We start from the raw sequence: 114725 nt of genomic DNA, 5'->3' as shown, positions 1-114725 counted from the left end.
GTCAAGACCACCGAGAAGACCGGAACGTCGGTGTCGAGCTGCACGCGCATCAGACCGTCGATGACAGCCGTCGCCACGAAGTCATGCCGGTAGATACCGCCGTCGACGACCAGACCTGCGGCAACGATCGCCTGGTAGCGGCCGGTCTTGGCCAACCGCCGGGCGTGCAGCGGGATCTCGAAAGCTCCCGGTACCTCGAAGAAATCAACCGTGTCCTTGGGGTAGCCGAGCTCGACGATCGCGTCGGTGAATCCGTCGCGTGCACGGTCGACGATGTTGCGATGCCACGTCGCCTGAATGAACGCGATGCGCTGTCCCTGGATCTCACTCATAACCATGAAACTAGCGCACTTGGAAGCATCGACGCGACCACCCGTCCTAGTCCTGCTGACGGGGGAAGGCGGTCGAACGACCCCATCCGGCGTCATTGGTGAGGTGCTCGAGGAGAGGCTGAATTCGATACGGAAGGGGATTGGTCAGAGCGATGGTCGTGGTCGAATGCGTGACGCCTGGAAGTGACACGATCTGCTCGGCCAACTTCTGCAGCGCCGCGTGCGTCGAGGTGGCGACGCGAACGAGCAAATCCTCGCGACCGGTTGTGGCGTGAATTTCGATCACCTCGGGCAACTCGGTCAGACTCCGAGCGACTGCGCTGATCTTGCCCTGCTCGAGTTCCAGACCGACAAATGCCTGAATCGGGATACCGACCTCGGGGAGATTGAGATTCGGCCGAAACCCGGTGAGAAGTCCGTTGGATTCCATGCGCTTCATTCGCGACTGGACGGTGTTGCGGGCGACGCCCAACGAGTTGGCCAACTCGGCCACACTCATCCTCGAGTCCTTGCTGAGCAGTCCGAGCAACTGGACGTCGAGCTTGTCGATGCTGAGCACTTTGTGAACCTCTCCTCAGTGATATGGGTCACTGGATGATCGAATTGACTAGTTCAAGAGATTTGCATTGACCAAATCGTAGCTCAGGCAGAGCATTGGTTCCACGAATTGCTCAGCGGGATTCTCTTTGGGTTATTTGTCCCCAATAGTACCCAACGGCCATTTCGTCCCAGTATTTCGACTGCACCCCGTTTATCCTTCGGAAAGGTCTATCCCACAATGACTCTCACCGCCGAGCCCGTGAACTCTGTTGTTTCCCATGACGACACTGCGGGCGTGTTCGATCGCGCCGACTACCTGCGCGATTACCCCCACGAGCAGGTGAGCTTCTTCCAGGATCCCGCGAGCGGCCTCAAGGCCATCGTCGCCATCCACTCCACGACGCTCGGCCCCGCGCTCGGCGGAACGCGCTTCTACCCGTACTCCGACGAATCTGCCGCAGTCACAGACGTTTTGCGCCTCTCGCGCGGAATGACCTACAAGGCTGCGGTTGCCGGCGTGGACCTCGGCGGCGGCAAGGCGGTCATCATCGGCGACCCCGCAACGGCCAAGACCGACGAATTGCTCGGCGCCTACGCAAAATTCGTTCAGACCCTCGGCGGCCGCTACATCACCGCTGGTGATGTCGGAACCAACTCCAACGATCTTGACATCATCGGTCGTAACACCGACTTCGTCGTCGGCCGCAACGCTACGGTCGGCGGTTCCGGCGACAGCGCTCCGATGACGGCCCTCGGCGTATTCCAGTCGATGCGCGCCGCGGCACAGTCGCATTGGGGCACTCCGTCGCTCGCAGGCAAGACTGTTGGTGTCGAGGGCACAGGCAAGGTCGGCTACGAGCTGATCAAGCTCCTCCTCGCAGACGGCGCGACCGTTCTCGCGACCGACGTCAACGCCGCAGCGCTCGACCGCGTCAAGGCTGACTTCCCGCAGGTGAGCATCGTCGACAGCATCATCGACGCCGATCTCGACGTTTACGCACCCTGCGCGATGGGCGCAACCCTCACCGACACGACCGCACGCTCGATCAAGGCCGAGGTTGTCTGCGGCGCTGCCAACAACCAGCTCACCGTGCCCGAGGTCGAGAACGTTCTCCGCGACCGCGGCATCACCTGGACCCCCGATTACGTCGCCAACGGCGGCGGCCTCATCCAGGTTGCCGGCGAGCTGAAGGGCAACTCGGCCGAAGAGGTCAAGCTCAAGGTCGAGAAGATCTTCGACACGGTCACCGAGATCTTCGCGAAGTCGAAGAACGACGGAATCCTTGCCGGCGAGGCTGCTGACGCGGTCGCCGAGGCTCGGATCGCCGAGGCAGCTCGCGTCGCCAAGGGCTGACATCCCTCTCGCAGTCATGTAGTGCGGCCGGTCCCGACTAGTGTGGACACCAGACGAGCAGATTTTGCAGATCTGGACCACATCAGCCGGTAGACCGGCCGCTATGCGTCGGACGCCGGAAGGGCTTACATGACTGAACAATTCGCAGTGTGGACCGAGAACGACGCCGAGCAATCGGCCCGTTGGGGTTCGACGAGCAACGCCCCGGTGCCCAAGCGCATTGTCGTCGCCGACGACACGATGAAGGCCGACGACGCCTATCGCTTGGCTTGCGAAGGCACGGCGTTGTTGTGGCGCGGAGATTTTCAGAACGCTCGCCAACTGACCAAGGCCGTCGCGTCGCGCATCGACCGCAAGCCGCGCCGAGCGTCCGACGACCCAGCCAAAGCCTTCCATCTCCACCGGCAGACCCAAGGACGCCGCGCGCAGATCCTCGGCATGCTGCTCATTCCCTTGGATGCGGATCTGTCGATTCCACTCCGGCGAGCCCCGGACGCGCAAGTAGCGTTGACCGAAGCCTTCGGGATTACCGGTGAGCCTTCGGTCCGCTCGTTGCGTGACATCCTCGGCGCGATCGGCGCTCACGAGTGGCACCGCAAAGGTGTTTTCATCGAGGCTCTCGACGCACGAGTGCATCCCGCCTTCGGAGTGTTCTCACCCGTCCGCGGGGAGTATGTCGATCTTGTCGCGTCTGCTCCGCTACCGTCGACGGAATCTGCTTTCGATATCGGAACAGGTACCGGCGTTCTTGCTGCCGTCCTGGCGCGGCGTGGAGTTCAGACAGTGACGGCCACCGACCAGGACCCCCGGGCATTGCAATGCGCGCGCACCAACCTGTCGCGGCTTGGCTACGGCGATCAGGTGAATGTGGTGGAAGCAGACCTCTTTCCCGAAGGCACCGCTCCGTTGGTGGTCTGCAATCCTCCCTGGATTCCGGCCAAGGCCACCTCGCCCATCGAATACGCCGTCTACGACCCTGCTGGAGCGATGCTGAAGGGCTTCCTGACTGGTGTCGCAGCGCATCTGGACGATGGGGGAGAAGCGTGGCTGATCCTCTCGGACATTGCCGAACACCTCGGTCTCCGAACGCGATCCGAACTACACGACCTGATTGCGGCCGGTGGGCTCACTGTTGTCGATCGCATCGACGTCAAACCGACGCACGCAAAGGTCAGTGACCGAACCGATGCGCTTCACGCTGCCCGGGCACGAGAGACGACCTCGCTCTGGCGGCTTCGCCGTCGCTGAATTCATTCTCAGTCAGCGGTATTTCCTTGCCATGAAATGGTAATGAACGAGTAACAAATCGGGTCTAGCTTTCTTCGCAGTCGCACATCGTCACGCACTCCGGAGGAATCTCGATGGAAAACACTCTTGCCCGCAACGCAGCCGAGGACCTGACGAAAGGTCTTGGCCGACGCGGATTCATGAGGGCAGTCGCTGCCCTCGGTGCGGGCGTAGGAGTTGCCGGTGTGGCTTCGGGATGCGCGCACTCGAACGCGTCACCGGCTGGATCGTCCTCCTCTGCACTACCGTTCGCCGATGGCATTCCGATTCTGCAACCGGGCAGTGGAAACGTCAGTGGCGATCACTATCTGAGTTCGGATCCGTCGGACGTCATGTGGGGTTATGTGCCCAACATCCACACCCGCGAGGTGATGCGGATGAAGTCGGGCCAGACCGTCACGATCGACGCCCTCTCGCACGAGGGAATTCTCGAGGATCAAGGGCGCAATCCTCTCGAATACTTCGGTAGCAAAGGCGTTTCCGAGAAGGACGTGCTCGAAGATGCGATTGCCGTTGCGGCCGAATACAACCGAACCGAACGAAACTTCGACAAGGACGGACCGCACGTCGTCATCGGCCCGGTCTTCGTCGAAGGCGCCCAGCCTGGAGACGTACTCAAGATCGAGACTCTCGAAGCCATTCCCCGCGTGCCGTACGGCGTTGTGTCGAGCAGACATGGCAAGGGCGCTCTCGCCGTCACAGCAGACGGAACCGCTCCAGCGGGAATCACTCTGGACGAAGTCATGCCGCCGGTCGCCACAGACGGGCGCGCGACCAAGGACCCGTTGAAGTACGGCGGTGTTTCCACTTTCACGGCGATCGAAGACGGCAAGGGCGTGATGCCTTTCGGACAGTCGAAGGTGCGGTTTCCCCTGCGGCCCTTCATGGGAATGATGGGAGTTGCCTATTCTGCGGATGCAGACCCGACGTCCCCGTCGTCGAACTCCATTCCTCCGACCCTGGGCGGCGGAAACATCGACATCAGGCATCTCGGCGTCGGATCAACCTTTTACCTGCCGGTCTTTGCCGAAGGCGCCCTCTTCTACGTCGGTGACCCACACATGGCCATGGGCGACGGTGAGGCGGCGCTGACGGCGATGGAAGGATCGCTGCGCGGCACATTCCGACTAAGCGTGTGCAAGAAGAACTCCGGTGACGCCCCATCGGTGGCATTCGGATACCCGTTCGCCGAGACCGAGGAGGCCTGGATTCCGATCGGCCTGTCCGACCCCAACGGTTCGGTCGATGGGCAGAACAGTGACCTCAACGGCGCCATGCGGCGCGCGGTGGTCAACGCACTCGACTTCCTCGAGCACGATCGCGGTATGGATCGAGCGACGGCCTACGCCTATCTTTCTGCCGCAGCCGATTTCACGGTCTCACAGGTAGTCGATCGAACCGTGGGCGTCCACGGACAGATCTTCAAATCCCACTTCGAATAGAGGGAAGGCGATCCGTCGTGTCAGGACGGATCGTCGAAGAGACTCTGTTGCAAGGGATCGGCAAACAGGCCCATCTGCTCAGGTTGCGGCTTTGCCGGCGTCTCGGTTCGAGAATTGGGCAGGACCACCAGTCGCAAAGCCCCGCGCAGACGGTCGACCATGAGTTCCCACCCGCCGACCTGATCCTCGTATCCTGCAGCCTCTTCGGCGTCCCCGCGACTGTGGGCGTCCACCGCCTGACTGCGGAGCTGAATCTGCCATTCGTTACTGATGTGGAGGAGCTGAAGAATCAGATCGCGATCGCGCCCGCAGACATCGGCTACCGCGTCGAGATCCTCGGCCACGTCCAGATCGAGATGCAGCAGGGTCTCGAGTTCGGGAGGCAGGTCCTCGGCCGTCAGATCAGGCTGCAGCGAGGAGGAGTCACCGCTCTTGTTCGCGAAGAAGAGGTCTCCGCCGACGCGTGCGGCGAACTCGTCGTCCACGGTACGCAGGAACGACGTCAAGGCTGCGCACGTATCGGTGAGTTGTTTGGGAACGAATGGTGAGCCCGCCACCTCGAGGAACACCGACAGACGGTCGTCGATCAAGACGAACTTGATGCGCGACCACTTGCGGTTGAGATCGGCGATGACCTCGGCTGCACGAGTGCGGTTGCTGATGTCCTGAACGAGTGGGGAGAACAACTGCACGTCCATGGACTCGGAAAGCGGACCGACGAACATGACCGTCGAACCGACCCGAATTGGTATGTCGCCGTCGCTGTCCCGCTCGGGAAGCGTGCCGAGCATGGGAAGCAAAGCGAGAGTGACCAACTCCTTGAGGTGGTCGACGTCGTTGGGCATGTAGGCCGCGGTGGGGTCGAGTGTCGGAAGTTCTGTCGACTCGACAACCGACGGATCGAAATCCGGAGTCTGCTCGTTGCCGGTGAGATCGCTGGATAGAAAAGCCGGGTGCTGCACACCGAACACATCACGGAACGCAGCGACAGTCATCGCTGCGAGCTGATCGGCCCAGTTCTGCGCCTTGTCGACGCAGAAGGCGGGGGAGTTGTTCGGATCGTCGAGATTCTCGGAAGGCGGATTCCAGCCGAGTGCGATCAACTTTTGTTCGTCGGCATATTCGAGTCGATAGCGCGGATGAAGGAAGTCGTTGGAAGGAACCTCGCAGCGGACTGTGTTCTCGTCCCACACGAGGAACTGAACACATGGCGCTGCGCCGTCAGCTGGATCGAAGTCGCCGGTGGACGATTCCACGGCAAGCACGTCGCCGTCGACCATGATGGAAATGTGATCGCCGAGGCGACGTTGAAATTCTGCCCATGCCCGGTCGACACTGACATCGAGATCGAAGCCCATTGCGCTCATCAGCCACCTCCTTCCGCAAAAGCTCAGACCTATACGGTATCGCGAGGTCCCGACAATGCTGCTGTCCTTTTCCGGTCGACCGGATTGCAGCGGGCCACGAACCTTGACGACTAGGAAGGTTGTCGCAGGTAGATCGGGTATTTGAGAGCGGCGACTGAAGTGTGCCTGTAACCGCCGTCACGCCAGGCGGTATGCAGGCGAAAGAGCGATGACTATCCGGCGAGAACGGGCGAGACCTCGACGACGGGCGGCGTGGACCCGGTCGTGACAACTGGGGTGGTGCTGGTCTTGGTGGTCGTGGCTGTCGCGGTCGGTGACGAGGTCGCGGTAGCCGACGCGGTGGTCGTGGACGAGACCGGTGTTGTCGTACTCGTTGCAGTCGTAGTGGACGTAGCGGAGCTCGTGCTTGTCGCGGTCACCACCAGCGGCTGATTACGAGGAGCAGTCGTCTCGTCGGCGATTCGCCAGGTCGGCGTCGGCGGGATGACAACCGTGGGAACTGCAACCGAGCTGTAGAACGCGGCCGGTTCGATCCCGGCGACGGACTCCACGGAAACCGACGAGACCAGAGCGGGAGGCTTCACCACAGGGCCGCCGGAACCGAATGCGCCGGCTGCTCCGCCGAAAACGAGGCCTGATGTCAGAGAGAGAGCGGCCACTGCGACAGCGCCGATCATGACTGTTCTGTCTTTCATGCACACCTGTCCTTCGGGAGCAGTACGGAAGTACTGTAGGCGAAAAGATGCCGCAATGGAGTATCAGGGCCTGCTGGGCGGGACGCGAATCTGTGTGGCGTAGAACACAAAAGGCCCTGGGTGCCGACGCGGACGTCGGCACCCAGGGCCAGGTCAAGCAGTGAATCAGGCGGGGATCGTCAGTACCTGACCGGCGTTGATGAGATCCGGGTTCGGGATGCCGTTTGCATCCGCGATGCGCTGGTACTGGTTGCCGTCACCGTAGAAACGCTCGGCGATTGCCCACAGGGTGTCGCCGCTTTCGACGGTGTAGCTCTGCGCTGCCGGAGCGGCGGGTGCAGGCTCGGGCTCCGGTGCCGGAGCGGGCTCCGGGGCAGCCTCGGCGGCCGGAGCCTCGATTGCAGTGTCCGAAGACCACAGAGCATTTCCACCGGCGGACAGAACGACGTTGCGATCGTCCTGAACCGAGAGGGAGGCACCGTCGTTGCCTGCGGTCTGCGATGCCCACACGGCGTCGGAGTCCTTGTAGATGACGAAGTTTCCGTCAGTCTGCACCTCGGCGCGGTTGGCGCCGGATCCGTTGGTGCCTGCGGCCCAAACAGCCTGTCCGCCCTCGGACAGAACCAGGTTGCCGTCGTCCTGCAAGGTGAGGGTGTATGCGCCGTTGTCGGACTTGAGTTCCTGGCCGACTCCGAGGCTCTGACCTGACTGCAGTGTGCTCACGCTGTCCCTTTCCAAATCTGTTGCGATGACTGTGCCTCCACGATTCCGCTTTACCGTCCAGTTACCTTCTGGCCGTTGGTCTCGTAGGCGACCGAGTGTACGTTACCGAAGAGTACGGAGAATTGTGCAGCGTTGACGGACTGCGTGTCGAGCGTTCGGATCTTGCTGATATTAAGGCGTTTTGGGTGAAAGTGCCGGATCATGGTACGTGACCTCATCAGGTTTCGGTGCGCATTCTCCTGAACTCCAGGTGAACTCGAAGCTCTCTCAGCGCATTATCAGTAACTACTGCATTATCAGTAACTACTGCATTATCAGTAACCGCTAGGGGCGTAGCGACTTGCGCGTCTCGTCGTGGAGAACGGCAAGCAGTTCACGCTCGACGTCGGCGAACTCGGGCGTGGTGATCATGTCCAGCTCGCGTGGTCTCGGCAAGGGAACGTCGACTACGCACCTGACCGTTGCCGGACGCGCAGACAGAACGACCACGCGGTCGGACAGATAGATAGCTTCACGAATATCGTGGGTGATCATCAGCACGGTCCACCGGTACTGCTGCCACACGTCTTGCAGCCAAGCCTGCATCTCGGTGCGGGTCAACGAGTCCAGTGCGCCGAACGGCTCGTCGAGCAGCAGGACAGGTTTGCCCTGAACAACGGTGCGCAGCATCGCCGCTCGCTGGCGCATACCGCCGGACAGCTGTGACGGCCGGGCGTCCTCGAATCCGGACAGGCCGAACGCGGGGAACAACTCACGAGCGCGCTCGCGTGCTTCCTTCTTGCCGACTCCCTGCACTTCCAAACCGAGGGCCGTGTTGTCGAGTACCGAGCGCCAAGGGAACAGAAGATCCTTCTGCGGCATGTACGCGGTGTGCACCTCGGCGGCTGCTTCGGATTCAGTTGCGCGCGTGCCCACACGGACCGAACCCGAGGTCGGGGATTCGAGCCCGGCCAGGACGTTGAAGATCGTGCTCTTGCCGCAGCCGCTCGGCCCGATCACCGACACGAATTCGCCCGCGTCGGCGCGGAAGGACACCGAATCGAGTACGAGACGCGATTCTCCGGCCGTGTCGAACCTCTTGGTCAGGTCCTGGATTTCGACCATTGCATCCTCGACCATCGGGTCAGTCATGTCCGCGACCTTTCGTTCATCGCCCATGGTGCAACGATGCGCTCGATGGCGAACGTCAGCAAGTACAGCGTGACGCTGATCAACGCGGTCACCAGTACGGCCGCCAACACCAGGTCGGTGCGGAAGGAGTTCTTCTGGGTGCTCATGTAAATGCCCAAACCGGAAGTAGCGCCGACGTATTCGGAGAACACCGCGCCCACGACCGCGTAAGTGATACCGATACGCAGGGCGGTGAAGAATCGCGGAATCGCCGAAGGAAGGCGGACGTATCGGAACTCCTGCCAGCGAGTGCTGCCCATACTGCGCAGGAGAGCGCCCGCTTCACGGTCGGCCGCGGCAAATCCCTCGATGAGTCCGATGGTCATGGGGAAGAACGTCGCAAGCGCGATCACCAACACCTTCGGCAACAACCCGAAGCCGAACCAGATGATCATCAGCGGCGCGATGGCGATGATCGGCAGCGTCTGCGAGACGACAAAAAGTGGTACCAGCGCGCGTGACAACCACGGTGAAAAGTCCACGACGACAGCAAGAATCCAGGCCAACACCAATGAAACAGTGAAGCCGACCAACGTGACCTGCAATGTCGACCAGGCGTGGCCGGAGATGATCTCGCGGTTGTCCCACCCCTGGGACAGAACGCGACCCGGAGACGGAAGTACTTGCGGCCGAATCCCACTGATCTCGACGTAGATCTGCCACGCCGCTACGAGGAGCACCACCACGGCGAGCGCGGGAAGCGCCCGCCGCATGGCCGAGACCAGCCGTCCGCTCACGTCAGGACGCGTCGAGATACTCATTGGTGAAGTACTCCGACCAGTCCGGCTTCTGGGTCAGCGGCTTCCCGTCGGGTCCGGCGAGCAATCCGTTGTCGAAGAGGAATCCCGAATAACCCGACCAGGTTTCGAGATTCTGCGTACCGACGACGCCGTTGGCGTCTTTCATGTAGTCGGCGGCGAGCATCCGCTGACTGTCACGGACGAGGTCTTCGTCGGTGAAAGCTCCGGGGTTCGCGTCGATGAGATCCTGCGCGGCCTGGTCCGGGTTGTCGGCAGCAGTCTGATATCCGCGTTGAACGGCTTTGACGAACTTGCGTGCCTCGTCGGGATGGTCCTTCAACCACTGCTGGTTGCCGTTGATCACGATCGAATATGCATCGGGGAAGCCGTAATCGGTGTACTGGAAGTACCGCATCGGAGTTCCGTTTCGCTCCGCCTCGAGGCCTTCCCACGCAAAGTAGGAGACCGTGAAATCGGCCTGGCCCGAGTACACGGCTTCGTACGCGGACGTACCGAGCGTGACCGTCGTGAAGTTCCCGGTCCCGCCGTCGTTGCGGATGATCTGCTGCAGCGTTTCGACTTCGCCGGGATCACCGAACCCGGCGTACGTCTTTCCGTCGAGATCACGCGGGCGCGTGATGTCCGCACGATCCGCCTTCACACCGATGCCGGTGGCGCGGTGCTGAAGTGGCGCGATGACGGACGTAGTGGCGGCGCCGGCCGCTCGGGCGAACGTGGCCTGACTCTGTGTGCTGATGCCGAACTCCGCGTTGCCGGCGTCGACCAGGGTGTCGGGAGAGGTGTTGTTGTACGGCAGGATCGAGACGTCCAGACCGGCGTCCTCGAAGTAGCCCTCTTGGAGTGCAACGTACAAACCGGTGTGGTTCGTGTTCGGGGTCCAGTCGAGTGCGAACCGAATGGTCCCGTCGGAAGAGCCGGTGTCAGCGGCGCATCCGGTCAGAACTGTGAATGCGGCTGCGATCGCGGCAGACGTGGCAAGTGTGCGGCGTAGCGCCGCAAACGACATCACGACGCCGGCCAAGGCTGCTGGTGGAGTGCGGAATCCCAGAACATCAACTCGTAGCGACTGGCGATGCGGAATGCTTCACTCATCGCCTCACGCTCTGTCTCGGTGGCTGCTTCGGCCGCAGCATCGACCAGTACGCGGGCCTGCGCCACCGACTCGTGGAATTCGGGTGCGTCGTACGTCGTGACCCACTGTGCGTACGGATGCGACGGATCGGCGTCGAGTACCGCGCGCGCTGAAGCGGCAAGATCGCGACCGACCTCGGCGTAGATCCAGAAGCAGGGGAGTACTGCCGCTGCGGAGACCGGGTAAGGCGCAGTTGCCGCAGTCGCCGTCAGATACGAGACGTATCCCAGGCAGGCCTGCGAATGCTCGAGCCTTCCCGATCCCGCTGGAAGAATTCCACCGGTGAGAAGTCCGTCGTGAAGCGCAGATTCCACTGTCGCTGCCGTGGACGCGGAATTCGACCAGAAGCCCGCGGACTGCGGATCCGGGGCGTGGGCCGCGACCAGGGACAACGCTTTCGAATACCCCTCGAGATAAAGCTTGTCCTGCTCGATGTACGTGCGAAACGCGTCGAGAGGCAATGTTCCGTCGCCGAGGCGTTCGAGGAACTCCAGTGAGTCGATCGACTCGCGGAGGACCTTCGTCTCGGCCCAGAGCCGATCGGTGAACCGATCCGTCGACGGCGCTGTGGCCACCGAGTTTTCGGCAGAATTGTATGCAGGCTGCGTAGTAGCCATGACATCCCTTCGTCAGCATTACCTGATCAGGTTCCCGGGTGTGTTCTCAGCCCCGCCCATGCGGAGCACCCCGTGTCAGAACTAGGCGACCTTAACACCGAGCCTCTGCTTCGTCGGCGCCTACCTGGCAGTTGAGTAGTCGGCGCACATCGGCCTTATGTTGGTACGTTTGGTCTTGTTTGCCACACGCGCGGGTCGGGAGGGGATTCAGACATGGAGACCGACGTTCGACCGAATCTCGGCGAGGACGGAACACTCGTGATCCGTGCCCGCGGCGGAGAAGCCCGCGGGTATCCGGATGGCGGAGTATTCGCGTGGAAGGGCATGCCATACGCAGCAGCGCCGGTGGGTGCGCGGAGGTTCCGCGCGCCGCAACCCGCTGAGCCCTGGGACGGGGTGCGCGACTGTCGTGAGTTCGGGCCGATCGCGCCGCAGGGCCAGAGCCCGGCGGTTCCGATCGACCGGGCCTTCAAAATCGACGAAGACTGCTTGTCGATCAACGTGTGGGCCCCGCGCCCCGACGGCACGCCGCGACCGGTGATGGTGTGGATTCACGGCGGCGCCTACTGCCTCGGGTCCGCCGCCCAAACGATCTACGACGGCCGTCATCTGGCTGAAACCGGTGACGTCGTTCTCGTCTCCTTCAACTATCGCGTCGGTGCCCTCGGATTCCTGGACCTGTCTGGATTCTCCACCGCGGATACCGTTTTCGAATCGAACTGTGGTCTGCGAGACCAGATTGCGGCACTCGAATGGGTTCGAGACAACATCGACGCCTTCGGGGGTGACCCGAGTGCGGTGACGGTGTTCGGTGAGTCCTCCGGCGCAGGATCCATCACGACGCTCATGACCTGTCCGAGCGCCGAAGGTCTGTTCCATCGTGCGATTGCCCAGAGTCCTCCCGCGACCTCCGTCTACGGGGCCGAGCGCGCCAAGACCGTGGCGGAGCGGTTTCTCGAACTGCTCTCGATCGACCCTGAAGACGCAGGCGATCTGCTGACCACGGATCTGGAACTGCTCGTCAAGGCAAGCGATGACCTGGTCAACGAAATTCCGACCCGGATTCCGGGAACTTTGGCGATGGCACCCGTTGTCGATCGTGATCTGGTGCCGCACTACCCGGTTGCGGCTTTCCAGAAGGGTTACGCGCACCGAATCCCACTGATCATCGGTTCCAACAAGGACGAGGCGTCGATCTTCAAGTTCATGAAGTCTCCGCTGATGCCGGTGAGCGCGCAGTCGGTCGAGGCCATGCTGCAACTGCTGGCGGATGATCACCCAGACATCTCCGCGACCAAACTTGCCGAGATCATGTCGGCTTACCCTGATCACGCGAAACCAAGTGGCGCGCTGGCACTGTCGCGGGACGCGGCGTTTCGCATGCCGACTCTGTGGATCGCCGACGCCCACTGCAGGCATTCCCCTACGTGGGTGTACCGCTTCGATCACGCGACGCCGATGCTCAAGGCCGCACGGATCGGCGCGGGCCACGCGACCGAATTACCCTATGTATTCGGCAATTTCGGAACACTGAACGTCGACCCCACGTTCTGGCTGGGTGGACGGAAGGCTGCGATGGAGGTAGCCGGCCGTATTCAACGGCGATGGCTGGCCTTCGCGCGGCATGCCGTGCCGGCAGCTCTCGACGGTTCGAAGCACTGGGCGCCGTACGAGGAAGAGAAGCGGTCGACGCTGTTGATCGACTCGGCTGACACCCTCGTCAGCGACCCCGATCACGGACTGCGCGTCGCCTGGGGCAACGACGTGATGGGGTTCAACTGACGTCGGTCGAGTGTCGCGGACGATCCAGTTCGCGAAGCACCGGCAGGGAGGCACAGACTGCGGCGATCAGGATGATCGGAATCGACAGGGCCACAAAGGTCGACGCGATTCCGAGTTGATCGAGCAGAGGGCCGACCGCGAGGTAACCCAGCGGGCCGGCGGCGTAGGCAGTCGACGTCATGACACCGACGACGCGTCCGCGCATGTGCTCCGGGCTGTGCGTCTGCATGGCGTAGTTGGCGATCGGGCCGACTGGTCCGTAGACGAGCCCCTGCAGTCCGGCGAGCACGAGGATCACCCACAGCGGAGGTAGAAGCGCCATGGCAAGCATCGCTATGCCGAGAACGGCAACGGCAAAAATCATGATCAGTCGCCGGGACATGATCGGTGCCAGCGGAGCGTAGGCGAGAGAGCCGATGATGCCGCCGATCGCCAATGCCATCAGCACCGATCCGAGTTGCGCCGGTTGATCCAACTCTGTGAAGTACACCGGGAACACGACACTCTCCACCGGCATGTAGAGCGCGACGACGGCCATGTCGATCAGCGCCAGAGTGCGCAGCAGTTTGTTGTTCCAGACGAACCGAAGACCGTCGAGTGTGCCGTGCCAGATCGATTTCGGACGATGTTCGTGTTCGGGGACTCCGGCGCCAGGAAGGCGGATGAAGGCAACCACGACGATCGAGAACACAAAACCAGCCGCCGTCACCCAGAGCGTGTTCACCGCCCCGATCGTTGCGATCAGGACACCGCCGATGCCAGGGCCGATCAGATATGCGACGTTGAAATTGGCCTCATACACGCTGTTGGTGCGATCGAGCTTCCACTTGGCTGTCCGAGTTGCTGCAGGCAGCATGGACTCCCTCGCCGCCATTCCGGCGGGGTCGAACACCGCACCGAGCGCGGCCAACGCCGCGATCACCGGGATCGTCAAGCCCGCGGTGGCCGCGATGATCGGGATCGCCGCTACGGACATCGCCGAAAGAGCGTCGGAAATCATCGACGTTCGACGGCGTCCGAATTTGTCGACGAATGTCCCCGAGAACAGGCTCGACACGAGTAACGGAATGGCTGCTGCGCCGGCAACTATTGCCGCGTCGGTAGCCCTGCCGGTTCGTTCGAGAACAAGCCAGGGGAGTACGACGATGGCGATACCGTTGCCGATCGCCGAGAACAGCGTCGCGAGATTGACGAGGACGAGAGGGAGATAGCTGGGGGTAACTACGTCCTCGGATGCAGGTGGGCGCCGATCTGCTGAGGCGACCACGTTCTTTCCTTCCCCGAGATGGTGCCGACCAGGATTTCGAGAGTTTCGACGACGGCACCATCGACGCTAGCAGCGGGGGTTGCAGGTCCGCGAGTGATTTTTCGCGGACCGTCCTCGTTCGGTTATGCCTGGTAAACGGGGTTCTCTGCAACAAACTTCTCGACGTATGAGCACGTCGGAAGGATCTTCAATCCCTCGTTCCGGGTCTGATCGAGCGCTTCACGCACCACGATGGCGGCAAGCCCGCGCCCGCGAAACTGTGGGTACGTCACCGTGTGGTGGAAATCACGGACACCGGAATGGTCCGAGTACTCGGCAAAACCGGCCAGTTCGCCGTCGACACGGATCTCGAAGCGCGTTTCCGCGGAGTTGTGCGCCACTGTCTCGGTCATCTTCGGGCTCCGTTTCGAAAGGGCGGCCGGTTGCGGCGCGCCGCGTCTGCGTTCTGTGGAGCCACGCTACCTGGCAGGCGGTCCGCAATATCGCTTGCCGGCGTGAGTTACGTTACTTAGCGCAACTACAACTGGACGACTGTTCAAGGGACCTTGGTCGTGTCGGATCAGGAAGAAAACTGGTCTGTACGTGCCGATTTGCCCGTACTTTTGTGCCCACATTGGGTGATACATATGCATCGCGATCGTAAACATCTCAATATGTGGGACTCGTCACAAAGTTTTTTGTCGTCTGTTCGGATGGATTAAGTGGAGGGCCTGAAACGGGCAAATTGCAGGTCAGCGGTGCGCTGATTGCGTGCCGACGAAGGGTGTGAGCGCCCGGAAACCCCAGGGGTATTGCCTTGGTCATCAGATCGTTTCTCGGACGTGATCCCAAAGACCCGCTTGGGGGGTTAGCGTTTGAATCGTCGGGGATAGAAGAAGCGTTACAACTTCGCCAAAAAAACTTTGGCGCGGCTTCGCAACGGTTCGATTTCGAGTCTTCGTCGGACAACTTCGAGGAAGGAACGCACATGATTTTCGGGCAGCGTGAGTCGAACAGTTACTTTGCCGCAATTTTTTCGTACGACTTCCTTGACGAAGGTCTGGGATACGAGACCATCGCACGGATCCACCGGGGCGAGATCTGCGAGTGGATTCGCGATCTCGAGGCGTCCGGGTTGTTCTCGGCTGCGGAGGTCCATGCCGCCGAACTGGCATGGCGCGAAAATCCGCGTCTGCTCCTCGACGCCCTTCTCGAGGACGCCGACGAGGTCTCGGTCAAGCGCTGGGAGATTGCGTGGACGAGGCTAGAGCGTCAGTCGCCGGCAGCCGGAACCGCGGTGGCAGAGCACGGCTGATCCAGTCGGGCCGAGTCGACTGCCCAGTCTGCGTCAAGATCAACCGTCTGCGTCAGATCAGCGGTCGACGACTATCACCTCTTGATCAGTAAGCACGGTGAATTGCGCGCCAGCAGTGGTCAGCGCTGCGACCGTCCGCGCGGTCACCTGCGGATCTTCGAGTAACGAATCGCCGCCGTGCGGCACTATCGCGAAGTCGACCAGCGCGAGCCCGGACCAGATCGGGTCGATACCGCACGTAGGCGTGACTTCAGCGGGGTCGTCCGATGCGTCGAGCCCGATCAGAGTCGGAGTCGCCAGACACGCTCCCGCGCTGTATCCCGCATAGGCCACGAGGCCCGAACGAACCAGCATCTCGATGACCCTATCTGCGCCGCTTCGGGCTAGCTGAGCTCGCAGGACGAACGTGTTTCCGCCGCGAACCCACAGGCAGTCGAATTCGCGAAGCCGGACTTCGAGTGCTTCCGGTGCCCCCAGGAAGCCTCGGACGTCAACTTCCTCTGCCGTGAAGCCCGCGGCCCGCAATGGGGTCAATTCGCTTGTCACTGCCGAACTGCGGGCATTGACGGGCCACGAATCTGCAGCCGCGGCGATCACCGCTATGCGCGCGCCGCGGCCTACAAGATCGACAAAAGCCTCGCGGTGGTCGCCGAAACGGTAGGACGAGAGAAACAGTTTCACTTCTCAGTACCTTCGCGACCTACCCACCCAGCTCTCAAATCGTGAACGCCAGATTGTCGACGACGCGTGCGCCCACCGTGGTGTCGCCGCGAAGTGAGATGTCGGTTCGATGATCGGACGCGTGGACGCGGCCACCGGCAATCCGGGTGAAGAGCGGTGAGCTCATCGAGATGGTCGTGGTCGCCGGACCGTCGAGCTCCGGGACGAGCGTTGCACGCGCATCGACCGAGACGTGAAGTGAACGGGCAAGTGGCCCTTCGAGTTCGAAAGTGATCCGTGCTCCCTCGGGTGCCTTTCCTCGTTTCCCGACGACAAATCCGAGCGCGCTGGTGATTTCGCCGAATGCAGTCTCCGCGCGCAATCCGCCTTCCTCGCCTGGAATGCCGACTGCATCTCTGATGTCGAGTTCGTGCATCCAACAGTCGAAGGTCCGAATACGCATGAACCGGCCATAGGGCGCAAGACCGACCGGTGTTTGTGTCTCGGCGTCCCAGTCTGCGCCCGTCATCGAGCGAAGAGCGTCGGCTCGCGTGGCGGTGATATCGCGATAGTGGGCCAACAAGTCCGCGTGCGGCGTCCGCCTCAGGCCTTCGACCCAGCGCTCGTTGAACGCCGCAATCTCGTTGTGGACGTGAGGCAATGCGTGCACGTCCAGGTCGATCGACGGCGGATTGATGCCCGCGAGCAGTGATTCCGTACCGATCAGGTGGGACACGATGTCATGAACCGTCCACCCCGGAAGGTTGGACGGTGCCAACCACTGGTCACCGTCGAGTTCGGCAAGCAGTGCGTCGATGACTTTCCATTCCTCGGTCAACGCGTCGACTACTGCGTCCTGGGGCCAACCACTCATGCGGACATCTCCTGTTTCGGACGGTGCGGTTCTCCTCACTGTATGTCGCGCCGGATAAGTGAGCGGGCATTCCCATGCTTCGAGTCGGTGTCGCCAAACATCCGAGGGAGGCAGAGTTCCTGTGGTAGACCAGGATTGTCGACGCCGAAGCAGGCTCACGCGGCGTTGTCGTCACCGACAGAGGAGTCTTCGTGTTTCCAGGAAATTTTGTCCAGTTCACCCCGGACAAGCCCGCCGTCATTCGCCCGGCCACGGGTGAGTCCATCACCTATCGGGAACTCGACGAACGGTCGACGCAGTTGGCGCGATACTTCCGAAGTGTCGGTGCCAAGCCTGGGGACCACGTCGCTCTCATCTCGAACAACGATCTCCGGGCGTTCGAGGTGTACTGGGCAGCATTGAGATCAGGTCTCTACATCACTGCGGTGAACTGGCATCTCACGGCTGCGGAGACCGCCTACATCGTCGACGACTGCGAGGCGACAATTCTGGTGGCGTCGGGTCAGGCGTCGACAGCAGTTCCGTTGGACGAGAAGCTGATTCCGCGCGTGCGTCACCGATTGGTGTACGGCGGCGCCCTCGAGGGTTTCGACGACTACGAGGATGCGGTCGATGCTCAGTCCGCCGATCCACTCGACTCGCAGCCACGTGGGGCTGACATGCTGTATTCGTCAGGAACCACGGGGAGGCCGAAGGGGATCAAGGGAGACCTTCCGGAGGGCGAGGTGGACACCACCATGGATCCGTACACCGCGGTGTTCGCGCCGATGTACGGGTTCGATTCCGACACAGTCTATTTGTGCCCGGCTCCGGTCTATCATGCGGCGCCCCTGCGCTTTTGTGGCGTGATCAATTCGGTCGGCGGAACCGTGATCTTGATGGATGCATTCGAAGCCGAAACCGCGCTGGAGTTGATCGGTAAACACGCTGTGACGCACAGTCAGTGGGTGCCGACGATGTTCGTTCGAATGTTGAAACTTCCGAAGGAGACCCGCGATCGTTACGACGTTTCGACGGTGAAGGTCGCCATTCACGCTGCTGCTCCCTGTCCGCCTGAAGTGAAGACGGCAATGATCGACTGGTGGGGGCCGGTGATCCACGAGTACTACGCCTCGACCGAGGGTTCGGGCGCCACCTTCATCAACAGCGAGCAGGCCTTGGCGCATCCGGGTTCCGTCGGTCGTGACGGAGTGATGGGGATCGTGCACATCTGTGACGGCGCCGGGCGTGATCTTCCGGTCGGCGAGGTCGGTACCGTGTTCTGGGAGCGGGAGACTCTGCCATTCCGGTACCACAACGACCCCGAGAAAACGGCTGCCGCGCAGCATCCGGATCATCCGACGTGGACAACGAGTGGAGATATCGGCTATATCGACTCCGAGCGTTTCCTTTATCTGACCGATCGTGCGGCATTCACGATTATCTCTGGTGGCGTCAATATCTATCCGCAGGAGTCTGAGAACATCCTTACCTTGCATCCGAAAGTGTTCGACGTGGCGGTCATCGGTGTTCCCGATGAAGAAATGGGCGAACAGGTCAAGGCGGTTGTCCAACTGGCGGAGGGAGTCGAGCCGAGTGCCCATGTCGCCGAGGAATTGCTGGAATACGTTCGCAGCCAGGTTGCACATTTCAAAGCTCCGAGAAGCATCGACTTTGCCGACGAATTGCCTAGGACCGCGACAGGAAAGCTCGTAAAGCACAAGTTGCGGTCTCAATATGTGAGCAGTTGATCCTCCGGTGAAATACTAGGACATCAGAGTAATTCTGCGAGATAGTCGGCAAGGACCTGCGCGTGGCTGTATCGCAGGTCCTTGCTTGCTGTCAGTAGAACAACGGGTCGAGAATCCGATGCCGGTGCGATGCGTACTGCAGGTTTTCGCGTTTGACGCCGCGCGGCCAGAGTCGGTCGACGAGGAGACGGACGGCGTTACATTCGGAAGCTGGTTCGTAAACTCGCTCGACGGTGATTATTCGGCGCGTCATTCTCATGCCTTTTCGTCTTTCGGCCGTTTCAAATAGTGGAATAGCCCGCCATTCGAGTGTGATCGGCCTCACAGTAGGCTTCTTGGGGTATGTCCAAACATACTGTTCGGACTCGATTCAGATGGAGAAAGTGCGTCGTCGGTTTCCCTACGCCGCGGTAACTCTGGCTACTATCAGTCACCATTCACCCAAAAGCGGGTCATCTTCCGCTCATCACATGCTGGTTGCCGCTCGTCGCAGCAGGCGAACCACCAACCGCAGAAGGTAATGGAAAATGGAAACATCGAAGAGCGCACAAGTGCGTCCGACGGTCGGCGTCCCTCGAGAATCGAGTGATGGTGAGCGTCGGGTCGCATTGGTGCCGAAAATTGTGTCCGCTTTGATCGGCAAGGGCGTCGACGTGGTCGTCGAGTCCGGGGCCGGTCTCGGGGCGTTGATTCCCGACGAGTTGTACACCGCTGCCGGCGCGAAGATCGGCGATCCGTGGACTGCTGACGTCGTGGTCAAGGTTGCGCCCCCGTCGACAGAAGAGATCGCCCGGATCAGTACCGGCGCGAAGCTCATCGGTTTCCTGAATCCGCGTAATGCGGACAACCGCATCGCCGAGTTGAAGGCCGCCGGCATCGAGGGATACGCAGTGGAGGCGATTCCTCGTATCTCCCGCGCGCAGGTGATGGACGCGTTGTCCTCGCAGGCGAACGTGTCCGGGTACAAGGCTGTTCTGTTGGCAGCATCGGAGTCGACGCGGTTCTTCCCGATGCTCACCACCGCTGCAGGCACGGTGAAGCCTGCGACCGTTCTGGTGCTCGGAGTGGGTGTGGCAGGTCTGCAGGCGCTGGCGACAGCCAAGCGCCTCGGTGGCCGCGCTACCGGGTACGACGTGCGTCCTGAGGTCGCCGACCAGGTGCGTTCGGTGGGTGCACAGTGGCTCGACCTCGGAATCGACGCGGCGGGTGAGGGTGGATACGCCCGCGAGTTGACCGACGACGAGCGAGCGAAGCAGCAGCAGGCACTCGAAGATGCGATCAAGGGCTTCGACGTTGTGATCACCACTGCTCTGGTTCCGGGTCGTCCGGCGCCGCGCCTGGTCACCGCTGCCGCGGTCGAAGGCATGAAGCCGGGCAGTGTCGTGGTCGACCTCGCGGGTGAAACCGGCGGTAACTGCGAGCTGACCGAGCCGGGTCAAACCGTCGTCAAGCACGGCGTGACCATTTGCTCTCCGTTGAATTTGCCGGCGTCGATGCCTGAGCATGCGTCCGAGTTGTACTCGAAGAACATTTCCGCGCTGATCGAACTGATGTTGGTGGAAGGTGCATTGGCGCCTGATTTCTCCGACGAGGTTCTGGCCGGTGCGTGCGTCACCCGTGAAGAGAAGGGCGCCTGATGTACACATCACTTCTGGCGAACATCGCGATCCTGGTGTTGTCCGGGTTCGTCGGTTTCGCTGTGATCTCCAAAGTTCCGAACACCCTGCACACCCCGCTGATGTCAGGCACGAACGCCATCCACGGCATCGTCGTCCTGGGTGCGTTGGTCGTCCTGGGCAAGGTGCACGATCCGTCGATCGGGTTGCAGATCATCTTGTTCGTCGCGCTCGTCTTCGGAACCGTGAACGTTGTCGGTGGGTTTGTGGTCACGGACCGCATGTTGGCGATGTTCAAGGCCAAGCCGGCCGCCAAGTCTGTGTCGAAGGATGGTGACCAGTAATGGAATACCTGGTCAATGCGCTCTACATTGTCGCGTTCTCGATGTTCATCTACGGCCTCATGGGTCTTACCGGCCCGAAGACCGCAGTCCGCGGCAACCAGATCGCCGCGGTCGGCATGCTCATCGCCGTCGTTGCAACTCTGATCTCCATTCGGGATGCGGAGATGGGTAACTGGATCCTCATCGCTGCCGGCCTGGTCATCGGTGTCGTGCTCGGTGTCCCGCCGGCGCTCCGCACCAAGATGACGGCCATGCCGCAGTTGGTCGCGCTCTTCAACGGCGTGGGTGGTGGCACCGTCGCGTTGATCGCGTACGCGGAATTCCTGGACTCGGACGGATTCACCGCATTCCAGCACGGCGAGTCGCCGACGGTGCACATCGTCATCGCTTCGCTCTTTGCTGCCGTGATCGGATCGATCTCCTTCTGGGGCAGCGTGATCGCGTTCCTGAAGCTGCAGGAAACTCTGCCTGGTCGTCCGATCGGAATCGGTAAGCTCCAGCAGCCGCTCAATGCGCTGCTGCTCATTGCCGCAGTCGCGTTCTCGGTGATCATCGGCATCAAGGCGATCTCGCCGGAAGGCCCGACCAGCTCACTGTGGATCGTCGGCGTCCTCGTGCTTTCGGGCATCCTCGGACTGATGGTCGTGCTGCCCATCGGCGGCGCGGACATGCCCGTCGTCATCTCGCTGCTCAACGCTCTGACCGGTTTGTCAGCTGCTGCTGCAGGTTTGGCGCTCAACAACCAGGCGATGATCGTCGCCGGCATGATCGTGGGTGCTTCGGGCACCATCTTGACCAACCTCATGGCCAAGGCCATGAACCGGTCCATCCCGGCCATCGTCGCCGGCGGTTTCGGTGGCGGCGGCGGCGAAGCTGCATCCTCCGACGGTGTCGTGCGCACGGCAAAGGCGACCTCGGCCGCCGACGCGGCTATCCAGATGGCCTACGCCAACCAGGTCATCGTCGTACCGGGATACGGACTTGCGGTCGCGCAGGCTCAGCACGCCGTCAAGGACATGGCGAAGTTGCTCGAGTCGAAGGGCGTCGAGGTCAAGTACGCCATCCACCCGGTCGCCGGCCGTATGCCCGGTCACATGAACGTTCTTCTCGCAGAGGCGGATGTCTCGTACGACGCGATGAAGGAAATGGACGACATCAACGACGAGTTCTCTCGTACCGATGTCACCTTGGTGATCGGCGCGAACGACGTCACCAACCCGGCGGCGCGCAACGATCCGAGCTCACCGATTCACGGAATGCCGATCCTCAACGTCGACCAGTCGAAGTCGGTCATCGTGCTCAAGCGTTCGATGAACTCCGGTTTCGCCGGTATCGAGAACCCGCTCTTCTTCGCCGAGGGCACCTCGATGCTCTTCGGTGATGCCAAGAAGTCGGTCTCCGAAGTAACCGAGGAGCTCAAGGCGCTGTAGCGCTCGAGCTCGGAAGGGCGTCCACTCGTAACCACGGGTGGGCGCCTTTTTCGTGTCCCTGTGTCGAAACGGCTTCTTGTGCTGAAACGACAAAGGCGCCTGGTCCGAGACGAAACTCGGAACAGGCGCCTCTGGCGACGTTTTACGGGACCTCGGGGGTTTCGGGGTCGGAAGAGAAGCCGGAAAGTAGTTCGATCAACTTCTGGATCAGTTCGAGCGGGTTCAGATCTTCGAGGCTCACGGTAAAGACTCCTTCGCTGTGGAACTACTTGATTCGGACATTTCAGAACATACGTCATGCCCCGCCGTCGCGGGAGGGCTTAACGGCGAGAATCTCTGAATCACAAAGATTTAGGACTAAAGTCGGATGCTCCGGTGCCTTGAGAACGCGATTGCTGCCGTATCCGGGCGTAGCGCTTCACGTTTCGCGGCGATGGGCGATCGTGCCATCAAAATGGCTGCAGCACAGGCCCATACCAGAGCGATCAGAACGCCAGCTATCACTCCGAAAAGGCCGCTCAACTCGGCGGCCAGTGCGCTGGCACCGATCGCAGCAACCCCCACGAATCCGAGACCGGCGACCACCGGACGCCACTGCGGGGCGGAGATCAAGATCGCCGAGCAGTACAGCGCGGTCGCCGCTGCGACGTGACCGCTGGGCAACAGGTCCTGGGGCACATCGGGGAGCCAGGAGCCGAACGCCGCGTTGGTGAGATTGGCGCCCATTCCGAGGAGCAGGATCGCGCCGATGCCGTATGGCAGTCCGCGGACCATCGAGACGACGGCCAGAGCAGTAGTGGCTGCGAGTACAGCGGTGACGTCGAATCGGCCTACCGTCCACTCGGCAAGTGCGCGCACCTGTTCGGGGACGCTCACCCCAGGCGAGGTGGGTCGCACGAAATACAAGACGCCCAGCGCTACGACGGCGATCGCAGCAAGGACGAGGAAGCGAGTGGTTGTGGAGGGAGCGGGGTGCTGGGTGGAGGTCGAGACGGTCACGAGTACCAGCATCCCTGTTGAGTCTGTGCCGATCGTGAGGATCAGCTGTGAGGTCTGTAGGCGGTCGGAGAATCGCGCCGAACGACACCCGCACAAGCCGCTGCGACCAGGACGCATGCAAACGGGATCAACATTGCTGTGGTGAGAGGCACAAGCGTGGTGACCCAGCCGATGGTTGCCGGACCGGCGAGGAATCCGATGTATCCCATGCCGACGACGCGAGACATGTTGGTGCCGGCCGAACCTGAGCCCAGATTTCCCGCCGTGGTGAAGATCTGCGGAATGCATCCCGACAGGCCGGCACCGAACAGTGCCCAACCGAGCAACGTGAGCGGTAGCCAGCCCGACACCACGACGGTCAGCATTCCGATGGACGAGAGCAACGCACCGTAGCGAACCACTGCCACCGGGCCGACTGCCGCGCTGATCCGATCCGCGGTGAATCGGCCGACGGTCATCATGGCGGAAAATGCACCGAACGACAGTGCAGCAACGGCATTCGAGACACCCAGATCTTCCTTGACCTGCAGTGCGCTCCAGTCGTTTGCCACTCCCTCGGCCAGCATCAGAACAAAGGCGAGGGTTCCGAGGGCTAGTACGCGAGCCGAGAATCTGCCGTGTGTCTTTCCGGTAGTCGACGCGGTTTCGGCATGCACGTCGACGTGAGGGAGCAGGGGTCGCGAGCACAACCAGACCGCGAGCAAGCCGATTGCCGACGCGATGCTGAGCGTGACGTACGGCGGAAGATCCAGTGCGAGAGTGCCGAATCCGATGACGGACCCCAATACGCCGCCGACCGAGAACATGCCGTGAAAGGCCGCCATGATCGGGCGCCGGTACAACTGTTCGGCCTCGACAGCCTGCGAGTTCATCGACACGTCCAACGCGCCGTTCGCGAAGCCGAATACAACAAGTGCCGCGCCCAGTTGCCAGGTGTTCGTGGCAAATCCCGGGCCGAGAGTGGCGAATGCCAGCCCGCTACCCGCCAGGATGACCATGCGCCGGCTGCCGTATCGGTCGGCGAGCGGACCGCTCAATTGCATACCGGCAATGGCTCCGACAGCAAGAAGGAGAAGCAGTGAGCCGAGCGTCGAGTGACTGATTCCCACACGGTGTTCGATGGACGGAATGTGGACGACCCACATCGCGAGCAGAAATCCGTTGATGCCGAAGATGCCGAAGATGCCGGCCCGGGCGCGTACCAGGGCGGAGGTGGGGACTACTCGGTCGGTGGGGTTGACGCTCACTCGTTCCTTTTTACAGGTGAGACAGCAACAGGTCCGGGTCCGCGAGCATCTGTGCGACAAATGAGAGGAATCTCGCGGCCTGCTCACCATCGAGTATCCGGTGGTCGAACGTCAACGTCAGTGTCGCGACGCTCCGCGCTTCGATCTTGCGCTCGATTACCCAGGGACGCTCGCTCACTGTGCCCAGGCAAAGGATGACGGCTTCTCCCGGATTGAGGAGCGGAATGCCCCCGTCGACGCCGAAGACTCCGACATTGGTGATCGTGACGGTGCCACCGGTCAGGTGATGGACATCGGTCACTCCCGCGCGGGCAGCGACGGTCAGTTCGGTCACCGCGCGTGCAAGTTGGACCAGGCTCAGCGTCTCGGCGCTTTTGATGTTGGGCACGGACAGTCCACGTTCGGAGGCGACGGCGATGCCGAGATTCACGTGATCGTCGATGACGGCGTCGCCGCGGGCCTCGTCCCAATGCGCGTTCACCATCGGGTGCGACGAGATCGCCGTAACCAAGGCCTTGGCCGCGAGAGTCAGCGGAGTGAGAGAAAGTCCGGTGAATGCGTCCGAGGGACGGAGCCTGCCGAGTAGTTCCATCGAAGGCGTGACATCGGCGGTGAGGAAGACGCTGGCTTGCGGGGCGCGGGCACTGGCAACCATCGCCGACGCCATCTGTTTCCGCATGCCGGACGAGACCGGCTGTTTCTGTATACCGGATCCGGCCGGCCGCGGAGCTTCATTCGACGCGGCCTTCACGCGAAGCGCGTCTGCGACGTCCGCTGCCGTGACGGCACCGTCGAATCCACTTCCGGTGATTTCGCTCAGGTCGATGCCGGCTTCGCGGGCCGCGCGCCGCGCCGAGGGTGTTGCGGGCCGACGCTCGGTACTCGCCGCGGTTTGCGAGTGTGGCGTAACCCTGTTCCGTCGTCGGCTCGGTCTCTCGGCCGCGGGTCCGTATCCGACAAGCACACTCGGAGACTGTGAATCACTTGGAGACGGTGAATCTGCAGGCTCCTCGATTCGGATGATCGGAGTGCCGACCGGGACGGTAGAGCCAGGTTCGACGAGGAGTTCTCTGACAACGCCGACGTAGGGCGACGGCAGTTCGACGAGAGCTTTGGCTGTCTCTACCTGGGCGAGAACTTGATTGAGTGCCACCGTGTCGCCGACGCCGACCGTCCACTCGACCAGATCGGCGGACGTCAGGCCCTCGCCGAGATCCGGCAACCGGAATTCGTGCCCGGTACTCATGCTGCCAGCGTCCGGTCGAGTGCTGCGAGGATCCGGTCGGCGTCCGGAAGGTGAAATCGCTCGAGCTTGGCGGGCGGGTAGGGGATGTCGAATCCGGTGACCCGCAGGATCGGTGACTCGAGCTGATAGAAGCAGTGTTCCGCGACGTGTGCTGCGATTTCGGCGCCGACGCCGAGAAACTTCGGCGCCTCGTGGACGACGACCAGCCGTCCTGTCTTGTTCACCGACGCCTCGATCGTGTCGAAGTCGATGGGGGAGAGTGAACGCAGATCCACGACCTCCAGATCGTGGCCTTCTTCTTCGGCGATCCGCGCGGCGTCGAGCGCGGTGGCGACCATGGATCCGTACGCAACTACTGTCGCGTCGTCTCCAGGGCGAGCGACGCGGGCACGGTGAAGCGGAAGCTCGGGCGCGGCATCGGTATTCACGTCGGCGGTATCCCAGTAGCGCCGTTTGGGTTCGAGGAATATCACCGGGTCGTCGGCCGCAATGGATTGGCGGATCATGTGAAAGCCGTCGATCGGATTGCTCGGGTACACCACCCGCAGTCCCGCGGTGTGAGCGAAGTACGCTTCCGGCGACTCCGAATGATGTTCCACCGCACCGATTCCGCCGCCACTGGGAATGCGAATCGTCAGTGGCGCAGAGGCAGCGCCTCGGGTGCGGTAGTGGATCTTGGCCACCTGCGAGACGATCTGATCGAAAGCCGGGTAGACAAACCCGTCGAACTGGATTTCGCAGACAGGCCGATATCCGCGCAAGGCAAGACCGAAAGCTGTTCCCACGATCCCTGATTCGGCGAGGGGCATGTCGATCACCCGAGTATCGCCGAAGTCCTTCTGCAGGGCGTCGGTAACCCGGAATACACCGCCGAGACGGCCCACGTCCTCTCCCATGATGACAACGCGACGATCGTCTTCGAGTGCGCGTCGCAGGCCGGTGTTGAGCGCTGTCACCAGATTCATGACGGTCATGACGAAGCCCCTTCCATGCTGCGGAGATACGCGCGATGCTCTTCGCGTTCAACGTCGATCAGTGGGTGTGCCTCGGCGTAGACGTGATCGAAGAGCGCTGACGGGGGTGGATCGGCGAGCGCGATGGTTGCGCGTCGCAGTCCAGCTGCGACGTCGTCGGCCGCCGCCGCGATGGTGCTGAGTTCGTTTTCTCCGAGAAGATCGCGACGGCCGAGGAACAGGCGCATTCGCTCGAGCGGATCGCGGCTTCTCCACTCCGACATGTCGGTATCGGCGCGGTACCTGCTCGGATCGTCGGACGTCGTGTGCGGGCCCATTCGGCAGGTGATCGCCTCGATGAACGTCGGGCCGCTGCCTTCGCGTGCGCGATTGAGCGCCGAGCGCGTGACTGCGAGAACGGCGAGGACGTCGTTGCCGTCGACGCGGATCGCGGGGATGCCGTAACCGATCGCCCGATGTGAGATGGGCGTGCGTGACTGGAGGGATACCGGTTCACTGATGGCCCACTGGTTGTTCTGGCAGAAGAAGACAACGCCGACACGGAAACTGGCGGCAAATCCCATCGCCTCGGCGATGTCGCCCTGACTTGTGGCGCCGTCGCCGAAGTACGCGATCGTTGCGATCTCGGCGCCGTCCAGGTGTGCGCCGAGTGCGTATCCGGTGGCGTGCAGCCCTTGGGAGCCGACGACGATCGCCGGATTGGTGACGTTGAATTGTTCTGGAACCCAACCGGAATGGGAGATTCCTCGCCACATGGTGGTCAGCAATTCGGGGGGAACTCCCCGGCAGTACGCGACGGCATGTTCGCGGTAGCTGGTGAACGCGAAGTCGTCTGGGGCGAGCGCTCTCGCGGAACCGACCTGGGCGGCTTCTTGGCCCAGCATCGGAGCCCACAAACCTATTTCGCCTTGACGCTGCAGGGCAACAGCTTCGGTGTCGATTCGGCGACTCACGACGAGATCGCGATACAACGACAGCAGTTCGTCAGACCCGATGTCTGTTATCAGGCGGTCGAATTCGGGACGGCACACTCGTGCGCCGTTCGGTTGGATGAGTTGGACCGGATAATCGAGGTTGTCGATCATCTTCGCTCACCTCGGTTTCTGCTCATGCCCGGCGCGCCTCGTGAGTACGCCGCACAATCCCGATGTGTTGTATGCAGTTGTCGCTCTACCATCAGGATCCCCCTGATTGGGAAATCCGCAAGTATTTCCACTGCCGTATCAGGACCGGAACTGCGAACTGGCGAGTAACAAACGTGTCGGTACGGCCAACCGATCGGAATTCAACCGCTAGCATCGGTGCGGTGACTGCAGTCGGTTTGAACGAAGAAGCTGTTTCCGCGTGGATCGCCGAACTGGGGGTCGGCGCCACGACACCACTGACTTTCGAGAGGATCGGTAACGGGCAATCGAACCTGACCTACTCCGTGACGGATGCGGGCGGAGGACGGTGGGTACTGCGCAGGCCTCCACTCGGCACGTTGTTGGCGTCCGCGCACGACGTCGTTCGCGAGCACCGCATCCTGTCCTCGCTCCAGGGAACCAAAGTGCCGGTTCCGAAGATCCTCGGCATCACGGAAGATCCGGAGATCACGGACGCTCCGCTGGTCCTCATGAGCTACATCGACGGCGTTGTGATCGACGGCGTTCCAGTGGCTCAGAAGTTGACCGAGGACGAGCGTCGCGCGGTTGGATTGGCGATGCCGAAAACCCTCGCAAGCATCCACGGGGTTGACCTGGAAGAGACCGGCCTCGACGATCTGGCCAGCCGCAAGCCCTTTGCCGAGCGTCAGCTCAAACGGTGGTCGGCGCAGTGGGAGAAGTCGAAGACCCGCGATGTTCCTGACGTTGACCGGTTGGCCGAGATTCTGCACCGAAACATTCCGGAACAGAACGAAGTGACCTTGGTTCACGGCGACTTCCACCTCAACAACGTCATCACCGACCCGGTCGAGGGGCGCATCGTTGCCGTCGTCGACTGGGAGTTGTGCACGTTGGGGGAACCGCTCGCGGATCTCGGTGCTCTACTCGCGTACTGGCCGGAAGCCGGTGACAAAGTTGCCGGTCCGTTCATGGCGTCCACGCTGGAAGGCTTCCCGAACCGCGACGAGCTGGTCGATGCCTACGTCGAGGCGACTGGCCGCGACGTGTCAGCGGTCGGATATTGGCACGTACTCGCTCTGTGGAAGCTCTCGATCATCGCCGAGGGTGTGCTGCGACGCATTCTCGACGATCCGCGTAACAAGGCCGAGCACGGCGGCCCGACGGTCGCGCTGATCGACGGAATCGTTGCACGCGCCGTCTTGACGGCAGGTCAGCTCGGTCTGAGCTAGTTTTCGGTCAAGGTCCCGGCTGCTGATCTGATCGCAGCCGGGATCTCCACCGGCTTACGGGTGTCGGCATCGACGTAGACGTGCACGAAGCGACCAGTCGCGGCAGGTTCCCAATGGCCGTTTTCGACCTCGTGGAATATCGCCAGGGCGTAGACGATGCTCTTGGTGCCCAGCTTCTCGACGGAGATACCCACCTGCAACTGCTCGGGGAACGACAGTTCGCTCAGGTACCGGCACGACGTCTCGGCGACGACGCCGATGGCAGGCAGATTGCGGATGTCGGTTCCAGTGGAAGACATCAGCCAGGCGTTGACCGCGGTGTCGAAGTACGAGTAGTAGGTCACGTTGTTGACGTGGCCGTAGTGATCGTTGTCGTCCCACCGCGTCGGGACGGGCCAGAGAACGGGAAACTCGCTGATCGACGGGGGCGTCTGCGCTGTGCTCACGGCTTCGACTGTAGTGAGGACTTTCGCGAGAGTGAGGGCAGGGTGGTGCGCTGTAGGACTGCACGCACGATCAGCCCCACCAACAGTGCCCAGAATGCCGAACCGATTCCCAGGATACTGACCCCGGATGCGGCGATCAGAAACGTGACCACGGCGCCTTCACGTTCACTCGCCTCGCTCAGCGCCGACGTGAGGGCGCCGGCAAGCGTTGCCAGGAGCGCCAGTCCGGCAACAGTTTCCACGACTCCGGCCGGTGCGGCGGCTACCAGAGCGGCCACCGCGGCCGCGCCGGCAGCGAGAACGAGATACGCCCAGCCTGCGGTGAAGGCAGCGATCCATCGACGTTTGGGATCCGGATGTGCGGTGGGGGCGGCGGCCAGGGCCGCGCTGATCGCCGCGAGGTTGATCGCATGGCCACCGGCCGGTGCGCCGACGATGGTGCCGATACCCGTCACGATCATCGACGGCCGCCAGGGAACGGTGTAGCCGAACGAATTCATCACGGCCACACCGGGAATGTTCTGCGAAGCCATCGTGACGATGTAGAGGGGAATCGCAATGCCGATCATTGCCTGCCAGGTCCACGACGGCGCGGTGAGATCGATGCGGGGAATCATGGCGCCGGCGTCGAGCACTCGATCCGACGTGACGAGGCTGATCCCGATCACGACCGCTGCTGTGAGAAACGCGAGCGGAACCGCCCATCGCTTGGAGAAGCGCTGCGCGGCAAGCCAAACCAGGATGACGGGCGCGACCGCTGCCGGTGCGTCCCGGACGGCGATGATCGGCGCCAGGCACAACGGCATCAGAACCCCGGCGAGCATCGCTTGCGCGAGGGGCGTCGGGATTGCCGAGATGATCCTTCCGAGCGTCGGCCACAGTCCGGTCAGCACGATCGCGATTCCGACGACGATGAATGCTCCGACCGCGGCCGGCCACCCACCCTCGACCGCTCCGGCGCCGGCGAGCAGAGCGGCACCGGGCGTCGACCAGGCCAGGGTGATCGGCATCCGATACCGGCGTGAGAGCCAGAGCATTCCCAACGCTTGGGTCACACACAGAACCAGCAGTCCGGACGCCGCCTCGGTTGCGTCCGCACCGACAGCCGCGAGGCCGGTGAGCACCACCGCGAACGAACTGGTGAAGCCGACGAGGGCCGTGACGATGCCTGCGCTCATCGGTTGCGAGTTGCTGCGAACGGCTTCCGGTTCGGTGGTATCTGTGGAGTCCGACATGGTCAGTGATTCTGCCCGACCCGCCCCAGACCCGATTTACCTGTCCGGTCGGATGGGTGAGGTGACCGCTTTGCCGTAGATGAGGTGCGTTTGGGCGTGCCAGACCTCGGGATGTGCGGCGAGGTGGTCGATCAATACTCGCTGTAGATGAGCACTGTCACGGACCGCGACGTGGAGGAAGAAATCCTCAGGCCCCGAGACGTTGAAGAGCGCAAGCGTTTCCGGCAGTGCTAGGGCGTCGGCGGTGAACCGGTCGACGAGGTCGCGGCGGTGTGGTCGCAGTTGAACGGCGATGATCGCCTGCATCGACCGGCCAACGGCTGCCGGATCGACAACCGCGTGGATACCGCTGATCGTTCCGTTGGCACGTAGGCGTCGTACGCGCTCGTGGCACGAGGACGTCGCCAAGCCGACTCGATCGGCCAACACCTTGTTGGTGATCGACGCGTCGTTCTGCAATTCGGCCAAAATCTTCCAGTCCACCGGATCCAGAGGCTCATTCTTCGTCATCTGCCGAACTATATCCGGAGTCGTTTTGAACTTCCCGGATCCAGTTGCACACTCCTGGCATGAACATGTGTCTCGAATCAGCTCGGGTGTGAGGTATTTCGGATGAGTGTCGGTCAATGGCTCGCTTTCGGCTCCCTGCTATCCATCGTCCTGTTCACGCCGGGACCGGATTTTGTCCTGATCCTGCGTCATTCTCTGGCAGATCGTCGGACCGGCGCGGTGGTGGCCGCCGGTGTGATTTCCGGGCTCTTCGTTCACACCGCTGCCGCGTCACTGGGTCTCTCCGCACTTGTGGCGACACGGCCACAGTTGCTCTCTGCGCTCACATACGCCGGGGCGGCATATCTGACCTGGCTCGGCATCTCCGCGATTCGAAGTGCTTTCAAAGCCCGAGCCTCGGACGAGGGAATTCCGGCAGCGAAAGAACCGATCGCGGTCACCACGGCATTTCGCTACGGCTTCCTCTCGAACCTGCTGAACCCGAAGGCGCTGTTGTTCTTTCTCGGGCTACTCCCGCAATTCATCGAGCCGGGTGAAGGCGCAGGGCTGCGCACGTTGATGTTGGCGGGCGCGACGGTGGTCGCCGCGGCACTGTGGTGGGCGATCGTGGTGGTGTTGGCGGCCGGAGCCGGCAAGAAGCTGCGTCGTCCTGGCGTCGGCAAGCGAATCGACGTGGTGACGGGAGTGTTGTTGGTGGGTCTCGGTGCCTTCTTCGGGGTTGCATGAGTGGTCGTGTCAGGATGGGCTCATGACACTTCCCGTGCTGATCGACGTCGAAGAACTGTCCGCTCTCATCGAGGCCGGCGCTGCGCCGCGATTGCTCGATGTCCGATGGGCGCTGGGTGATTCGAACGGCGAGCAGCATTTTCGCGACGGCCATATTCTCGGCGCGGTATTCGTGAACCTCGACGAGGAACTTGCTTCGCCGTCGTCGCCGGACAAGGGAAGGCATCCGCTGCCGAGTCTCGAAGACCTGCAGGACGCTGCGCATCGTTGGGGAATCGACGACGGTGATTCGGTGGTGCTTTACGACGCCACCGGCAACACGGCCGCTGCCCGTGGTTGGTGGCTGCTGCGGTGGGCCGGGCTCTCGGATGTCCGACTGCTCGACGGCGGGCTACAGGCCTGGGAGTCCGCGGGACTGCCGTTGGCGGCCGGTATCGGTGAGTCGGTCACTCCGGGCAGCGTGACTTTCACCGGCGGCAACATGCCGACGGTCGACATCGACGGCGTCGGCGACTGGACGCGTGCGGGCGGTGTGCTTCTCGACGCCCGAGCGGGGGAGCGGTACCGCGGCGAGGTCGAGCCGATGGATCCCGTCGCGGGGCACATCCCCGGTGCGGTGAGCGCGCCGACCGCGGAGAACATCACCGGCGACGGTCGGTTCCTGGATGCGACCCGCCTGCGTGAGCGGTTCGCCGGACTGGTCGCCGGAGACAGTGTCGCGGTGTACTGCGGATCCGGAGTAACTGCAGCGCATGAGATTGCGGCACTCGCGATCGCCGGTTACGACGCGACGCTGTTCCCGGGCTCGTGGTCACAGTGGTCGAACGACAGCACTCGCGCCGTCGACACCGGAGCCTGAGTCAGCTCTTGGTGCGATCGATGAATGACGGCACGAGAAACCACAGTGCCGTGAACATGATCGCGGCGCACGCTGCCAAAACCTTTGCGGCAACTCCGCCGACGGCGACCTCGGCGATCAACAGGACCGTGCCGGTCATGGAGGCGGCGAGAAAGGCTATGCCGCACAGGGCGAATCGGTTGGCGACGGGCAATATGTTCTCGCGGTGCCCACGGCGGAAGAGCATGCGATGCCAGACTGCGGGTGCCATCAGGAACCCGAACGAGATGGCAACAAGGATCACCGTCACCAAGTGGATGCCGCGGATGTACGCCGACGCTTCCTCGTAGCGTTCGGTGAATGCCACGGCCAGCAAGAAGGCGAACAGGATCTGAACACCAGAGAGCGCGACGCGCAGTTCTTGCAACAACTCGTTGAAGTTCCGCGCGAGTTGTTGAGGTGGAGTCTCCCCGGTCTCGTTCACGGCGACGTGGTTCCTACACCCGTGAGTATTCCGACGCTCGCTGGATCTGCTCCGCGCTCGGACGCACGCCGGTGTAGAGCACGAACTGCTCGGCGGCCTGAAGGGCAATGACCGACGCTCCCGTGATCGCCGTCTTGCCGAGTTCGGTCGCCAACGCGATCAGTGGCGTGTTCGCAGGCATCGCGACGACGTCGAAGACGACATCGGCGGCGCGCACTGCTTGTTCGGGGAACGACAATGCATCTGCTTCTGCACCGCCGGACATACCGATCGGAGTGGCGTTGATCAGCACACCGGGACGAAGCTCACCGAGTTCGGCCTGCCAGTCGAAGCCGTACTGCTTCGCGAGCGACGACCCCACTTGCTGGTTGCGGGCGATCACGGTGACGTCGGTGAATCCGGTGTCGCGCACCGCGGCGACGACTGCTTTTGCCATGCCACCGCTGCCGGCGACAGCGACGGACAGGCTCGTGTCGACGTCGTTGTCACGCAGCAGATCGGCCACCGCCTGATAGTCGGTGTTATAGGCGTGCAGCACTCCGGACTCGTTGACGATCGTGTTCACGGAGTCGATGGCGCTGGCCGAATCGTGCATGACGTCGATGTGCTCGATGACCTGTTCCTTGAACGGCATCGACACCCCGCAGCCTCGAATCCCGAGTGCTCGGATGCCGCCGATCGCGGCTGGCACGTCTTCGGTGGTGAAGGCTTTGTAGACGAAGTTCAGGCCCAATTCCTCGTAGAGGTAATTGTGAAACCTCGTGCCGATGTTGCTCGGTCGCCCGGAGAGCGACATGCACAGGAGCGTGTCCTTGTTGAGGTCGACGGTCATTGTCCCCACTCTAATCGCGAGTTCGGCGTAGTTCTTGATAGACGAGTGCACCCATCCGGATGTCCCGCAGCGCCGAATGTCGGGTATCCGATCGAAGCACCACTCGCACCGACAGAGCCGAGACGACATGGTCACACAGAACATCGACGAGCACCCGAGCACCGAATCTCGTCCACCGCGTCGTAGATGGGCTGCTCACGCGATCTCCGGAGTGTTGGCCGCGGCTGTCGTCCTGGGCGTCGGTGAACTGGTTGCGCTGCCGATCAACCCGGACGCGTCGCCCTTCTACGCCGTTGGGGCAACGACCGTCGACCGAACCCCGGCGTGGGCTCGCGAGTTCGCGATCGACACCTTCGGCACCAACGACAAGCCGGCGCTGTTCATCGGAATGTCGATATTGATCGTTCTGCTCGGTGCGGTGGCCGGGCTGTTGGAACGGCGACGCCGCCCGATCGGCAGTGTCATCCTTGTTCTTCTGGGCGCGGTTGGTGTGTATGCGGCGATGCAGCGCCCGACTGCCGATGCGATGTACGTGTTCCCGACACTGGTCGGTGTGGTGGCGGGCGTTGCAACACTGCGGCTGCTGATCACACAGTTGGAGGTGCCGCTCTCGCCTGGCGTCGCCGACTCGTGGTTGCCTCGTCGTCAGTTCCTTCTGCTGGCAGGTGCGGCGTTGGCAGTGGCTGCGGCAGCGGGTGCCGCCGGGAAGTTCGTGGGGCAGAGAATCGCCGGAGCAGTAGCGAATCGTGAAGATTTTGTCGTGCCCACCGCCGCTGACCCGGCGCCGCCGATTCCGGCGGGTGCGGACATCGCGATTGCGGGTGCGTCGACGTACATCACGCCCAACGACGACTTCTATCGAATCGACACTGCACTCCTCGTTCCGCAATTGACGACGGATTCGTGGGAACTGCGGATTCACGGAATGGTGGACCGCGAGATGACGTTGTCGTTCGACGATCTGGTGGCGAGAACGCCCATCGAGCGAGTCATCACGCTGACGTGTGTTTCCAACGAGGTGGGCGGCGTTCTGGCCGGGAACGCGAAGTGGATCGGTTATCCCATGAAGGACCTGCTCGACGAAGTCGGTGTCCATCCCGACGCCGACATGCTCCTGTCGACCAGCGTCGACGGCTTCACAGTCGGCACCCCGGTCGAGATAGTCACCGACGGCCGTGACGCGATTCTCGCCGTGGCGATGAACGGTGAGCCGTTGCCGTTCGAGCACGGTTATCCCGTTCGGCAGGTAGTTCCCGGCCTGTACGGTTTCGTCTCCGCCACCAAGTGGGTGACGGAGTGGGAACTCACGCGTTTCGACAAGGTCGAGGCCTATTGGACCCAGCGCGGTTGGGGTGCGCAGGCACCGATCAAGACGTCGTCGCGTATCGAGGCGCCGGCAGCTTTGGCGCCGATCGAGCCGGGCCAGGTGTTGGTGGCGGGAACGGCCTGGGCGCAGCATCGCGGGATCGAGAAGGTCGAGGTTCGCGTCGACAACGGCGAATGGCAACCGGCGACACTGGCGCAGGAGTACTCGATCGACACCTGGCGTCAATGGTCGTGGATGTGGGATGCAGGCTCAGGTTTGCACACCGTGCAGGTCAGAGCGACGGATTTGGACGGGAACGTTCAGGTGGAAGAGCGCACTCCACCGATTCCCGGTGGAGCCACTGGATGGCATACGAGGTCGTTCACCGTGAAGTGACAGGTAGATCCGAATGGGATTCGGTATACAGGCGGACGACGCACTGGGCCATCCATCCAGCGATCAGCGTTCGCAGGCCGAAGTCGAAGGTGTCGTCGGTTCGCAGTGGGTTCGCGGCCTCACGCGTGACCTCGCTCGGGTTGGAGGATTGAGTCCACGCGACATCCGGCGTCGAGAGTTTCACGACGGATCCGAGAACCAGACTGTCCAGCGTGGAAATTGCGTGACGCGTATCGGTCGAATCGAACCCCCCGTCCGAAAATGCTTGAACCAGTGCAGTATCGATATCAAAAGTCACCTCGGTGCGGACGCTGCGTGTCATGAGTAGCGGGATGAGGCGCCAATGTTCGACGGCAGCTCGGCGATATGCCCACCCCCACGCGCTGATCCGTTCGCTCCATCCTGCGGGTGGGTGGGGGACAGAGATCGACGACATCACGCGGATGCGCATGAGTTCGACGATCTCGGATCGACCCGAAATATGTGTGTAGAGCGAAGACGGAGTCACGTTCAGTTGCTTGGCGATCCCGGGCATGGTGAAGTCGCCGGTTGTGTCGACAGCATCCAGAGCCGCGTCGGTGATGTTTCGCGTGGACAGTATCGGCTGAGTGGGACGCGGCATCGATTCTCCTGGTGAGGGATTCGTCGGCAATCTCGGACTTGATCGATTGATGACAACTCCTTGATTTCGGGAGCCGGTATGCATCATACTAACCGAACCCTATTCGGTATGTCGGCGGAATCTTCCGGCGATCGGTACACGTCGGAGGAACATTCAATATGTCTGTCGTATGGCTGACCGGTGCAACGATCATCGACGGCACGGGCGCCGACCCGATCGAGAACTGCGCTGTTGCCGTGGAAGATGGCCGCATCAGTGCACTCGGTGGAACGCCGCCCGCGGGGGCGGAGGTGCTGGACTGCACCGGGCTGACAATCACTCCCGGCCTCATCGACGCACACGTTCATCTCGGTGGATCGAGCGATCTCGCACCTAGCCTGCGGCGTCAGATCTCGGTAGCCGAACTCGCTGCAGACATGTTCGCGACCTGCGCATCGACCCTCGACGGGGGATTCACCACTGTTCGTGACTGCGGCGGAATCGACGGTGGACTCGCCGGAGTTGTCGCCTCGGGCAAGATTCCGGGTCCGCGGATCATTCAGTGCGGCCCGATCCAGTGCCAGACCGGTGGACACGGACACCTGGCGGCCGAGTGGGAGCCGACTTCGGACTGGTCCGATCATGACATCCCCGGATTACGTTGTATGTCTCTGCTTTCCGACGGTCCGCACGAAATGCGAAAGAACGTTCGCGAGACGTTCCGCAGGGGTGCGGACTTCCTCAAACTGTGTGTTACCGGGGGAGTGGTATCGACTCATGACAAGCTCACCGATACCCAGTTCACGGTCGACGAGATCGAAGTTGCCGTCGAGGAAGCCAATGCGCGCGGTACCTATGTCACGGTGCATGCCCACAACAACGAGGGAATCCGAAACGCTGTCACTGCCGGCGCGAAATGCGTCGAGCACGGCTCAGGTATCGACGACGAGACTGCCAAGTTGATGGCCGAGCACGACGTCGCGTTGGTGCCGACGTTGGCTGTGGTGCAGGCACTCTCGGACAGCGCGGCGTCAGCAGGTCTACCCGAATCGATTTCGGCTCGGATCGGCCAGATGATGCAGGGTCAGATCGACGGGCTTCTTGCTGCTCGAAATGCCGGCGTCAGAGTGGGACTGGGATCGGACCTCATCGGTACCGATCAAACGGGCCGGGGAATGGAGCTAGTCCTGCGCGCCAAGGTCGAAACCCCGATGGACGCATTGGTTTCCGCTACCCGGATCAACGCCGACATTCTCGGTATCGCCGACGAGGTCGGCACCATCGAAGTCGGCAAGTTCGCCGACCTCGTTGCATTCCGCGGCAATCCGTTGACGGATCCGTCCATCTTCGCCGATCGTGAGCGCATCGCACTCGTCATTCAGAGCGGTCGAGTGGTGAAGGACGGCCGGTAGCTCAACAGCGAGTGGCGAGTTCTGTCAACACCGAGTGATCCGCCCGGCTGACCGGTAAGCCGTAGGAAATCGCGACGGTCAAGTACTTGCCGGCGTAAAAGCATCGGTATGCAGGATTGGGCGGCAACCACTCACCGGGCGTGCTGTCGCCTTTCGACTGGTTGTCGGGGCCGTTGACGGCCAACAGGTTCAGTGACGTGTCGTTCGCGAACCTCATCCGAAGCGCGGGCGTCCAGGAGTTCGCGCCGAAGTCCCAAGCCGCGGCGAGTGGGAAGACGTGGTCGATCTGAACGGACTTGGCCTGGCTGCGTTCGAATTCGATGCGATCACCGGAGTACGGGTCGGTCATCGCGCCCGACAGTACGACGCAGTCACGTGTTCCCGGTTTGAATACCACGTCCGAGAGATCATGGGCCAGAACGTTGTTGCGGGTATCGCACCCGTCGTGGCCACCTGGTGCGTCCTGGTCGTCGGACCAAGCGGGGCCGAAGACGCAAGCCTCGCCGTTACCGCAGCCGCGCTCGTATCCACCCGGATGTGGTCGGTTGTCGACAATCGCGGTCCGGGACAGCAGCGATTCGAGCTCCGATCGTGTCGGGCTGCCCGGGGCCGACTCGAGACGCTCGTCCCCGAACCATCCGCAGGACGCGACGAGACATACGAGCGCGAGCGTCGACAGGATCGCAGATAACCGTGCAACCACCTGTGCCCCCGCCCGTCGTAGACCGTGATTGAACCATCGCGGGCCGACAGGAATCAGCCGAATTCGGCCACCTGTGGGATCTACCTCGGATGCATGGGCGCTTGAAGTAGTGCCACGACCATTTCCACGATCTGAGCGGGCGTTGGTCCGAGCGACGCCAGGACCCCTTCGCCGTCTTTGGAGCGCTCGTAATCGGCAAGAAGTGCAAAAAGCGTCGTGGCCATCGACGAAATCCTGCTCGAACGTTCGTATGCCGTTCCTTCGCTTAGCTGTTCGGACAGATTCTGCGTGATGGTGGACCAGGAGGATCCTTCGTCGGCTGGCCAGATCTTGACTTGGTGGCGCATGACCTCGAGGAACCGGAAGTAGTGAGTTGCCCCCTGCTGCTCGGTTGCCTCCAGGAGTGCACCCACCAGAATGCCGGTCAAGTGCCTGTTGTCTTTCGTCTCGGCAGCCTCGAGTAGACGAGTTGCCGAGTCCTCCACGGCCGCCAAGCGACGACGTACGACCGCGTCGATCAAACCCTGTCGGTCGCCGAAGTAGTAGTTCACAGCGGAATTGTTGCGTTGGCCCGCGGCGATCGCGATGTCTCTGAGCGAAACGTCAGCGCCTCGCTCGGCAAACACACGTTCGGCGGCGGAGAGAAGTGAGTCAACAGCCATGCGACGGAATCTACCCTTGACACAGTTAAGCGATTTCGCTTAACTGTGGTCATGGAGCACATCGAGAACAACGGATACCGTGAAATCGACTCTGTTGCACCGCGTGATCGATACGCCCGGGGGTGGCATTGTCTGGGCTTGTCCGCCCCGTACAAGGACGGCAAGCCGCATTCGGTCCGTGCCTTCGGAACGAAGCTCGTCGTTTTTGCAGGCGAGGACGGCGAGCTTTCCGTCTTGGATGCATACTGCCGTCACATGGGCGGCGATTTGAGTCAGGGTGAGGTCAAAGGTAATTCGATCGCCTGTCCGTTTCACGATTGGCGCTGGGGTGGGAACGGACGGTGTACTGAAATCCCTTATGCCCGTCGAGTGCCCCCGATTGCGAAAACCCGTTCCTGGAACATTCTCGACCAGGACGGAATGTTGTTCGTTTACAACGATCCGGAGGGCAACAGGCCTCCGGCCGAGATCGCGCCTCCTCGAATTCCCGGAGTTGCATCCGACGATTGGACCGATTGGAAGGGGTTCAGGCAGATAGTCGTACAGACAAATTGTCGTGAACTCATCGACAACAACGTGGATATGGCCCACTTCTTCTACGTTCACGGATCGTTCCCAACACACTTCCGGAACGTCTTCGAGGGGCATGTTGCTGCGCAGTACATGAACGGTCTTGCACGAGAGGATATTCGACCGGTTGCCGCTGGAGGCGCGCCGCAATTGATCGGCAACACGTCGAAGGCCGCCTACTACGGCCCCGCTTTCATGATCGACGAATTGACCTATCACTACGACCAATTCGACATGGAGTCGGTCCTGATCAACTGCCACTATCCGATCGACCTGGACAGCTTTGTTCTCATCTACGGGGTGCTCGTCAAGCACTCCCCGCTGTTGGATCGGCGCGCCAGCGAGCACATGGCCGAGAGTATGGGGAGATACATCACCAAAGGCTTCGAACAGGACATCGAGATTTGGAAGAACAAAACCCGAATCGAGAATCCGCTACTGTGCGATGGGGACGGTCCTGTCTATCAACTACGCCGGTGGTACGAACAGTTCTACGTCGATGTCGCCGACATCAGTGCAGACATGGTCGAACGCTTCGAATTCGAACTCGACATGACCGCGCCGGTCGAAACCTGGCGCGAAGTTGTGTCGGAAGGTCTTGCGCTCCGATCGGCAGAGGCGTCACGTTGACACACGTCGAGTGTCGTCGGTGCCGAGCATCGGTGGCGGTGGAGAAATCGAGTTGGCACCAGACTTCAGTCCAGTGGAGCGGTAGGACTGCCCTGTCGTGCCCGTCCTTGACAGCTTCCATGGACTCGCATCCGGCCTTGAGTCGTTGTCCCGATGTGCACGCGAGTATCAAGGCCGCGTCGATGGAAGGTTTGATGGGGGAGTTGATTGAGCGCGGAGTTCGTGGAAGCGCTTCGTCAGCCGAACTCGATCACTACTTTGCCGGCGGCATGGCCGTCTTCGACGGCAGCGAGCGCTTCCCCAGCGCGGGAGAATGGGTACCGCCCGGACACGGACGGGTCGAGGATCCCGTCGGCCACGAGCGCCGCGACCTCCGTGAATACTGCTGTAGTTCTTCGGCGTTCGACACCACCGCCGCCGAGTCGGCTCGCCGCCAGAGGATCGGCGATGCTCAGGATCGGCGCGTCCGGTCGGGCGAGCTCAGCGCCGCGAGTGAGAGTGTCCCCGCCGACCAGGTCGAAAACCGCGTCCACTCCGACTGGGGACAACGCGGACACGTCGTCTGCGAAGCCGTCCCCCGACGCAACCCAACGTGCTCCCGCTTCCTCGATCGCGGTTCTCTTGGACTCGCTCGCGACACCGATCACGTTGATACTCCGCGCCAGTGCAAGCGCGATCGTGCTGCGACCAACGCCGCCGCCGGCGCCGAGCAGCAGGAGTGTCGCCCCGGGTTTCAGACCGAGATCGTGGAGTGCGTCGAAGGCCGTTCCTGCCGCAACCGTCAGCACTGCGGCATCGGCCCAGGACACGGTGGGCGGCTTGTGTGCTGTCGAGGAGACGTTGAGCAATGTCGACGCGGCGTAGCCGCCGAAGCCGGTCGCGGTAGCGCCGAACACTTCGTCGCCGACCTCGAACTCGGTGACCCGCGGACCTACTCCGATGACAACACCGGACACTTCGCGGCCCAGAACCGCAGGCAGCGTCACCGGGACGGTATCTTTTCGAGTACCCGCGCGAACTTTCCAGTCAGCGGGGTTGACGCCCGCCGCGCGGACCGAGACCAGCAGTTGGCCGGCACCGGGCGGGGGCAGGGTGACGTCGAAGTAGGACTGTGTGTCGGGTCCGCCGTACTCGGTGAAGCCGTATGCCGTCGTCATGCCTGCCAGCCTATTGTCCGGTAGGCGGGAAGTGGTGTCGGTGGCACCTGATTGGATGGTCGGATGCTGCATGGACTCTGGTCACCGGGATCGGGGCTCAAACTGTGGGTCGACGGGCACGACGGTGCCGGAACCGACGATCCGCGAGATCCGGTCAGTGCTGTCCTGCATCGTAAGTTCCGTCATCGTGTGAATGTCGCTATGCCGCCCGTGCCTGGCGGGCCTTTGCAGAGTGAGTACGCAGCTGTTGCGTTGGCGCCGCCGGACGCAGTCGCTCTCCTGCTGCGGTTCAAGGCCGACGATCAGCGAATCGCGGGAGACCTGCACTTTCTCGTGCACGTGGCGCGAGGAATCGACCGTTGGGTGCGCGCCGGCCGGGTGGTGCCGGCGCTGACGCGAGCCGAGGGTAGTTGGTGGCCGCGGTGGCAGTTGTCGGTGGGGGAACGCCAGCGCGCCTGGATCGGCGAATTGGTAGTGGCCATGCCGCCGGTGCAGCGGTCAGTCGGCTCGCCGAGGGCGACGATCGAAGACATCACGAACGAACTCACGGACCCGATCGTCCGTCGTGTTCTCGGTGACTCGCATCCGGTGGTGCAGACCCCGCTGTGGCAGGCCGTGTTGTCCGGGGACGCTTTCGACGACGTGTCGGTACGAGCGGCCGAGGGACTCGCCGAATGGGGGTCGACGTTCACCGCCGGAGAGCCGGACCTGGTTCTGCGGCTGATCGAGCCTGAACTCGACGACAATTCCGATCCCGACGACGATGCGCTGTGGCGTCTGCACGTGTGTTTGCGTCCCGAAGGTGAAGCGCCCGAACGTGTTCGACTGCACCGGGCAGATCCCAAACGTATCCAGCTCGGCAGCCGCAAACTCGAAGAGGCGATCAAGGCTTACCCACGTTTTCGCGACGTGCCGCGCGACGAGGACAGTCTCGACCTGTTGCTGCCCACTCCTGTCGTGATGGACCTGGTCGGACACGGCGCGATAGTCCTGCGAGAGCGAGGGATCACGCTGCTGCTTCCGCGTGCCTGGAACGTGGTGTCTCCATCCCTGCGTGTGCGGGTGACCTCGGCGGCGTCTCCGATCGTTGCGGAGAATCGTACGGTCGGTATGGACCAATTGCTGGAATACGATTGGGAATTGGCGCTCGGAGACAAGGTGCTCACCGCCGAGGAAATGACCCGACTGGTCGATGCGAAGTCCGATCTGGTCCAGTTGCGCGGCGAGTGGGTTCAGGCGGACAAAGACGTCCTGGCCCGCGCGGCTCGTTTTGTCAGTCAGCGGCACTCGAGCGGGGACCGAGCGATTGTCGATCTGATCAAGGATTTGATCGCCGACGACCTCAAAGACCTGCCGGTCGAAGAAGTGAAGGCAACCGGATGGGCCTCTGCACTGCTCGACCAGTCGGTAGCTCCGCGGCAGGTCGCGGTACCGTCGACGGTCAACGCGACTTTGCGTCCGTATCAACGACGCGGTCTCGACTGGTTGGCGTACATGAGTGCTCTCGGGCTCGGCGCGGTACTGGCCGACGACATGGGTCTGGGTAAGACGCTGCAACTGTTGGCGTTACTTGCGCACGAGAAGTCCAAGACAGCAACCCTTTTGGTGTGCCCGATGTCGGTTGTGGGAAACTGGCAGCGTGAATCGGCGCGATTCGTGCCGAGCTTGCGCGTCTACGTTCATCACGGTTCGGATCGCGCTACCGGGGCGGAGTTGGAACAGGCAGTTCGTGAGAGTGACCTGGTGATCACCACCTACGCGCTCATGACCCGCGACGTCGCGGCCCTCAAGGATCTCGACTGGCGGCGCGTAGTGCTCGACGAGGCTCAACACATCAAGAACGCCAAGACATCTCAGGCGAGAGCTGCTCGCAGCATCCCCGCGGATCATCGCGTTGCTCTGACCGGAACGCCGGTGGAGAACCGACTGGACGAGCTGCGGTCAATCCTCGATTTTGCCAATCGCGGGGTACTCGGCTCGGAGCAGATGTTCCGCAAAAGGTTTGTCGTACCGATCGAGCGGGAAAAAGATCAACTTGCCGTCTCGAGACTGCGAGCCGTCACGTCCCCCTTTGTGCTGCGACGGGTCAAGACCGATCCCTCCGTGATCGCGGATCTCCCGGAGAAGTTGGAGATGACGGTTCGAGCGAATCTCAGTGAGGAACAGGCGGCGTTGTACCGCGCCGTGGTGGACGAGATGATGGCGCAGATCAAGGGAACGGAAGGGATGAAGCGCAAAGGCGCCGTCCTGTCTGCGCTGACCAAACTCAAACAGGTGTGCAATCATCCGGCGCACTTCCTGCGCGACGGTTCGCCGGTGATGCGCCGCGGGCAACACCGTTCGGGAAAACTTGGCCTGGTCGAAGATATCGTCGAGTCGGTCACGGCCGATGACGAGAAGGTTCTGTTGTTCACACAGTTTCGTGAGTTCGGGGAATTAGTGGTGCCGTACCTGGCCGACCGGTTCACCACCGAGGTTCCGTTTCTCCACGGCGGCGTGTCCAAAGCTGGACGCGACGCGATGGTCGAGGCATTCCAAGGCGCAGACGGTCCGCCCATCATGGTGCTCTCGCTCAAGGCCGGCGGCACGGGTCTGAATCTCACAGCGGCCAACCATGTGGTTCACCTCGACAGATGGTGGAACCCGGCGGTTGAGAACCAGGCGACGGACCGTGTCTTCCGCATCGGTCAGAGAAAGAACGTGCAGGTCCGCAAGATGGTGTGTGTCGGAACTTTGGAAGAGCGAATCGACACGATGATCGCGAGTAAAAGTGAACTCGCCGAACTTGCAGTCGGGACCGGTGAGAACTGGGTGACGGAGATGAGCGTCGAGCAATTGGACGAGTTGTTGCGACTCGGCGACGACGCGGTGGGCGAATGAGTCCGCGCGGTAAGGGCCCCGATTTCAGCGAGTACACCGGGCCTCGGCGGCGGGCACCTGCGCCGGTCAAGCCTCGTCCAGCGTTCGGGAGAACGTTCTGGGGCAAGGCTTTTGTCCGCGTCGTCGAAGAGATCGGCGACAAACCTCGTGTCACGCGTGGGCGAACGTATGCGCGTTCGGGTCAGGTTTTGGCGCTCGACATCGAACCGGGAGTGGTGACGGCCGAGGTTCAGGGCAGCCAACTTCAACCTTTCGTTTCCACGCTCTCGATCGACACTCTTGATCAATCGGATATCGACGACATCATCACCAAGATCCGCCGAGTGCCGGGAAGCCTTGCCGCGCTGGTGTCCGGCACTGTCCCGGACATGCTTGCTGCCCAACTGATACCGGACGGCCCGTCGGCTTTCCGTTTCGACTGCACCTGCCCCGATGTCGGCTGGCCGTGCAAACACGCTGCGGCCGTGGCGTTCTTGACTGCCGAGCGGATCGACACCGATCCGCTGAGGTTGCTGAGACTTCGCGGGGTCGACCTGGAGCAGTTGATCGGGGGAGTGGAGGACGAGTCGACTGTTCCGGTAGACGTCGAGAATTGGTTCGGAATCGCGGCTGCCCTCCCCGCGCTACCGAAGGTGCAATTTCGACCGGCGATAGACGATCTGGATATCCGCCGTCTGCGTGAGGCGGTTGCGGCACTGGGATTGGACATGGCTCAGCAGAACGTCGCCTTGGACGAAATACGGTCCATCTACCGACGGTTGGACGGTTGAAATCGGACAACTCCGGACTGATGCTAGTTTCCTACCGTGAATTCCAGTATCGTTAATTGGACCGGTCCGGTCGGGACCTGCCCGCGATTTCAGATCGTTATCGTCGGCGAATAGACGACTATTCATTTCTCGGAGGGACAGTCGCTGTGATGCCCGTTCATTTGCGCGACAGCGCAATACCCAAACATGAGCAGTTGCGCACCATTCTCCTGCGCAAGTGCACCCAAGAACTCCAGCCTGGCGACTTGATGACCAGCGAGCGAAACCTGATGCAGGACTACGGCGTCAGTCGGATCACTGTTCGCGAGGCCATCGGCCAGTTGGTCAATGACGGACACCTCGTGCGTGTGCGTGGCAAGGGCACCTTTGTCGCGCACCGCGCTGTCCAGTCCAAGCTGCACCTTGCGTCGTTCACCGAGGAGATGAGGGCCCAGGGGCATCACCCCACCACAGTGGTCCTGGTCAGTGAGCAGGGGCCGGTCCCCGAAAGCACTGCTGCCGCACTGAATATGAGACCGGGTTCCGAGGGGTATCACGTCAAGCGCTTGCGCCTCGCCGACGGCGAGCCGGTGAGTGTGGACGACGGCTGGTTCAATCCGGAACTGTTGCCTGGTCTACTCGACATGGACTTGACGGGTTCGATCTACCGGGCGACCGCTGACAAGTACGACAAGCCGATCGACCGGGCAGAGCAGACTGTCAGTGCAGATGGTGCCAGTACGGAGATCGCGACTCTCCTCGGCACTCGTAAAGGCGCTCCGGTTCTGTACTTCGATCGAGTGTCGTTCAGTGAGATCGCGCCGGTCGAACACACTCGCAGTTGGTACCGATCCGACCGCTACCAGTTGCAGATGGAAGTCCAGGGCCAGGCGCGGCCCAAAACGCGCGGCGACCAATAGCCATCGTTCGAAACGAAAGGGCGAGCACACCTTCCGGTGTGCTCGCCCTTTGCGTTACGCCGACCAGTCGAACAGAGTGTCGCCTGTGGCGACATCCCCACCGACGGAAGGGGATTCGACGGTGTCCGGTTTGGAATCCATTACGACAACCGGGCAGATCGCCGAGTAGCCGGTCGTGTCGATGTGCGCTGGATCGAAGCTGACAATGGGATCACCCGCATCGACGGTGTCACCCTCGGCGGCGATGAGCGTGAATCCGTCGCCTTCGAGCTTGACCGTGTCGATGCCGATATGGACCAGCACGCCGGTGGCCTTCTCGCCGAAGATCACAAACGCGTGGGGGTGCAGTTTCAGGATCTTTCCGCTGATCGGCGCCACGACCGTGAGCGGGCCTTGACCGCGGGCGGGTTCGATCGCGACGCCCGAGCCGACCATCTGCTGAGCGAACACCGGGTCCGGGACGTCCGCGAGTGCGACGACCCGGCCGGGCAGCGGGGCGAGGACGACCGTCACAGGATGTCCTCGATGTCCTCGGCAAGGGTGTCGGCCTCGGGCCCGACGATGACCTGGACAACCGTTCCGGCTTTGAGCACGCCGTGTGCGCCGGCAGCCTTGAGAGCGGACTCGTTCACCTTCGCTCCGTCCTTGACCTCGGTACGCAGGCGGGTGATGCAAGCCTCGATCTCGACGATGTTCTCTGCGCCGCCGAGGCCCTTGATGATTGCTTCCGCTTTCGACATTTGCTGCTCCTGATTGTCGGGTTGGTCGTGATCGTTGAACGGTCGTACAGGTGGGCTGACTAGTTGCTGGTCAAGGCTATCCCGGTTACGTATGTCACATTTGGGTGTTGACAACTCGCCTCGACCAGGTAAAACTACAACTGGTTATGACCGGACAGTACCCGTTGGAAGTCCGGCTCCACAACAGTTTCGACAAAACGGTTTTGCCCTCACTTCCGAGCATGAACCGTGACCTGCATTTTCACGAAACCTGCACGTGCACGACACCCGAATTTCCAGAACCAGCGGCCGATCGCGACGCGGCCCGGCGAACGAAGAAGGTCCTTGATGACTCTCGAAGACACCCCGAAGAAGGAATCGAAAGTGTTCGCCGGGGTTCAACGCCTCGGCCGAAGCTTGATGCTTCCGATCGCCGTTCTGCCGGCTGCAGGAATCTTGCTCCGCCTCGGCCAGGACGACCTGCTCGGGCGATTCAGTTCGATGCACAGTGCTGCTGCAGTGATCTCTGCAGCAGGACAAGCAGTCTTCACGTGGCTGCCGCTGATCTTCGCCGTCGGTATCGCGATCGGCTGGGCCAAGAAGGCCGACGGCTCGACTGCCTTGGCAGCCGTCGTCGGCTACATGGTGATCGACGGAGTGTTCAAGGCGATGTCGCCCATCGTCCTCGAAGGGAAGACCGACCCGAACGGGGATCAATCACTGATCAACTACGGTGTGCTCGCCGGTATCGTGATGGGCTTGCTGTCGGCGATCTTGTGGCAGCGGTTCTATCGAACGAAGCTTCCCGATTATCTCGGATTCTTCAACGGGCGCAGGCTCGTTCCCATTCTGACAGCGATCACCGGTCTTGTCGTCGGTGTCCTGATGGCATTCGTCTACCCGTTGTTCAACTCCGGATTGAACTGGGTCGGTGAAGCAGTTGCTTCCAATACCGTTGTGGGCGGCGGCATTTACGGCGCAGCGAACCGCCTCCTGATCCCCACCGGCCTGCATCACATCTTGAACTCCGCCGTGTGGTTCCTGATCGGCGACTACCAGGACGCGAGCGGTCAGATCGTTCGCGGTGACCTCAACCGGTTCTTCGCCGGCGACCCAACTGCCGGCACGTTCATGACCGGCTTCTTCCCGATCATGATGTTCGCCCTCCCCGCTGCAGCCTTCGCAATCTGGCGCAACGCCAAGCCTTCTCAGAAGAAGCTCGTCGGCGGCATCATGCTCTCCACCGGCCTGACCGCATTCCTCACCGGTATCACCGAGCCGCTCGAATTCTCCTTCATGTTCGTCGCGTGGCCGCTGTACGTCATCCACTCGCTCCTGACCGGAACGTCGATGGCCTTGGTCAATGCGCTGGGGATTCACGACGGATTCACGTTCTCCGCAGGCTTCTTCGACTACGTGTTGAACTTCGGCAAGGCCACCAACGCGTGGATGTTGATCCCGATCGGACTCGGCTACGCCGTGATCTACTACTTCCTTTTCAGCTTCGTCATCAAGAAGTGGAATCTGCGCACGCCGGGACGAGAAGAAGAGGTCGAGGTGGCCGCAGGTGAGCCCGACGCCGCGCTGCTCGAGGCCGAACTGGCACTGGCTGCCGAAGGTGACAGCCGCACCGACGCCCCGCTCGTCGCCGAACTGGAAAACAAGCTCGACAAGGAACTGGGAGGACGCTGATCATGGCGATCGCAACCACGACAATCGGATCCCGAGTCGGGCTCCACGCACGACCCGCAGCGCTCTTCGCGCGCGCCGCGGCCGACCTGCCGGTCGACGTCACCATCTCGCTGGGCGACGGCGAACCCGTCGACGCCTCCAGCATGTTGTCTGTCATGACTCTCGGAGCCGCATTTGGGGATTCGGTGACGTTGCGTGCTGACGGTGACGGCGCCGATGCTGCGGTCGGTTCGCTCGCAGAGCTTCTCGCCTCCGAACTGGACGAAGCCTGATGACGGCGAGTGTGGACAACCGCATCGCGGGTATCGGAGTGAGCGCGGGTTCGGTCTGTGCGCCGTGGTTGCGATTCTCCACGCCTGAGCCGACTTCGGCGTCGGACCCGATCACCGGCAGTCCCGAGGCGGAGCTGATCAGGATCCGTGAGGCACTGGACGCCGTCGCGGAGGAACTGCTCTCGCGTGCAGAGACAGTCGAGGGCGTGTCGGCGGAGATCCTGACGACCTCGGCTGCGATGGCGCGCGATGCGGGCATCGTGAAGGCGGCCAAGGCGAACCTGGAATCGGGGTTGCCGACCGCACACGCCGTCGCGGTTGCCTTCGACGCATTCTGTGAAAAGCTCACGGCGCTCGGTGGGTACATGGCCGAGCGGGCAACGGATTTGCGCGATCTCGGGCAGCGAGCCGTGGCCGTTCTTCGCGGGGAACCGATGCCCGGAATCCCCGCTCCCGGTCATCCGTACATCCTGGTGGCGCGCGACCTCGCTCCGGCAGATACAGCGACGTTGGGCAACAGTGACGTGGTCGGATTGTTGACTGCCGAAGGAGGTCCGACCAGCCACACCGCAATCTTGGCGAAGTCGCTCGGAATCCCGGCCGTGGTCAACTGCTCGGGAACCGATCTGCTGGCGGAGGGAAAACTCCTCATCCTCGACGGCACCACCGGGACGGTCACCATCGATCCCTCGGCAGAAATGCGCGAGCGCGCTGTCCTCGAAGCATCGTTCGTGGCAGAGCAGTCAGCTTCGGCACATGGTCCAGGACGCACGCGTGACGGGTTCGCGGTGAGGTTGTCGGCCAACATCGGAACCCTCGAGGACGCCGCGCGGGCCGGGGCGGCGGATTGTGAGGGCGTCGGACTGTTCCGCACCGAATTCTCGTATCTCGGGCGCCACGACGCACCTTCGGTGGAGGAGCAAGCGCAGACGTATGCGTCGGTGCTCGGGCACTTCGCCGGACAGAAGGTGGTGGTCCGCACTCTCGATTCGGGTTCGGACAAGCCGTTGCCGTTTCTCGATCTCGGGGTCGAGGAGAATCCGGCCCTTGGTGTCCGCGGGCTCCGTGTCGGCACGGTCTATCCCGACACCCTCATCAGTCAGCTCGACGCCCTCGCGGCGGCAGGCAACGCGACGGGCGCCGATCTGTGGGTGATGGCGCCGATGGTAGCCACTGCCGACGAGGCGAAAGACTTTGCAGAACTTGCGCGTTCGCGGGGGATCGGCAAGGTCGGAGCAATGATCGAGATTCCAGCTGCAGCGTTGCGAGCGAAGGATATCCTCGAGCACCTCGATTTTGTCAGTATCGGCACCAACGATCTGAGCCAGTACACCTGCGCCGTGGATCGTATGGCCGGAGGCCTGGCGCAACTGCTCGATCCGTGGCAGCCGGCGGTCCTCGATCTGATCGCGATGGTCGGTCAGGCGGGCGCCGACGCCGGGAAACCTGTTGGTGTGTGCGGAGAATCCGCGTCGGACCCGCTGTTGGCTCCGGTTCTGGTCGGTTTGGGCGTGACGAGTCTGTCGATGTCGGTCCCGGCATTGGGCGCAGTTCGCGCGCAACTGGCCTCTCTCGATCTGGCGGTGTGCAAGGACATGGCCGCTGCGGCGCGGGGCGCGCGAAACCCGCTCGAGGGTAGAGCAGCTGTCGCGCGGATTCGCGAGTCAGCATGAGTACATCAGGCTCGGCTGCTGCCGGCGATCCGCTCGTACTGCGGGGAACGGTGATCGGATCTCCGATCGGCAAGATTCACGACGGAGTTGTGGTCGCGGACGGTGAGAAGATCAGCTGGGTCGGCTCGGCTGCAGACTACGTGGCGTCCGCACCGGTCGTCGTCATTCCGGAACGCACCGACACGGTGATCATGCCCGGCCTGATCGATGTGCACAGCCACGGCGCAGCTGGTGCTGGTTTCCCGAACACCGACGCCGATGGTGCGAGCCTCGCTGCGGCGCACCATTGTGAGCACGGCACGACCGGAATGCTGGCCAGCCTGGTCTCTGCACCGCGCGCAGATCTGGTGCGACAAGCAACGATGCTCGCCGATCTGGTCGAACGCGGAGAACTTCTGGGTATCCACCTCGAGGGGCCGTTCATCAACGGCGTTCGCTGCGGTGCCCAGGATCCGGCGGCGATCGTGCCCGGCGATCCGGACCTTCTCGAAGCCGTCTGTGACGCTGCGCGGGGGACCGTGCGGTCCATGACCTTGGCGCCCGAGACCGAGAACTTCGAAGAGTTGCTCGCGATCATGCGTCATCGCAATATCGTGCCGAGTTTCGGTCACACCGATGCGGACGCGGCAACGACATCGGCGCGCATCGACGCTGCGGTGCAAGGGGATTGGGCCGGTCAGATCAGCGCAACCCACCTCTTCAACGGGATGCCGCCCCTGCACCATCGATCTCCGGGTCCCGTGGCGGCGTGCCTGGCGGCTGCCGCGAGAGGCGAGATGGTGGTGGAACTGATCGCAGACGGTGTGCATCTTGCGCCCGAGACCGTGTCGATGGTCTTCGACGCTGTCGGACCGGACCAGATCGCCTTGGTCAGTGATTCGATGGCCGCGGCCGGAATGGACGACGGCGACTACCAACTCGGTGCGCTCGACGTCACGGTTGCCGACGGGGTAGCAAGACTCGCGACCACCGACGGCAGTTCCGGTGCCATCGCCGGAGGGACTGCAAGATTGCTCGACGTGCTTCGCAGCACTGTCTTCGACGGCGGCGTCGCGCTGGAAGACGCTGTCGCAGCGGCAACTCGGAGCCCTGCGCGTCTGCTGGGGCTTGGCGACCTGATCGGATCGCTGGCCGTGGGCTGCCGAGCCGACATCGTGGTCACCGATCGTCACTTGCGCCTGGGGCGTGTACTACTCGGCGGAAAAGCCGCCGGAAAGGAACAATCATGGAAATCGTAATTCAGCCGACACCCGCGGAGGTCGACTCGACCGTCGCGGACATCGTCGAAGGCTACGTCAGAGCCGGGGCGACGACGCTTGGGCTTGCAACGGGGTCGTCGCCGATCGGAACCTATCGTGAACTGGCAGCGAGGCATCGCGATGCCGAACTCGACTTCTCGCTGGCTCGGGCGTTTCTGCTCGACGAGTACCTGGGATTGCCGAAACGCCATCCGCAGTCGTACTACTCGGTGATTCGGTCGGAGTTCGTCGATCACGTCAATCTGGATCCGGCGATGGTGTCGAGTCCCAACGGTGAAGCACCGTGCCCGGAGAAAGAGATCGCACGATACGACCAGAGCATCGCGGCGGCCGGGGGAGTGGACGTGCAGTTGCTCGGCATCGGCACCGACGGTCACATCGGCTTCAACGAGCCAGGATCGTCGTTGACCTCGAGAACTCGCGTGAAGACGCTGACCGAGCAGACCCGGATCGACAACGCACGGTTCTTCGACGGGGTGGACGACGTCCCACACCATGTGCTCACCCAGGGGCTCGGAACCATCAGCGATGCACGGCATCTGGTGATGATCGCGACCGGAGAAGGTAAGGCCGATGCGATCGCCGCTGCCGTCGAAGGTCCGTTGTCTGCGTTCTGCCCGGCTTCGGTGATGCAATTGCATCGCCATGTCACCGTCGTGATCGACGAAGCTGCGGCCAGTTCGCTCAAACTTGCCGACTACTACCGGTATGCGCTCGAGCACAAGCCGTCGTGGCAGTCCTTCTGACATGACGGTTCTGGAGCTGGCGGTGCAGGACGTGCGGGGGGCGAGGATCGCACGTTCGGTAGGAGCGACTCGAGTCGAGTTGTGTGCGGCGCTCGGTCCGACGGGGGGATTGACGCCAAGCATTGGAGTGATCGAGGCAGCGTCGGAAGTGGGGATCGCGGTTCACCCGCTGATCCGTCCGCGCGCCGGAGGTTTTGTGTTCTCACCCGACGAAGTGTGGGTGATGGAGCACGACGTACGTGCGGCCGTGGCCGGTGGAGCTTCCGGCATCGTGGTCGGCGCGCTGACAGAAGACAATACGATCGACACCGTCGTGCTGCGTCGCGTCATCGGATGCGTGGACCGTGCGAGGGTCGAGGTGACGGTACATCGTGCGATGGACGTGGTGGCCGACCGACTGACCGCGCTGGACGAACTGATCGACCTGGGCGTGACCCGCGTGCTGACGTCCGGGGGTGCGGATACCTGCAGCGAGGGTCTCGACGAGATCGGTCGAATGGTCGAACATGCCGCAGGCCGGATCCAGATCATGGCCGGTGGCGGAATAACCGTCGACGACATCCCGGCAATCGCCGCCGTCGGCGTCGATGCGGTGCATCTCTCGGCACGCAAGGTTGTCGCGGTGTCCGGTGGCCCGGGCGGGGGATCGGACGGATACGACGTCACCGATGCAGTAGTCGCGCAGGAAGCGGCAGCCGCGCTCCGCGCTGTGCGCCTTTATTAACCCCCCGCGGTTAATAAAGGCGCACAGCCCTTGGGCTCTAGACATACATGGACATCCAACTATAGGATGATAGACATATTCACTGCTGCCTCCTGGGCGGTCCATACGAGCAAGGAACGGGTTAGCACAATGGTTGAAAATGCGACGGTTCACGAGTTGACGCACTTCGTCGGTGGCAAGCGTGTTCCCGGGACATCTGATCGATTTGCGGACGTGTTCGATCCCAACACCGGCAAGGTGCAGGCCCGCGTCCCCCTCGCGAGCAAGGCCGAGACCGAAGCCATCATCGCCAATGCCGAAGAGGCGCAGCAGGTGTGGGCAGCATTCAACCCGCAGAAGCGCGCCCGCGTGCTGATGAAGTTCCTGCAGCTCGCTCAGGCCGAGATGGATTCTCTGGCCCGCCTCCTCTCGTCCGAGCACGGCAAGACCGTCGCCGACGCCAAGGGTGACATCCAGCGTGGCCTCGAGGTCATCGAGTTCGCCGTCGGCGCTCCGCACCTGCTCAAGGGTGAATTCACCGAGAGTGCCGGCACCGGCATCGACGTGTACTCCATGCGTCAGCCGCTCGGCGTCGTCGCAGGCATCACGCCCTTCAACTTCCCCGCGATGATCCCGCTGTGGAAGGCCGGCCCCGCCCTCGCCGCCGGTAACGCCTTCATCCTCAAGCCCTCCGAGCGTGACCCCTCTGTCCCGCTGCGACTGGCTGAGCTGTTCCTCGAAGCCGGACTGCCTGCGGGTGTGTTCAACGTGGTCAACGGTGACAAGGAAGTTGTCGACGTCCTGCTCACCGACGATCGCATCAAGGCTGTCGGCTTCGTCGGCTCCACGCCGATCGCTCAGTACATCTACGAGACGGCCGCAGCTCACGGCAAGCGCGCGCAGTGCTTCGGTGGCGCCAAGAACCACGCCATCGTCATGCCGGACGCAGACCTCGACGAGGTTGCCGACGCCCTGATCGGTGCAGGCTACGGCAGCGCCGGTGAGCGTTGCATGGCCATCTCGGTTGCCGTTCCGGTCGGCGAGGAGACCGCGGACGCTCTTGTCGCGAAGCTGAAGGAGCGCGTCGCGAAGCTCAAGATCGGTCGCAGTGACGACGAAGGCGTCGATTTCGGACCGCTCGTTTGCCAGGATGCCCTCGACCGCGTCAACAACTACGTGCAGATCGGCATCGACGAAGGCGCAACGGCAGTCGTCGACGGCCGCGGCTTCACCCTCGAAGGCCACGAAGGTGGATTCTTCGCCGGCGCAACCCTGTTCGACAACGTCACCTCGGACATGCGCATCTACAAGGAAGAGATCTTCGGACCTGTCCTTCAGGTGGTTCGCGCTGCCGATTACGAAGAGGCACTGCGTCTTCCGACCGAACATGAGTACGGCAACGGCGTCTCCATCTTCACCCGCGACGGCGACACCGCGCGTGACTTCACCGCTCGCGTCAACGTCGGCATGGTCGGCGTCAACGTGCCGATCCCGGTCCCGATCGCGTACCACACCTTCGGTGGCTGGAAGCGCTCCGGCTTCGGTGACCTGAACCAGCACGGTCCCGACTCCTTCCGCTTCTACACCAAAACCAAGACGGTGACGCAGCGTTGGCCTTCCGGCAAGAAGGAAGCAGGTCAGGAGGGTCGCTCCGTAGACTCCGCTCCTGACAACCACTTCGTCATCCCCACGATGAACTGATCGGACTACCTTCCATGTTTACTCTGACCGATGACGAGCGGGCGATTCGTGACACTGCCCGCGACTTCGCGGCCGAGCATCTGGCGCCCAACGCAGTGGAGTGGGATCAGACCAAGCATTTCCCGGTGGACGTTCTCCGCAAGGCGGCGTCCCTGGGGATGGGCGGGATCTACATTCGCGAGGATGTCGGTGGCAGTGAGCTGAGCCGCGTCGACGCTGCCCGGATCTTCGAAGAGCTGGCCAAGGGCGATCCGTCGATCGCCGCGTACATCTCCATCCACAACATGGTCACGTGGATGATCGACCAGTTCGGCAACGACGAACAGCGCCACAAGTGGGTCCCCGGACTCTGCTCGATGGATCAACTGGGCAGCTACTGCCTCACCGAACCCGGCGCTGGCTCCGATGCTGCGGGCTTGAGCACCAAGGCCGTTCGTGACGGCGACGACTACATCCTCAACGGCGTCAAGCAGTTCATCTCCGGCGCAGGCACTTCCTACGTGTACGTCGTGATGGCACGCACCGGATCTGCCGGTGCCAAGGGGATCTCGGCGTTCATCGTGCCCAAGGATTCGCCCGGACTGTCGTTCGGTGCCAACGAGGTCAAGATGGGCTGGAACGCGCAGCCCACCCGTCAGGTGATCTTCGAAGACGTGCGAGTTCCTGCCGCCAACATGCTCGGTGAAGAGGGCAGCGGCTTCCGCATCGCTATGAAGGGTCTCAACGGCGGCCGGCTGAACATCGCCGCCTGCTCGGTCGGTGGGGCCCAGGCAGCGCTGGAGAAGGCAGTCGCATATCTGGTGGACCGCAAAGCTTTCGGTTCGGCACTGATCGAGTCGCAGGCCCTGCAGTTCCAGCTCGCCGACATGCGTACCGAACTCGAAGCGGCCAGGACGTTGCTGTGGCGCGCCGCTGCCGCACTCGAAGACGGAGCGTCCGACGTCGTGGAGTTGTGTGCGATGGCCAAGCGCTTTGCCACCGACACCGGGTTCGACGTAGCCAACAAGGCTCTCCAGCTTCACGGCGGGTACGGCTATCTTGCTGAGTACGGGATCGAGAAGATCGTCCGCGATCTTCGGGTTCATCAGATCCTCGAAGGCAGCAACGAGATCATGAGGGTGGTCATCGCGCGCAGCGTGGTCGCATCAGGTCAGGGAAAGCAAGGAGCAGCATGAGCGACGAGCTCGAGGTATTGATCGAAAAGCGTGACGGACTGGGGCTCATCACCCTCAACCGGCCCAAGGCGATCAACGCACTCAACCACTCGATGGTCAAGGCGATGGCCAAGGCACTCGCGGAATGGAAGTACGACGACGACGTCAAGGCGGTCGTACTCACGGGCGCCGGCGAGCGTGGTCTGTGCGCCGGCGGCGACATCGTCTCGATCTACCACGACGCCAAGGACGGCAAGACCGGTTCGCTCGATTTCTGGCGTGAGGAGTACATCCTCAATTCCGAGATCGCGAACTACCCGAAGCCGTACGTCGCAATCATGGACGGGATCGTCATGGGCGGCGGCGTCGGAGTGTCCGCACACGGCGACATTCGCATCGTGACCGAGCGCTCGATGATCGGAATGCCCGAGACCGGAATCGGTTTCATCCCTGACGTGGGCGGAACTTACCTGCTCTCGCGTGCTCCCGGTGAACTCGGAACGCACATCGCGCTCACCACGGCGCGACTGAGCGCCGGCGATGCCATCGCAGCAGGCTTCGCGGATCACTTCATCCCGTCGGAGAACATCGAGACGTTCATCGCCGCACTCGCGTCGTCTTCGGTTGCCGACGCCGTGGCGCAGTACGCGGAGCCGGCTCCGGTGTCGGAACTGTTGGCCCAGCAGAGCTGGATCGACGCCGCGTACTCTGCCGACGACGTCTCCACCATCGTCGAACGTCTTCGAGCGAGTGGAATCCCCGAGGCGGAGAAGGCAGCGGAGCAGATTCTCGGCAAGTCCCCGATTGCACTGTCGGTGACCCTGCGATCCCTGCGACATGCCAAGGAAGCAGCAAGCTTGGAAGAAGTCCTCAACGAGGAGTTCCGGGTCTCGACGGCAGCGCTCGCCTCACACGACCTGGTCGAGGGTATTCGCGCCCAGGTAGTCGAGAAGGACCGAAACCCGAAGTGGTTGCCGGCAACCCTCGAAGATGTCACGGCTGAATCCGTCGATGCCTACTTCGCCCCGCTGGGCGACAACGAGCTCGGACTCACCCCTCAACCGCAAGGCAACTGATCACCGCCGAAGGAGCATCACTAATGAGCACCATTGGATTTATCGGACTCGGTCACATGGGTGGCCCGATGGCGGCCAATCTCGTCAAGGCCGGACACAAGGTCGTCGGTTTCGATCTGGCACCCGCGGCGCTGGAGCAGGCAGTCAAAGACGGTGCATCGGTAGCGGATTCGGCGGTCGACGCCGTTCGCGGTGCCGACGTCGTGATCACGATGCTGCCGAGCGGTAAGCATGTTCTGGGTCTGTACGAAGAGCTGCTGCCGGTGGCAACACCGGGCACGCTGTTCATCGACTGTTCCACCATCGACGTCGCAGACGCCCGCGAGGCACACGACAAGGCCGAAGCGGCCGGTCACCGCAGCGTCGACGCACCGGTCTCCGGTGGAGTCGTCGGGGCTACCGCAGGCACGCTGGCATTCATGGTCGGCGGTTCCGAGGCTGACTTCCAGGCCGCGTCACCGTTGCTGGACGTGATGGGCCGCAAGGTCGTTCACTGCGGCGACGCCGGTGTCGGCCAGGCTGCCAAGATCTGCAACAACATGATCCTCGGCATTTCGATGATCGCGATCAGCGAGGCATTCGTGCTGGGCGAGAAGCTCGGCCTGAGCAACCAGGCGCTCTTCGACGTGGCGTCCAACGCCTCGGGGCAGTGCTGGGCACTGACCACCAACTGCCCGGTACCGGGACCGGTGCCCACCAGCCCGGCCAACAACGACTACCAGCCCGGCTTTGCTGTCGCGCTGATGGACAAGGACCTCGGTCTGGCTGCAAATGCGCTGCGCAACAACGGCGTCGATGCGGAGATCGGGCTCAAGGCCGCGGAACTCTACAGTCGCTTCCACGCCGCGGGCGGTGGCGGTCAGGACTTCTCTGCCATCATCAACGACATCCGTGACCGTTCGACCGAAGGACAGTAGTGACCGACTTCAACACCATCATCCTCGAGCGTAAGGGTCGCGTCGGCGTCATCACGCTCAACCGCCCGAAGGCTCTCAACGCCCTGAACTCCGAGCTGATGAACGAGGTCGTCGCCGCGGTTGCCGACCTCGAAGCGGACAACGGCATCGGAGCCATCCTGATCACCGGTTCCGAGCGCGCCTTCGCCGCCGGCGCCGACATCAAGGAAATGCAGTCCAAGACGTACATGGACGCATACGTCGAAGATTTCTTCACCCCGTGGGATCGCGTCGCAGCCGCTCGTAAGCCGCTGATCGCCGCCGTCTCCGGGTACGCGCTCGGTGGTGGCTGCGAACTGGCGATGCTCTGCGATTTCATCATCGCTTCGGATACCGCGAAGTTCGGCCAGCCCGAGATCAAGCTCGGTGTCATTCCGGGTATCGGTGGCTCACAGCGCCTTACGCGCGCCGTGGGTAAGGCCAAGGCCATGGAGCTGTGCCTGACCGGCCGCAACATGGACGCAGAAGAGGCCGAGCGCGCAGGCCTGGTTGCCCGGATCGTTCCGGCCGCCGAGTTGCTCGACGACGCATTGAAGACCGCAACCACCATCGCCGAGATGTCGCTGCCGATTGCGATGATGGCCAAGGAAGCGGTCAACCGTTCCTTCGAGACCACACTTGCCGAGGGCGTCCGCTTCGAGCGTCGGGTGTTCCACTCGACCTTCGCGACGGAGGATCAGAAGGAAGGCATGACCGCGTTCGTGGAGAAGCGGTCCGGCGAGTTCAAGCACCGCTGAAATTCGTTAGCGCTGAACTTTCGAACAGCTGAAACTGCCCTCACACTCGTCGAGAGTGTGAGGGCAGTTTCTTTGTGTGTACGGGTCGTCGGTTCACCACTTGGTGGGCGCGCCGCCGGTGTCGAAGTCGCCCGCAGTCTTGCGAAGTTCAGTGAGGATCGTCACCAATTGCTCGAGCTTGTCCTGCTGGAGTCCGGGGTGTGCGAACACTTTGCTGTTGAGCATTTCAGTGGCTTCGAGGGCCAGCGCGCGACCCGCGTCGGAGATCTCGATGAGCGTCGCACGTCGATCGCTGGGATGCGGGACCCGTCTGACCAGCTCCGCTTTCTCCAAACGGTCGACGGCATTGGTGACGCTGGTGGGGTGAACCTGGAGTCGGGCACTTGCCTTGGCCATCGGGAGGGCGCCCGACCTGGTGAAGGTGAGAAGCGTCAGCAGTTCGTAGCGGGCGAAGGTCAGCCCGAGAGGCTTGAGTACCTCTTCGACCCGCGCCATCATGATCTGTTGCGCACGCATCACCGACGTGACCGCAGCCATACCGTCGGCGACATCGCTCCAACCGTGCTTCGTCCACTGACGATGCGCCTCTTCGATGGGGTCGAGGGGGAGCGGCGCGGGGGGAGACATAAGTTCGATCATCCCATGCTGGCAAGCGGTCGGGTGCCTTGTCTGATTGTGTGTCGCAGCCGCTTACGTCTGTAGAGTCCCACGGGTGATTTCAATCCTCGTAGCGGGTGGCGTCTCGTTGTTCGTCGCGCTCTTCCTGACTCCGTTTCTCATTCGTGTGCTTTCGCGGCAGGGGCTCGGGCACGAGATTCGGATCGAGGGTCCGCAGAGTCATCAGGGCAAGCGTGGCACCCCGTCGATGGGCGGCATCGCGATCATCGCCGGCATGTGGGCGGGCTACCTGGCGGCACACATCATCGGTTTCGGCTCGCGGCTACCGCGGTTGTCTGCATCCGGTTGGCTGGTTCTCGCGCTGGCGACGTCACTGGGAATCGTCGGCTTTCTCGACGACTTCATCAAGATCCGCAAGAAGCGCAATCTCGGGCTGAACAAGACGGCAAAGACCGTCGGTCAGCTGGCGAGCGCCATCATCTTCGGCATTCTGTTCCTGCAGTTCTCCAACAACAACGGAGTCACCCCCGGAAGCCAGTACCTGTCCCATGTGCGAGATATCTCGGTGTTCTCCATGGGTGCCATCGGCTTTGTGGTCTTCTTCTGCATTCTGGTGTTCGCCTGGTCCAACGCCGTCAATTTCACCGACGGTCTCGATGGTCTCGCGGCCGGTTCGATGGGCATGATCCTGGGGACCTACGTCGTCATCGCCGGTTGGCAGTACCGGAACTCGTGTGTCCTCGAGCCTGCCGCCGGTTGCTACGACGTTCGTGACCCCCTGGATCTCGCTATCGTCGCTGCCGCGGCAGGCGGGGCGTGCCTCGGCTTCCTCTGGTGGAATGCCGCCCCGGCTCAGATCTTCATGGGTGACACCGGCTCCTTGGCGCTGGGCGGCCTGGTGGTCGGCCTGTCCGTCACGACGCACACCGAGTTGCTGATGGTCATCATCGGCGCCCTGTTCGTGGCTGAGATCCTGTCGGTGATCATCCAGGTTCTGGTCTTCCGATCGTCCGGCCGACGCGTATTCAAGATGGCCCCGATCCATCATCACTTCGAGTTACTCGGTTGGCCGGAAACCGTCGTGATCGCAAGATTCTGGATCTTCGTCGCGATCTCGTGCGTCCTTGGACTTGCCACCTTCTACAGCGAGTGGTTCTCCGCTGCCGGTTAGACCGATTCACTCTTTCGGGTCGTATCACTCTTTCGGGTCGTAGCCAGAAGAGCGACCAGACCGAGCGACACACACGCCGTCATCGTGACGGCCAGTGCTGTGCTCGTGTTTCCCAGCAGGCCGACGGCCGGCGCGATGGCCGCACCGACGCCGAACTGGAATGCACCGAGCATTGCCGCGGCAGTACCGGCCGCTTCGCCGTGACGAGCGAGCGCCAGTGCCGGGGCGTTGGGAAGAACGAACCCGATGGCACCGGCCATGACCCACAGTGCGATCACGAATCCGGCGAGCCCGCCCAGTTCCAGGACCGCGACAGCAATGACGACGGCCCCGGAGAGAACGGCAGCCACGAGGGCCCACTTGGTGATCTGCTGAGGAGTCCAGCGATCGAGCAGTCGGACGTTGACCTGCGAAGCACCGATCAACGCAATCGCGCCCGCACTGAAGAGCAGCGCGAACTCCTGCTGATTGAGGCCGTACTGATCTTGATAGACAAACGACGCGCCTGAGACATACGCGAACAACGACGCCATACCGACGCTGGAGACGAGCGTCAGGACCATGAACGTGCGGTCGCCGAGCAGCGAACCGTAGGTGCGGAGAACCGACTTCAATCCGCTCGGGCGACGCTTTTCCTTCGGCAGTGTTTCGGACAGTCCGAAAGCACCGATAATCGCTGTGCCGACGCCGATCAGTGCCAGGACGACGAAGATCCCGCGCCAGTCGAGGGCGACGAGGAGGACGCCACCGATGCTGGGCGCCAGGATCGGCGCAACGCCGAGCACGAGCATCAGCCGGCTCATCACGACGGCAACGGTGTTACCGCTGTAGAGGTCGCGGACGATCGCCATGGTGACCACTGCCGCGGCCGCCGCGCCCATGCCCTGGAAAACCCGCAGGATGCCGAGGACCGCGATGCTCGGTGCGAAGACCGCCAGCAGCGAAGCCAGGATGTGCACACCGATCCCGGCGAGCAGCGGCTTCTTGCGGCCGAGAGTGTCCGAGAGCGGCCCGACCAACAGCTGTCCGAGTGCGAGGCCGATGAGAGTTCCGGTGATCGTCAGCTGAACCGTTGACGACGAGACCCCGAGATCGGCGCCGATATCCGGCAGCGCGGGCAGGTACATGTCGATGGTGAAGGGCCCGAGCGCAGTCATGGAACCGAGGGCAAGAATCTTCCCGACGCTGGGCTTACGGTCGACACTGCTCATTTCCAGCGGGGCTGCCTCCAAGGGCGGAGCTGCCTTCACGGGCGGGGCAACGGCGGTGTTCTCGGCACTCATGAAACCTTCTGGGTTGTCTGGGTCTGGCGAACTGCTCGGTCGTTCGGGCGAAATTCGTATGATCTGCGCCCGCCGAGGGAGTCAGCATCGAGACTGACCGATTTGTTCCCGAAGGGCTCGCAGTTTTCCCAGAGACTGGAACGGCGGGTGGGATCGCACTCGAATCATGCTGAGCGGAACTGTGGTTCGACGCCGTGACTCAGGGCAGAGTTACTCACTGACGCGGGTGTGGCTGAGTGGCTAGGCACCGGCCTGCAAAGCCGTTCACACGGGTTCGAGTCCCGTCATCCGCTCGTGTCGGAGACCGGCAGGCATACCGCCTGCCGGTCTTCCTTGTGAGGTCCCGGTTCACGGGGTCGGCTGCGATAGTCTGGGCTGCCGGAGCGAGCGGACCATATGAGTGAGGCACTGAATTGATTTCGGGACAGGACCTGCGATCACGGCGCTTGGACGTGGGGATCAGTCAGTTCCAGTTCGCCCGTCAAGCGGGAGTCTCGTCAGCCGTCGTCTCCGCGTGGGAACTCGACAAGGCGTATCCGAAGCCACCGGCGGAACGAGCAGTTCTCACGGCCCTCTCCGCGCTGGAAGCGGCCAAGCGTGAGGGTACGTACGCGGCCCCCCGGAAGCGATCGAGCGGCAGTACCCGTGCGCGTCGAGTGACACCGGTCAACGACCCCGCCTCGGTGGCCAGGCGTGCCGTCGCGGGGGCAGGAAGCGGCGGCCCCACCGTATTGACAGCGTTCTCGGGTTGTGGCGGTATGGCCGAAGGCTTTCGGATGGCGGGGTTTTCGGTGGAGGGATACATCGAAGTCGTGCCGGAGGCGCGTGCGACCTTCGATCGGAACTTCCCCGGCGCGAGGTGCCTCGGCGAGGACATTCGGGCGATCGACGAAGCCCGGGTGAAAGATCTTCTGGCACAAGTGGACATCGATGTGTTGGCTGGGGGACCGCCGTGTCAGGGGTTCAGCCTCGCCGGCCGGCGAGACCGCGACGATCCGCGCAACCATCTCTTCCGGAACCTGCTGCAGCTCGCCGAATTGGTGAAGCCGAAGGTCTTGGTGATGGAAAACGTGCGACTGCTGCTCAGCATGAAGGACCCGGACGGTGGGATGGTCGTCGACCGGATTCTCGGCGAGATGGCTGCATGCGGTTACGACGCATCGGTCAACACGGTCAATGCGCAGGATTACGGCGTCCCGCAGTTCCGGGAACGAGTGTTCATCGTGGCGACCCGCCGCGACAGTAGTATCGGGCCGCTGCGTTTTCCGCCGAAGACTCACGGCGTGAATGGTGTTGCACCGCTGAGGACTTTTCGCGATGCCACCGTCGACCTGGCCCCGCTGGAATCCGGGCAGGCTTGCGAGACGGACCCGCTGCACTGGGCCGTCGAGCATCCCGAGCACGTCTTGCGGTGGCTGCGTGATGTACCAGAAGGAATGTCGGCGCACGACAACGAGGATCCGGCCATGCGACCGTCGTCCGGCTACAACACGACGTACAAGCGACTCCGGTGGGACGAGCCGGCGTCAACGGTCGGAACCACTTTCGGGATGATCTCGGCTTCACGCAACGTGCATCCGAAACACACACGATCGTTGACCGTTCGAGAAGCTGCTCGCCTCCAGACCTTTCCCGACGACTACGTCTTCGAGGGTAAGTGGGGAGCGGTGCGCACGATGATCGGCAATGCGGTGCCGCCGCAGCTGGCGTCGGTACTGGCAGGAGAGATCAAGAAGGCACTCGGCTGAGATAGAGCAGCTACGGAAAATGGGGCCGACAATGTCGGCCCCATTTCGAGTTACGCCCTGGCAGGGGTGTGGTGCAAGCGAATCAGCTGAGGTTGAGCTTGGCGATCAACGGCTGGACGACCTTGATGATGTCGATGACGGCGCTGAGGGTGTTGATGGAACCCATGTTTCGGTCCTCCGTGTCGTATGTACAGGTTTGTATGTACAAGGTTGTGTCTGCGTGGTGTTTCTGTACGACCTTGTGTCGCAGACACAAGTTAGCAAACTGGACGCTTGTTTTGGTCGAAATGACCACTTTGCGCTGAAGTTGCTGCAAAGTTCACGGATTGTTCAGGAGCGGAAACAAAAAACAGGCCGGACTCCCCGAAGTCCGGCCTGTCGATGACGCTTTGCGATCAGCTGAATGCCGAAAGTGCGCTGATGAGGCCGATGCCCGCAACTGCGACCTTGAGGACGCTCAAGACGTCTTCGAGCTTGACACCCTCGGGCAATACGTTTTCGACAGACTCCATGTTGGATCCTTCATGTGTTGGGGTCGTGGTCCAGCGCCACTGCAAGCAAGATACCCAATCGTGACCACCTGTGAAACCCCGGCGCGAAGATCACAGTTTTGTTGCGCCGGACTCACTGGCCGTCGCAGCCATGGTGGCCGCCACTATTTGTTCCACGCTGATGCCCGCCGCCGGTAGGCAGTGGTAGAAAATTCGTTCGCAGAGGTCGACCATCTCGCCTCGTTCGAGGGTCGGCTCGTCGATCCAGTTGACGACTATTTCCTCCATGAATGCCTGCCACCCGGCGATGGTCGCCTCGACGGTCGCATTCGATTCGATGCCCAGATTTGTGAGCGCGGCGACGATCCATGTGGTGAACGTTCGGCGCATCCCGCGATAGATCGTGCGCATCCGGACGTCGCCACTGCCGGCCATCCGCATCACGGCGAGGTAAATGGTGGGGTGCTCGATAACGGCATCGACGAAAGTTTCGATACCTGAACGCAGCTGGGACGTGATCGGTAGTTCGGGATCCGGTCGCATTCGATCTTCGAGATCGGCCGAGGCAGCCTCGAGGATGGCGTTCTGGAAACCCTTCTTGTTCTTGAAGTAGTGAAACAGCAGTGGCGGCGAGACACCGGCCTCGGCTGCGACGCGATCCATCGACAGTTGGTCGAAAGGCTCGGTCCGCAACATGTGTACTGCTACCTCGAGGATTTGCCTCTGACGGTCTTCGGGGGAGCGGGGGACTGCGGCCATTCCGACATCTTATGTATTGGTTCGGAAGGTTCATTGACTTTTACTCAACGCTGTCTATAACGTGAGGTAACACATACGTGAGGCGAGGAGTCCGACAGTGTCTGCTTTCGACATCGTGGTCAACGACGGGTTGTGGTTCGACGGGACGGGGGCTCCTGGTCTGCGTCGAAATCTCGGAATTCGAGACGGCGTGGTCGCGGAGGTGTCCACGACGCGCCTGGAGATCGGGCCGGACACCGAGGTGATCGACGCGGCCGGCAAGTGGGTTCTCCCGGGCTTTGTCGACGTCCACACGCACTACGACGCCGAAGCCTTGGTCAGTCCAGGCCTTCCGGAATCGGTTCGCCACGGCGTCACTACGGTCGTGCTCGGCAATTGCTCACTGTCGACGGTGTATTCGACCCCGCGTGAAATCGCTGACCTGTTCAGCCGGGTCGAAGCAGTTCCCCACGACGCGGTGCTGCGCATCCTCGAAGCGAACAAGACCTGGACCGGTCCCGCGGCCTACACCGCCGCACTCGAAGCCCTTCCCCTCGGACCCAATGTCGCGGCATTCATCGGCCACTCCGACATCCGCACGCACGTACTCGGATTGGGGCGCGGCACCGACAAGAAGGTCAAGCCGACCCGCTCGGAACTCGGCCGGATGGGCTCGATGCTCGAGGACGCCATCGATGCGGGGATGCTAGGCCTGTCGTCGATGACCAATGCCCTCGACAAGATCGACGGCGACGAATACCGTTCTCGCTCTTTGCCGTCGACGTATGCACGGTGGAAAGAGTTCCGATTCCTCAACCGCATCCTTCGCGATCGCGGAAAGATCTTGCAGAGCGCTCCGACCATCAACCTGCATCCGAACGTCGCGGCGTTCTTCGCCGAAAGCTCCGCCATCGGACGCAAGAAGCCGCTCAAGACGTCGCTGCTCTCCGGTGCGGATTCGAAGGCCTACCCGGTGATCGTGTACTTCATGCTCGCTGCGGCCCCACTGCTCAATCGCTTCGCGAAGACCGATTTCAAGTGGCAGCACCTTCCGGTTCCCTTCACCGTCTACGCGGATGGAATCGACCTGGTCGTGTTCGAGGAGTTCGGTGCCGGCGCCGCCGCTTTGCATCTCAAGGACCAGGTGGAGCGCAACGAACTGCTCCAGGACGAGTCGTACCGTCGCGCATTCCGTAAGGACTACGACAACAAGTTCTCACCCCGCATCTGGCATCGCAATTTCTACGATGCGGTCATCGTGGGATGCCCGGACGAGACGTTGATCGGCAAGAACTTCGGTCAGGTCGGTGACATCCGCGGAGTGCACCCGGTGGACGCTTACCTCGACCTGGTGGTGAAGTACGGGCGAGATCTTCGCTGGCGCACCACCATTGCCAATCACCGGCCCAAGTTCGCGAAGAAACTCGCCGCGAGTTCCGGTGTGCAGATGGGCTTCGGCGATGCCGGCGCACATCTGCGCAACATGGCGTTCTACAACTACCCGGTGCGACTCCTCAAGCGCGTCAAGGACGCTCAGAGTGACCGCAAGCCGTTCCTCACCATCGAGCGCGCAATCCACCGCCTGACCGGTGAACTGGCGGACTGGTACGGCATCGACGCCGGACATCTACGCCAGGGCGACCGCGCGGACTTCGTTGTCATCGATCCAGCCGGGCTCGACGAGTCGGTCGACGGCTTGTTCGAGGCAACCGTTCCCGAGTACGGCGGGATCAGTCGAATGGTCAACCGCAGCGACGATGCGGCCGTCGCGACAGTGATCAACGGCCGACTCGTCTACCGCGAAGGTGAATTCGCCCCGGGATTCGGCATCGAAAAGACAGGCCAGTTCCTGCGCGCAGGTGAAAAGGCTCCGATTACACGGGCCGCGAAGACTAGCGTGGCGCTATGACTACGCCGGCGGATCGCCTCACCTCGTACTCCCGGTCCGGGCTGACTTTCGACGTACGCGACGAAGGACCGGCAGACGGTCCGGTCGTGGTCCTCCTGCACGGATTTCCGCAGGATTCCCGCTCATGGGATCACCTCGCGCCGTTACTGCACGCCCGCGGCTTCCGCACCGTGGCGCCGGACCAGCGAGGGTACTCACCCGGTGCCCGGCCGAAAGCGCGCTGGGCCTACCGCGGGTCCGAACTCGCCGCCGACACTGTCGCGCTGATCGACACACTCGGTGTGGGGAAGGTGCACCTGGTCGGCCACGACTGGGGTGCCGCGGTCGCGTGGCAGGTGGCTGCCGAACGGCCGGATTTGCTCGATACCGTTACCACGGTGTCGGTTCCGCACCCGCTGGCCTTCATCAAGGCGATGGTGACCAGCACTCAGGGACTGAAATCGTGGTACATGGGGGCGTTCCAATTACCCTTCGTTCCTGAGAAGATTCTGGCCTCGTCATCGCTGGGCGAGAAGTTCCTGGTTTCGAGTGGGCAGACGCCGGAGAATGCGCGGCGCGATCTGAACGCCATGCTCGCTCCCGGCAGACTGCGCGGCGGTCTGAACTGGTACCGCGCGATGTGGATGACCAAGCCGAACCCGGCAGCTGCCCGGGTCACCGTGCCGACCCTGCACGTCTGGAGTGACGGCGACGCCGCCATCGGGCCCAAGGGTTCTGCCCTCACTCCCGCGTTTGTCGACGGTCCGTATCGGTTCGAAGTTCTCCGGGGTGTGAGCCACTGGATTCCCGACGAGGCGCCGACGGAGTTGGACCGGTTGCTCGGCGAGCATTTCAGCAGCTGACCGAGTTGCGTACTGAAGCCCCCGCCGTCCGGCGGGGGCTTCAGTCGTCAGCAAGGTCGTCGACCAACGGTGGTCAGCGAGTTCCGAATCGCTCCTCCACCTGTTCCTTCGTCAGGCCGAACTCCTCGAGCGTGTACTTGTGCGACGGTTTGCGAGCACCCGAGCGGCTTTCCTCGTGCATGGCCTCCATCGACTGCTGGGCGGTAGATGTCAACGGGATGTCGAAGTGCATGTAGATGTTCTCGACGGTTCCCAGTGGATCGGTGACGAAGTCCTGATAGTCGACGTCGATGAACTGCGCGGGATTGTGGTGTGCGCGTGCACTGTCGAACTGCTCGAGCCCCCTGGCCCACAATTCGAGCTGACTTTCGCCGATCACCTTGTCGGTGAACGTGTTCGACCAACCCTCTGTCGCCTGGGCGGCCAGGCTGCACACCGACGGAATGATCGTCGTAGGGGAGCGGTGAGTCTGGATGACGAGAGCGTCGGGGTACGCCTCCATCAATTCGTCGAGCGCAAACAGGTGGCTCGGGTTCTTGAGGACCCACCGTCGATCCTGATCGGGCAGACCGATCAGCTGCAGGTTCTTCTTGTGTCGTGCATAGGCGTTCGACCACTCCTGGTCCTTCAGCCATGCGGAGTACGTGGGTAGATTTGCCAGGCACTCGTACGACACGGACTTGAACGTCTGACGCAAGAGCTGCCAACATTCTTCGACTTCGCTGGCCGACATGTAGTGCACGCCCATGAATTCGGGATGCTCGACGTGGTGTTGACCGAATGTCTCCTCGATCTTGGCGAAGACCGGGTTCGATTCCCACGTATCGCGAGGCGGGCGAGGCTGAGGGAACTCGGTCAGCCACATCTCGAGGCCCTGGTGAGCCGGGTCGACCGTGAGGAGGCGGTGTAAGGCAGTGGTGCCCGTGCGTGGCAATCCGGTGACGAAGATCGGCCGCTCGATCTTGACGTCGGCGTGTTCCGGATGCTCCTTCCACGCCGATTCGCTGAGGAGACGGGCCACCAAGGCGCCGCGAAGGAATACCCGAGAGATCTTGCTGCCGAAGGGCGTCAGATCCTCGTCGCGGTCGTAAGACTCGAGGAGGACCGACAGAGCCTCGGTGTAATCGTCGACGCCGAAGTCCGTCAGGCCGGTCATCCGCGTCGCCGAGGCATGGAGATCCTCGACGGTGCCGACGTGAGTGCGTTCAGTCATGGTGCTCCTAGTGATGGAATTCGCCGCAGTTGACGTCGATGCATTGGCCGGTGATCGCGCTGGCCATCGGGGACGCCAGGAAGATCGCCGCATCGGATACTTCATCCGTCGTCGGCAGGCGCTTGAGGTCGGTGTTCGACGCAGTGTGCTCGTAGATCTGCTCGACCGTCATGCCGAACTTCTCCGCCTGGTGCGCGAAGTATCCCTTGAGGGTGTCGCCCCAGATGTAGCCGGGTGCAATCGAATTGACACGAATTCCCTGCGGGCCGAGTTCGGTGGCCAGGGACTGCGACATGGCGAGCAGGGCCGACTTCGCCATCTTGTAGCTGCCGTAACGCTCTTGCGAATGCCGCAACACCATCGAATTGATGTTCACCACGGAGCCGTCCGACTCGGCAAGTGCCGGCGTGAACAGCTGAGTCAGGCGCAACGCACCCAGTACGGTCAGTTCGATGCTGTCGCGGATGTGCTGGTAATCGGTGCGAGCCAACGGTTTCATCGACGGAATCGAGAATGCATTGTTGATCAGAGTGTCGACTTTGCCGTAGGCGGCAATGGACTCGGCCACCAGATTCTCGGCGGAAGCCTGGTCGGTGATGTCGGTGGCAACGGTGACGGCGCGCCCACCGGCATCGACTATTTCCTTCGCAACGTCGTCGAGTCGCGATTGCGTACGTGCTGCGAGAACAAGACTCGCGCCGGCCGACGCACATCGAAGGGCCAGAGCGCGGCCGAGTGCCGGGCCGACTCCGGAGATGACTACTACACGGTCTTCGAGCAAGGCGGTCATGATTACCCCAGCATTCGGTTGTCGATGGCGGCCTGGCGCTGGGCAATGCGCGCTGCCCAGTCCTCGGCGGTGATGGTGTTGGTGTCGAAATGCGGCAGGTGCTTCGCAATATCTGCGACGGCGACGATTTCGACGGTGGGACCGTCCTGCGGCGTCAGCTCGCGGGACACGCGCTGCCAACGGAACTGCAGAATGCCGCGCGGATGTCCGACGGTTTCGATCCAGTTGGTGACACCGGGGTTCTTCTCGCTGACCACCATTCGGACCATCCCGTCCGGATCGACCTGTGCCTGGCCGTTGTTGAGGGAGGTCTGATGATTGACGTAGTCCAGTGAGATGTACCAGAGGCTCCCCAGTTGGAAGCCGAGATACGGTGCGTCGGAGGCGGGAACGGTGATGATCATCGCCTGCTCGTCGGTGAGTTCGTAATGTCCCACCGACGAGTACTGCGTTGCCAGCCCGCCCGGTGTCAGGCGTGGTTCGGTCATGGTGTTGACCGTGAGCTTGAGGTAGAACCACTCCGGGAACTGGAGCCACGTCTTGACCCGCGTGACCAGTGCCTTCCCAGCCCGGGCGTAACGCTTCTCGGTCTCTTCGGCGGTGAGAGGTGGCGGCGCGATCCCGATCGAATCGGTGCGCTCGATGCGGATCACGCCGCGCTGCTGACTCCAGTCGCTGTAGACCTCGCGAACGACCAGCTGCGAGGATCCGGGCGCCAGGGTGTAGTAGTTGGCTCGTCCGTCGGCGGGGCCGGGGCCGAACCAAGCGACGAAGTTGCCGTCGTCGTCTATCTCCAGCTCGCGGTCGTCGAAGGCGATTTCGCTGCCGGGAACGTTCGAGTTGGTGTAGTTCCCACTCAACACCTGGAAGCTGAGATCGGCTGTGGTGCCGCGCTTTCCGGTGACCTTGTATTCCTTGTCGTCGTTGATACGGGCGCCGAAGTAGAGGGTGTCCGGGTTGTCGAGACCCATCTTGGTGAATGGTCCGGTGCCCTGGATGAAACTCGGATGGGTCTTTTCGCTGGCCCAGGCGGCATGCGTCGTCGCGATGATTCCGCCGGCCAGATATTGGTATCCCTCCAGTAGATCCTGTTCGGATCTGATGTGCGGCGCAGTCTCGATCAATTTCTCGGCTTCGGCGATCGCCTCGGCAAACGGGTCCGTCAGCACGCTGGCTCCTCACAGTTCCGACTATGTCGCCGGTCCAGAGCGTCGTGGTACAAATATGTACCTATTTGGTAGATGTTGGGTATTTCGACAATAGAACGCGTTCTAGGGAGTGGTCAATGGGTGGACCGGAGAAGACGCCTGAAGAGGGACGCACGCGGGGGAGGCAATCGCCTCCCACCGAACGGGTGGTTCAGGTGCTCGACTACCTCGTCGGCCGCCCTGATCAGCGGTTCGGGCTGTCGGAACTGGCCCGCGCGCTCGAGATCAGCAAGCCCACCTGCCTGGGAATCCTCACGGCGCTGGCTGATCGTGGATACCTGACTCGGGACGAGGTGTCGAAGACCTATGGGCTCGGTCCGGCCTTGATCGCGGCCGGACGTGCAGCTCAGCGAGGATTTGCCGTCGGACCCATTGCCCGCACCCATCTGGAGAAAGTGAGCACGGAGTTCGGGACGACGTGCACGGCGTCCGGTGTGATCGGTGATCAGATCAGCGTTCTCGAAGTGACCGGACCGATCGGAGCGCGTCGCGCTGCCAAGGTCGGTCAGGTGTACCCGTTCGCACCACCGGTCGGACTGATGTACGTCCTCTGGGGTTCGGATCACGACATGGACAGTTGGCTGAGCAAAGAGCCGAGCCTGCCGGTGCGCTTGGATCGCGAGCGTCTGTGGAACGTGGTCCGCGAGTGTCGCGCTGCGGGGTATCTGGTCGAGAGTCTGGATCCCGTCGGGCAGCGACTGCACACGCTGATGGCGGGCGTTGCGACGCACGATCTTCCGCCGGAGGTGCGTGAACTGCTCGGGGAGATGGTGTCGAGCCTGGGCGAGAGGGTGTATCTCGGGCGCGACATCAGCTCTGACGACGAGCATCCCGTCAGTCTCATTGCGGCCCCGACCTACGACGCCGAAGGGCATCAGGCCCTTGTGCTGACACTTTATGTGGGCGGGGCGATCACCGGCGCCGAGATCGAGCGAAGGGCCGCGGCGTTGGTTGCGGCGGCGGATGCGGTGACGGCGGAAGTTGGTGGCCGGAGTCCGGTTCGCGGTTTGTGACGTCTGATTGCCGGTCATTGACCTTTGGGTAGAACGAGTTCTATTCTGTGATTGCGTTCAATTTAGAACCAGTCCGGTACATAAATGTACCGATGCGGAAATGGTGTTCCGCACGGAGTACGTGATGCTCAGGAGCGAAAGACATGGCAACACTCCAGACCCCGCCCGCCTACGAGTTGTCGCATTTGCGGGCACTCGAAGCGGAGGCGGTCCATATTTTCCGCGAAGTCGCAGCGACTTTCGAAAAGCCGGTCCTCCTGTTCTCCGGAGGTAAGGATTCCGTCGTGATGCTGCACGTAGCGGCCAAGGCATTCTGGCCTGCTCCATTGCCGTTCGCCGTGATGCACGTCGACACCGGTCACAATTTCGACGAGGTGATCGAGTTCCGCGACCGCACGGTCGATCGCTTCAACCTGCGTCTTGTCGTCTCCAGTGTGCAGGACGACATCGACGCCGGACGCGTCATCGAGGACACCGGAGTCGGTTCCAGTCGCAATCGCCTGCAGACGCACGCGTTGCTGCGCGGAATTCGCGACAACAAGTTCGACGCCGTGTTCGGTGGTGCTCGCCGAGACGAGGAGAAGGCGCGCGCCAAAGAGAGGGTGTTCAGCTTCCGGGACGAGTTCGGGCAGTGGGATCCCAAGGTGCAGCGACCTGAACTGTGGAACCTGTACAACGGCAAACACCGTAAGGGTGAACACATTCGGATCTTCCCGCTCTCCAACTGGACAGAGCTCGACATCTGGCAGTACATCGAGAAGGAACGGATCGACCTTCCCGGCATCTACTACGCCCATCGTCGCGAAGTTGTTCCGCGCGACGGAATGTTGTTGGCACGCACCCGCTTCCTCGAGCTTCGCGCCGGCGAGGAGTCCTACGAGGCGTTGGTGCGCTTCCGTACGGTCGGCGACGCAACGTGTACCGGATGCGTCGAATCGTCGGCCGAAACACCGGCCGCTGTCGTGGAAGAAGTTGCGGCGAGCCGTATCACGGAGCGTGGCGCAACCAGAGCTGATGACCGGATTTCCGAAGCTGGCATGGAAGATCGTAAGAAAGAGGGGTACTTCTGATGCCGCAACTGCTGAGAGTCGCTACAGCGGGCAGTGTCGACGACGGGAAATCAACACTCATCGGCCGGTTGCTCTACGACTCCAAGTCGATCTTCGAGGACCAACTCGAGGCCGTGGAGCGGAGCAGTCGAGAACGCGGCGACGAGTACGCCAACCTCGCGCTACTGACCGACGGATTGCGCGCCGAGCGTGAACAGGGCATTACGATCGACGTCGCCCACCGGTATTTCGCGACCCCTCACCGGAAGTTCATCATCGCGGACACACCCGGGCACGAGCAGTACACCCGCAACATGGTGACCGGCGCTTCCACGGCCGACCTTGCCCTGATCCTGGTGGACGCACGCAAGGGTGTGCTCGAACAGACGCGGCGGCACGCTTTCTTGTCGACTCTCCTGGGGATACCCCACCTCGTGCTGTGTGTGAACAAAATGGACCTCGTGGGCTGGTCTCAGGAACGGTTCGAGGAGATCAAGGAAGAATTCCGGCAATTCGCGATCAAACTGGACGTCCACGATCTGACGTTCATTCCGGTGTCGGCGCTGTTGGGGGACAACATCGTTGCCCGGACCGAGAACATGTCCTGGTACGACGGGCCTTCGCTGCTGCACCATCTCGAGCAGGTGCACATCGCTTCGGATCGCAACTTGATCGACGCGCGTTTCCCGGTGCAGTACGTGATCCGTCCGCAGAAGCAAACGGATGCCGACCTCCACGATTTCCGGGGATACGCCGGAACGGTTGCCAGTGGCGTCTTCAAACCCGGCGACGAAATCGTGGCTTTGCCTTCAGGATTCACCTCGACGGTGAAGGCAGTCCACGGGCCGGGCGGTGACGTGATCGACGAGGCGTTTGCGCCCTCGGCCGTCTGCATCGAGCTGGCCGACGATCTCGACGTCAGCCGAGGGGACCAATTGTGTCGGCTCAACAACCGGCCGCAGGTCGGGCAGGAAATTGATGCGATGGTCTGTTGGTTGACTGAACAGACCACCCTGTCGGAGAACAACCGCTACTCGTTGCTGCACACCACGCGCTCCACGAAAGCGCAGATCGTCAAGCTCGACTATCGCCTGGACGTCAATTCTCTGCACCGCGACGAGAAGGCAGAATCTCTGTCCCTCAACGAGATCGGTCGCATCTCGATCAAAACGCAGCAGCCGTTGATGTTCGATCCCTACCGCCGCAACCGCGTGACAGGCAGCTTCATCCTCGTGGACGAGACCACGGGCAATACCGTCGCAGCCGGAATGATCAACGGTCCGACACTCAAGGAATCGCGCGTCGTCTGGCACAGTGCGGAGGTTTCTCGCGAGGAACGTGCGACTGCCGGCGCCACCGTCTGGCTCACCGGTCTCTCGGCCTCGGGCAAGTCGACGATCGCCGTGGAACTCGAACGCCGCTTGGTGGCCGCGGGTATCCCCGCGTACCGCCTCGACGGCGACAACCTCCGGCACGGATTGAACGCGGATCTGGGATTCAGTGCCGAGGACCGAGCCGAGAACGTCCGCCGAGTCGGCTCGGTGGCGCAGCTGTTCGCTGATTCAGGTGCAGTGGCAGTGGCCTGCCTGATCAGCCCGTACCGCGAAGATCGTGATCGAGTGCGGGCGGCGCACGAGGCCGCCGGGCTGAAGTTCGTCGAGGTTTACGTCGACACCCCGATCGAGCAATGTGAAGCCCGAGACCCCAAGGGGATGTACGCCAAGGCAAGGGCCGGGGAAATCAAGGGTTTCACCGGAGTCGACGATCCGTACGAGGCTCCAGCCAGTGCCGAGCTGGTGATCAGACCCGAAGACGGAACGCCTACCGAACTTGCGCTGCGAATTATGGAAGTGTTGGACCGGTGAGCGAATCCACACACAGCAGAATCGCCGACGAGGCACTCGCGGCGGAATTGGCGCAGGCCGCTGGTGCGATCCTCCTGGGGATCCGAGCCGAGGGCCTGGGTGTCGACGACGGTCGTGAGCTTGGTCGCCGGGGCGACAAGGCCGCCGATTCCTACATCCTCGACCGGTTGGCCGCCGAGCGGCCGGAGGATTCCGTGCTCTCGGAGGAGTCTGCCGATGATCGCAATCGTCTGGACGCATCCCGGGTTTGGATCATCGATCCGCTGGACGGCTCCAAGGAATACGGCTTGCCGGATCACGCGGATTGGGCAGTGCACGTGGCGCTTTGGGAGCGCGGTAGCGGAATTACCGCAGCCGCGGTTGCTCAGCCGGCGCTCGGAGCGGTGTACTCCAGTGGCGACGAGGCCGATTCGGTTCCCGCGAATTCGCCGCTCCGCGTAGTAGTCAGCGGATCGCGACCACCCGCATTCACCGAAGCGGTGGCAGCCGAACTCGGCGCCGACGTGGTGCACATGGGATCGGCCGGCGCCAAGGCGATGGCGGTCGTGCGAGGCGAGGTCGACGCCTACCTGCATGCCGGTGGGCAGTGGGAATGGGATTCGGCCGCACCCGTCGGCGTCGCACAGGCGGCCGGGCTGCATTGCAGCCGCATCGACGGTTCGCCGCTGCTCTACAACGAATCTCACCCCTACCTTCCGGATCTCGTGATCTGCCGACCGGAGTTGGCTGAGTCGATCCTGGGTGCAATTGCCAAGCACTCCACGGAGTCTGCGGTCAGTGGGCGCGTCGCCATGGCGCGTGAATACGTGAACGCATTGCTCACTCACGACGCAACGAAGGTCCGATTCGCAGCTGACGCCTGGCGGGTCGAGAACGGTCAGCGAACCGGTGACACCGGCGCGTTCATCAGCAACGAGCTCGAACAGGGGCAGCAATATCGCGGAATCGTGGCGATACGTGAACTCGCGCTGCGTGAGTGGGGCGAGAGCGTCGTCGCGCGGTATCTGCTCGACCTCGGAACACCTGGCCAGGCACCGGCCGTCACAGTTTTCGTCACCGAGTACTTCGGGATACCGGCAGGCGAGATCGAAAGCATCCTGGCAATCATCGAACCCTACGACAACGATTCGAAAGAGGCTGGAACACAATGACATCGGATAAGCTGATCACCGATTTCTGTGCGCTGTGGGCGGACGCCGATGTTGCAAAGATCGTCGACTACTTCACCGATGACGTCGTTTATCACAACATTCCGATGGAGCCCGTGGTCGGTCGCGAGGCCGTCCGGGCGTTCATCGAGCAGTTTGTCGGTGCCTTCGGCAACATCGACTTTCAGATCAAGCGTCAGGTCGCGGACGGCAACACCGTCATGAACGAGCGCGTCGACGTCTTCACCATCAACGGCGCCGAGGTAGCGCTCCCGGTCATGGGGGTATTCGAAGTCGAGGACGGAAAGATCAAAGCCTGGCGCGACTATTTCGACATGGCGCCGATCAACGCGGCAGCCGGCCAGGCCTGATCGGGGCGCCTATTCCGCGATGACAGCGTGCGGGTAGTCCGCCGAACGGTGCTGGAAACGCGTAATGGCGGGATTCACGATGACGCCGTCACGGATTTCGATGGCGCGGTCGACGGTCTCGTCTGCCTTCCAGGCCGTCTCTCCTGCCATCACAGTGGGCAGGTAGGGAAGAAGTGATTCGCTGATCTCCCACGACGCGGAGTTCCACAGGTACGACGGGCTGTGATCGACGCCGTAGTAAGTGATGTTGTCGCCGACGATGAAGGTCGGATCCGCGAACGAGGTGGGACGAGCCCAGCTGAACCCCATGCCTTCGTCGCACGAGACGTCGACGATGAGGCTTCCCGGTTGGAAGTCCATGAGATCTTCCTCGGTCAGGAACGTCAGCGGGGCATCCGTGTTCTGCAGTACGCAGTTGACGACGATGTCGTGCTCGGCCAGGAAGCCCGGTACCGGCACGCTGTGGTTGTCGAGCATGACGTGGCTGCCGCGGACATCGCCGTTGTTGTTGTCGAACGAGACCATTCGCGCCGAGTGGATGGGGGAGCTGACGGCGGTGACGCCGCGCTGAGTCAGTACGTCCACTTCGTGGATACCGTGCGCCTTGAGTGCAGTGACAGCGCCGCGTGCAGTGGCACCGAAACCGATCACGGCGGCAGTGAGACGGCGGCCGTAGTCTCCGGTGGAACCGATCAACTGCAGGGCGTGCAGTACCGAGCAATAGCCGGCCAACTCGTTGTTCTTGTGGAACACGTGCAGATTGAACGATCCGTCGCTGTGCCAGAAGTTCATCGCTTCGAAGGCGATGAGAGTCAGTTTCTTGTCGATCGCGATCTGTGTCAGCTCGGTGTCCTGGACACAGTGCGGCCAGCCCCAGAGAACCTGACCCGACCGTAGTTCGGCGAGGTCACGCACCAACGGCTTCGGTAGCAGAACCACATCGGTTTCCGCCAAAATCTGCTTGCGCGTGCGGATTCCGGCCACCAGACGCGAGAGGTAGTCGTCGGAGTAGCCGAAGGGGTGGCCGTAACCCTCTTCGAGGTAGATCCGAGAACGTAGTTCGGCATCGATGCGATCGAAATGCGCAGGATGGATCGGCAACCGGCGTTCTGCCGGTTTGCTCGACTGTCCGATGACTCCAAGGGTGCGTGCGTTGTTCAATTGTGTATCTCTCGATAGGAGCAGGTAGAGATGTCAGGCAGGCGCCTGAGGGACTAGCAGAAGCCGCAGGAACGCTGGCAGATTGCCTCGGCCAGGATCGCGTGAAGGCGTGCCGGCTGCGCTGCTGTCGATCGCCGACGGCAACAGAAAGGCGCGCCGGTATGTGCTCAGTCTAGTCCTGAACGGTCCTCGCCCGGCGGCCGGGCGAGGTGCGGTGCTGCTCCGACGTAGGGCTACTGCTCGCGCAGGCGTGAATCCAGCACGGCCAGTTGAATTTTGCTGGCATCCGTGTGTACTTGACGACCTTTGTCGGTGACGTCGATGAAGACTCCGCGCCGGTCAGCCTCGCACAGTGCTCGCTGAACCAGTCCGGCCTTCTCGAGGCGGGCGACGCTGCGGGAGAGCGCACTGGGACTCAGGTACATCTCCGAAGCCAGATCCTGCATCCGTGGACGCTCACACGAGGTGTCCATGAGTCGGTCGAGGGCCTCGAAGTCGCTCATACTCAGGCCGTGCGCCGACTGCATCTGGCGATCGAGCTCGCACGCGATGTCGTTGTAGCTGGTCGACAACGAGCGCCAGGTGTTGCGCAATTCCGATTCCGACGTCACGACCGCATTCTAGTTGACGACTCGATTACGTGCAATTGCATTAAATGCTTGTGCATTAAGTGCATGTGCATCTATTCTCGCTGACGTGACTTGCACAGACTCGACACTCAAACCATTCGATTCGCCGGAATCCCCGGGTTCTACGGAATCCACGGATCCGGCCACAGGAGAGGGCTGGTCCCTCAAGCTGTGGGGCATCCTCGCGGTGCTCTGCCTCGTGTTGTTCCTCGACGGTCTCGATGTGTCGATGGTGGGCGTCGCTCTACCGTCCATCGGCAACGAACTGGGCCTGTCCACTACTTCGCTGCAGTGGATCATCAACGGCTACGTCCTCGGATTCGGCGGCTTGTTGCTACTCGGTGGACGTACCGCCGATCTTCTCGGGCGCAGGAAGGTCTTCCTGATCGCGCTGACCGTGTTCGCAATCGCTTCGCTGGTCGGTGGCCTTGTCGACAACGGAACACTGCTGATCGCATCACGATTCGTGAAGGGACTGGCGGCGGCCTTCACTGCGCCGACTGCAATGTCCATTCTCACCACGACGTTCAAAGAGGGCCCGGCCCGTAACCGTGCGCTTTCGGTGTTCTCCGTGTTCGGCGCCAGTGGTTACTCGTCGGGCCTGATCCTGGGTGGGCTGTTGACCAGTGCCGGTTGGCGATTCACGTTCCTGATGCCGGTTCCGTTTGCCGTCATCGCGCTGATCGGTGGGTACTTCCTCATTCCGCGGGACCGTCCCGCAGATGCCGGGGGACACGACCTCGTCGGCGCCGTCACCCTGGTGACGGGAATGCTTCTGACGGTGTACACGATGGTTTCGGCTCCGACCCGTGGGTGGGCACACCCGATGACGCTGGGTTCGTTCGCCGTCGCTGCCGTGCTTCTGGCGACGTTCTTCTTCGTGGAGAAGAAGGTGGCGCATCCGCTTGTGCGACTTGGGCTTCTGCGCGTCGGCACCATCGTTCGTGCGAATCTGGCCATCATCGCGCTCTTCGGTTCCTACCTGAGCTTCCAGTTCATGATGACGATCTTCCTGCAGTCGGCCCTCGGCTGGTCGCCCCTGAAGATGGCGATGGCACTGCTCCCCGCGGGCATCATCGTCGCCTTCGGATCGCCGTTCGTCGGACGGCTGGTCGACTTGTACGGCAGTGCCAAGCTCATCATCGCGGCACTGACCTCGCTCAGCGTCGGGTACCTCTGGTTCCTCTTCGCGGGCAGCGATTCACCGTCGTACGTCGTGGCGATTCTGCCGAGCGTCATCCTGCTCGGACTCGGATTCGCGTTGGGCTACACCTCGATCATGGCCCAGGCCACCTCGGGTGTCGACGACTCGGAGCAGGGTTTGGCGTCCGGGCTGGTGAACACGTCCGCTCAGGTCGGTGCGGCGCTCGTACTCGCTCTCACTACCGCCCTCGTGACCGCCGGATCGCACACCGCATCCGGTGCCGGTACCGCCGGATTCGAACAGTTCCATCCCGGACTGATCCTGGTTACCGGAGTCGCGCTGGTGGGCTTGGCGATCACCGTCTCGCCGCTGGTACGTGGCAGGTCGCTGCGGGGAAGATCCGTGCGTGAAAGGCGCGCTGAGGAAGAAAAGGAACTGGCCGAGGTCAACTGAATACTTGCTTCATCCGCGAATGCGCTCGGCCGCGTAGGAGACAATCCTGCGCGGCCGAGTTGCTGTGTCTGAACTATCGGGTGGCAGATTTCGGGGCTGCGTCTTTCAGGGCTGCGTCGAAACTCGTCGACGTAGCTTGCGAACCGAGAATCAAGGCAAGACGCACCAACATGGCTTCGCGGTCGGACGGATCAGCCTGATCCAGTGCATTCGACAGTGCCAACCAGACGTGCTCGCGGTGGCCCTCGTCGTCGATCACCGCAGTTGTCGCCGACTGTGCCGTATCGAAGTGCGTCGGCGCAGTGCCGGCGGTGAGGTGCTTGGCCACGTCGTTCAATTGCGTGGGATCGCTGATGCGGCAGAGCGTCAATCCGTCGGGCCGAATCACGAAGATCTCGCCGACACGAGCACCGAGGGCAGATGCGAGATTGCCTTCGGCATCGCGAATCGTGGAGTCGTTAGTTCCCGCGGTGATCACCCGTACGGTTTCCGGTGCAAGGGCCTGAGCGAGAATCTCGGCTTGCGTGTCGAGTTCGGATACCAGCTCAGCTGACAGTCCGAAAGCCAGCAGGCCGAATCCAGTACCGCGCAGACTGTTCAAGGAGGTTTTCGAACCGTCCGCCGAGACCTGGACGACTCTGTCCTCCAGCGGATCCCCGGGTAGTACGCCCTCGGTGCCCGCAGCTGTGGGCCACGTCAGCGGCGAGAGACGGGCGTGCGTTGCACTCGACTGGCGCGGGTTGATGAGGTGCGCGAATTCGCTTCGCTTGGTGGCGAGTTCGAGTACGGCGTCGCGGGTGGTCCGGTATCCATGACTGCCGGGCGACATGATGAGCGTCGACTTGCCTGCATTGTCGACGTTCTGCTGCCACGCGCTGCGACGTTCCTTCGAATACGCGTCGAGGATGCCGGTATCGGCAGCTCCGTTGATGACGGCGGCCAGTTGCCACACCAGGGTCTCGGCGTCTTCCATTCCTGAGTTGAGGCCACGCACACCGAAGATCGGAACAAGGTGCGCGGCGTCGCCGGCAAAGAGCACACGGCCGTGGGTGAAATCTTCCAGGGCGAGTGCATGGGCGCGGTAGAAGCCGAACCATTCCAGGGTCCAGGGGATGTCGCTCTCGAGCCATTCGAGGTGACGCGTGATGCGGTCACGGATGCGATCTTCTTGCGTCTCCGCTTCCGGATCGTCCGACGCATCGAGCTGGTAGTCGATGCGCCAGATGTCCCGTGGTTGGCGGTGCATGATGATCGTGGACCCCGGATTGCTGGGTGCGTCGAACCACACCAGACGCTCGGCCGGGAGTTCCGATTCCCAATGAATGTCGGCAATGACGTAGTTGCCCTCGTAGCTGTTGCCCTGCAAGCGGATTCCGCTGAGTTCGCGCATCTTGCTGCGTCCACCGTCGGCAGCCACGACCCACGCCGCACGCAGTTCGCGGGTTCCGAACGCGGTGTCGACGGTCAGAGTTACCTCGTCGTCACCGCCGGAGGTGCCGGCGATCGACGACGACCAGTGGAAGTTCACCAGTGGGTGGGCGAGCAATTTGTCGGTCATGATCTGTTCGAACTCGGATTGCGAGACGTTGACCATGGGTCCGCGCGCGTCGTGCTCGGCGGATGCCATCCGGAACTGCAGTACTTCCTGATCGCGGTAGTAACTCCGACCACCCACCCACGGCAGAACGATGTCGTCGAGCTCGGCACCGAAACCAAGGCGTTCGGCAACTTCGAGGCTGTGCCGTGACACGCAGATCGCGCGACTGCCGAACGAGACCTGATCGGCCGCTTCGAGAATCGTGACGGCAATGCCGCGCTGCGCCAAGCCCATGGCTACGCCCATGCCGACTGGGCCGGCTCCGACGATCACGACGGGAAGTGCGTCGGCCGAAGGCGCCAGGGAAGCGAAGTCCTCGGGGGCGTACTTCTTCGGATGAAAGTAGGTCGACATGGTCACGAGGCTTTCTGTGCGGCAGTGTTTTTCGGGATCAGTTGAGGTTCCGGGAGTAGCAGGATGGAAACCAAGCTGATCACGGCAATGATCACGAAGTAGACGGTGATGGCGAACGAGGTGTCGAAGGCGGCGTAGAGCGCGGTGGCGATCATCGGGGCCAGACCGCCGCCGAGGATTGCGCCGATCTGGTAGCCGAGTGACGCTCCGCTGTAGCGGATGTGTGCGGGGAACAATTCGGCGAACAGCGCCGCTTGTGGGCCGGCGCAGCAGCCGAGCGTGAAGCCGAGGGCGATCATCGATACGAGCATCACCGGGACGATCGCCGTGTCGATCAGCGGAAAGAACACCGCTGCCGCCACTACCAGGGCGATCGAACTGCGGATGTAGACGGTTCGGCGTCCGAGAGTGTCCGACTTGTGAGCGCTGAAAGCCATTCCCGCCATCCAGAACGGGCAGGATGCGATGAGGAGGAAGAGCATCGTGGTTTTGCTGAAGCCGAGTTCGGACTCGCCGTATTTGAGCACGTAAACCATGTACGCGTACGCAATTCCGTTGGTGGCGATGAAGGTTCCACCGGCGAGGAGCACTGTCTTCCAGTGTCTGGTGAGAACCTCGAGAATCGGCATGGACTCCGCCGGTGCTTCGGACTTCGAAGCGGTGAACTCGTCACTTTCCTCGAGGCCGAGACGGATCCACATCGCAACGCCCACAAGAACTGCGCTGAGCAGGAACGGGATTCGCCATCCCCAGGAGTTGAATGCATCGTCGTCCATGAAGGCGGCGAGGGGGAGATAGACGAGATTGGCCACCAATACGCCTGCGGGAACACCGATTTGTGGTGCGCTGCCGTACAGCCCCTTCTTGCCCTCCGGTGCGTTTTCGGTGGCGACCAGAACTGCGCCGCCCCACTCGCCGCCGACACCGAGTCCCTGAACGAATCGCAAGGTCACCAGGAGTATGGGGGCAAAGACGCCGATGGCGGCGTAGTTGGGTAGCAGGCCGATGGCAACGGTGGCGCAGCCCATCAGCATCAACGAGGTGACCAACATGGATTTGCGTCCGATGCGGTCGCCGAAGTGGCCCATCACGATTCCGCCGATGGGACGCGCGACGAATCCGACGGCGAGGGTGGCGAAGGCGGCCAGGGTGCCGGCCAGATCGGACGTGCCGGGGAAGAACTGCTTGCCGAGCACGAGCGCGGCGGCGGTGCCGTAGATGAAGAAGTCGTACCACTCGATGGCGGTGCCGACAAAGCTGCCGAGGGCGGCCTTGCGCGCCTTGACCGTCGCGGCGGTGCGCGTAGCGGTCGGTGAGGCGATGGAGGTCATGAAGTGCCTTTCGAGATGAATGTGGCTTGAAGAAACAATGACGTGCGCCACAACAATTGAAAAGCGAAAGAATTGGAGGTTCTTGCACGGAAAATCCGTGGAATCAGCTCCGCTGCCTGGTAGTGGGACTATTGGGCAGGTTCCGAGGGTGAAACGAATTCTATGAAAGCGCGTGCGACGCGGCTGAGGCGAGTGTTCTGGTGCCACGCGAGAACTACGTGCACCGACGGCACGACAGGGGAAGCGATGGTCTTGACGACTACCTCGAGCCCCTCGTACGTGACGTCCATCTTGGGGCGCTGGAGCAACAGCGTCCAGCCGAGTCCGCGTCCGACAAATGCCCGCGCCGTCTCGAAGTTCGCGGTTCTGTATGCAACCTTCGGGATGAATCCGCCTGCGCGGCAGACGTCGAGCGCGTGTTTGGTGCTCGGCGGCGCGTCGAGGAGAACCATCGGGTGTTCCGCGAGATCCGGAAGATGGATCGGTCGCTCGGACCGCGCGAGTGGGTGTTCTGCACCCAGGACGATCAAGGGTTCGCGGATGGCCAACGGAACTGTGCGCAATTGTGGAGACAGGTCCAGGTCGTAAGCGATCGCGAGGTCCAACTCGCCGTTCTCGAGATGTGTCTGGAGCCGATTCTGAGTGTCCTCGCGGAACTCCACTTGCGCGTCGGGATTCTCACGGGTGAACCCGGCGATCATCGACGGCAATACCGTCGGCCCCAGAGCGGGATAGCAACCGATCGCGATGGGCCCCGACACGCTTCCGCCGGTTCCGAGCGCATCGGATTCGAGCTCCCCGGCTTGCTGAAGTAGCGCCCGGGCGCGCACCAGAACGGATTCACCGGTGCGGGTCAGTTGAATGCCGAATGAGCGACGGCGAACGCACAGTTGAACTTTGAGCGCGCGTTCGAGTTCGGTGAGCGACGCGGACAGGGCGGAGGGGGAGAGGTGCAAGCGCTCGGCCGCGGCGCTGATCGTCCCGGTCTCGGCTACCGCGACAAACGCAGCCAGCTGACGCATCGTGTACGTGGGAGCAGGATCGATGCGAGGCATGAGATCGACAGTAGTCGGATAGATTGCCCTGAATATTTTGGTGCGGCACCGTGGAGAAGTCGACGATCAATCGCTGACCTGCGTCTTCGTGGTGCCCCCGGCAGGATTCGAACCTGCGACCTTTCGCTCCGGAGGCGAACGCTCTATCCCCTGAGCTACGGGGGCGCACCGAACTTTCGGTGTGCCGATTGGGCTGCGTTAGCGTAGCGCATCACGGGGGGCCAAGACCAAACCGGCACCCGTCTCGGCATGGCGTCGTCGTGGGAGGCAGTCGAGGATGCGGCCGGGGACCATGGTCGTCGAATCATCTGTACCGACTGACTCGGATGCTTTTTACGCCTAGGCTCGGCTCTGAGCACAGGCTCGGGCGGACTGCTCGGGCACCCTCGTGAGGTACGGGAGTCGTTGATGACCGATCACCACTATTCCGAAGACCAGCTCGCGCTCGACCTGAAGTGGTGGGCAGCGGCCAACTACCTGACCGTTGCGCAGATCTATCTGAAAGACAACACGCTTCTGCGGGAACCGTTGCGAGCCGAGCACATCAAGCCTCGACTGCTCGGACACTGGGGGACCAGCCCTGGCCTGTCGATGATCTACACGCTCCTCAATCGGCACATCGTCGCCACTGATGCTGACTGGCTGTACGTCACGGGCCCGGGGCACGGCGGCCCGGCGCTGGTCGCGTCGACGTATCTCGAGGGAACGTATTCGGAGATCTATCCGGAAGTCTCGGACGACGCCGAGGGTATCCACCGGATGTGTCGGCGATTCTCGGCTCCCGGCGGAGTGCCCAGCCATGTGAGTGTGCAGACACCCGGAAGCATCCACGAAGGCGGCGAGCTCGGCTACGCCCTTGCACATGCGGCCGGCGCTGCCTTCGATCATCCGAACCTCGTGGTGGCCTGTGTGATCGGCGACGGCGAAGCGGAGACCGGGCCGTTGTCCGGCTCGTGGAAGCTCCCGGCGTTCCTCAATCCACGACGCGACGGCGCGGTGTTGCCGATCCTGCACGTGAACGGCGCCAAGATCGCGGGCCCGACCGTGTACGGGCGCAGCAGCGACGAGGACATTCAGGCCTACCTCGGCGGCCAGGGGTGGGCGCCGATCGTCGTCTCCGGTGACGACCCCGACGTCGTGTTTCCTCAGTTGTATCAAGCGATCTCGCAGGCACACGAGAAGATCCGCGAGATGCAGGGTGCCGCACGCCGCGGCGACGAGTGGACGGGTTCGTGGCCGGCAATAGTCTTGCGGACGCCGAAAGGATGGACCGGTCCGCACACCGTCGACGGAATCTTGGTCGAGGGCACACATCGTGCGCACCAGGTGCCGTTGTCCGGCGTGCGAACCAACGAATCGCATCTGCGGCAACTCGAAGAGTGGATGCGGTCGTACCGTCCGGACGAGTTGTTCGACGCCAACGGATCACTGGCCGCGGAACTGGCGGCGCTCTCGCCGGCGGGGGACAAACGCATGGGGAGCACTCCCTACGCGAACGGTGGGCGACTTCGCGTCGATCTCCCGATGCCGCCGCTCGAAAAGTACGCGCTTCCCATCCAATCCCCGGGTTCGACCTTCCACGAGACGACACGAGTTCTCGGCGAGCTTCTGCGCGACATCTACGCCGCCACGGAAACCGAGGACAGCGGCGGGATCTTCCGACTCTTCTGTCCGGACGAGACGTCGAGCAATCGCCTCGGCGCCGTGTTCGAGACAACCGACCGCTGCTGGCAACTGCCGATCACCGACTACGACGACGGGCTGTCCGCGGACGGTCGTGTCATGGAGGTCCTCAGCGAGCACCTCTGCGAGGGTTGGCTCGAGGGCTATCTGTTGTCCGGTCGACACGGGATGTTCGCGAGCTACGAAGCGTTTGCGATGGTGAGTGTCTCGATGCTCATCCAGCACGCCAAGTGGCTCCAACATGCCGTCGACCTGCCGTGGCGGGCGTCCGTCGCTTCGCTCAACGTGCTGCTGACCAGTACATGCTGGCGCAACGACCACAACGGATTCAGTCATCAGGGCCCCGGCATGATCGACGCCGTTATTCCATTGGCACCCAGTGTGATCCGCGTGTGGCTACCGCCGGACTCCAACACCTTGCTCTCGATCTCGGACCACTGCCTGCGTAGTACCGACCACGTCAACCTGATAGTCGTGGACAAGCAACCGCACCTGCAATACCTCACGCTCGAGCAAGCGCACGAGCACTGCGCGGCGGGCGCTTCGGTGTGGGAATGGGCCGGAACCGAAGCACGCGGACAGGAACCGGACGTGGTCCTGGCCGCTGCGGGAGATGTGCCGACGCAGGAGATCCTGGCTGCTGCACAGTTGCTGCGCGATCACACGCCAGAACTGATCACCCGCGTCGTCAACGTCGTCGATCTGATGGCCCTGCTGACGCCAACCGAGCATCCCCACGGATTTGGGGAGCGTGTCTTCCTCGATTTGTTCACCGCGCAGACCGACGTCGTGTTCGCATTCCACGGATACTCGCGTGCGGTGCACGAACTGATTCACGGGCGTCCGAGTCCCGAACGCTTCCACGTTCGCGGATTCAGTGAACAGGGAACAACCACAACACCGTTCGACATGGTTGTCCTCAACAAGATGAGCCGCTACCACCTGGTGATCGAGGCGCTACGACGCTCCAAGCGTCGGCCGGCCGGGGCGTCCGAGTTGGCGGAGTTCTGCCGGACACAGCTCGAAAAGCACTCGCGTTACATCGTCGAGCACCTCGAAGACATGCCGGAGGTAGAAAACTGGACCTGGTCCTGAAATTCAGGACCAGGCCCAGTTGGGTCTGAACATTCTCGGTTCAGCTCAGTGCAGTGCAGTGCAGTGCAGTTCAGTTCATGGGCAGCGGCACTGCGCCGCGAGCTGCCAACATGTCGGTCATCAGCTTGGACTCGCTCTGCTGCGTGTTGACCATGGTCTGCGCCAGGCTGCGCACCGGACCCTCGGTGGCGTCGGCAGCTGCGTACTCCATCATCGGAAGCCCACCTTCGTGGTGACGAAGCATCAACTGCAGGAACAAGGTGTCGAGTTGCAGGCCTTCCGCCGCGCGGAGAGCCGCGAGGTCCTCGGGGGACGCCATGCCGGGCATGGTGTCGACCGGGCCGGAATGAGCCATGTCCATCGTGGCCGAAGTCCCGTGCGATCCGTGGCCGGAGCCTGAATCCGACGACATCCACTCCATGTACGGCCCCACCTTGGACAGCGGCTGATCCCACATGGTCAGCCACGCCTGCATTTGACCGAGCTGGTTCTGCTGCGTGGTCAAGATGTCGAACGCCAGCGTGCGCACATCGTTGTCCGTGGACTTCGTCAGGGCGATGGACGCCATGTCGACGGCCTGGCTGTGGTGCACGCTCATGTCCTGAGCGAAGCCCACGTCCACCGAATCCGATGCCGGAACGGTCAGTGACGACTTCGCATCGGGTCCGAGGAGGTTGGTCAGTGCGCCGAGGGCAAAACCGACGGCGATCGCGCCGATCAGACCGATGATCAGCAGTGCGGTGCGCTGACTCGGCTTCGAAGGCTGATCGGTGGTCTCTGAACTATTCACCGGACTATCCACCGGCGGGAATCTGCTCGTCGGTGGCCGGGGTAGCGCCCGTGCCGTCCATCTGGATGGCGTCGGCGCCCGGAGGCGTCGGATCGAACGGCGACGTCGACGGGGTGAACAGCGGGTTGGTGCAGCTCGCTCCGACCTCGGGGTAGACGTTCGGGTTCTGGTTCAACGCGGTGATGAACTGATCGATGCGATCGTCGTCGGCCTTGTCGATCTCGAGGCGATGGCCCCACGACTGCAGAGAAATGGGGCTGCTCTGGCCGGGGAACGGCGACATCAGCATGTAGGACTTGCCGTTGACGCGTCCGGCGAGGCTGTCGATCTGGTCCTGGTCGACGAGATCGGGGTTGTACGTGATCCAGATGGCGCCGTGCTCGAGCGAGTGGACGGCGTTCTCGGTGCGAATCGGGTCGGCGTACACGGTTCCGGTGCAGTTCGCCCAGGTGGCGTCGTGCGGGCCACCGAACGGCGGGGTCTGGTCGTACGCCACGCGCTGAGTGGAATCGACGTGCTGGCCGGCCGGGTACTCGATCTTGAGGACGCCGTCGATCTTGTCGGACGGATCCTTGTTCTCGGAGCTGTACTTGTACGGCTCGAGGGCCTGCCGCTCCTCGACCTTGGGCCACAGATTGATACCGAGCACGGCGATGAGTGCGAGCACAGCCACACCGGCGCCGATCGACAGCCAGGGGATCTGGCGGGGAGCGGGGACGCCGCCCTTGCCCTTCTTGGCCGGCCGACTGTTCTTGTTGGCGGCCTTGATGGCCTTGGCTGATTTGGCCCCGGAGTTCTTGTTGGGACCGCGACTATCGGAACCGCTTGGCATCGATTGGGCTCTTTCGGTGTGTGGGCTTGAGGTGTGGCGCGCCCGCGCATGAAGGTACGCGGTGGTAGCTCGGGCATTACCACTGTACTTTCCGAGTCTGAGGGCAAACTTTGAGAGTGGCGTGCGACACGCCACAGCGGCCCCGCGCACGTTCACGGAGAGCGAGGCGTGAGGCGAGTCTCCACTTCCGGTGTGCAGGCAATAGGATGAATACCTGTGACTCCAGCTGACCTTGCCGAACTGCTCCGCGGAACCGCAGCGAGCGTCCTTGCCGATCGTGGCCTCGACGTATCCGTGCTGCCCGAAACCCTTACCGTCGAGCGACCACGCAACCCCGAGCACGGCGATTACGCCACCAACATTGCCATGCAGGTAGCCAAGAAGGTCGGCACCAATCCCCGCGAGCTGGCGGGCTGGATCGCCGAAGCCCTCACCGCTGCCGACGGAATCGAATCCGCCGAGATCGCCGGACCCGGCTTCCTCAACATTCGGTTGGACAAGGACGCCCAGGGCGCGATCGTCGTGTCGGTTCTCGAAGCCGGTGCGTCGTACGGCTCGGGTGACTCCCTCGCCGGCAAGAAGATCAACCTCGAATTCGTCTCGGCCAACCCCACCGGACCGATTCACCTCGGTGGAACCCGTTGGGCTGCAGTCGGAGACGCGCTCGGACGCATTCTGTCCGCGCAGGGTGGATTGGTCACACGTGAGTACTACTTCAACGATCACGGTGCCCAGATCGACCGCTTCTCGCGTTCGCTGATCGCTGCAGCGAAGGGTGAACCTGCTCCGGAAGACGGTTACGCCGGTGCATACATCGCCGACATCGCCGCCTCGGTTCTGAAGCAGCGTCCCGACGTCATGGAGCTGCCCGCCGACGAGCAGCAGGAAACCTTCCGCGCCATCGGCGTCGAATTGATGTTCACGCACATCAAGCAGACCCTCCACGACTTCGGCGTCGACTTCGACGTCTACTTCCACGAGAACTCGCTCTTCGAATCCGGTGCGGTCGAGAAGGCCGTCGAATCCCTCAAGGGTTCGGGCAACCTCTTCCACGAAGACGGTGCGTGGTGGCTCAAGAGCACCGACTACGGCGACGACAAGGACCGCGTCGTCATCAAGAGCGACGGCAACGCCGCCTACATCGCCGGTGACATCGCCTACTTCCAGAACAAGCGCGCCCGCGGGTTCGACCTCTGCATCTACATGCTCGGTGCCGACCATCACGGATACATCGGCCGTCTCAAGGCTGCCGCGGCCGCATTCGGCGACGATCCGGACACCGTCGAGGTGCTGATCGGCCAGATGGTCAACCTCGTCAAGGACGGCACTGCCGTCAAGATGAGCAAGCGCGCAGGCACCGTCATCACCCTCGACGACCTCGTCGAGGCAATCGGCGTCGACGCCTCGCGTTACGTCATGATCCGCTCGTCGGTCGACTCGAGCATCGACATCGATCTCGACCTGTGGACCAAGACCAGCAGCGAGAACCCCGTCTACTACGTCCAGTACGCGCATGCACGCCTCTCGGCGATCGCTCGCAACGCCGCGGACCTCGGTCTGTCCGCCGACGCGAGCAACCTCGCCCTGCTCACCGTCGAGCAGGAGGGTGACCTCATCCGCACGATCGGCGAGTACCCACGCGTCGTGTCGAGCGCGGCGAATCTGCGTGAGCCGCACCGTATTGCCCGCTACCTCGAAGAACTCGCGGGTGCGTACCACCGCTTCTACGGCGCGTGCCGCATCCTTCCGCAAGGCGACGAAGACGCCACCGACGTGCACCGCGCGCGTCTGGCTCTCTGCGCCGCCACCCGACAGGTCCTGGCCAACGGCCTCGAACTGCTCGGCGTCACCGCACCGGAGCAAATGTGAACGCGCACCCCGCCGGCCCCAAGCATGCCGAGCAGTTGCAGGCCCCCGGCTTGCCCGACCGTCCTGCCAGCCCCGAAGCCTTCGGTGAACTCTCACCGCAGGTGTGGCCGCGCAACGCTTCTCGCGGCGACGACGGTGAAGTGACCCTCGCGGGTGTCAAGGTCGGTGAACTTGCCGAGAAGTACGGCACCCCGCTGTTCGTCATCGACGAGGACGACTTCCGCTCGCGTTGCCGCGACATGGCCCGCGCCTTCGGCCCGGATGCCAAGGTGCACTACGCATCCAAGGCATTCCTCTGTGGCGAGATCGCACGCTGGGTCGCCGACGAAGGCCTCTCGCTCGACGTCTGCTCCGGCGGCGAACTGGCGATCGCGTTGCACGCGGACTTCCCGGCCGAGCGAATTGCCATGCACGGCAACAACAAGTCAGTCGCCGAACTGGCCGCTGGTGTCGCCGCGGGCGTCGGACACGTCGTGCTCGACTCGGCGATCGAGATCGACCGACTCGATCGTGTCGCCGGTGAGGCCGGTGTCGTTCAGGACGTGTTGATCCGACTGACCGTCGGCGTCGAAGCGCATACCCACGAATTCATCTCCACCGCACACGAGGACCAGAAGTTCGGTTTCTCGCTGGCCGGGGGAGCCGCGATCGACGCGGTCCGTCGCGTCTTCGCTGCCGACAACTTGCGACTGGTCGGCCTGCACAGCCACATCGGTTCGCAGATCTTCGACGTCGACGGTTTCGAGGTGGCAGCGCACCGCGTGATCGGTTTGCTCCGCGACGTCGTCACCGAGTTCGGAGTCGAGAAGACCAAGCAGATTTCGATCATCGACCTCGGCGGCGGCATGGGGATCTCGTACATCCCCTCCGACGACCCGCCGCCCGTCGACGAACTGGCAGCAAAGCTCGGCCACATCGTGCGCAACGAGTCCGCACTGGCCGGATTGCCGGAGCCGACGCTTGCCGTCGAACCCGGCCGCGCCATCGCCGGACCTGGCACGGTGACGCTCTACGAGGTCGGCACCATCAAGGACGTCACGGTGGGTAGCTCGCTGACACGCCGCTACATCAGCGTCGACGGCGGGATGAGCGACAACATCCGCACGTCCCTCTACGGTGCGGAGTACGAAGCCAAGTTGGTTTCGCGAACTTCCGAGGCTGATCCCGTCGTTGCACGTATCGTCGGTAAGCACTGCGAGTCCGGTGACGTGGTCATTCGGGACACCTGGATGCCCGAGGACGTCGGGCCCGGTGATTTACTAGCGGTAGCAGCGACCGGTGCATACTGCTATTCGATGTCGAGCAGGTACAACCTGCTCACCCGCCCAGCCGTGGTGGCGGTGCGTGACGGAGTCTCACGCGTGATTCTGCGGAGGGAAACAGTGGAAGATCTGCTCAGCTTGGAGGTATCGCAGTGACGAGCGAATCGGCGCATCGCGCTATCGGTGTGGCCGTTCTCGGCCTCGGCAACGTCGGGAGCGAGGTCGTCCGGATCATTCGTGAGCAGGCCGAGGAACTCGAAGCTCGCGTCGGCGCCCCGTTGGAACTGCGGGGAGTTGCCGTCCGCCGTATCGGCTCGGACCGCGGAATTCCCGAGGAACTGCAGACGACGGACGCCGAGTCCCTGGTCGGTCGTGACGACGTCGACATCGTGGTCGAGGTGATCGGCGGAATCGAGCTCCCTCGCAAGCTGATTCTCTCTTCCCTCAACTCCGGTAAGTCGGTCGTGACCGCCAACAAGGCGCTGCTCGCGGACCACACCGGTGAATTGGCGGAGGCTGCAGAGGCCAACTCTGTCGACCTGTACTTCGAGGCCGCTGTTGCCGGTGCGATCCCCGTGATCCGCCCGCTCACACAGTCGTTGGCCGGAGACCGTGTCAACAAGGTCGCCGGAATCGTGAACGGCACCACCAACTTCATCCTCTCCGCGATGGACGAGACCGGCGCCGACTACGAAGAGACCCTCGCCGAAGCCGGACGCCTCGGATACGCGGAAGCCGACCCGACCGCGGACGTCGAAGGCTACGACGCCGCGGCGAAGGCTGCGATCCTCGCGTCGATCGCGTTCCACACCCGCGTCACTGCCGCGGACGTGTACCGCGAAGGAATCTCCACGATCACCTCCGCCGACCTGGCGTCGGCGAAGGCGCTCGACTGCACGATCAAGTTGCTCTCGATCTGCGAGCGCATCGTCACGCCCAAGGGCAAGGAGCGGATTTCCGCTCGCGTGTACCCGGCGCTGGTTCCGCTCAGCCATCCGCTGGCCTCGGTCAACGGCGCGTTCAACGCCGTTGTCGTGGAAGCAGAGAACGCCGGCCGGCTCATGTTCTACGGCCAGGGCGCTGGCGGCGCCCCCACCGCTTCCGCGGTGATGGGTGACCTGGTGATGGCGGCGCGCAACAAGGTTCACGGCGGCCGCGGCCCCCGCGAGTCCAAGTACGCCAAGCTCAAGGTCGCCCCGATGGGCGACATCCTCACGCGCTACTACGTGAACATGGAGGTCGCGGACAAGGAAGGTGTGCTGTCCGCAGTCGCCGCCGAGTTCGCCAAGCACGGCGTGAGCATCTCCGTCGTCCGCCAGGAGGGCGCCGGCGCCGGCGCGCGTCTGGTGGTCGTCACTCATGTAGCAACCGACGCGGCTCTCTCCGAGACCGTGGCGGCCCTCAACGAACTCGAATTCGTCACCGCTGTGACCAGCGTGCTGCGACTGGAAGGCACTGAACAATGACCGGCATCGTCAACCCCGTCCACAAGGCATGGCCGGGTCTCATCGAGGCATACCGGGACCGTCTCGCGATCGGTGACAACTGGAAGACCGTCACCCTGCGCGAAGGCGGCACCCCGCTCCTGCCGGCCGGCCACCTCTCCGAGATCACCGGCTGCGACGTCTACCTCAAGGTCGAGGGTCTCAACCCCACCGGTTCCTTCAAGGACCGCGGCATGACGATGGCCGTCACCGACGCCTTGGCCCGGGGCCAGCGCGCAGTTCTGTGCGCGTCCACCGGCAACACCTCCGCCTCGGCCGCTGCGTATGCAGCCAAGGCAGGCATGACCTGCGCCGTGCTCATCCCGCAGGGCAAGATCGCCATGGGCAAGCTTGCGCAGGCAGTCATGCACGGCGCCAAGATCATTCAGGTCCAGGGCAACTTCGACGACTGCCTCGAACTGGCACGCAAGACCACGGCGGAATTCCCCACCATCGGTCTGGTCAACTCCGTCAACCCGGTGCGCATCGAAGGTCAGAAGACCGCGGCATTCGAGATCATGGACGTGCTCGGCAAGGCTCCCGACGTGCACGCTCTCCCGGTCGGAAACGCAGGAAACATCACCGCGTACTGGCGCGGATACTCCGAGTACTACGCCGACGGTCTGACCACGGTCAAGCCCCGCATGCTCGGCGTCCAGGCAGCCGGTGCGGCTCCGCTGGTCAACGGCGCACCCGTCAAGGACCCCGAAACCATCGCTACCGCAATCCGAATCGGTTCCCCCGCTTCCTGGAACGGCGCTGTCGCCGCGAAGGAAGAGTCGAACGGTGCATTCCGTGCCGCCACCGACGAGAAGATCCTCGAGGCTTACCGTCTGATCGCCGCCACCGAGGGTGTCTTCGTCGAACCGGCGTCGGCAGCCAGTGTCGCCGGCCTGCTCGCCGCACGTGCAGAGGGCTGGCTCGAGCCGGGCCTGACCGTCGTGTGCACGGTGACCGGTAACGGTCTCAAGGATCCTGACACGGCTTTGAAGGGTATGCCGAACGTCGAGCCGATCGGTGTCGATCCCGTTGCCGTCGCGGCTGCCCTCGAGCTTGCATAGTGTCCGTGGATTCATCGACCACTCCGCGGAATCCGGTGTCTGACATGACTATAACCCTGCCTATCGGCCTTTCGGTGACTGCTCGCGTCCCGGCCTCGAGTGCAAACTTGGGGCCGGGGTTCGACACCCTCGGTCTGGCGTTGGGGTTGTACGACGAAATCGTGGTCACCACAACGGATTCGGGCCTTCAGATTCGCGTCGAAGGTGAAGGCGCTGCCGACGTACCTTGGGGTCCTTCGCATCTCGTAGTTCGCGCTATCGAACGCGGTCTCGAAGCGGCCGGGGTGTGGGCCAGTGGCCTGGACGTGTTGTGCCGCAACGCGATCCCGCACTCGCGCGGGTTGGGATCCTCGGCTTCTGCGGCTGTCGGCGGACTGGCAGCAGCCAACGGTCTTGCGCGCGCACTCGATGCCGAGATCGGCTTGACGGAAGAGCAGTTGGTTCAACTCTCGTCCGAGTTCGAAGGTCACCCGGACAATGCGTCTGCCAGTGTTCTCGGTGGCGCAGTCGTCTCGTGGAGTTGCCCACCGGCCGTCGAAGGCGACGAGCCGATCTACTCCGCGGCGAAACTCGATGTCCATCCCGACATCCGTGCTGTGGCACTGGTTCCCGAGGAGCGGTCGTCCACCGCACACACTCGTGGCCTCCTGCCCGAATTGGTTCCGCACCAGGATGCCTCGTTCAACGCGAGCCGCAGCGCGCTGGCTGTCGTTGCGCTCACTGCTCGGCCCGATCTGTTGATGGCAGCCACCGAGGATCGCCTGCATCAGGCGCAGCGCGCACCCGCACTGCCGCTCACGACGCGATGGATCGGGATCCTGCGCGAGGCGGGCATTGCCGCGACCGTTTCGGGAGCAGGCCCCACCGTGTTGGCGCTCAGCACAGAGCCTTTCCCCGTCGAGCTCGCCGAAGCGGCGCGGGCAGACGGACTACGTGTGCTCGAATTGGACATCGCCGACGGCGTCGAAGTATCCACGACGACGGTCTGATCCCTGCCTTGGTCCTGGTGATCGCCCACTACCGATCGGTAGTGAACTGACACACCCAGTCGTCCAAATTCTTGCCGGACTCAGGTTTGGACGCTATCCTGGGCTATGTCCGTACATCGTGCGCGTCAGTCGCCGGTGCATCACCAGGGGGCAAAACTCCTTCCCAATCGGGGTCCACAGTCCTTGGCATGATTCTCGCAGGCATGATCCTCACGCTTGTACCTTCTCCGAAGGTTTGAATCCTCCGCGGATCGAACACTCAGAGGTTCCATATCTCTGGGGTTCAACACACGGGGGAGTGAATCGTCGACGAAGGCGCGTTGGGCAGGTTTGCGAGCGCATGAAAAGTTTGAGGCGAGAGTTTCCGACAATCATGTGACGGCGGACAAGCCGGCAGTTCTGGACAGCAACCACGTACGGCACCACCGAGTTCGGTATTCAATCGAACTGCGGGACGAACCCTCGACTTTGCGCAGTGCGAGTGAGGGAAGGAAAGGACCTCCGTGACCGATACGGACCTCATCGCCACTTCTGCACCCGCCGGGTCGGAATCAGGCGACAATTCTCAGGCGTCATCTTCAGCATCGAACGGTGCGGTGGCGACCTCCACGAAGCGTGCCGAGACGCGCCGTGGTGCCGGACTCTCCGGCATGGTGCTCACCGAACTCCGCACTCTTGCGGGTGAACTGGGCATCAAAGGCACTTCCGGCATGCGCAAGGGCGACCTGATCGCAGCCATCAAGGAGCGCCAGGGCGGCAGCGCAAAGGCTGCACCCGCACAGAGCGAACTCACTCTCGACGACGCACCCGTTGCGCGCACTCGTGCCAAGAGCGCCCGCGCCGCACGCACCGAAACCCCCGCAGCCGAAACGGCTCCCGCGGCAGAATCCGCTCCTGCCGAGGCAGCGCCTGCGCGTACCGAATCCGCCGAGGATTCCGATCAGAGCGCACCCCGTCGTGGACGTCAGCGTCGCGGCGCCGCTCGTCGTGCAGGTTCACCCGACCAGGGTGAACTGAGCATCGAGCAGGACACTCCTTCGGCAAAGTCCGACGCGGACACCTCGAAGGCTGTCGATACCTCGAAGGTCACCGAGACCGCCAAGGCTGAGGCTCCGGTCGAGCGTCCTGCGCGCACCGAGGGCAAGTCCGACGCTGATCAGGCTCCCGCCGAGCAGGGCAACGAGCGTCCCCGCCGCGAGCGCAACCGGGACAATCAGGGCCAGCGAGATAACCAGGGCCAGCGCGAGAACCAGGGCAACCGGGGTAACCAGGATCGCCAGGATCGCCAGGACCGTCAGGATCGCGGCAATCAGAACAACGCCGGCCAGAACAACGCCGGTCCGCGTACGGACAACCGCAACAACGGACCGGACGACGACGAAGAGGGTGGACGCGGACGCCGCGGACGCCGTTTCCGCGAGCGCCGTGGCCGTGGTCGCGACCGCGGTGAGGGTGGCGCACCCAACGATTCGCGTGAGACCGAAATCCGCGAGGACGACGTCCTTCAGCCGGTCGCCGGCATCCTCGACGTGCTCGACAATTACGCCTTCGTGCGTACGTCCGGGTACCTCGCCGGTCCCAACGACGTCTACGTCTCCATGAACCTGATCCGCAAGAACGGCCTTCGCCGTGGCGACGCCATCACCGGTGCCGTCCGCGTCTCGCGTGACGGTGAGCAGGGCAGCCAGCGTCAGAAGTTCAACCCGCTGGTCCGCATCGACACGGTCAACGGCGGCGACGTCGAGGCCGCGAAGAAGCGCCCCGAGTTCAACAAGCTCACGCCGCTGTACCCGAACCAGCGTCTGCGCCTCGAGACCGAGCAGCACATTCTCACCACGCGTGTCATCGACCTGGTGATGCCCATCGGTAAGGGCCAGCGCGCCCTCATCGTGAGCCCGCCCAAGGCCGGTAAGACCAGCGTGTTGCAGGCGATCGCGAATGCCGTCGCCACCAACAATCCTGAGTGCTACCTGATGGTCATCCTCGTGGACGAGCGTCCCGAGGAAGTGACCGACATGCAGCGCAGCGTGAAGGGTGAGGTCATTTCCTCCACCTTCGACCGCCCGCCGGGAGATCACACCGCAGTTGCCGAGCTGGCAATCGAGCGTGCGAAGCGCCTGGTCGAGATGGGTAAGGACGTCGTCGTACTGCTCGACTCCATCACGCGTCTGGGTCGTGCGTACAACAACTCCTCGCCTGCGTCCGGACGCATCCTCTCCGGTGGTGTCGACTCGACGGCGCTCTACCCGCCGAAGCGTTTCCTCGGCGCTGCCCGCAACATCGAGAACGGCGGATCGCTCACCATCATCGCCACCGCGATGGTCGAGACCGGATCCACCGGCGACACGGTGATCTTCGAAGAGTTCAAGGGCACCGGCAACGCCGAGCTCAAGCTCGATCGCAAGATCGCCGAACGCCGCGTGTTCCCGGCCGTGGACGTCAACCCGTCCAGCACGCGTAAGGACGAGCTGCTCCTGAGCCCGGACGAAGCTGCTGTGCTGCACAAGCTCCGCCGCGTCCTGTCCGGACTGGACTCGCATCAGGCCATCGATCTGCTGATCGATCGACTGAAGAAGAGCAAGAACAACCTCGAGTTCCTGATGCAGGTCTCCAAGACCGCACCGGGTGCGATCGACGACTGATCGACTCGACGTCAAAGGCCCACAACCAGCTGGTTGTGGGCCTTTTGCGTGGGCGGAACAAAACCGAGGGGCAGTGCGTTGACAACTTCGTACAGCCACCCCGAGGCGTGCGAGACGCGGATTATCTGGTGAGGTACCGCATCTGGCATACTGAACGGCCGAGTCCGGTTCCGGTTCACGATGTCGATTGGCGACGTCGACCCGGCGACCATTGAAAGGGACACCATGAAGGCAGGAATCCACCCAACCTACGTAGCGACCACCGTCGTCTGCGGTTGCGGTAACACGTTCGAGACCCACAGCACCAAGGAGTCCGGACGCATCAACGTCGAGGTTTGCTCGCAGTGCCACCCGTTCTACACGGGCAAGCAGAAGATTCTCGACACCGGTGGACGCGTCGCTCGCTTCGAGGCTCGCTACGGCAAGCGCGCAGACAGCAAGGTCCCGGCCACCGAGTCCTAGCTGTTCCGCCGACGCCCGATCTGCCATGCGCAGATCGGGCGTCGGCTTTTTTGTGCCTCCACTCGGTTTGCGCGTTTCCCGGGTCCCGGCGTCGAAATACCTTCAAGCGCGCACCGTAGGAATCGAAACTCAGAGCGGAGCGAACCATGGCAGGCGCAACCCAGCCCTCGGCCATCGACGACATCTTGGCGGAGCACGCCGGTCTCGAAGCACAGATGTCCGATCCGGCGTTGCACAACGACCCTGCCGCTGCCAGGCGCGTCGGTAAGCGGTTCTCCGAGCTCTCGCCGATCATGTCGACGTACAACAAGCTCACGGCTGCGCAGGACGATCTGGAAGCTGCGCGCGAACTCGCCGCCGACGATTCCAGCTTCGCCGCCGAGATCCCCGATCTCGAAGCCGAGGTCGCGCAGCTCGAGCAGACGCTGACCGATCAGTTGGCGCCGCGTGATCCGCATGACGGTGACGACATCGTCCTCGAAGTGAAGTCCGGTGAGGGCGGCGAAGAATCCGCGCTCTTCGCCTCGGACCTGGCCCGCATGTACGTCCGCTACGCGGAACGGCACGGCTGGCGCGTCGAGATCCTCGACGCGACGGTCTCCGATCTCGGCGGATACAAGGAAGCCACGCTGTCGATCAAGAGCAAGTCAGATACCCCGGACGGAGTGTGGGCGAGGCTCAAGTTCGAGGGCGGGGTTCACCGCGTCCAGCGAGTGCCCGTCACCGAATCCCAGGGACGCGTTCACACTTCGGCCGCCGGCGTTCTGGTCTACCCGGAGCCCGAAGAGGTCGAGCAGGTCCAGATCGACGAGAGTGACCTGCGTATCGACGTCTACCGTTCGTCCGGCAAGGGCGGTCAGGGCGTCAACACCACCGACTCCGCGGTTCGAATCACGCACCTTCCGACCGGCATCGTCGTCACCTGCCAGAACGAGCGCTCGCAGCTCCAGAACAAGGCGCGTGCCATGCAGGTGCTTGCAGCCCGTTTGCAGGTAGTCGCCGAGGAAGCCGCGGACGCAGAAGCGTCGGCAGGTCGCCAGAGTCAGGTTCGGACGGTGGACCGTTCGGAGCGCATCCGCACCTACAACTTCCCTGAGAACCGCATCACCGATCACCGCATCGGATTCAAGTCGCACAACCTCGACGCAGTGCTCGACGGTGAGCTCGACGCACTTCTCGACGCATTGGGCAAGGCGGACCGAGAGGCGCGTCTCGCGGCCGAGTAGATGCAGACCATGACTGACCTCCGTCCCGCCGGGAACTCGGTGAACCGCGTGTCGGTCGAGCGTGGCAGGCTGTACCCGTGAGTCGACTTCCACTTCGTTTGGCGCTGATCGAAGCTGCAAAACAGCTCGACGCCGCAGGTGTGCCCAGCCCACGCACCGACGCCGAGTTGTTGGCATCCCACCTGCTCGGCGTCGAACGCACGCGTCTCGGTCTGATTCCGTTGGTCGATCCCGAGGTCATCGCCGCGTTCGACGAGTTGGTTGCGCAACGCGTGAAGCGGATTCCGTTGCAGCACATCATCGGAGTCGCATCGATGGGCAACATCGACGTCGCTGTCGGTCCGGGTGTCTTCATTCCGCGGCCCGAAACCGAATTGCTCATGGGTTGGGCGCTCTCGTTCCTCGAAGGTTGCGGAAGCAAGCCGCCGGTAGTTCTGGACCTGTGCACGGGATCGGGTGTACTCGCGCTGTCCATCGCCGAGGCCCGTCCAGACGCCGTCGTTCACGCCGTGGAGAAGGAGCCCGCCGCGTTGGCGTGGGCGCGTCGTAATGCTGCCGACCGCGAGGCCGCCGGTGATACACCGATCCATCTGCATCAGGGCGATGTCACCGATCGGAACCTGTTGCCAGGGCTCGAGGGCGGCGTCGATCTGGTTGTTTCCAATCCGCCGTACATCCCCGAAGGCGCGCAATTGCAGCCTGAGGTCATGGATTACGACCCGCACACCGCGTTGTTCGGTGGCGCCGACGGTCTGTCCGTCATCAAACCCATGATCAGCAACATCGCGAGGTGGCTTCGAATCGGCGGCGCGGCAGGCATCGAGCACGACGACACCAACGGCGACGGCGTCGCTGCGCTGTTCTCGGCGCGCCGGGTGTTCGGCGACGTTGCACAGCATCCCGATCTTGCCGGTCGTCCGCGTTTCGTCGTCGCCAGACGTGTCGCCACCGACGTGGAAGCGCAGCGGAATCGAACGCCCGAAGTGCAGAGTGAAAGGATGGCTGAGTGAGCACCGTGTACGACTGCAGTCAGACAGATTCCCGAACCGCAGGCTTGGCCGCCGCGAAGAACGCGCTCAAGGCCGGCCGACTCGTAGTTCTCCCTACCGACACCCTTTACGGACTCGCCGCGGACGCGTTCGACAGCGAAGCTGTCACGAGTCTGTTGCGCGCCAAGGGACGCGGGCGAGACATGCCCGTCCCGGTACTGGTCGGATCGTGGAACACCATCGACGGGCTCGTCTACAGCGTGCGCCCCCAGGCGCGGGATCTGATCCGCGCGTTCTGGCCCGGCGGACTGAGCTTGGTCGTCGAGCAGGCGCCTTCACTTGCCTGGGACCTCGGTGATACCCGCGGAACCGTCATGCTCCGCATGCCGCTGCACCCGGTTGCCCTCGAACTGTTGCGCGATGTCGGACCGCTTGCCGTCTCGAGCGCCAACATTTCGGGGCGTCCGCCGGCAACTACCGTCGAGGAAGCCCGAGATCAGCTCGGCGGATCTGCCAGCGTGTATCTCGACGGAGGCAAGGCCGAACACGCCGTTGCTTCCACGATCGTCGACCTGACCGGCAATTCACCGCGTATCTTGCGAGTGGGTGCCGTCTCGGCAGAATCCATCGCCGAGGTATTGGGCACCAGTCCGGAAAGCCTCGTAGAGGGAGTTTCGTAACGATGGTCGGCGCCGGCGGCGAGCGCGCGGGGGAATCCACGTATTGGGGACCGGATTTCGGTGAGCTTGCCACGGCGGACCCCGAGATCGCGGCTGTTGCGCTGGCCGAACTCGAGCGTCAGCGCGGCGGGCTTCAACTCATCGCGAGCGAGAACTTCACCAGCCCCTCGGTACTGGCTGCCTTGGGTTCGACCCTGAGCAACAAGTACGCCGAGGGCTATCCGGGTCGGCGTTACTACGGCGGGTGCGAGTACGTCGACGTAGCCGAGAATCTGGCGATCGACCGGGCAAAGGCACTGTTCGGCGCCGAGCACGTCAACGTCCAGCCGCATTCGGGGGCCACCGCGAATCTCGCGGTGTACGCCGCATTCGCCAAGCCCGGCGACACCGTATTGGCGATGAGTTTGCCGCACGGTGGGCATCTGACTCACGGGTCTCGGGTCAGCTTTTCGGGGCAGTGGTTCACCACCGTTCCCTATCACGTCGATTCGGCCACCGAATTGATCGACTACGACGAGGTTCGCACCCTGGCTCTGGCGCACAAGCCGAAAATCATCGTCGCCGGCGCGACCGCGTACTCCCGCACCATCGACTTCGCAGCCTTCCGGTCGATCGCGGACGAGGTCGGTGCGATCCTGTGGGTCGATGCCGCCCACTTCATCGGACTCGTGGCAGGCCGGGCGATACCGTCGTGTGTTCCGTATGCCGACGTGGTCTCCGCGACGACGCACAAGGTCCTCAGAGGCCCGCGCGGCGGAATGATCTTGTGCCGCAGCGAGCATGCCTCGGCTGTCGATCGCGCGGTGTTTCCCTTCATTCAAGGCGGCCCGATGATGCATGCGATCGCTGCGAAGGCGGTTGCCTTCAAAGAAGCGTCGACGCCGGAATATCGTTGGTATGCACAGGAAGTGGTTGCCAATGCGTCGGCGCTCGCGCAGTCGTTGGAAGCTCGCGGCCTGCGCACCGTTTCCGGTGGAACCGACACGCATCTGGCGCTTCTCGATCTGCGCGCAAGCGGTGTCACCGGAGTCGACGCCGAGCGTAGGTGCGGACTGGCTTCGATCACGCTCAACAAGAACGCGATTCCGTTCGATCCGCAGTCGCCGGCCGTCACGTCCGGAATCCGCGTCGGATCCGCGGCCGTGACGACACAGGGGTTCAACAGTTCCGACATGAGCATCGTGGGGGAGTTGATCGCGCGTGCAGTCGTAGCGGATCCAGCCACCACGTCAGGGGAGGCCGAGTTGGCATCGGTTGCCGACGGCGTTCGCGAACTGGTACGGGCAAAACCTGCCTATCCCCGCCGGACGGGTGATCTCGCGCAGTGATCACTTCGTACGAGGCGACCACATATCTGGCACAGGGTGGCGGGGGAGCGGGTGTGCCCATCCGTGAACTTTTGCTCGTGCTGTGTACGGCGGCGGTAGTGACATACCTTGCGACTGGCGCAGTCCGGTTGTTGGCGCTGCGGTTCGGCGCCGTCGCCATACCGCGTGATCGGGACGTTCACGTCGAGCCGATTCCGCGCCTCGGTGGCGTCGGAATGTATATCGGCATGGTTGTCGGTCTGCTGTTCGCGCAGCAATTACCGGCGCTCACAAGAGGTTTCGGCTTCGGTAGTCCAGATGTACACGCTGCGCTCGTAGCGGGCGCCGTCATCGTCCTCGTGGGCGTGATCGACGACAGGTGGGGTCTCGACGCTCTCACCAAGTTTGTGGGTCAGGTGACTGCTGCCGGAGTTCTTGTGGTGATGGGCGTCAGTTGGTTCATCATCTACAACCCTTTCGGTGGTGGCGGTGGGTCCACGATCATCCTCGATCAGATTCAATCGGGACTGTTCACGGTGGCTATCGCCGTGGCGACCATCAACGCGATGAACTTCGTCGACGGTCTCGACGGATTGGCCGCCGGTTTGGGCCTCATCGCGGCCTTGGCGATCCTCATCTTCTCGATCGGTCTGCTCCACGATCAGGGCGGCGACGCGAGTGTCTACCCGCCTGCGATGATCGCGGCGGCCTTGGCAGGCGCTTGTCTCGGTTTTCTTCCGCACAACTTCAATCCAGCGCGCATTTTCATGGGCGATTCCGGGTCGATGTTGATCGGTCTCATGCTTGCCGCGATCTCCACCAGTGCATCCGGTCGTATTCCGCTCACTGCTTACGGAACCCGCGACCTGGTCGGCCTCCTCGCGCCGTTGTTGCTGGTCGGTGCTGTGATGTTCATCCCGATGCTGGACATGCTCCTGGCCGTGATCCGCCGGACGAAAGCGGGCGTCAGTCCGTTCAGTCCGGACAAGATGCACCTGCATCATCGCCTCCTGCAAATCGGACACACGCACCGACGGGTTGTGCTGGTCATCTACCTGTGGGTCAGCGTTCTGGCTTTCGGTGCCGTCGGATCCTCGCTGCTCAATCGACAGCTGGTTGTCGTACTGGTTGCGGCCGGGTTGGTCATTGCCTTGTTCTTCACCGCGGTGCCGTCCCTGATCGATCGCAAGCAACAGCGTCGGTAGCCAAGTTTCCCGATCCATTACCCTTGGGCATCGTGACGAACACGCCGCAGCCTGTACCTGCCTCGCAACCCATCCCTGATTCGACCGCCGCCATGAAGTCGGCCGTGAAGTGGGGTGTGATGGGGCTGATCGCGCTGGCCGTGGTCGGCGCGCTCCTGGGCGGGCTCTTCGCCGGCAAGGAAGGCGTCTACGGCGCTTTGATCGGCGCAGCCGTCGGCGGCGGGTTCATCCTGTTCACGGCGCTGGGCGTGCTGCTCACAGCGAAGTTGCCTGCGCTCACGGCCGGTGCAGTTCTTCTCGGCACGTGGCTGCTGAAGATGATTCTCGCGATGGTTGTTCTCTTTGTCCTCTCGGACATGGATTTCTACAACAAGACCGCTCTCGTCCTGGTCATCATCATGTCGCTGGTCGTCGTGCTCGGTGCGGAGACATACGGCGTTCTCGGAACCAAAACTCCGTACGTCGATCCCACTCCCAGCAGCAACGTCGACGACGACGAGTAGTACTACAAGAGGTAACTAATCGGACTTCCAGGTACCCCATCTACACAATGTCGTAGATGACTTGATAAGGTTCGGTTCAAGCGAGAGCAATGGTGGGCCGAGTAACACTCAGCCGACGATGCCATGTGCTCGCAGGTGGTCGAAATTCTGACCACTGAGTCGACGAGAGTCGCCGACACCGACAGACGCCAGGCCCCTCTAGGGTTCTCCAGCTGCTGACGAATGCGCGAGTCGAACTTGTCGACTTGTAGATCGTCAATGTCCGATCGAACCGCAGTCAATGATGGCTGCGGACCGACTACGGGAGAGAACGCTGAGCGTCACCACCCTGGCCGCGGATGAATTCCATGCGCCGTCACTAGACGATTTTTTCCCGCCCTCCGTGTTGATTCACGCGGGCCCCTTCGAGCTCGACCGTCTGATGCTGATTCGTCTGCTGATGTCGGTGCTGGTCGCAGCCTTCTTCGTGATCGCGATGCGCAGTCCTCGATTGGTTCCCCGTGGGATGCAGAACGCCGCTGAGCTTGCGCTCGACTTCGTTCGTATCAACATCGCCGAGGAGATCCTGGGCAAGGAACAGGGCAAGCGCTTCCTGCCGGTCATCACGACGATCTTCTTCATCGTGGTCGCCAGCAACCTGGCCAGCATCATTCCTTTCCTGAACATCTCGCCGAACGCACGAATCGGTATGCCCCTGGTACTCGCGGCGCTCGCCTACATCGTGTTCAACTACGTCGGAATCAAGAAGTACGGCTTCTTCAAGTACGTCAAGAGCAGCATCGTCGTTCCCGGCGTTCCGCTGCCCCTGCACTTCTTGTTGGTGCCCATCGAGTTCATCTCGACCTTCATCCTGCGCCCGTTCACGCTGATGGTTCGTCTCATGGCCAACATGTTGGCCGGCCACATCCTGCTGGTGCTGTTCTTCAGCGCGACGAACTACTTCTTCTTCGTGTCCGGCGGATTCCAGGCGATCTTCGGCGTTCCGTCGATCATCGCCGGTATCGCATTCACGTTCTTCGAGCTGCTGGTCATCTTCCTGCAGGCTTACGTGTTCGCGTTGCTGACCGCGGTGTACATCGATCTGGCGCTCCACGCCGACGAGCACTGACCTTTTACCTCCTCACCAGCTACACCAAGAACTGAGCCTCTTGCCGAATCCGGCGGAGGTCAACAGAAAGGGAATGGAACACCATGAGCATCGCTTACCTCGCTCAGGAAGTTGTCGAGACCAAGTCGCGCGGCTACGGAGCCATCGGCTACGGCCTCGCAGCAATCGGCCCCGGCATCGGCGTGGGCATCGTTGTGGGCAAGGCAATCGAAGGCATGGTCCGCCAGCCCGAGATGGCCGGCCAGGTTCGTACCACCATGTTCCTCGGTATTGCATTCACCGAGGCCCTCGCGCTGATCGGCCTCGTCGCCGGCTTCATCTTCTAAGACCGACATGGCAGCCACCATCGCAATTCTCGCGGCGGAGGGGACGACTGAACACAATCCCCTCATCCCCGAGACATACGACATCGTGTGGTCCGCGGTCGCGCTCGTAGTAGTTGGTTTCGTCTTCTGGAAGCTCGTTCTTCCGAAGTTCCAGAAGGTCTTGGCCGAACGCACCGAGCAGATCGAGGGCGGCATCAAGAAAGCCGAAGACGCACAGGCAGAGGCAGCGGCCGCGCTCGAGCAGTACCGCGCGCAGCTCGCCGAAGCTCGTACCGAGGCAGCGCAGATCCGTGAGGAAGCGCGTACCCAGGGTCAGCAGATCATCGCTGACATGAAGGTTCAGGCGCAGGACGAGAGCGACCGCATCGTGGCCGCAGGCCACAGCCAGCTCGTCGCCCAGCGTCAGCAGATCGTCGCTGAGCTCCGCTCGGATCTCGGCAAGACCGCTGTAGACCTGGCCGAGAAGGTCATCGGGGAGTCTCTCGCCGACGACGTGAAGCGCGCCGGAACGGTTGATCGTTTCCTCAACGAGCTCGACACCGTCAGCGCTGATTCAGCCAGGAAGTGAGCAACATGTACGCAGCGAGCCGTGAAGCCTTGGCGCAGACTCGTTCTGCGCTGAGCAGTGCCCTGGGCGCCGTCTCTGCAGGAGCCGCAACTGCTGCTTCTGCTCAGGCTGGGTCCGAGCTCTTCTCGGTGGTCGAGGTACTCGACGGCCAGCGCGCTCTTCGCAGCGCGCTGGCTGACGCTTCGGCACCGGCCGCTGGTCGCCAGGCTTTGGCAGAGCAGTTGTTCTCCGGAAAGGTCGGCGCCGAGGCGCTCGCCACCGTGAAGGCAGCCGCAGGCCAGGACTGGTCTGCGGCCCGCGACTTGGTCAACTCGCTCGAACTGCTCGGACGCGAAGCTCTGCTCCGCGCCGCAGCCGATCAGAGCCAGTTGGACACCGTTGAGGACGAGCTCTTCCGTCTCGGTCGCATCGTGGCAGGGGATCCCAGCCTGGAGCAGACGCTCTCGGATCTGTCGGTTCCCGCAGCCCGCAAGCGTGAGTTCCTCTCCCGCTTGCTCTACGGCAAGGTCACCGCGGTCACCGAGGCACTCGCCGGACAGGCCGTCGGCCGGTTGAAGTCTGCACCCGCAGACACTTTCGATCAGCTGTCGAATCTTGCCGCAGCGCAGCGCGATACCACCGTTGCTCACGTTCGCAGCGCCTCGGCGTTGAGCTCGGAGCAGTCGGATCGCTTGGCCAGCACTCTTACCCGCACCTACGGGAAGCCGGTAGCAGTACACGTCGAGGTTGATCCAGAACTCCTCAGCGGCTTGGTCGTCCGGGTGGGCGACGAGGTTATCGACGGCAGCGCAGCGGGTCGACTCGCAGCACTGCGGAAGAACCTCAAGTAGTCCTTCAGCCGAACACATACTCCAGATCTTTTCGAAGACCAGACACCGAGAGCAGGAAAAACATGGCGGAGCTGACGATCTCCTCCGACGAGATCCGTAGCGCGATCGACAACTACACCGCGAGCTACTCCCCGGAGGCCTCCCGTGAGGAGGTCGGCACAGTGACCGACACCAGTGACGGCATTGCGCACGTCTCTGGCCTGCCTTCGGCTATGTCCAACGAGCTGTTGGAGTTCCCCGGTGGAATCGTCGGCGTCGCGCTCAACCTGGATGCCACCGAAATCGGTGCCGTCATCCTTGGCGATTACCAGAACATTCAAGAAGGCCAGGAAGTAAAGCGCACGGGCGACGTTCTGTCGGTTCCCGTCGGCGATGCTTTCCTCGGCCGCGTCATCGACCCGCTGGGTGCGCCCATCGACGGCCTCGGCGAGATCGAGAGCACCGAGAACCGTGCACTCGAGCTCCAGGCCGCTTCGGTGCTCGAGCGCCAGCCGGTCGAAGAGCCGCTCCAGACCGGTATCAAGGCTATCGACGCCATGACCCCGATCGGCCGCGGCCAGCGCCAGCTCATCATCGGCGACCGCAAGACCGGCAAGACCGCGGTCTGCATCGACGCCATCCTGAACCAGAAGGCCAACTGGGATTCCGGCGATGTCAACAAGCAGGTGCGCTGCATCTACGTTGCCATCGGTCAGAAGGGTTCCACCATCGCGGGCGTCAAGGCTGCCCTCGAGGAGAAGGGCGCGATGGAGTACACCACCATCGTTGCTGCTCCGGCCTCTGATTCCGCAGGCTTCAAGTGGCTCGCACCGTACACCGGCTCGGCCATCGGCCAGCACTGGATGTACCAGGGCAAGCACGTTCTGGTCGTGTTCGACGACCTGACCAAGCAGGCAGAGGCGTACCGCGCCATCTCGCTGCTGCTGCGTCGCCCGCCGGGACGCGAGGCTTACCCCGGTGACGTCTTCTACTTGCACTCCCGTCTGCTGGAGCGTTCGGCGAAGCTGTCCGACGCACTCGGCGGTGGCTCGCTGACGGCTCTGCCGATCATCGAGACCAAGGCGAACGACGTCTCGGCGTACATCCCGACCAACGTCATCTCCATCACCGACGGTCAGGTGTTCCTCGAGTCCGACCTGTTCAACAAGGGCGTTCGCCCCGCGATCAACGTCGGTATCTCGGTCTCCCGCGTCGGTGGCGCTGCACAGACCAAGGGCATGAAGAAGGTTTCCGGTTCGCTGCGTCTGGAACTGGCTCAGTTCCGTGAGCTCGAAGCGTTCTCCGCTTTCGCATCCGACCTCGACGCTGCCTCCAAGGCTCAGCTCGAGCGCGGTGCCCGTCTGGTCGAGCTGCTCAAGCAGGATCAGTACAGCCCGATCCCTGTCGAGGACCAGATCGTCTCGATCTACCTCGCCGGCGAAGGCATCTTCGACAGCGTTCCGATCGGTGACGTCCGTCGCTTCGAGAAGGAACTGCTCGAAGACCTCAAGCACTCGGCTGCTGGCGTCTACTCCAGCATCAACGGCGGTAAGGCACTCGATGCCGACAACGCTGCTGCGCTGATCGCTGCAACGAACAAGTTCAAGGAAGGCTTCATCGCATCCGACGGAAGCCGGGTCGTGAACGAGGCCGAGGCTGACGCTTTGGGCGCCGACGAGGTCGAGAACGAGCAGATCAACGTCAAGCGCAAGACCGTCAGCAAGTGACGTACGCGCCCATGACACTGCGAATTCCGAAGGGAGAGTGATTGATCGATGGCGAGCATTCTCGAATTGCGGTCTCGTATCAAGTCGGTCAACTCGACCAAGAAGATCACCAAGGCACAGGAACTGATCGCGACTTCGCGTATCACCAAGGCTCAGATTCGCGTCGCCGCGTCCAAGCCGTATGCCGAGGAGATCACGAAGGTACTCACCGAATTGGCGAGTGCGTCTGCTTCGCTCGATCACCCGTTGCTCAACGAGCGCCCGGAGCCCAAGCGGGCTGCGGTCCTCGTTGTCACCAGTGACCGCGGCATGTGTGGTGGCTACAACTCCAACGTCCTCAAGCAGGCAGAAGAGCTCATGGCTCTCCTCCGCAGCGAGGGCAAGGAGCCGGTCGTGTACGTGCTCGGTTCCAAGGGACTCGGCTACTACACGTTCCGCGGCCGCGACATCGGTGCTGCGTGGACGGGCTTCTCGCAGGATCCGGGTTACTCGGATGCAGCGAAGGCCAGCCGCCACCTGGTGGAGCTGTTCATGGCTGGTTCGGGTAACCAGGTTGCCGCTCCGAACGGTGAAGGCACGATCGAGGGCGTCGACGAACTCCATATCGTCTACACCCGCTTCGTGTCGATGCTGACGCAGACTCCCGAGGTTCGCCGTATGGCTCCTCTCGAGGTCTTCGTGTCGGAAGAGCGCATCGAACTCGGTGACGACATGCTGACCAACGGCCACGACGACGACCATGACAATGGCCCCGTCGCGGACTTCAGCTTCGAGCCCGAGCCCGAGAAGCTTCTCGGTGCTCTTCTCCCGAAGTACGTCAGCACTCGTATCTTCTCGTCGCTTCTCGATGCTGCGGCATCGGAGTCGGCAGCCCGTCGTACCGCCATGAAGGCCGCGACGGACAACGCAAACGAACTGGTGAACACGTTGAGCCGTCAGGCCAACCAGGCTCGCCAGGCCCAGATCACCCAGGAAATCAGCGAGATCGTCGGCGGCGCCAACGCGCTCGCCTCGAGCGCAGGAAGTGACTAGCACATGACCGCAGCAGTAACCGAAAACAACGGGGCAGGTTCGGCTTCGGCCGTAGCCGGCCGCGTCGTGCGGGTCATCGGTCCCGTCGTGGACGTTGAATTCCCGCGTGGCGCTGTTCCTGAACTGTTCAACGCCCTGAACGCCGAGATCACGCTTCCCTCGGTCGCCAAGACGCTGACGCTCGAGGTTGCACAGCACCTCGGTGACAACCTGGTCCGCACCGTCTCCATGCAGCCCACCGACGGCCTCGTCCGCGGCACTGCAGTGACCGACTCGGGCAAGCCGATCTCGGTTCCCGTCGGTGACGTCGTCAAGGGCCACGTGTTCAACGCCCTGGGCGATTGCCTCGACACCCCCGGCCTCGGCCGCGACGGCGAGCAGTGGGGCATCCACCGCAAGCCACCAGCCTTCGATCAGCTCGAAGGTAAGACCGAGATCCTCGAGACCGGCATCAAGGTCATCGACCTTCTCACCCCGTACGTCAAGGGTGGAAAGATTGGCCTGTTCGGTGGCGCCGGCGTCGGCAAGACCGTTCTGATCCAGGAAATGATCACGCGTATCGCTCGCGAGTTCTCGGGCACCTCGGTGTTCGCAGGCGTCGGTGAGCGTACCCGTGAGGGCACCGACCTCCACCTGGAAATGGAAGAGATGGGCGTCCTCCAGGACACCGCCCTTGTCTTCGGCCAGATGGATGAGCCGCCCGGAACGCGTATGCGCGTCGCCCTGTCCGCACTGACGATGGCGGAGTACTTCCGCGACGTTCAGGGCCAGGACGTTCTGCTGTTCATCGACAACATCTTCCGCTTCACGCAGGCAGGTTCCGAGGTTTCCACCCTCCTCGGCCGTATGCCTTCGGCAGTGGGCTACCAGCCCACGCTGGCGGACGAGATGGGTGAGCTCCAGGAGCGCATCACCTCGACCCGCGGTCGCTCGATCACCTCGCTGCAGGCTATTTACGTGCCCGCCGACGACTACACCGACCCCGCGCCGGCTACGACGTTCGCGCACCTCGATGCCACCACCGAGCTCTCGCGCCCGATTTCGCAGATGGGTATCTACCCCGCTGTGGATCCGCTGAGCTCGACCTCCCGCATCCTGGAGCCCGGCATCGTCGGTGCCGAGCACTTCCGCGTTGCCAACGAGGTCAAGCGCATCCTGCAGAAGTACAAGGAACTGCAGGACATCATCGCCATCCTCGGTATGGACGAGCTTCAGGAAGAGGACAAGGTCCTCGTCGGCCGCGCCCGTCGTATCCAGAAGTTCCTCGGCCAGAACTTCATCGTTGCCGAGAAGTTCACCGGTGAGCCCGGCTCCGTCGTGCCGCTCCGCGACACGATCGAAGCCTTCGACCGCGTCTGCAAGGGCGAGTTCGATCACCTGCCCGAGCAGGCATTCAACAGCTGCGGTGGACTCGACGACGTCGAGGCTGCAGCCAAGAAGATGGCCGGGAAGTAGTCCACGATGGCTGAGATGACCGTAGAACTCGTTGCCGTCGAGCAGCGCTTGTGGTCTGGTTCGGCGACGCTGGTCAGCGCTCAGACCACTGAGGGCGAAATCGGCATCATGCCCGGGCATGAGCCGGTCCTCGGCCAGCTGATCGAGGGCGGAACCGTGTCGATCACCCCGGTCGACGGCGAGCGTATCGTTGCTGCAGTACACGGAGGGTTCCTCTCCGTCACTGCGACGACGGTGACGATTCTTGCCGAGTCCGCGGACATGGCACAGGACATCGACGTCGAGGCAGCCAAGGCTGTCTTGGCCGAGAACTCGGGCGACCTCGAAGCGATTGCGGTCGCCAAGGGTCAGCTCCGGGCCGTCGAGCGCGCGTAAGTTACTCGAGTAAAGCCGCGACGGGAGCCGACGAACAGTGACATTCGGAATGACTGTGTTGATCATTCTGGTTGTGCTGCTCGCGGTTCTCGTCGCGGCTTTTCTGTATCGTCTGCTGGTTCTACGTCGCGGCGGTACCGCTGCACTGCTTCGTGTTCTGCCATCCCCGGGGGACAGCGGGTGGCGTCACGGAATCATTCGCTACGGCGAAAGTACCTTCGTTTTTTTCAAACTGTCGAGTCTGCGGCCGGGCCCGGACTCCAGGATTGATCGTCAAGGTATCGAGGTCGAGAGCCGTCGCTCTCCCTCGGGTACCGAATTCGACATCATGAGCGACGACATCGTCGTGGTCAAGGTCAACGACGGATCGTCGGCCTACGAAATCGCCTTGGACAGTGGAGCATTGACAGCTTTCCTGTCCTGGGTCGAATCACGGCCGGACGGGCGCGCCCGTAGGCGACGCACCGCCTGACCGGTCCCGCTCAAGCCCCGGCGCCGGGCTTCCAGAGCACATCGCCTTCAGGATTTGCCACTCTTCCCATGATGAAGAGCAGATCCGACAATCTGTTGAGATATTTCGCGGGGAGGACGCTGGTGTCTTCCGGGTTCGCATCGATGGCGGACCAGGCCGCACGCTCCGCACGCCGCGAGACGGTTCTTGCTACGTGAAGCAGGGCACCCAGGGCAGTTCCGCCGGGCAGAATGAACGAATTCAACGGTGCCAGTTGCTCATTGAGCTCATCGCACCATCCTTCGAGTCGATCGATATAGGCCTGAGTCACTCGCAGCGGTGGGTACTTCGGGTTCTCGACGACAGGGGTGGACAGGTCGGCCCCCGCGTCGAAGAGGTCGTTCTGGATCTGGCGCAGCATCGCGAGCAGATTCTCCGGGGGTGTGCCGAGGGCAACGGCCACACCGATCGCCGCGTTGGTCTCGTCGCAATCCGCGTAGGCGACCAGACGCGGATCGTTCTTGGAGACTCGCGAAAAATCACTGAGGCCGGTGGTCCCGTCGTCGCCGGTCCGGGTGTAGATCTTCGTCAGGTGAACAGACATAGGGCTACGGTACCGGCGCGGTGCCGACGAGGTTGTGGCTCTAGGCTGTGAACCGTGAGTGAGCACTTTCTTGTGACCGGGGGTAACCGCCTCGAAGGTGAAGTACTGGTGGGAGGGGCCAAGAACAGTGTGTTGAAGCTGATGGCCGCTGCGCTGTTGGCCGAAGGCACCACTGTGGTGACCAACTGCCCGGACATTCTCGACGTGCCCCTGATGGCGGACGTCTTGCGAGGGCTGGGCTGCGAGGTCGAACTCGAAGACTCCGAAGTGCGGATCACGACGCCGGCCGAGCCGAAATATCACGCTGATTTTGACGCGGTGAAGCAGTTTCGGGCGTCGGTGTGTGTGCTTGGTCCGCTGGTCGCGCGTTGTCGACGCGCTGTTGTCGCACTTCCTGGCGGCGATGCGATCGGTTCGAGGCCACTCGACATGCACCAATCCGGGCTCCGCCTGTTGGGCGCGCGTAGCGAAATCGAACACGGATGTGTCGTTGCCGAGGCAGACGACCTTCACGGCGCGAACATTCGCCTGGTCTTCCCGTCTGTGGGTGCAACCGAGAACATCTTGATGGCAGCAGTGCTCGCCCGAGGTGAAACGGTGATCGACAACGCTGCACGTGAGCCCGAGATCGTGGATCTTTGCAACATGCTCAACGAAATGGGCGCCAAGGTATCGGGCGGCGGAAGTTCGACGCTCACCATTCAAGGCGTCCGCAAGTTGGAACCGACTACGCACCGTGTCATCGGTGACCGGATCGTTGCCGCAACATGGGGTGTCGCTGCCTCCATGACCAGGGGTGACGTCCGTGTTCGCGGGGTGAACCACAAGCATCTCGGGTTGGTCCTCGACAAGCTTCGGACAGCCGGCGCGGAGGTGACTCCCGAGGTAGACGGTTTCCGTGTCATTCAGCGTGAACGGCCCAAAGCAGTCAATTTCGCGACATTGCCTTACCCCGGATTCCCAACCGACCTGCAGCCGATGGCAATCGGTTTGGCGGCGGTTGCCGAGGGCACGTCGATGATCACCGAGAACGTATTCGAATCGCGTTTCCGATTTGTCGAGGAAATGATCCGACTGGGCGCCGACGCGCGCACTGACGGTCACCATGCTGTGATCCGCGGAGTTCCAGTGCTGTCGAGTGCGCCGGTGTGGTCTTCGGACATTCGGGCAGGCGCCGGGCTCGTGCTTGCCGGGTTGGTCGCGGACGGAACCACCGAAGTCCACGACATCTTCCACATCGACCGTGGGTACCCGCGTTTCGTCGAGAATCTTCGTGGACTCGGGGGAGTGATCGAGCGGGTGGGCTCCGAATAGGTTCGGTGCTCGGCGTCACACTCGGGCCTATTCGCGATTGGCGGAAAGGCTTAACTGTCTGACCTGGCCTTGGCTAGTGAATCGGTGTTGTGACCAGGCGATTTGTGAATTGATTGAAGGTTCGCGTAACTTATTCCAAGTCAGAGCGACACGGACACCGACTCCCGCCTTCACGGCGAGTGACACGAGGTTGTACGAAGTGCCTGACCAAATTTCGAAGTAGTTTCCATCGTGTATGGTTGTGCTTCACCTCCAGTTCTTCCCCGAATGTTCAGCGGTTTGCGCCGATGATCATGATGGGATAGGCTGGAAAAGTTGCCCCGGAGCGGCGGCCATAGGGTCGTGGTGATGGTGTGTGCGTGTTCTTTGAGAACTCAACAGTGTGTCGATGAATGTCAGTGCCAAAATTATTTTGGTACTTCACATCCGCGAATGATCAACCGCCTCTTGGGGTTTGGTTGGTTTGTGTGTGGTGTGAGTATTTTTCGTCGGTGATTGTTCATTCTTCCGTCTGAATGGTTGCCGACACATTTTTTGCTAGTTGAGTTTTTTTGCTAGTGATTTGACTCTTTTTGTCTATGACTGATTAGTGGGCTTGCCTGCGAAATCTAGAGTCTTCAACGGAGAGTTTGATCCTGGCTCAGGACGAACGCTGGCGGCGTGCTTAACACATGCAAGTCGAGCGGTAAGGCCTTTCGGGGTACACGAGCGGCGAACGGGTGAGTAACACGTG

The 114725-nt window shown here is 62.5% G+C and carries 108 protein-coding genes, 2 tRNA genes, 1 rRNA gene and 1 riboswitch (1 of these 112 running past the window's edge); of the genes, 65 read left to right on the top strand and 46 right to left on the bottom strand.

Annotation, left to right across the window (positions count from 1 at the left end; all coding sequences use genetic code 11):
- Together ABX74_RS16235 and ABX74_RS16230 are read right to left on the bottom strand one after the other, a co-directional pair.
- Nucleotides 1–332, bottom strand: partial view of a 6,7-dimethyl-8-ribityllumazine synthase gene (locus ABX74_RS16235; protein WP_003941401.1) — the 5' portion only. The gene continues 130 nt to the left of window position 1, outside the view; 332 of the gene's 462 nt are visible here — the first part of the coding sequence; the start codon lies at nt 330–332; the stop codon falls past the left edge of the window.
- A 46-nt stretch (nt 333–378) separates the two neighbouring features.
- Complete coding sequence (locus tag ABX74_RS16230) at nt 379–891, bottom strand: Lrp/AsnC family transcriptional regulator (RefSeq protein ID WP_003941343.1); 513 nt, start codon at nt 889–891, stop codon at nt 379–381.
- A 219-nt stretch (nt 892–1110) separates the two neighbouring features.
- Between ABX74_RS16230 and ABX74_RS16225 the strand changes: the two genes are divergently transcribed.
- The 3 genes from ABX74_RS16225 to ABX74_RS16215 all read left to right on the top strand — a co-directional run bounded on the left by ABX74_RS16225 (nt 1111) and on the right by ABX74_RS16215 (nt 4955).
- Entirely contained in the window at nt 1111–2226 is a 1116-nt protein-coding gene (locus ABX74_RS16225) for a Glu/Leu/Phe/Val family dehydrogenase (RefSeq protein ID WP_047889217.1), read from the top strand.
- Nucleotides 2227–2355: 129 nt separating this feature from the next.
- Entirely contained in the window at nt 2356–3474 is a 1119-nt protein-coding gene (locus ABX74_RS16220) for a methyltransferase (protein ID WP_047889216.1), read from the top strand.
- Nucleotides 3475–3587: 113 nt separating this feature from the next.
- Nucleotides 3588–4955: an acetamidase/formamidase family protein gene (locus ABX74_RS16215; RefSeq protein WP_047889215.1), complete on the top strand. Its 1368-nt coding sequence runs from the start codon at nt 3588–3590 to the stop codon at nt 4953–4955.
- A 20-nt stretch (nt 4956–4975) separates the two neighbouring features.
- Here ABX74_RS16215 and ABX74_RS16210 read toward each other — a convergent pair whose 3' ends face one another.
- From ABX74_RS16210 to ABX74_RS16180, 7 genes are all read right to left on the bottom strand, one after another.
- The gene (locus ABX74_RS16210; protein WP_047889214.1) at nt 4976–6322 is read right to left on the bottom strand and encodes a T3SS (YopN, CesT) and YbjN peptide-binding chaperone 1; all 1347 of its coding nucleotides are present in this window, start codon (nt 6320–6322) and stop codon (nt 4976–4978) included.
- 212 nt (nt 6323–6534) lie between these two features.
- A complete protein-coding gene (locus ABX74_RS16205) occupies nt 6535–7017 on the bottom strand; it encodes a hypothetical protein (RefSeq protein WP_020970103.1) in 483 nt (160 codons plus the stop codon).
- A gap of 165 nt (nt 7018–7182) precedes the next feature.
- Nucleotides 7183–7740, bottom strand: coding sequence for a LysM peptidoglycan-binding domain-containing protein (locus ABX74_RS16200; RefSeq protein WP_020970102.1), 558 nt, complete (start codon nt 7738–7740; stop codon nt 7183–7185).
- A 324-nt stretch (nt 7741–8064) separates the two neighbouring features.
- Nucleotides 8065–8859: an ABC transporter ATP-binding protein gene (locus tag ABX74_RS16195; RefSeq protein WP_041816070.1), complete on the bottom strand. Its 795-nt coding sequence runs from the start codon at nt 8857–8859 to the stop codon at nt 8065–8067.
- A gap of 8 nt (nt 8860–8867) precedes the next feature.
- Complete coding sequence (locus ABX74_RS16190; protein ID WP_041815060.1) at nt 8868–9671, bottom strand: ABC transporter permease; 804 nt, start codon at nt 9669–9671, stop codon at nt 8868–8870.
- Entirely contained in the window at nt 9649–10677 is a 1029-nt protein-coding gene (locus ABX74_RS16185) for an ABC transporter substrate-binding protein (RefSeq protein WP_020908360.1), read from the bottom strand. Before ABX74_RS16185 ends, ABX74_RS16190 begins: the two co-directional genes overlap by 23 nt.
- The gene (locus ABX74_RS16180; protein ID WP_029255741.1) at nt 10677–11420 is read right to left on the bottom strand and encodes a TenA family protein; all 744 of its coding nucleotides are present in this window, start codon (nt 11418–11420) and stop codon (nt 10677–10679) included. Before ABX74_RS16180 ends, ABX74_RS16185 begins: the two co-directional genes overlap by 1 nt.
- A riboswitch (TPP riboswitch) is annotated at nt 11408–11503 on the bottom strand. Its footprint overlaps the gene before it by 13 nt.
- Nucleotides 11504–11633: 130 nt before the next feature.
- Between ABX74_RS16180 and ABX74_RS16175 the strand changes: the two genes are divergently transcribed.
- On the top strand, nt 11634–13202 hold the full coding sequence (locus ABX74_RS16175; protein ID WP_047889213.1) for a carboxylesterase/lipase family protein: 1569 nt from the start codon (nt 11634–11636) through the stop codon (nt 13200–13202).
- Here the strand turns inward: ABX74_RS16175 and ABX74_RS16170 are convergent.
- Nucleotides 13195–14469 (bottom strand): MFS transporter, encoded by a 1275-nt coding sequence (locus ABX74_RS16170; RefSeq protein ID WP_020908357.1) that lies wholly within the window; start codon nt 14467–14469, stop codon nt 13195–13197. The genes ABX74_RS16175 and ABX74_RS16170 overlap by 8 nt on opposite strands.
- A gap of 122 nt (nt 14470–14591) precedes the next feature.
- Nucleotides 14592–14861 carry a GNAT family N-acetyltransferase gene (locus ABX74_RS16165; protein WP_020908356.1) on the bottom strand — a complete coding sequence of 90 codons (270 nt, stop codon included), beginning with the start codon at nt 14859–14861 and terminating at the stop codon, nt 14592–14594.
- Nucleotides 14862–15436: 575 nt separating this feature from the next.
- On the opposite strand from ABX74_RS16165, the gene ABX74_RS16160 reads away from it, so the two are divergent.
- A complete protein-coding gene (locus ABX74_RS16160) occupies nt 15437–15763 on the top strand; it encodes a hypothetical protein (RefSeq protein WP_003941297.1) in 327 nt (108 codons plus the stop codon).
- A 57-nt stretch (nt 15764–15820) separates the two neighbouring features.
- Here the strand turns inward: ABX74_RS16160 and ABX74_RS16155 are convergent, their stop codons facing one another.
- A complete protein-coding gene (locus ABX74_RS16155; RefSeq protein WP_047889212.1) occupies nt 15821–16444 on the bottom strand; it encodes a Type 1 glutamine amidotransferase-like domain-containing protein in 624 nt (207 codons plus the stop codon).
- 34 nt (nt 16445–16478) lie between these two features.
- Complete coding sequence (locus ABX74_RS16150) at nt 16479–17297, bottom strand: maleylpyruvate isomerase family mycothiol-dependent enzyme (RefSeq protein ID WP_029255739.1); 819 nt, start codon at nt 17295–17297, stop codon at nt 16479–16481.
- 191 nt (nt 17298–17488) lie between these two features.
- Between ABX74_RS16150 and ABX74_RS16145 the strand changes: the two genes are divergently transcribed.
- Nucleotides 17489–19027, top strand: coding sequence for an AMP-binding protein (locus ABX74_RS16145; RefSeq protein WP_029255738.1), 1539 nt, complete (start codon nt 17489–17491; stop codon nt 19025–19027).
- 91 nt (nt 19028–19118) lie between these two features.
- On the opposite strand, the gene ABX74_RS29955 is transcribed toward ABX74_RS16145, so the two are convergent.
- On the bottom strand, nt 19119–19280 hold the full coding sequence (locus ABX74_RS29955) for a DUF488 family protein (protein WP_019749235.1): 162 nt from the start codon (nt 19278–19280) through the stop codon (nt 19119–19121).
- 274 nt (nt 19281–19554) lie between these two features.
- On the opposite strand from ABX74_RS29955, the gene ABX74_RS16140 reads away from it, so the two are divergent.
- The 3 genes from ABX74_RS16140 to ABX74_RS16130 are packed head-to-tail and all read left to right on the top strand — an operon-like array spanning nt 19555 to nt 22417.
- Nucleotides 19555–20664: a Re/Si-specific NAD(P)(+) transhydrogenase subunit alpha gene (locus ABX74_RS16140; RefSeq protein ID WP_047889211.1), complete on the top strand. Its 1110-nt coding sequence runs from the start codon at nt 19555–19557 to the stop codon at nt 20662–20664.
- Complete coding sequence (locus tag ABX74_RS16135; RefSeq protein ID WP_003941319.1) at nt 20664–20987, top strand: NAD(P) transhydrogenase subunit alpha; 324 nt, start codon at nt 20664–20666, stop codon at nt 20985–20987. Before ABX74_RS16140 ends, ABX74_RS16135 begins: the two co-directional genes overlap by 1 nt.
- Nucleotides 20987–22417 carry an NAD(P)(+) transhydrogenase (Re/Si-specific) subunit beta gene (locus tag ABX74_RS16130; RefSeq protein WP_003941368.1) on the top strand — a complete coding sequence of 477 codons (1431 nt, stop codon included), beginning with the start codon at nt 20987–20989 and terminating at the stop codon, nt 22415–22417. The genes ABX74_RS16135 and ABX74_RS16130 overlap by 1 nt, the downstream gene beginning before the upstream one ends.
- A 357-nt stretch (nt 22418–22774) precedes the next feature.
- Here the strand turns inward: ABX74_RS16130 and ABX74_RS16125 are convergent, their stop codons facing one another.
- Genes ABX74_RS16125 through pdhA form a run of 5 tightly spaced genes read right to left on the bottom strand, consistent with a single transcriptional unit; the run spans nt 22775 to nt 27968 of the window.
- Nucleotides 22775–23428 (bottom strand): hypothetical protein, encoded by a 654-nt coding sequence (locus tag ABX74_RS16125; protein ID WP_020908349.1) that lies wholly within the window; start codon nt 23426–23428, stop codon nt 22775–22777.
- 29 nt (nt 23429–23457) lie between these two features.
- Nucleotides 23458–24663, bottom strand: a complete 1206-nt coding sequence (locus ABX74_RS16120; RefSeq protein WP_019749231.1) for an MFS transporter — start codon at nt 24661–24663, stop codon at nt 23458–23460.
- A 10-nt stretch (nt 24664–24673) separates the two neighbouring features.
- Nucleotides 24674–25909, bottom strand: a complete 1236-nt coding sequence (locus ABX74_RS16115; protein WP_019749230.1) for a dihydrolipoamide acetyltransferase family protein — start codon at nt 25907–25909, stop codon at nt 24674–24676.
- The gene (locus ABX74_RS16110; protein WP_019749229.1) at nt 25906–26883 is read right to left on the bottom strand and encodes an alpha-ketoacid dehydrogenase subunit beta; all 978 of its coding nucleotides are present in this window, start codon (nt 26881–26883) and stop codon (nt 25906–25908) included. Before ABX74_RS16110 ends, ABX74_RS16115 begins: the two co-directional genes overlap by 4 nt.
- On the bottom strand, nt 26880–27968 hold the full coding sequence (gene pdhA, locus ABX74_RS16105) for a pyruvate dehydrogenase (acetyl-transferring) E1 component subunit alpha (protein WP_047889210.1): 1089 nt from the start codon (nt 27966–27968) through the stop codon (nt 26880–26882). The genes ABX74_RS16110 and pdhA overlap by 4 nt, the downstream gene beginning before the upstream one ends.
- A gap of 221 nt (nt 27969–28189) precedes the next feature.
- Here pdhA and ABX74_RS16100 point away from each other — a divergent pair, with 221 nt between their 5' ends.
- On the top strand, nt 28190–29218 hold the full coding sequence (locus tag ABX74_RS16100; protein WP_047889209.1) for a phosphotransferase family protein: 1029 nt from the start codon (nt 28190–28192) through the stop codon (nt 29216–29218).
- On the opposite strand, the gene ABX74_RS16095 is transcribed toward ABX74_RS16100, so the two are convergent.
- From ABX74_RS16095 to ABX74_RS16085, 3 genes are read right to left on the bottom strand one after another with little or no spacing between them, the layout of a single operon-like run.
- A complete protein-coding gene (locus tag ABX74_RS16095) occupies nt 29215–29664 on the bottom strand; it encodes an acyl-CoA thioesterase (RefSeq protein WP_019749226.1) in 450 nt (149 codons plus the stop codon). The two genes, ABX74_RS16100 and ABX74_RS16095, sit on opposite strands and share 4 nt — an antisense overlap.
- Nucleotides 29661–30899: a benzoate/H(+) symporter BenE family transporter gene (locus tag ABX74_RS16090; protein WP_047889208.1), complete on the bottom strand. Its 1239-nt coding sequence runs from the start codon at nt 30897–30899 to the stop codon at nt 29661–29663. Before ABX74_RS16090 ends, ABX74_RS16095 begins: the two co-directional genes overlap by 4 nt.
- Nucleotides 30900–30935: 36 nt before the next feature.
- A complete protein-coding gene (locus ABX74_RS16085; protein ID WP_003941284.1) occupies nt 30936–31409 on the bottom strand; it encodes an Lrp/AsnC family transcriptional regulator in 474 nt (157 codons plus the stop codon).
- Nucleotides 31410–31511: 102 nt separating this feature from the next.
- Between ABX74_RS16085 and ABX74_RS16080 the strand changes: the two genes are divergently transcribed.
- Together ABX74_RS16080 and ABX74_RS16075 are read left to right on the top strand one after the other, a co-directional pair.
- Nucleotides 31512–32135 (top strand): LysE family translocator, encoded by a 624-nt coding sequence (locus ABX74_RS16080; RefSeq protein ID WP_003941342.1) that lies wholly within the window; start codon nt 31512–31514, stop codon nt 32133–32135.
- A gap of 22 nt (nt 32136–32157) precedes the next feature.
- Nucleotides 32158–32994 (top strand): sulfurtransferase, encoded by an 837-nt coding sequence (locus tag ABX74_RS16075; protein ID WP_047889207.1) that lies wholly within the window; start codon nt 32158–32160, stop codon nt 32992–32994.
- Nucleotide 32995: 1 nt separating this feature from the next.
- Here the strand turns inward: ABX74_RS16075 and ABX74_RS16070 are convergent, their stop codons facing one another.
- Both ABX74_RS16070 and ABX74_RS16065 read right to left on the bottom strand, forming a co-directional pair.
- Entirely contained in the window at nt 32996–33457 is a 462-nt protein-coding gene (locus ABX74_RS16070; RefSeq protein ID WP_003941357.1) for a DUF6328 family protein, read from the bottom strand.
- 13 nt (nt 33458–33470) lie between these two features.
- On the bottom strand, nt 33471–34289 hold the full coding sequence (locus ABX74_RS16065) for a shikimate 5-dehydrogenase (protein WP_047889206.1): 819 nt from the start codon (nt 34287–34289) through the stop codon (nt 33471–33473).
- Between the two features lie 127 nt (nt 34290–34416).
- Here ABX74_RS16065 and ABX74_RS16060 point away from each other — a divergent pair, with 127 nt between their 5' ends.
- Nucleotides 34417–35991, top strand: coding sequence for a molybdopterin-dependent oxidoreductase (locus tag ABX74_RS16060; RefSeq protein ID WP_047889205.1), 1575 nt, complete (start codon nt 34417–34419; stop codon nt 35989–35991).
- On the opposite strand, the gene ABX74_RS16055 is transcribed toward ABX74_RS16060, so the two are convergent.
- On the bottom strand, nt 35978–36613 hold the full coding sequence (locus ABX74_RS16055) for a TetR/AcrR family transcriptional regulator C-terminal domain-containing protein (protein WP_047889204.1): 636 nt from the start codon (nt 36611–36613) through the stop codon (nt 35978–35980). The genes ABX74_RS16060 and ABX74_RS16055 overlap by 14 nt on opposite strands.
- A gap of 158 nt (nt 36614–36771) precedes the next feature.
- Here ABX74_RS16055 and ABX74_RS16050 point away from each other — a divergent pair, with 158 nt between their 5' ends.
- Nucleotides 36772–38004, top strand: coding sequence for a metal-dependent hydrolase family protein (locus ABX74_RS16050; RefSeq protein WP_021334169.1), 1233 nt, complete (start codon nt 36772–36774; stop codon nt 38002–38004).
- A gap of 1 nt (nt 38005) precedes the next feature.
- On the opposite strand, the gene ABX74_RS16045 is transcribed toward ABX74_RS16050, so the two are convergent.
- Both ABX74_RS16045 and ABX74_RS29710 read right to left on the bottom strand, forming a co-directional pair.
- Nucleotides 38006–38707 (bottom strand): HNH endonuclease family protein, encoded by a 702-nt coding sequence (locus ABX74_RS16045; RefSeq protein ID WP_047889203.1) that lies wholly within the window; start codon nt 38705–38707, stop codon nt 38006–38008.
- Between the two features lie 80 nt (nt 38708–38787).
- A complete protein-coding gene (locus ABX74_RS29710) occupies nt 38788–39369 on the bottom strand; it encodes a TetR family transcriptional regulator (protein ID WP_020970076.1) in 582 nt (193 codons plus the stop codon).
- Nucleotides 39370–39414: 45 nt separating this feature from the next.
- Here ABX74_RS29710 and ABX74_RS16035 point away from each other — a divergent pair, with 45 nt between their 5' ends.
- The gene (locus ABX74_RS16035) at nt 39415–40569 is read left to right on the top strand and encodes a Rieske 2Fe-2S domain-containing protein (RefSeq protein WP_411269029.1); all 1155 of its coding nucleotides are present in this window, start codon (nt 39415–39417) and stop codon (nt 40567–40569) included.
- Between the two features lie 236 nt (nt 40570–40805).
- Here ABX74_RS16035 and ABX74_RS16030 read toward each other — a convergent pair whose 3' ends face one another.
- Nucleotides 40806–41726, bottom strand: a complete 921-nt coding sequence (locus ABX74_RS16030; RefSeq protein ID WP_047889201.1) for an NADP-dependent oxidoreductase — start codon at nt 41724–41726, stop codon at nt 40806–40808.
- A gap of 63 nt (nt 41727–41789) precedes the next feature.
- Between ABX74_RS16030 and ABX74_RS16025 the strand changes: the two genes are divergently transcribed.
- From ABX74_RS16025 to ABX74_RS16015, 3 genes are all read left to right on the top strand, one after another.
- Nucleotides 41790–44606, top strand: a complete 2817-nt coding sequence (locus ABX74_RS16025; protein WP_047889200.1) for a DEAD/DEAH box helicase — start codon at nt 41790–41792, stop codon at nt 44604–44606.
- The gene (locus ABX74_RS16020) at nt 44603–45376 is read left to right on the top strand and encodes an SWIM zinc finger family protein (RefSeq protein WP_007726128.1); all 774 of its coding nucleotides are present in this window, start codon (nt 44603–44605) and stop codon (nt 45374–45376) included. Before ABX74_RS16025 ends, ABX74_RS16020 begins: the two co-directional genes overlap by 4 nt.
- A gap of 149 nt (nt 45377–45525) precedes the next feature.
- Complete coding sequence (locus ABX74_RS16015; protein ID WP_019749216.1) at nt 45526–46275, top strand: GntR family transcriptional regulator; 750 nt, start codon at nt 45526–45528, stop codon at nt 46273–46275.
- 54 nt (nt 46276–46329) lie between these two features.
- Here the strand turns inward: ABX74_RS16015 and ABX74_RS16010 are convergent, their stop codons facing one another.
- Nucleotides 46330–46788, bottom strand: coding sequence for a PTS glucose transporter subunit IIA (locus ABX74_RS16010; RefSeq protein ID WP_019749215.1), 459 nt, complete (start codon nt 46786–46788; stop codon nt 46330–46332).
- The gene (locus ABX74_RS16005) at nt 46785–47015 is read right to left on the bottom strand and encodes a glucose PTS transporter subunit EIIB (protein ID WP_003941324.1); all 231 of its coding nucleotides are present in this window, start codon (nt 47013–47015) and stop codon (nt 46785–46787) included. Before ABX74_RS16005 ends, ABX74_RS16010 begins: the two co-directional genes overlap by 4 nt.
- Before the next feature lie 327 nt (nt 47016–47342).
- Here ABX74_RS16005 and ABX74_RS16000 point away from each other — a divergent pair, with 327 nt between their 5' ends.
- From ABX74_RS16000 to ABX74_RS15950, 11 genes are all read left to right on the top strand, one after another.
- Nucleotides 47343–48686 (top strand): PTS transporter subunit EIIC, encoded by a 1344-nt coding sequence (locus ABX74_RS16000; RefSeq protein WP_047889199.1) that lies wholly within the window; start codon nt 47343–47345, stop codon nt 48684–48686.
- A 2-nt stretch (nt 48687–48688) separates the two neighbouring features.
- Nucleotides 48689–48958: an HPr family phosphocarrier protein gene (locus ABX74_RS15995; RefSeq protein WP_019749212.1), complete on the top strand. Its 270-nt coding sequence runs from the start codon at nt 48689–48691 to the stop codon at nt 48956–48958.
- The gene (gene ptsP / locus ABX74_RS15990; protein ID WP_041815049.1) at nt 48958–50631 is read left to right on the top strand and encodes a phosphoenolpyruvate--protein phosphotransferase; all 1674 of its coding nucleotides are present in this window, start codon (nt 48958–48960) and stop codon (nt 50629–50631) included. Before ABX74_RS15995 ends, ptsP begins: the two co-directional genes overlap by 1 nt.
- The gene (locus ABX74_RS15985) at nt 50628–51869 is read left to right on the top strand and encodes an N-acetylglucosamine-6-phosphate deacetylase (protein ID WP_047889198.1); all 1242 of its coding nucleotides are present in this window, start codon (nt 50628–50630) and stop codon (nt 51867–51869) included. The genes ptsP and ABX74_RS15985 overlap by 4 nt, the downstream gene beginning before the upstream one ends.
- Nucleotides 51857–52636 carry a glucosamine-6-phosphate deaminase gene (nagB, locus tag ABX74_RS15980; RefSeq protein WP_021334281.1) on the top strand — a complete coding sequence of 260 codons (780 nt, stop codon included), beginning with the start codon at nt 51857–51859 and terminating at the stop codon, nt 52634–52636. Before ABX74_RS15985 ends, nagB begins: the two co-directional genes overlap by 13 nt.
- Before the next feature lies 1 nt (nt 52637).
- Complete coding sequence (locus ABX74_RS15975; protein WP_019749208.1) at nt 52638–53360, top strand: copper homeostasis protein CutC; 723 nt, start codon at nt 52638–52640, stop codon at nt 53358–53360.
- 129 nt (nt 53361–53489) lie between these two features.
- Complete coding sequence (locus ABX74_RS15970; RefSeq protein ID WP_042445510.1) at nt 53490–55040, top strand: CoA-acylating methylmalonate-semialdehyde dehydrogenase; 1551 nt, start codon at nt 53490–53492, stop codon at nt 55038–55040.
- Nucleotides 55041–55054: 14 nt separating this feature from the next.
- Nucleotides 55055–56215, top strand: coding sequence for an isobutyryl-CoA dehydrogenase (locus tag ABX74_RS15965; RefSeq protein WP_047889197.1), 1161 nt, complete (start codon nt 55055–55057; stop codon nt 56213–56215).
- Nucleotides 56212–57270, top strand: coding sequence for an enoyl-CoA hydratase/isomerase family protein (locus tag ABX74_RS15960; protein ID WP_007726146.1), 1059 nt, complete (start codon nt 56212–56214; stop codon nt 57268–57270). Before ABX74_RS15965 ends, ABX74_RS15960 begins: the two co-directional genes overlap by 4 nt.
- 23 nt (nt 57271–57293) lie before the next feature.
- Nucleotides 57294–58187, top strand: coding sequence for a 3-hydroxyisobutyrate dehydrogenase (gene mmsB / locus ABX74_RS15955; RefSeq protein ID WP_003941308.1), 894 nt, complete (start codon nt 57294–57296; stop codon nt 58185–58187).
- On the top strand, nt 58187–58963 hold the full coding sequence (locus ABX74_RS15950; protein WP_047889196.1) for an enoyl-CoA hydratase: 777 nt from the start codon (nt 58187–58189) through the stop codon (nt 58961–58963). Before mmsB ends, ABX74_RS15950 begins: the two co-directional genes overlap by 1 nt.
- 93 nt (nt 58964–59056) lie before the next feature.
- Here the strand turns inward: ABX74_RS15950 and ABX74_RS15945 are convergent, their stop codons facing one another.
- Nucleotides 59057–59590 carry a MarR family winged helix-turn-helix transcriptional regulator gene (locus ABX74_RS15945; protein WP_020970065.1) on the bottom strand — a complete coding sequence of 178 codons (534 nt, stop codon included), beginning with the start codon at nt 59588–59590 and terminating at the stop codon, nt 59057–59059.
- An 85-nt stretch (nt 59591–59675) separates the two neighbouring features.
- On the opposite strand from ABX74_RS15945, the gene mraY reads away from it, so the two are divergent.
- Nucleotides 59676–60752, top strand: coding sequence for a phospho-N-acetylmuramoyl-pentapeptide-transferase (gene mraY / locus ABX74_RS15940; protein ID WP_003941316.1), 1077 nt, complete (start codon nt 59676–59678; stop codon nt 60750–60752).
- On the opposite strand, the gene ABX74_RS15935 is transcribed toward mraY, so the two are convergent.
- Nucleotides 60749–62035, bottom strand: a complete 1287-nt coding sequence (locus tag ABX74_RS15935) for a multidrug effflux MFS transporter (RefSeq protein WP_144419583.1) — start codon at nt 62033–62035, stop codon at nt 60749–60751. The two genes, mraY and ABX74_RS15935, sit on opposite strands and share 4 nt — an antisense overlap.
- A 222-nt stretch (nt 62036–62257) precedes the next feature.
- Here ABX74_RS15935 and ABX74_RS15930 point away from each other — a divergent pair.
- Both ABX74_RS15930 and dcm read left to right on the top strand, forming a co-directional pair.
- A tRNA-Cys gene (locus ABX74_RS15930) sits at nt 62258–62328 on the top strand.
- Between the two features lie 159 nt (nt 62329–62487).
- A complete protein-coding gene (gene dcm / locus ABX74_RS15925; RefSeq protein ID WP_021334279.1) occupies nt 62488–63783 on the top strand; it encodes a DNA cytosine methyltransferase in 1296 nt (431 codons plus the stop codon).
- An 82-nt stretch (nt 63784–63865) separates the two neighbouring features.
- Here the strand turns inward: dcm and ABX74_RS30765 are convergent, their stop codons facing one another.
- Both ABX74_RS30765 and ABX74_RS15915 read right to left on the bottom strand, forming a co-directional pair.
- Nucleotides 63866–63991, bottom strand: coding sequence for a hypothetical protein (locus ABX74_RS30765; RefSeq protein ID WP_255246884.1), 126 nt, complete (start codon nt 63989–63991; stop codon nt 63866–63868).
- Nucleotides 63992–64385: 394 nt separating this feature from the next.
- A complete protein-coding gene (locus tag ABX74_RS15915; RefSeq protein WP_019749202.1) occupies nt 64386–65033 on the bottom strand; it encodes a TetR/AcrR family transcriptional regulator in 648 nt (215 codons plus the stop codon).
- Nucleotides 65034–65130: 97 nt separating this feature from the next.
- Between ABX74_RS15915 and ABX74_RS15910 the strand changes: the two genes are divergently transcribed.
- Both ABX74_RS15910 and ABX74_RS15905 read left to right on the top strand, forming a co-directional pair.
- Entirely contained in the window at nt 65131–66921 is a 1791-nt protein-coding gene (locus ABX74_RS15910) for an N-acyl-D-amino-acid deacylase family protein (RefSeq protein ID WP_020970060.1), read from the top strand.
- Nucleotides 66918–67763 carry an alpha/beta fold hydrolase gene (locus ABX74_RS15905; protein ID WP_019749200.1) on the top strand — a complete coding sequence of 282 codons (846 nt, stop codon included), beginning with the start codon at nt 66918–66920 and terminating at the stop codon, nt 67761–67763. Before ABX74_RS15910 ends, ABX74_RS15905 begins: the two co-directional genes overlap by 4 nt.
- A gap of 73 nt (nt 67764–67836) precedes the next feature.
- Here ABX74_RS15905 and ABX74_RS15900 read toward each other — a convergent pair whose 3' ends face one another.
- The 3 genes from ABX74_RS15900 to ABX74_RS15890 are packed head-to-tail and all read right to left on the bottom strand — an operon-like array spanning nt 67837 to nt 70935.
- The gene (locus tag ABX74_RS15900; RefSeq protein ID WP_047889195.1) at nt 67837–68976 is read right to left on the bottom strand and encodes a sulfotransferase family protein; all 1140 of its coding nucleotides are present in this window, start codon (nt 68974–68976) and stop codon (nt 67837–67839) included.
- Nucleotides 68977–68983: 7 nt separating this feature from the next.
- The gene (locus ABX74_RS15895; RefSeq protein WP_007726165.1) at nt 68984–69766 is read right to left on the bottom strand and encodes an SDR family oxidoreductase; all 783 of its coding nucleotides are present in this window, start codon (nt 69764–69766) and stop codon (nt 68984–68986) included.
- Between the two features lie 2 nt (nt 69767–69768).
- A complete protein-coding gene (locus tag ABX74_RS15890) occupies nt 69769–70935 on the bottom strand; it encodes a hypothetical protein (protein WP_021334277.1) in 1167 nt (388 codons plus the stop codon).
- Nucleotides 70936–71051: 116 nt separating this feature from the next.
- Here ABX74_RS15890 and ABX74_RS15885 point away from each other — a divergent pair, with 116 nt between their 5' ends.
- The 5 genes from ABX74_RS15885 (at nt 71052) to ABX74_RS15865 (ending at nt 76420) form a co-directional block, all read left to right on the top strand.
- Nucleotides 71052–71987, top strand: a complete 936-nt coding sequence (locus tag ABX74_RS15885) for a helix-turn-helix domain-containing protein (RefSeq protein WP_047889194.1) — start codon at nt 71052–71054, stop codon at nt 71985–71987.
- Between the two features lie 143 nt (nt 71988–72130).
- Nucleotides 72131–73057, top strand: coding sequence for a sulfate adenylyltransferase subunit CysD (gene cysD, locus ABX74_RS15880; RefSeq protein WP_019749195.1), 927 nt, complete (start codon nt 72131–72133; stop codon nt 73055–73057).
- Nucleotides 73057–74901, top strand: coding sequence for an adenylyl-sulfate kinase (gene cysC / locus ABX74_RS15875; RefSeq protein ID WP_019749194.1), 1845 nt, complete (start codon nt 73057–73059; stop codon nt 74899–74901). The genes cysD and cysC overlap by 1 nt, the downstream gene beginning before the upstream one ends.
- A complete protein-coding gene (locus tag ABX74_RS15870; protein ID WP_047889193.1) occupies nt 74898–76052 on the top strand; it encodes a 3'(2'),5'-bisphosphate nucleotidase CysQ in 1155 nt (384 codons plus the stop codon). Before cysC ends, ABX74_RS15870 begins: the two co-directional genes overlap by 4 nt.
- Nucleotides 76049–76420 (top strand): limonene-1,2-epoxide hydrolase family protein, encoded by a 372-nt coding sequence (locus ABX74_RS15865; RefSeq protein ID WP_007726173.1) that lies wholly within the window; start codon nt 76049–76051, stop codon nt 76418–76420. The genes ABX74_RS15870 and ABX74_RS15865 overlap by 4 nt, the downstream gene beginning before the upstream one ends.
- A 9-nt stretch (nt 76421–76429) precedes the next feature.
- Here ABX74_RS15865 and ABX74_RS15860 read toward each other — a convergent pair whose 3' ends face one another.
- A complete protein-coding gene (locus ABX74_RS15860) occupies nt 76430–77581 on the bottom strand; it encodes a N(5)-(carboxyethyl)ornithine synthase (protein ID WP_019749192.1) in 1152 nt (383 codons plus the stop codon).
- A gap of 233 nt (nt 77582–77814) precedes the next feature.
- Complete coding sequence (locus ABX74_RS15855) at nt 77815–78192, bottom strand: MarR family winged helix-turn-helix transcriptional regulator (RefSeq protein WP_019749191.1); 378 nt, start codon at nt 78190–78192, stop codon at nt 77815–77817.
- An 85-nt stretch (nt 78193–78277) separates the two neighbouring features.
- Here ABX74_RS15855 and ABX74_RS15850 point away from each other — a divergent pair, with 85 nt between their 5' ends.
- Nucleotides 78278–79807: an MFS transporter gene (locus ABX74_RS15850; protein ID WP_020908302.1), complete on the top strand. Its 1530-nt coding sequence runs from the start codon at nt 78278–78280 to the stop codon at nt 79805–79807.
- Between the two features lie 73 nt (nt 79808–79880).
- On the opposite strand, the gene ABX74_RS15845 is transcribed toward ABX74_RS15850, so the two are convergent.
- From ABX74_RS15845 to ABX74_RS15830, 4 genes are all read right to left on the bottom strand, one after another.
- Nucleotides 79881–81758 (bottom strand): FAD-dependent monooxygenase, encoded by a 1878-nt coding sequence (locus ABX74_RS15845; protein WP_047889192.1) that lies wholly within the window; start codon nt 81756–81758, stop codon nt 79881–79883.
- A 2-nt stretch (nt 81759–81760) separates the two neighbouring features.
- Nucleotides 81761–83089 (bottom strand): MFS transporter, encoded by a 1329-nt coding sequence (locus tag ABX74_RS15840; RefSeq protein WP_020908300.1) that lies wholly within the window; start codon nt 83087–83089, stop codon nt 81761–81763.
- A 128-nt stretch (nt 83090–83217) separates the two neighbouring features.
- Nucleotides 83218–84144 carry a LysR substrate-binding domain-containing protein gene (locus tag ABX74_RS15835; protein WP_020908299.1) on the bottom strand — a complete coding sequence of 309 codons (927 nt, stop codon included), beginning with the start codon at nt 84142–84144 and terminating at the stop codon, nt 83218–83220.
- 89 nt (nt 84145–84233) lie between these two features.
- Nucleotides 84234–84309: transfer RNA gene (locus ABX74_RS15830), tRNA-Arg, on the bottom strand.
- A gap of 243 nt (nt 84310–84552) precedes the next feature.
- Between ABX74_RS15830 and ABX74_RS15825 the strand changes: the two genes are divergently transcribed.
- Nucleotides 84553–86922: a phosphoketolase gene (locus tag ABX74_RS15825; protein WP_019749186.1), complete on the top strand. Its 2370-nt coding sequence runs from the start codon at nt 84553–84555 to the stop codon at nt 86920–86922.
- A gap of 70 nt (nt 86923–86992) precedes the next feature.
- Here ABX74_RS15825 and ABX74_RS15820 read toward each other — a convergent pair whose 3' ends face one another.
- Both ABX74_RS15820 and ABX74_RS15815 read right to left on the bottom strand, forming a co-directional pair.
- On the bottom strand, nt 86993–87712 hold the full coding sequence (locus ABX74_RS15820; protein ID WP_019749185.1) for a DUF305 domain-containing protein: 720 nt from the start codon (nt 87710–87712) through the stop codon (nt 86993–86995).
- 4 nt (nt 87713–87716) lie between these two features.
- Entirely contained in the window at nt 87717–88544 is an 828-nt protein-coding gene (locus tag ABX74_RS15815; RefSeq protein WP_021334274.1) for a DUF3105 domain-containing protein, read from the bottom strand.
- Nucleotides 88545–88760: 216 nt separating this feature from the next.
- Between ABX74_RS15815 and argS the strand changes: the two genes are divergently transcribed.
- The 22 genes from argS to ABX74_RS15705 all read left to right on the top strand — a co-directional run bounded on the left by argS (nt 88761) and on the right by ABX74_RS15705 (nt 112095).
- Entirely contained in the window at nt 88761–90413 is a 1653-nt protein-coding gene (gene argS / locus ABX74_RS15810) for an arginine--tRNA ligase (RefSeq protein WP_019749183.1), read from the top strand.
- Nucleotides 90410–91831, top strand: coding sequence for a diaminopimelate decarboxylase (lysA, locus tag ABX74_RS15805; protein WP_019749182.1), 1422 nt, complete (start codon nt 90410–90412; stop codon nt 91829–91831). The genes argS and lysA overlap by 4 nt, the downstream gene beginning before the upstream one ends.
- The gene (locus ABX74_RS15800) at nt 91828–93141 is read left to right on the top strand and encodes a homoserine dehydrogenase (RefSeq protein WP_007726192.1); all 1314 of its coding nucleotides are present in this window, start codon (nt 91828–91830) and stop codon (nt 93139–93141) included. Before lysA ends, ABX74_RS15800 begins: the two co-directional genes overlap by 4 nt.
- Nucleotides 93138–94220, top strand: a complete 1083-nt coding sequence (gene thrC / locus ABX74_RS15795; RefSeq protein ID WP_003941280.1) for a threonine synthase — start codon at nt 93138–93140, stop codon at nt 94218–94220. Before ABX74_RS15800 ends, thrC begins: the two co-directional genes overlap by 4 nt.
- Before the next feature lie 44 nt (nt 94221–94264).
- A complete protein-coding gene (gene thrB, locus ABX74_RS15790; RefSeq protein ID WP_007726194.1) occupies nt 94265–95209 on the top strand; it encodes a homoserine kinase in 945 nt (314 codons plus the stop codon).
- Nucleotides 95210–95712: 503 nt separating this feature from the next.
- Nucleotides 95713–97851: a transcription termination factor Rho gene (rho, locus tag ABX74_RS15785; RefSeq protein ID WP_047889191.1), complete on the top strand. Its 2139-nt coding sequence runs from the start codon at nt 95713–95715 to the stop codon at nt 97849–97851.
- Between the two features lie 225 nt (nt 97852–98076).
- Nucleotides 98077–98313 carry a 50S ribosomal protein L31 gene (gene rpmE, locus ABX74_RS15780; RefSeq protein WP_003941310.1) on the top strand — a complete coding sequence of 79 codons (237 nt, stop codon included), beginning with the start codon at nt 98077–98079 and terminating at the stop codon, nt 98311–98313.
- Nucleotides 98314–98459: 146 nt separating this feature from the next.
- Nucleotides 98460–99539 (top strand): peptide chain release factor 1, encoded by a 1080-nt coding sequence (gene prfA, locus ABX74_RS15775; RefSeq protein WP_003941341.1) that lies wholly within the window; start codon nt 98460–98462, stop codon nt 99537–99539.
- A gap of 77 nt (nt 99540–99616) precedes the next feature.
- On the top strand, nt 99617–100549 hold the full coding sequence (gene prmC, locus ABX74_RS15770; RefSeq protein WP_019749178.1) for a peptide chain release factor N(5)-glutamine methyltransferase: 933 nt from the start codon (nt 99617–99619) through the stop codon (nt 100547–100549).
- On the top strand, nt 100546–101208 hold the full coding sequence (locus tag ABX74_RS15765; RefSeq protein ID WP_003941345.1) for an L-threonylcarbamoyladenylate synthase: 663 nt from the start codon (nt 100546–100548) through the stop codon (nt 101206–101208). Before prmC ends, ABX74_RS15765 begins: the two co-directional genes overlap by 4 nt.
- Nucleotides 101209–101210: 2 nt before the next feature.
- Nucleotides 101211–102536: a serine hydroxymethyltransferase gene (gene glyA / locus ABX74_RS15760; protein WP_047889190.1), complete on the top strand. Its 1326-nt coding sequence runs from the start codon at nt 101211–101213 to the stop codon at nt 102534–102536.
- Nucleotides 102533–103720 carry a glycosyltransferase family 4 protein gene (locus tag ABX74_RS15755; protein WP_081341370.1) on the top strand — a complete coding sequence of 396 codons (1188 nt, stop codon included), beginning with the start codon at nt 102533–102535 and terminating at the stop codon, nt 103718–103720. The genes glyA and ABX74_RS15755 overlap by 4 nt, the downstream gene beginning before the upstream one ends.
- Before the next feature lie 32 nt (nt 103721–103752).
- Nucleotides 103753–104223: a glycine zipper family protein gene (locus tag ABX74_RS15750; RefSeq protein ID WP_019749175.1), complete on the top strand. Its 471-nt coding sequence runs from the start codon at nt 103753–103755 to the stop codon at nt 104221–104223.
- A 280-nt stretch (nt 104224–104503) separates the two neighbouring features.
- Entirely contained in the window at nt 104504–105331 is an 828-nt protein-coding gene (atpB, locus tag ABX74_RS15745) for a F0F1 ATP synthase subunit A (RefSeq protein WP_020970049.1), read from the top strand.
- 83 nt (nt 105332–105414) lie between these two features.
- The gene (locus tag ABX74_RS15740; RefSeq protein ID WP_003941327.1) at nt 105415–105657 is read left to right on the top strand and encodes an ATP synthase F0 subunit C; all 243 of its coding nucleotides are present in this window, start codon (nt 105415–105417) and stop codon (nt 105655–105657) included.
- A gap of 7 nt (nt 105658–105664) precedes the next feature.
- Entirely contained in the window at nt 105665–106225 is a 561-nt protein-coding gene (locus ABX74_RS15735; RefSeq protein ID WP_003941337.1) for a F0F1 ATP synthase subunit B, read from the top strand.
- A 5-nt stretch (nt 106226–106230) separates the two neighbouring features.
- The gene (locus ABX74_RS15730) at nt 106231–107055 is read left to right on the top strand and encodes a F0F1 ATP synthase subunit delta (protein ID WP_003941304.1); all 825 of its coding nucleotides are present in this window, start codon (nt 106231–106233) and stop codon (nt 107053–107055) included.
- 62 nt (nt 107056–107117) lie between these two features.
- Nucleotides 107118–108761, top strand: coding sequence for a F0F1 ATP synthase subunit alpha (atpA, locus tag ABX74_RS15725; RefSeq protein ID WP_019749171.1), 1644 nt, complete (start codon nt 107118–107120; stop codon nt 108759–108761).
- A gap of 48 nt (nt 108762–108809) precedes the next feature.
- Nucleotides 108810–109793 carry a F0F1 ATP synthase subunit gamma gene (locus tag ABX74_RS15720; protein WP_003941320.1) on the top strand — a complete coding sequence of 328 codons (984 nt, stop codon included), beginning with the start codon at nt 108810–108812 and terminating at the stop codon, nt 109791–109793.
- Nucleotides 109794–109796: 3 nt separating this feature from the next.
- Complete coding sequence (atpD, locus tag ABX74_RS15715) at nt 109797–111248, top strand: F0F1 ATP synthase subunit beta (RefSeq protein ID WP_003941349.1); 1452 nt, start codon at nt 109797–109799, stop codon at nt 111246–111248.
- A 6-nt stretch (nt 111249–111254) separates the two neighbouring features.
- Nucleotides 111255–111623 carry a F0F1 ATP synthase subunit epsilon gene (locus ABX74_RS15710; RefSeq protein WP_019749170.1) on the top strand — a complete coding sequence of 123 codons (369 nt, stop codon included), beginning with the start codon at nt 111255–111257 and terminating at the stop codon, nt 111621–111623.
- Nucleotides 111624–111672: 49 nt separating this feature from the next.
- Complete coding sequence (locus ABX74_RS15705) at nt 111673–112095, top strand: DUF2550 domain-containing protein (RefSeq protein WP_029255703.1); 423 nt, start codon at nt 111673–111675, stop codon at nt 112093–112095.
- 10 nt (nt 112096–112105) lie between these two features.
- On the opposite strand, the gene ABX74_RS15700 is transcribed toward ABX74_RS15705, so the two are convergent.
- Nucleotides 112106–112678 (bottom strand): cob(I)yrinic acid a,c-diamide adenosyltransferase, encoded by a 573-nt coding sequence (locus ABX74_RS15700; RefSeq protein ID WP_020908291.1) that lies wholly within the window; start codon nt 112676–112678, stop codon nt 112106–112108.
- Nucleotides 112679–112732: 54 nt separating this feature from the next.
- On the opposite strand from ABX74_RS15700, the gene murA reads away from it, so the two are divergent.
- A complete protein-coding gene (murA, locus tag ABX74_RS15695) occupies nt 112733–113992 on the top strand; it encodes a UDP-N-acetylglucosamine 1-carboxyvinyltransferase (protein ID WP_003941314.1) in 1260 nt (419 codons plus the stop codon).
- Nucleotides 113993–114609: 617 nt separating this feature from the next.
- Nucleotides 114610–114725: ribosomal RNA gene (locus ABX74_RS15690) — 16S ribosomal RNA — on the top strand; the annotation flags it as partial.

The organism is Rhodococcus sp. ARP2, from assembly GCF_001029585.1.
Lineage (GTDB): Bacteria > Actinomycetota > Actinomycetes > Mycobacteriales > Mycobacteriaceae > Rhodococcus_F > Rhodococcus_F erythropolis.
The sequence above is the reverse complement of the archived record's forward strand: the minus strand, read 5'-3'. Positions and strand labels throughout refer to the sequence as shown.

Bases quoted from the DNA above. Each gene is read 5' to 3' on its own strand.
- ABX74_RS29710 (WP_020970076.1), bottom strand. From the start codon at position 39,369: ATGGCTGTTGACTCACTTCTCTCCGCCGCCGAACGTGTGTTTGCCGAG.
- ABX74_RS16000 (WP_047889199.1), top strand. From the start codon at position 47,343: ATGACTCTCGAAGACACCCCGAAGAAGGAATCGAAAGTGTTCGCCGGG.
- ABX74_RS16080 (WP_003941342.1), top strand. From the start codon at position 31,512: ATGAGTGTCGGTCAATGGCTCGCTTTCGGCTCCCTGCTATCCATCGTC.
- ABX74_RS15895 (WP_007726165.1), bottom strand. From the start codon at position 69,766: ATGACCGCCTTGCTCGAAGACCGTGTAGTAGTCATCTCCGGAGTCGGC.
- ABX74_RS29955 (WP_019749235.1), bottom strand. From the start codon at position 19,280: ATGACGCGCCGAATAATCACCGTCGAGCGAGTTTACGAACCAGCTTCC.
- pdhA (WP_047889210.1), bottom strand. From the start codon at position 27,968: ATGATCGACAACCTCGATTATCCGGTCCAACTCATCCAACCGAACGGC.
- prfA (WP_003941341.1), top strand. From the start codon at position 98,460: ATGGCAGGCGCAACCCAGCCCTCGGCCATCGACGACATCTTGGCGGAG.
- ABX74_RS15915 (WP_019749202.1), bottom strand. From the start codon at position 65,033: ATGGCCGCAGTCCCCCGCTCCCCCGAAGACCGTCAGAGGCAAATCCTC.
- ABX74_RS16160 (WP_003941297.1), top strand. From the start codon at position 15,437: ATGATTTTCGGGCAGCGTGAGTCGAACAGTTACTTTGCCGCAATTTTT.
- thrC (WP_003941280.1), top strand. From the start codon at position 93,138: ATGACCGGCATCGTCAACCCCGTCCACAAGGCATGGCCGGGTCTCATC.
- ABX74_RS15905 (WP_019749200.1), top strand. From the start codon at position 66,918: ATGACTACGCCGGCGGATCGCCTCACCTCGTACTCCCGGTCCGGGCTG.
- ABX74_RS15735 (WP_003941337.1), top strand. From the start codon at position 105,665: ATGGCAGCCACCATCGCAATTCTCGCGGCGGAGGGGACGACTGAACAC.
- nagB (WP_021334281.1), top strand. From the start codon at position 51,857: ATGGAAATCGTAATTCAGCCGACACCCGCGGAGGTCGACTCGACCGTC.
- ABX74_RS15720 (WP_003941320.1), top strand. From the start codon at position 108,810: ATGGCGAGCATTCTCGAATTGCGGTCTCGTATCAAGTCGGTCAACTCG.
- ABX74_RS15700 (WP_020908291.1), bottom strand. From the start codon at position 112,678: ATGTCTGTTCACCTGACGAAGATCTACACCCGGACCGGCGACGACGGG.
- ABX74_RS16165 (WP_020908356.1), bottom strand. From the start codon at position 14,861: ATGACCGAGACAGTGGCGCACAACTCCGCGGAAACGCGCTTCGAGATC.
- ABX74_RS15885 (WP_047889194.1), top strand. From the start codon at position 71,052: ATGGGTGGACCGGAGAAGACGCCTGAAGAGGGACGCACGCGGGGGAGG.
- ABX74_RS16125 (WP_020908349.1), bottom strand. From the start codon at position 23,428: ATGCTGGTACTCGTGACCGTCTCGACCTCCACCCAGCACCCCGCTCCC.
- ABX74_RS15705 (WP_029255703.1), top strand. From the start codon at position 111,673: ATGACTGTGTTGATCATTCTGGTTGTGCTGCTCGCGGTTCTCGTCGCG.
- ABX74_RS16185 (WP_020908360.1), bottom strand. From the start codon at position 10,677: ATGTCGTTTGCGGCGCTACGCCGCACACTTGCCACGTCTGCCGCGATC.
- ABX74_RS15865 (WP_007726173.1), top strand. From the start codon at position 76,049: ATGACATCGGATAAGCTGATCACCGATTTCTGTGCGCTGTGGGCGGAC.
- ABX74_RS16215 (WP_047889215.1), top strand. From the start codon at position 3,588: ATGGAAAACACTCTTGCCCGCAACGCAGCCGAGGACCTGACGAAAGGT.
- ABX74_RS16195 (WP_041816070.1), bottom strand. From the start codon at position 8,859: ATGGTCGAGGATGCAATGGTCGAAATCCAGGACCTGACCAAGAGGTTC.
- atpB (WP_020970049.1), top strand. From the start codon at position 104,504: ATGATGGCTGCGGACCGACTACGGGAGAGAACGCTGAGCGTCACCACC.
- ABX74_RS16220 (WP_047889216.1), top strand. From the start codon at position 2,356: ATGACTGAACAATTCGCAGTGTGGACCGAGAACGACGCCGAGCAATCG.
- ABX74_RS16025 (WP_047889200.1), top strand. From the start codon at position 41,790: ATGCTGCATGGACTCTGGTCACCGGGATCGGGGCTCAAACTGTGGGTC.
- ABX74_RS16205 (WP_020970103.1), bottom strand. From the start codon at position 7,017: ATGAAAGACAGAACAGTCATGATCGGCGCTGTCGCAGTGGCCGCTCTC.
- ABX74_RS16225 (WP_047889217.1), top strand. From the start codon at position 1,111: ATGACTCTCACCGCCGAGCCCGTGAACTCTGTTGTTTCCCATGACGAC.
- ABX74_RS15835 (WP_020908299.1), bottom strand. From the start codon at position 84,144: ATGCCTCGCATCGATCCTGCTCCCACGTACACGATGCGTCAGCTGGCT.
- ABX74_RS15935 (WP_144419583.1), bottom strand. From the start codon at position 62,035: ATGAGTGCCGAGAACACCGCCGTTGCCCCGCCCGTGAAGGCAGCTCCG.
- ABX74_RS16180 (WP_029255741.1), bottom strand. From the start codon at position 11,420: ATGGCTACTACGCAGCCTGCATACAATTCTGCCGAAAACTCGGTGGCC.
- ABX74_RS16110 (WP_019749229.1), bottom strand. From the start codon at position 26,883: ATGACCGTCATGAATCTGGTGACAGCGCTCAACACCGGCCTGCGACGC.
- mmsB (WP_003941308.1), top strand. From the start codon at position 57,294: ATGAGCACCATTGGATTTATCGGACTCGGTCACATGGGTGGCCCGATG.
- ABX74_RS15965 (WP_047889197.1), top strand. From the start codon at position 55,055: ATGTTTACTCTGACCGATGACGAGCGGGCGATTCGTGACACTGCCCGC.
- ABX74_RS16090 (WP_047889208.1), bottom strand. From the start codon at position 30,899: ATGTCGGACTCCACAGATACCACCGAACCGGAAGCCGTTCGCAGCAAC.
- ABX74_RS16020 (WP_007726128.1), top strand. From the start codon at position 44,603: ATGAGTCCGCGCGGTAAGGGCCCCGATTTCAGCGAGTACACCGGGCCT.
- ABX74_RS16190 (WP_041815060.1), bottom strand. From the start codon at position 9,671: ATGAGTATCTCGACGCGTCCTGACGTGAGCGGACGGCTGGTCTCGGCC.
- ABX74_RS15845 (WP_047889192.1), bottom strand. From the start codon at position 81,758: ATGTCGACCTACTTTCATCCGAAGAAGTACGCCCCCGAGGACTTCGCT.
- glyA (WP_047889190.1), top strand. From the start codon at position 101,211: ATGGTCGGCGCCGGCGGCGAGCGCGCGGGGGAATCCACGTATTGGGGA.
- ABX74_RS16005 (WP_003941324.1), bottom strand. From the start codon at position 47,015: ATGTCGAAAGCGGAAGCAATCATCAAGGGCCTCGGCGGCGCAGAGAAC.
- ABX74_RS16085 (WP_003941284.1), bottom strand. From the start codon at position 31,409: ATGACGAAGAATGAGCCTCTGGATCCGGTGGACTGGAAGATTTTGGCC.
- ABX74_RS15900 (WP_047889195.1), bottom strand. From the start codon at position 68,976: ATGACTGAACGCACTCACGTCGGCACCGTCGAGGATCTCCATGCCTCG.
- ABX74_RS15815 (WP_021334274.1), bottom strand. From the start codon at position 88,544: ATGCCAAGCGGTTCCGATAGTCGCGGTCCCAACAAGAACTCCGGGGCC.
- ABX74_RS16135 (WP_003941319.1), top strand. From the start codon at position 20,664: ATGTACACATCACTTCTGGCGAACATCGCGATCCTGGTGTTGTCCGGG.
- atpD (WP_003941349.1), top strand. From the start codon at position 109,797: ATGACCGCAGCAGTAACCGAAAACAACGGGGCAGGTTCGGCTTCGGCC.
- ABX74_RS16175 (WP_047889213.1), top strand. From the start codon at position 11,634: ATGGAGACCGACGTTCGACCGAATCTCGGCGAGGACGGAACACTCGTG.
- ABX74_RS16150 (WP_029255739.1), bottom strand. From the start codon at position 17,297: ATGAGTGGTTGGCCCCAGGACGCAGTAGTCGACGCGTTGACCGAGGAA.
- ABX74_RS16055 (WP_047889204.1), bottom strand. From the start codon at position 36,613: ATGCCGCGTCCCACTCAGCCGATACTGTCCACGCGAAACATCACCGAC.
- ABX74_RS16140 (WP_047889211.1), top strand. From the start codon at position 19,555: ATGGAAACATCGAAGAGCGCACAAGTGCGTCCGACGGTCGGCGTCCCT.
- rpmE (WP_003941310.1), top strand. From the start codon at position 98,077: ATGAAGGCAGGAATCCACCCAACCTACGTAGCGACCACCGTCGTCTGC.
- ABX74_RS16050 (WP_021334169.1), top strand. From the start codon at position 36,772: ATGTCTGTCGTATGGCTGACCGGTGCAACGATCATCGACGGCACGGGC.
- ABX74_RS16015 (WP_019749216.1), top strand. From the start codon at position 45,526: ATGCCCGTTCATTTGCGCGACAGCGCAATACCCAAACATGAGCAGTTG.
- ABX74_RS15960 (WP_007726146.1), top strand. From the start codon at position 56,212: ATGAGCGACGAGCTCGAGGTATTGATCGAAAAGCGTGACGGACTGGGG.
- ABX74_RS15825 (WP_019749186.1), top strand. From the start codon at position 84,553: ATGACCGATCACCACTATTCCGAAGACCAGCTCGCGCTCGACCTGAAG.
- cysC (WP_019749194.1), top strand. From the start codon at position 73,057: ATGCCGCAACTGCTGAGAGTCGCTACAGCGGGCAGTGTCGACGACGGG.
- ABX74_RS15840 (WP_020908300.1), bottom strand. From the start codon at position 83,089: ATGACCTCCATCGCCTCACCGACCGCTACGCGCACCGCCGCGACGGTC.
- ABX74_RS16210 (WP_047889214.1), bottom strand. From the start codon at position 6,322: ATGAGCGCAATGGGCTTCGATCTCGATGTCAGTGTCGACCGGGCATGG.
- ABX74_RS16065 (WP_047889206.1), bottom strand. From the start codon at position 34,289: ATGACCGTCGACCTCAACAAGGACACGCTCCTGTGCATGTCGCTCTCC.
- ABX74_RS16030 (WP_047889201.1), bottom strand. From the start codon at position 41,726: ATGACGACGGCATACGGCTTCACCGAGTACGGCGGACCCGACACACAG.
- ABX74_RS16130 (WP_003941368.1), top strand. From the start codon at position 20,987: ATGGAATACCTGGTCAATGCGCTCTACATTGTCGCGTTCTCGATGTTC.
- thrB (WP_007726194.1), top strand. From the start codon at position 94,265: ATGACTATAACCCTGCCTATCGGCCTTTCGGTGACTGCTCGCGTCCCG.
- ABX74_RS15730 (WP_003941304.1), top strand. From the start codon at position 106,231: ATGTACGCAGCGAGCCGTGAAGCCTTGGCGCAGACTCGTTCTGCGCTG.
- atpA (WP_019749171.1), top strand. From the start codon at position 107,118: ATGGCGGAGCTGACGATCTCCTCCGACGAGATCCGTAGCGCGATCGAC.
- cysD (WP_019749195.1), top strand. From the start codon at position 72,131: ATGGCAACACTCCAGACCCCGCCCGCCTACGAGTTGTCGCATTTGCGG.
- ABX74_RS15970 (WP_042445510.1), top strand. From the start codon at position 53,490: ATGGTTGAAAATGCGACGGTTCACGAGTTGACGCACTTCGTCGGTGGC.
- ptsP (WP_041815049.1), top strand. From the start codon at position 48,958: ATGACGGCGAGTGTGGACAACCGCATCGCGGGTATCGGAGTGAGCGCG.
- ABX74_RS15995 (WP_019749212.1), top strand. From the start codon at position 48,689: ATGGCGATCGCAACCACGACAATCGGATCCCGAGTCGGGCTCCACGCA.
- ABX74_RS16060 (WP_047889205.1), top strand. From the start codon at position 34,417: ATGGTCACACAGAACATCGACGAGCACCCGAGCACCGAATCTCGTCCA.
- ABX74_RS16075 (WP_047889207.1), top strand. From the start codon at position 32,158: ATGACACTTCCCGTGCTGATCGACGTCGAAGAACTGTCCGCTCTCATC.
- ABX74_RS16115 (WP_019749230.1), bottom strand. From the start codon at position 25,909: ATGAGTACCGGGCACGAATTCCGGTTGCCGGATCTCGGCGAGGGCCTG.
- ABX74_RS15740 (WP_003941327.1), top strand. From the start codon at position 105,415: ATGAGCATCGCTTACCTCGCTCAGGAAGTTGTCGAGACCAAGTCGCGC.
- ABX74_RS15710 (WP_019749170.1), top strand. From the start codon at position 111,255: ATGGCTGAGATGACCGTAGAACTCGTTGCCGTCGAGCAGCGCTTGTGG.
- ABX74_RS15945 (WP_020970065.1), bottom strand. From the start codon at position 59,590: ATGTCTCCCCCCGCGCCGCTCCCCCTCGACCCCATCGAAGAGGCGCAT.
- ABX74_RS15985 (WP_047889198.1), top strand. From the start codon at position 50,628: ATGAGTACATCAGGCTCGGCTGCTGCCGGCGATCCGCTCGTACTGCGG.
- ABX74_RS15975 (WP_019749208.1), top strand. From the start codon at position 52,638: ATGACGGTTCTGGAGCTGGCGGTGCAGGACGTGCGGGGGGCGAGGATC.